A 101,058-nucleotide genomic window follows, 5' to 3' on the forward strand; every position below is an offset into this window, starting at 1 on the left:
TGGCAGGTGACCTCCAACCGGCCGGGGAAATTCCCGAGCATGCTGCCCGCCGGCGTCTATTCGTCGGTCATCCACTATTTGAAAGCGGTCGAAGCGCTCAAGAGCGACAGCGACGGCCGCGCCGTGGTCGCCAAGATGAAAGAACTGCCGACCGACGATCCGCTGTTCGGCAAAGGCTCGATCCGTATCGACGGCCGCAAGCTGCACGACGCTTATCTGTTCGAAGTGAAGAAGCCGGAAGAATCAAAATATCCGGGCGACGACTACAAGCTGCGTGCCACCATTCCGGCGGCGGAAGCGTTCCGGCCGCTCAAGGAGGGCGGCTGTCCGCTGGTCGGCGGCTAAAGCATGATCCCGAAAAAGCCTGCCCCGGACTTGATCCGGGGGGCAAACCGATTTTCGCAAAGGATCATGCGCAAACTCGTGCGTTCGGATAGCTGATCCAACAAGCACGGCCGCTTGCAGGAGCAGGCGGCCTGGTGGGGCAGGGGGGCATGTTCGAGATCTTCGGCATACCGTCGCAGGCATTGTTCGGGCAACTCCTGCTCGGCCTGATCAACGGCTCGTTCTACGCGCTGCTCAGCCTCGGGCTTGCCGTCATTTTCGGCATGCTCAACATCATCAATTTCGCCCACGGCGCGCTCTACATGATGGGCGCGTTCTGTGCCTATTTCCTGTTGAGCCTGACCGGCCTAGGCTATTGGTGGGCGCTGATCGTCGCGCCCATTGTGGTCGGCATTTTCGGCATGATCCTGGAGCGGACTATGCTGAAATGGCTGACCGGCCTCGATCATCTCTACGGCCTCTTGCTCACCTTCGGGATCGCGCTGATCATTCAGGGCGTCTTCCAGAACTATTTCGGCTCCTCCGGCCTGCCTTACTCCATTCCCGATCAGCTCAGGGGCGGCATGAACCTCGGCTTCATGTTCCTGCCCATCTATCGCGGCTGGGTCGTCATCTTCTCGCTGGTGGTATGTCTTGCCACCTGGTTCCTGATCGAGAAGACGCGGCTTGGCGCTTACTTGCGCGCCGCCACCGAAAACCCGACGCTGGTGCGCGCCTTCGGCATCAACGTGCCGCGCATGATCACGCTGACTTACGGGCTCGGCGTCGGCCTCGCCGCGCTTGCCGGCGTGCTGTCGGCCCCGATCAACCAGGTCCGGCCCCTGATGGGCGCCGATCTCATCATCGTGGTGTTCGCCGTGGTCGTGATCGGCGGCATGGGCTCGATCATGGGTTCAATCATCACCGGCTTCGCGCTTGGCGTGATCGAGGGGCTGACGAAATATTTTTACCCGGAGGCGTCCAACACGGTGGTGTTCGTGTTCATGGTGCTGGTGCTCCTGGTGAAGCCGACGGGACTGACAGGAAGGGCGGCCTGACATGACGGCATTGACCGACGACACCCTGCCGAGCACCCCGCGCGCGATGCGCGACGAGATGATCGTCTTCGCCGTGATGGCGGTGCTGCTGGCGTCCGTGCCCTTCACCGGAATCTATCCGTTCTTCGTGATGCAGGCCTTGTGCTTTGCGCTGCTCGCCTGCGCGTTCAACCTCCTGATCGGCTACGGCGGCCTGTTGTCGTTCGGACACGCGATGTTCCTGGGGACAGCCGGCTATTGCAGCGCCCATGCGCTGAGGGCCTGGGGCCTGCCGCCGGAACTCGGGGTTCTGGTCGGGACGGGTGCTTCTTTCGTGCTCGCCGTTGTCACCGGGGTCGTTGCGATCCGCCGCCAGGGCATCTATTTCGCCATGATTACGCTGGCGTTGTCGCAGCTTCTTTATTTCGTCTACGTGCAAGTGCCGTTCACGCATGGCGAGGACGGCATCCAGGGCGTGCCGCAGGGCTACCTGTTCGGAATTTTCGACCTGTCGAACGCGACGATGCTTTACTACTTCGTGCTCGCGAGCTTCCTGTTCGGGTTTCTCGTGATCTTTCGCGCCATCAACTCGCCGTTCGGCGAGGTGCTGAAGGCGGTGCGCGAGAACGAGCAGCGCGCGATCTCGCTGGGCTACAAGACCGACCAGTACAAGCTGCTCGCCTATATCCTCTCGGGAACGCTGGCGGGACTAGCCGGCGCGATGAAGGTGCTGGTGGCGCAGAATGCCTCGCTGAGCGATGTCGAGGTGTCGATGTCCGGGCTGATCGTGTTGATGACGCTGGTCGGCGGCCTCGGCACCATCTTCGGGCCCGTGGTCGGCGCCTTCGTGATCACCGCCATGCAGCAATATCTGGCGGGCTTCGGCCAGTGGGTCACGGTGATCCAGGGGGCGATCTTCGTCGCCTGCGTGCTGCTGTTCCGCCGTGGCGTGATCGGCGAGATCGCGCATCTGTTGAAGCGCTCGCTCTAAGCCACCAGTTTTTCAGGCTGATTCCCCTGCAGCTAAAAGCGGTGGATGACCGGGATTTGTCGTCCCGGTTGGCGGGCCTTTCCAGCCAAATCCTTATATGACAGTTTTGCGACAGGTCGCGTCGCGGCCGTTTCAGGACTGTGGATGCTCCATGTTTCAATGGTTTCGCGCCTTCCTCCCGCGGGAGGAGCGGTTTTTCGACCTGTTTGCTCGCCACGCCGCCGTCGTCGCCCAGGGTGCGCGCGCCCTGCAGGACATGCTCAAGGGCGGGGATGAAACGCCGCTCTACTGCCAGCGCGTCAACCAGTTCGAGAACGACGCGGACGGCATCACCCGCGAAGTGCTGACGGCGGTCCGGCGCACCTTCATCACGCCGTTCGACCGCGGCGACATCAAGAACCTGATCACGTCGATGGATGACGCGATCGACCAGATGCAGCAGACCGCGAAGGCGGTGCTGTTGTTCGAGGTCCGCGAGTTCGAGCCCTTGATGCGCGAGATGGGAACGCTTGTCGTCGAGTGCGCCGATCTCGTCGGGCGCGCGCTGCCACTGTTGCAGTCGATCGGCCAGAATGTCTCGATGATCACGGCAATCACGGAGGAGCTGACCAAGCTCGAAGGGCGTGTCGACGATCTCCACGACATCGGCTTGCGGGAGCTTTTCCTCAAGCACCGCGACGCCAATACGATGGACTTCATCGTCGGCGCCGAGATCTACGATCATCTCGAGAAGGTCGCCGACCGTTTTGACGACGTCGCCAACGAGATCAACTCGATCATGATCGAACAGGTCTAGGGCAGGGCCGCTCCGTGCAAACCACGCTTGGCCTTCCGGTTCTAACAGGCCTGATCGCGGTTGCGCTCGCCTTCGACTTCCTCAACGGACTGCACGATGCGGCCAACTCGATCGCGACCATCGTTTCGACCCGCGTGCTGCGGCCGCAATACGCTGTGTTCTGGGCCGCCTTCTTCAATTTCGTCGCCTTCCTGGTATTCGGGCTCAACGTCGCCCATACCATCGGCACCGGCATTATCGATCCCTCCATCGTCGACATCCAGGTGATCTTCGCCGCGTTGATCGGAGCGATCATCTGGAATCTCCTCACCTGGGGCCTCGGCATCCCGTCGTCGAGCTCGCATGCGCTGATCGGCGGCCTGGTCGGCGGCGGCATGGCCAAGGCCGGCATTTCGGCGGCGGTCTGGAGCGGATTGTCGAAGACGCTCGCCGCAATCGTGCTGTCGCCGCTGATCGGCTTCGTGCTCGCGATGATGCTGGTTGCACTGGTCTCCTGGATATCGGTGCGCTCCACGCCGTTTACGGTGGATCGCGCCTTCCGCGTCCTGCAGTTTGCTTCCGCCTCGCTTTATTCGCTCGGTCATGGCGGCAACGACGCGCAGAAGACGATGGGCATCATCGCGGTGCTGCTCTATTCGCAGGGCCATCTCGGGGCCAAATTCTACGTGCCGTTCTGGGTGGTATTGGCCTGCCAGGCGTCGATGGCGCTGGGCACGCTGATGGGCGGCTGGCGGATCGTGCGGACCATGGGGCTCCGCCTGACCAAGTTGACCCCGATGCAGGGCTTTTGCGCCGAGACGGGAGGGTCGATCACGCTGTTCATGGCGACCGCGTTCGGGGTTCCCGTCTCCACGACGCATACGATTACGGGGGCGATTATCGGGGTCGGCGCGGCGCGCCGTGCGTCGGCGGTGCGCTGGAACATCGCCAGTGGCATCGTCTACGCCTGGATGATCACGATCCCGGCCGCTGCGATCGTCGCGGCGCTGACCTACTGGGCGGTGTCGCTGCTGCGCTAGCAGCCCGCCAAAGTGGCGTTTTGCCCGGAAATTCCTATATGCGGGGGAGCGGACCGGCTCTTGCTATCCCGCTTTTTCCCTGCCAAACGCTCGACCCCATGACCGATCTCGCCGTCACGACCGATTCGCCGTCCTGCTCGCCCTTGTCTGAAGAAGTGGCGCGGCGGCGCACGTTTGCGATCATCTCGCATCCCGACGCCGGCAAGACCACGCTCACCGAAAAGCTCCTGTTGTTCGGCGGCGCCATCAATCTTGCAGGCCAGGTCAAGGCCAAGGGCGAACGGCGCAACACGCGCTCCGACTGGATGAAGATCGAGCGCGAGCGCGGCATCTCGGTCGTGACATCGGTGATGACCTTCGAGTTCGAGGGGCTGGTGTTCAACCTCCTGGATACGCCGGGCCACGAGGATTTTTCGGAAGACACTTACCGCACGCTCACCGCAGTGGACTCCGCTGTCATGGTGATCGATGCGGCCAAGGGCATCGAAGCGCGCACGCGAAAGCTGTTCGAGGTCTGCCGCCTGCGCGACATCCCGATCATCACCTTCATCAACAAGATGGATCGCGAGAGCCGCGACACCTTCGAGCTCCTGGACGAGATCGAGAAGACGCTGGCGCTCGACACCACGCCGATGACCTGGCCGGTTGGCCGGGGCCGCGACTTCATGGGCACCTACGACGTCATCAACGGCGGCGTGCGCCTGCTCGAGGGCGGCGGTGCAAAGACCGGGCAGGCCGAGCAGATCGACATCGCCGAGCTCGGCAGCCGCAACGCCAATCTCGACGTGGCCGCGATCAAGGACGAGCTGGAATTGGTGCGCCAAGCCTGCAAGCCGTTCGAGCTCGAGGCCTTCCGCGAAGGCCATCTGACCCCGGTCTATTTCGGCAGCGCGCTGCGCAATTTCGGGGTTGGCGATCTCCTGGAAGGGCTCGGCAGGTTCGCGCCCGCACCGCGCGCGCAGGATTCCGACCTGCGCAAGGTGCAGGCCGCCGAGCCGCGCATGAGCGCGTTCGTGTTCAAGATCCAGGCGAATATGGATCCGAACCACCGCGACCGCATCGCGTTCGCGCGGCTGTGCTCGGGCAAGCTCAGCCGCGGCATGAAGGCGAAGCTCGTGCGCACCGGCAAAAGCATGCCGCTGGCAAGCCCGCAGTTCTTCTTCGCGCAGGATCGCTCCGTCGCCGACGAAGCCTATGCCGGCGACGTCGTCGGCATCCCCAATCACGGCTCGCTCCGCATCGGGGACACGCTGACCGAGGGCGAGGATTTGACCTTCGTCGGCGTGCCAAGCTTTGCGCCGGAGATCGTGCGCCGCGTGCGGCTCACGGACGCGATGAAGGCGAAGAAGCTGAAGGAAGCGTTGCAGCAGATGTCGGAGGAGGGCGTCGTGCAGGTGTTCCGCCCGCGCGACGGCGCACCCGCCCTGGTCGGCGTGGTCGGTCCGCTGCAGCTCGACGTCTTGAAGGCGCGGCTCGACGCCGAATATTCGTTGCCGGTGGAGTTCGAGGTCAGCGAGTTCTCGCTGGCGCGCTGGATTTCCTCAGGCGACAACAAGAAGCTGGAAGCCTTCATCGCGGCCAACGGCTCCGGCATCGCCGACGACGTCGACGGCGATCCCGTCTTCATGGCCAGGAACGAGTTCTATCTCGGCTACACCCAGGAGCGCGCCGATGGCATCACCTTCTCGAACATCAAGGACGTGAAGAAGCGGGCGTGAGCGGCTCGTGTGGTCGCTGGCGCCGCGCATCGAGCTCCACCGTCCCCACCAAAGGTCGAGGATTCCGACAATGCGCAGCCTGCTTCGAATCTGGTTTCTCGGACTTACCATCTTGTTTGCGTCGAGCGCAGCCAACGCCCAGGTGGTCGCTCTCGGCGCCAGCAATACCGCCGGAAAGGGAGTTTCATCTGGCGACGCTTATCCTGCACAATTGGAACGCCTGCTGAAGGCGAGAGGCTACGCCGTAACCGTGAGCAACGCCGGGATCAGTGGCGACACCACACAGGGCATGCTGGCGCGGCTCGACTCGGCAGCTCCGCAAGGCACGCGCGTGCTCATCCTGCAGCCGGGCGGCAATGATCGCAGAAAGGGCGTGGCTTCGGTCGTTCCGCAGATCATGGCAAGGCTGCAGGCGCGCGGCATGAAGATCGTCATGCTGGAAAACGCGATGCTTCACGCCATTCCAAGTGAGATGCATCAGCCGGATGGTGTTCACCTGATCCCGGCAGGATACCACCTGCTTGCCGAGCGGATACTGCCGCGAGTGATGGCTGCGCTGGGATCGAGACGCGGATAGCTCGTTGGTCACTGAACGCGCGGTTGTGAACCGCGTCGGCCTTGATGCCGGCGCCTAGCGTCATCATTCTATCTCGCGGCGTCTCCGGGTTAATTCTATGCTGCGACGCATCGTGTTCACTGCCGGCATGCTCCTTCTCGCCGTCGTTTTGGCGAGCCATGCGGACGCGCGTCATCGCCAGATCAATCCGATCCCGTTCTCGCACGAGCCCTGCAGCGTGCTCGACGGCCGGCCGTGCACGCCCTATTACTGCAGTCCGCTCGAGCATGGCCCCTGCATCCCCGAGATCGACTATCCCTATGGCGAGAACCTGCAGCTTACGATCGAGACTGTGCCTGCCAAGGAGGACGAAGGAAAATATAAGCGGCCCGATCACGAGCTCGATACCATCGGCGATCTCTTCGCGGAGCTCCGCTCATGCTGGTCGCCGCCGCCAGTGGACGTCGCGCATGAGGGCATGCAGATGTCGGTGCGCTTCAGTTTCAAGAAGTCGGGCGAGATAATCGGTCACCCCCGCATGACCTTTGCGACCAAAGGCGTGCCGGCCGATACCCGCGACACTTATTTGAAGGCGATCAACGCTTCGCTCGATGCCTGCGCTCCCATGAAGTTCACAGCCGGCCTCGGCGGCGCGCTGGCAGGCCGACCGATCGCAATCCGCTATGTCGACAATCGCGATCTCGGCAAGCCGCAGGACGGCAAGTGACGGTCATTCCGGCGCACGATAGATTGTTATCGCCGCGACCCGGCTGCGCCAAGGCTTCGCGGGGCAGGGCGCGAGGTGCTCAATCGGTTTGTCGAGGATTTGCTTGGCTTAGGGACAGAGTGCTTCTGAAGGGCATAAAGGGCTATGACTACCGTATGGATCGTTTGGGATGGCGCGCCCCGGGTGTTTTCATCGGCGCAGGCCGCCGTCGAGTATCGCGATGAATGGCCCCGGCTGCGCAGCGGGGAGATATTCGAGGCCGAGGTGGACGGCACCAGGCTCATGCTATTTCAACCATGGCAGTTAGAGTCGGAGAAGACGTATCGCTCAATCGGTCTCTTCATGTACGAGTTTTCCCAAGTGGAGTACTCCCTGCGCCACGCGATAGGTGAAGAACTCGTGCTCAAACCTGAATATTTTGATGCAGTAACGTCGACGTTCGATGTGGGGTGCTCTGCAATCTAGCGCTGATGCTTTTCGCTGAACGTGGCGAAATGAAAAAGCTGATCAATCGCTTTAGGGAGTTGAATAATCACCGGCAGAGGGTCGCACATGGATTATGGGTACCCGAGACAGAAGGGGGATACGTCAGCTACACGGCCCGGACCAGCCTCAAGGGCGCTTCTTACAAACGGCAGGCTGACGCCTTGGAAAAATTAGCTGAGGAAGCTCTGAGCCTACGCAACGACCTTTCAGTGGAGCTCACTGGAATAGGCATTTACTTCCAGGATGTCGATGACCACTAGAACGGAATGTCGTCATCCATGTCGGGCGACTTCTTCGGCGGCTCGATTGTTGGCCGCGGTGGTTCGATGCGCTTTGTTTCTTTAGGCGGCGGTAGCTGCTTTTGTCTTTCAGTTTGCGCGCCATAGAACAGTCGGCCGACGGCATCGAGAAGGTCCATGATTTTCGAGCGCTCTATCGCGTCGCCGACGACGCCAGACACCTCCATAGAAAGAGCCGCGAAGCGATCGAAGGCCGTTCTCGGCTGATTTACCTCGTGTTGGAGATCATTCAGCCTTGATATCAGCTTCTCGCGCTTATTCTCCTCAATTTCCAACTTGTTGAAGATTTCAAGTACCTGATCCAGGTGATGATGGATTTTTCGCTTTGCCGTGCCGTCAAACCGGACCGCGTAACCTTGCTGCCGTTGGCTCCTCCTGATGAGGAGCATGGTTCTGTAGTGCATGACGTCCTTGTTGAAATTCAGGTACGTGTCGTAGTCAACGTCTTGGATCGACGGGACATCACTTTTGAATTGGCCTTCGAGACCAAGCGCATTAATGGCTGCGAGCACCTGCGCTATGTAATCGATGTGGATAATATCTAGCCGGTCGTTGTTGTTCGCGGCTTCGAGCCGTCGCTTGCAATCGGAGTTGAAATAAGCTTCGAGCTGCAGGAAAGCCTCTTCAGGATCATCCGGCAAATCGTCGTACGGATTAAACGGCGGTCCAAAATCGTTCATTTAGTTCACCTCGTCGCGGGCATCGGCGGAGGCGCCGCATACTGAGCGAGGATTTGGTTGAGATAGTCTCGCACTTCTGGCTGAAGCAAATGCCCATGGCTTCGCATCAATGGCGGCAAGTATTCGCGAGCGCAAAGCGAAGCGTGGTGCACTTGATCATTTTGGCGGGCAACATTGAGCAGTGCGGCGACCTGCGCATCGGTAGCTCGATGAAGGTAGGGCAAAATCAGTTGAAAGTTGGCCTCAGCCGAGCGGAACGTTCCTGATCGATAAATGATGTTTGTCGCTGCATCGATCGTAAACGACACATCGTGCGACGCGAGGCCAGGTAAAATCTGCTGATACGTTGGCTGCAAGCCCACCAGTAGAGAGGATTGGATATGATTGATAGCGCCTTGGGGTGTCGAGCCGTCCGTTGAGAGCGGGATGATAGTCATCCGCCTGAACGCTGCGATGCCCGACTCCTGCTTGCACCATATCGAGGCGTAATAACGCTGACTTAAGATCGGGACGAAGAGGTCCGCCAAGCCGATTTGCCGCAAGATCTCATCGCGCCATTGAACGGATACCTCGATATGCTCGTGGGCCATAAAGCAGTGGACACCGAGCTTCCCGAGGAGCTGTGCGACCGTCGCGGCGACATGGCGGTCGTCAGTCTGGTAGCTCATGAACGCCAGCATGGGGATCTCCGAATAGGGCAAATCGTGTAATTGTAATTGGAGCCGGCTTCAACCGAAAAGAGGAATGATTGAAGCTTATAGACCAAAAACGCCGCCGGCCGCCCGATGGCGATCCGCTATGTCGACAATCGCGAGCTGGGTAGGGCGCAGGAGAAGCTGTAGCAGCATCGCGCAGTTCGTCATTGCCGAGCTTGACCGCCTGCCTGCGGTCCCGCGACCGGCCTCCCAGGCCGGCTCGCGGCGAGAGCCTCGCTCCGGCCCGGCTGACGTACTCTAGGACCTCCACCATGTTGCTGGTTCGACACGACGGGCAATTCGCACATATCCGCCATGCGCAAACTGCCCGTCGTGCCATTTTGTCGCACCTTTTCTGACTTGCAGAAATCTGTAAATCAGAAATACATTCCACCCCAGCCCGCCTCACCACGAGGGACGTTACGGCCAATCGTCGCGCAACGTGAGGCGGGTTGCGATGGACGCGAGATCGCGCAAGACGAAGCGCGGGACGCGTTCGACGAAGCCGTGTGGTCCTGGCACCCCGACGCTGGTGTCAACCCCCGGGTCATGAGCCCGGGGGGACGGTGGCTAACAAGCCCGGTACGCCGAGGAGAGCGCGGAATAAGTCGTCCAACATCGCGCGGGGAATGCCGGAGTGTGTTCGGTTGTACCTGTAGATAACTCGTGTGCTTTCTTTTGCGCATTTGCCGCACACGAGACTGCGGGTGCAACGGCACCCGGTGTTCCCCGCGCCCTCGCTGCTTTCGAGGGACAATGTTGATGCACAGCCCGGGCAAATCATGCCGCGGGAATGCTGACCCTCGTCATTTTTCGAATTCGCCGTGATCGGTTTCACAATTCGTCATTGCCGGGCTTGACCCGGCAATCCATCTTCAAAATAACTGCTCGTCCGCTTGCGCGGACGATGGATACGCGGGTCAAGCCCGCGTATGACGACCGAGAGCGTGGCGCGAAGCTTCAGAGGAGAGACATCGTGGGACTATCGGTGATGATTTTGGGCCTCGTGCTGTTCCTCGGCGTCCATACGTTCACGACGCAGCGCGAGGCACGGAAACGCGCAATCGCCACGATGGGCGAGGGCGGGTACAAGGGCGTCTATGCGCTGGCGTCGGCGGCGGGGCTTGCGCTGATCGTCTGGGGCTTCGCGCATTATCGCGCCACCGAATGGGTCCAGCTCTGGACGCCGCCGAAGGCGTTGAAGGATATCAACGTGCTTTTGATGCTGCCGGCCGTGATCCTGGTCGTCGCTGCCTATATCCGCGGCCGCATCTACGTCACGCTGAAACATCCGATGCTGGCCGGCGTGAAATTGTGGGCGTTCGGGCATCTGCTTGCCAATGGCGATCTCGGCGGCATCATCCTGTTCGGCTCGTTCCTGGCCTGGGCCGTGTTCGACCGCATCTCGCTGAAGCGGCGCGGTGACGCCGGCGGCCCGCCGATCCCCGTCGGCGGCATCGGCAACGACCTGATCGCGGTTGCGGTCGGCGTCGTCGCTTATCTCGCGCTCGCCTTTGCGTTCCATCCAGTCGTGATCGGTGTGCCCGTGATGGGAGGCTAGACCAATGGACTGGTCGAAGGCTTCGATTCCACCGATGCGGCTTGAGGCGCGTTTCGGCGACCGCATGGTGCCGGCCTTCTGCGAGCGGCCGAAAAGCGTGTGGGCGATGGTCGAGCAGGCGGCCGCGCGCAACGGCGATGGCGAGGCCTTCGTCTGCGGCGACAAGCGGCTCACCTGGCGCGAGGCGATGCGGCAGGCGCAGCAGATTGCCGCGGGCCTTGTCAAGCTTGGCCTTGAGCGTGGCGACCGCGTCGCCATCCTGCTCGGCAACCGCATCGAATTTCCGTTGATCCTGTTTGCGGCCGCACATGCGGGGCTGGTAACCGTGCTGCTCGGCACGCGCCAGCAGAAGCCGGAAATCGCGTATGTGCTGACTGATTGCGGCGCCAAGCTCCTGATCCACGAAGCCTCGCTGGCTGGGCGCGTGCCCGATGCCAAGGATGTGCCCGATCTGAAGCATCGCATCGCGGTCGATGACGACCCGCGACAGTCCGAGTTTTCGCGCCTTGCCGATCATCCGCCGCTGCTTGAAGCCGCCGACATCGGCGAAGAGGATACCGCGATGATCCTCTACACCTCGGGCACGACGGGACGGCCGAAGGGCGCGATGCTCGCCCACTGCAACATCGTACATTCCTCGATGATCTTCACGTCCAGTATGGGGTTGACCGCGGCCGACCGTTCGATTGCCGCCGTTCCGCTCGCCCATGTCACCGGCGCTGTCGCCAACATCACGACCATGGCCGCTTGCGCCGGCGTGCTGATCATCGCGGCCGAGTTCAAGGCCGCGGATTATCTGAAGATGGCGGCCCGCGAGCGCGTCACCTACACTGTGCTGGTGCCGGCCATGTACAATCTTTGCCTGCTGCAGCCCGACTTCGACAGCTACGATCTGTCGTCGTGGCGGATCGGCGGCTTCGGCGGCGCACCGATGCCGATCGCGACCATCGAGCGGCTCGCCGTCAAGCTGCCCGGCCTGAAGCTGATGAATTGCTATGGCGCCACCGAGACCACCTCGCCCTCGACCATCATGCCCGGCGCCTTGGCGGCGCGGCACATCGATAGCGTTGGGCTGCCCTGTCCGGGCGCAACCATCATGGCGGTCGATGCGGAAGGGCGCGAGCTTCCGCGAGGGGAGATCGGCGAACTCTGGATCCACAGCGCGGCGGTGATCAAGGGCTACTGGAATAACCCGAAGGCGACCGCCGAAAGCTTCACCGGCGGCTTCTGGCATTCCGGCGACCTCGGCTCGGTCGATGCCGACAATTTCGTGCGCGTGTTCGACCGCCAGAAGGACATGATCAACCGCGGTGGCCTGAAGATCTATTCGGCGGAGGTGGAGTCGGTGCTGGCCGGCCATACCAGCGTTGTCGAGAGCGCGATCATCGCCAAGCCATGCCCGGTGCTGGGGGAGCGCGTGCATGCGGTGGTCGTGACGCGCGACGGCGTTTCGAGCGAGACCTTGCGCGCGTGGTGCGCCGAGCGGCTTTCGGATTACAAGGTGCCGGAGACGATGCTTCTGACCAGAGAGGCGCTGCCGCGGAACGCCAACGGCAAGGTTTTGAAGCGGCAATTGCGCGAGGCTTTAAGCGCGACGCCTTGAGGCGCTTGGCGCCGGCTTGCACCCTGTATGAGGTGTGGGGGCGGGTTTTTGCGGATCGTGCGCCGCTAAATCCTTGAAGTTTCACGGGAACAGTCCGACGTTAACGCTTTGATCCGGCTAGCTTTGCCTTGCCACCGCCATATCGATAGGGTAACGCCGCCCTGAAGCTGAGGCCGGCAGGGGAGGCCGGCGCCCGGCCGTTTTGCCCTTGCGGGGATGGGGTTTCCTTAAGTGTCTGAATTCTATGATGAAGTAGACGAGGAAGTACGTCGCGAGCAGCTCAAGAAGCTGTGGGACAAGTACTCGATCTACATTGTCGCGCTCGCGCTGTTGATCATCGCAGCGGTCGGCGGTTGGCGCGGCTACCAGTATGTCGAGGAGAAGAAGGCGGCCCAGGCTGGTGCGGCCTTCAACCGTGCGGTCGAGCTGTCCGGGCAGGGCAAGCACGAGGAGGCCGAAAAGGCATTCGCAGAGCTCGTGACCAAGGCGCCCTATGGCTATCGCGTGCTGTCGCGATTCCGAGTTGCCGCCGAAGTCGCCAACCGCGATCCCAAGGCGGCTGCAAAAATGTTTGACGATCTCGCGGCCGATTCCTCCATCGGTGCCGAGCAGCAGGAGCTGGCGCGCATCCGCGCCGCAGGCCTGCTCGTGGACAGCGCGACATACCCGGAGATGAAGCAGCGGCTCGAGCCCGATACGGTGCCGGAAGCGGCATTCCGCCACAGCGCGCGCGAATTGCTGGCGCTGTCGGCGTTCCGTGCCAATGATACCGCCGCGGCGCGGCTGTGGACCGAACAGATTTTGGCCGATTCCGAGACGCCGCCGAGCCTGCGCTCACGTGCTCAGGCGCTGCAGGCGCTGCTGCCGCCGGTTGCCAAAAGTTGAGAACGTGTTGAGCGAGAGCTGAGACGCACTTGAGCAAGGGACCGACCATGCGCCGCCCGCAACGTCTGATCGCAGCCGCGGTCCTGATCGCGTTTGCGGGCGTGCTCGCCGGCTGCTCCAGCGGATTCGGCTCCGACTGGGATCCGAGCGATCTGCTCGACTTCCTCGACACCAAGAAGAAGCTCCCTGGCAAGCGCGAGCCGGTTTTCCCGGACGGCGTGCCCGGCCTGGAGCAGGGCGTGCCGAAGGAGCTATACAAGGACAATGTCGAGCGGGAGCAGCAGCAGGAGCAACAGCAACAGCAGCAGGATGCCGCTGCAGCCGCACAACCGCCAGCTCAGAGCCAGCAGCCGCTGGAGCCTCCACCCGGCAGCAAGGCGGCGCTGAAAAAGCTCAAGCGCAAGCAGCAACAGGCTGCTGTGGCCGCAGGCCAGCCGGCGGCTGAGCCGGACGGCGAGGCCAATCAGGACGCCGCGCCGCCGCCGCCCAAGCCGAAAAAGAAGATCGTCCGTCGACACAGCACCACCGTGCCGCCGCCGGCTCAGCAGGCGGCGCCCCAGCAGCAGCCCGACCAGTCCGCACAGCAGCAGTCGCCGCCGCCTTTCCCCGCACCGCTGCCCGGCGGCACCTTCACGCGCTAGTCTGATAATCCCGATTTCATTGACGGCGTCGGTAAGACAGCGCACGGATGGTTCATGTCTTTCACGATTGCCATTATCGGCCGGCCCAATGTCGGGAAATCGACGCTGTTCAACCGCCTGGTCGGACAGAAGCTCGCGCTCGTCGACGATGAGCCCGGTGTCACCCGCGACCGCCGCGAGGGCGAGGCCAGGCTCGGCGATCTCGCGTTTACGGTGATCGACACCGCAGGCCTCGACGAGGGCGCCAGGGGCTCGCTGACCGCACGGATGCAGGAGCAGACCGAGACCGCGATCAAGCTCGCCGATGCTCTGATGTTCGTTGTCGATGCGCGCGCGGGGCTGACTCCGACCGACCGCGCCTTTGCCGATTTTGCCCGCCGCGCCGACAAGCCGGTGCTGCTGCTTGCCAACAAGAGCGAGGGCAAGCATGGCGATGCCGGCGCGATGGAAGCCTACGCGCTCGGGCTCGGCGATCCCATTCAGATTTCCGCCGAACACGGCGACGGGCTTGGCGAGCTTTATCGGGCTGTGCGCGGATTGATGCCGGCGCTGCGCGAGGACGAGGACGACACGTCCGAGCCGGACGAAGAGGAGTCCGAAACCCGCCCGATCCGCGTCGCGATCGTCGGCCGCCCCAACGCCGGCAAATCGACGCTGATCAATCATCTCATTGGCGAGGAGCGGCTTCTGACCAGCCCGGACGCCGGCACCACGCGCGATTCCATCGCGGTCGAAATCACCTGGAAGGGCCGGGACTTCCGCGTTTTCGACACCGCGGGCCTCCGGCGTCGCTCGCGCATCGAGGAGAAGCTCGAAAAGCTGTCGGTCGCCGACGCGCTCCGCGCAGTGCGCTTTGCCGAAGTCGTGGTGCTCATGATGGACGCGCAGCACAGGTTCGAGGAGCAGGACCTGCGCATCGCCGACCTGATCGAGCGCGAGGGACGCGCGCTCGTCATCGCCGTCAACAAATGGGACCTCGTGGCCGCCAAGGGCGGGCAGATGTCCGCGCTGCGCACAGATGCCGATCACTGGCTGCCGCAGGTAGCGGGCGTGCCTGTCGTCGCGGTATCGGGCCTGATGGGCGAGGGCATCGACCGCCTGATGCAGGCGATCGCCGATGCCTATGCAATCTGGAACCGGCGCGTGGCTACCTCGGCGCTCAACCGTTGGTTCGAGCAGGCGATCCAGGCGAACCCGCCGCCGGCCGTGTCGGGGCGACGGCTCAAGCTGAACTACATTACGCAGACCAAGGCGCGGCCGCCGAGCTTTGTGGTGTTCTGCTCGCGCGCCGATGCGATCCCGCAGTCTTATTTGCGCTATCTCACCAACTCGCTGCGTCAGGCCTTCGACCTGCCGGGCACGCCGGTGCGCATCACGCTGCGCGAGAAGGCCAATCCCTTTGCGCATAAGCGGAAGCGGCCGTCGTGAGCGGAGAAGCGGAGACCCCCGATAAGGGATCGCGGCCGCGCACCGGCGCGGTCGCCTTCATCTTCGTCACCATCCTTTTGGACATGCTCGCGCTTGGCGTGGTGATCCCGATCCTGCCGAAACTGATCGAGAGCTTTGTCGACAACGATACCGCCAATGCCGCGCGCATCTTCGGCCTGTTCGGCACCGTCTGGGCGTTGATGCAGTTCCTGTTCTCGCCCGTGCTCGGGGGACTGTCGGACCGCTTCGGCCGGCGCCCGGTCGTGCTGCTGTCGAATTTCGGGCTTGCCGCCGACTACGTGCTGATGGCGCTCGCGCCGTCGCTGATCTGGCTGTTGATCGGCCGGGTGATCTCGGGCATCACGTCCGCGAGCATCTCCACGGCTTTCGCCTACATCGCCGACTTGACGCCGCCGGAAAAGCGTGCCGCGTATTTCGGCAAGATAGGCGTCGCCTTCGGCGCGGGCTTCATCCTCGGGCCGGCGCTTGGCGGCGTACTCGGCGATGTCTCGCCGCGGCTGCCGTTCTGGGCGGCTGCGGGCTTAAGTCTCGCCAACGGGCTTTATGGCCTGTTCATCCTGCCGGAATCGCTGCCCAAGGAGCGCCGCGCGCCGTTCCACTGGAAGAGCGCCAACCCGATCGGCATGCTGCCGTTCCTGCGCGCGAACCGCATCCTCGCCGGGCTCCAGCTGTCGAATTTCTTCTCGCAGCTCGCCCATGTCGTGCTTCCGTCGACCTTCGTGCTCTATGCGAGCTATCGCTACGGCTGGGACGTCAGGACCGTCGGGCTGACGCTCGCCATCGTCGGCCTCTGCTCGATGGTTGTGCAGGGAGCCGCGGTTGGGCCGATCGTGAAGCGCCTCGGCGAGCGCAAGGCGCTGCAGCTCGGGCTTGTGTTCGGCGCGGCAGGCTTTTTCATCTACGGCGCGGCGCCGACAGGATTGCTGTTCTGCGCCGGCATTCCCGTGATGGCGCTGTGGGGCGTCTCCGGCGCTGCCACGCAAGCCCTGATGACCCAGCAGGTGACTCCCGACCAGCAGGGCCAGTTGCAGGGCGCGACCGCGAGCGTGCAGAGCCTCTCGCAAATGCTCGGGCCGTTTCTGTTCACGCTGATCTTCGCGTTCTTCATCGGCGATCATGCGCCGTTCAAATTGCCGGGCGCGCCGTTTTTGCTCGCCGGCGCGCTGATTACACTGGCGCTGGCGATCGCAGCAAGGACGCTGGCTGGTAAGGCGTCGCCGTAAGTAGGGTGCGTTCGCCGTAGCTCGAAGAGCGTAGGCGCAACCCGCCTCGTTTCGTTGCAACGGAATGGTGAGTTACGCTTTCGCCAATCCACCCTCCGGAACTACGCCGTCACTTCTTCACCAGCGGGCACTCGCTGTCCTTCAGCGGCTTGGCGGCATCTTCCGGCGGGATCGTCGCGATCAGCTTGTAATAGTCCCACGGATATTTCGACTCTTCCGGCTTCTTGACCTCGAACAGATAGGCCGGGATGAGGCGGCGGCCGTCCATGCGCAAGGGCCCCTTGCCGAACAGGGGATCGTCGGTCGGGATTTCCTTCATCTTGGCCACCACCTTGGCGCCGTCATGCGGATTGCCGCCGAGCGCCTCCAGCGCCTTGAGATAGTGGAGAATGCCGGCATAGACGCCGGCCTGGGTCATCGACGGCATCGCGTTCTTGCTCGCCTTTGCGGCGAACCGCTTCGACCAAGCGCGCGTCTGGTCGTTCATGTCCCAGTAGAAGGACTCGGTGAAGGTGAGACCCTGCGCGACCTTCAGCCCCAGCGCATGCACGTCGTTGATGAAGAGCAGGAGCGCGGCGAGCTTCTGTCCGCCGCTGACAATGCCGAATTCAGCCGCCTGCTTGATCGCGTTGTCGGTGTCGCCTCCGGCATTGGCAAGGCCGATGACTTTTGCCTTCGACGATTGCGCCTGCAGCAGGAACGAGGAGAAGTCGGAGGTGTTGAGCGGATGCTTGACGTCGCCAAGCACCTTGCCGCCATTGGCGGTGACGACGGCCGAGGTGTCGCGCTCCAGCGCGTGGCCGAAGGCGTAGTCGGCCGTGAGGAAGAACCAGCTATCGCCGCCGGCTTTCGTCAGCGCCTTGCCGGTGCCGTTGGCGAGCATATAGGTGTCGTAGGTGTAGGAGATCGTGTTCGGCGAGCAGGCCTTGCCGGTCAGGTCGGCGGTGGCCGCACCCGAATTGAGCAAGATCGCGTTCTTCTCCTTGACCAGGTTGCTCACCGCGAGCGCAACGCCGGAATTGGGCGTATCTGCGATGACATCCACCTTGTCGTTGTCGATCCACTGCCGTGCGATGGCGACGCCGACGTCGGGCTTGTTCTGGTGATCGCCGCTCACCACCTCGATCTTCCAGCCTTTTGCCGGCAGGCCGGAATCCTCAACGGCCATCTTGGCCGCCACCACCGAATTGGGGCCGCCGATGTCGGCATAGAGGCTCGACATGTCGTTGAGGACGCCGATCTTGACGACCTTGTCGGCGGCCAGCGCCGAGGTTGCAATTCCAAGTCCGGCAAAGACAAACAGCGCGGCGGAGCGCCATGCGAGCGATTTTTTCATGCTGCATCCTCCTGTGGCGTGATCGGGCAGCTCTCTTGGGCGGAGCCTTTCGCCCGTCGTCTGATCGACGGCCGATCCCTATCTTCCGTTAGCTAGCGGCTGCAACGGTGTTCCGCAATGCGCCTTTATGCCGGTTTGGCTTGGGAACAGGCGCGGCGGCGCTGCAAAGCCTCATTTCAAAAGGTCGTTGAGCAGGCAGGTCTGCTTCGGGTCTGGCCACAGCGCGAGGTCGAACACCGCGCCGTCGCCGCGGCTGTCCTTCTCATAGAACCATTCCTTCTCGGAACTGCCGTCCTTCTTGAACACCTGAATGCGGTTCTGCCTGCGGTCGCAGACATAGACGAGGCCGTCATTTGCGATTGTGATGCAATGGACGGGATTGCCGAACTGCTTTTGCTCGGGGACAGCGGGATCATAAGGAGGCTGCTTGTCGTCGTTTGGAAAATCGCAGATCTCGTGCGCCGAATGCAGCGCGGCACTTGTGGTGCGCTGCCAATCTCCGGGGCCTGCGTTCTGCGGCGTAGATGCTGTCCTATCTTTAAGGTTGATTTGAGAGCAAAAGACGCTTATTCCTAGAAAGCCCCGGAATACAACTGAAGGTTTATTGCTCGAATTATTTTGTTCGCGACCGCGGCGGGAAGATCGCCGCGGAAGCACTCGCGCCGACCGACTAGACATCTATAAGATTGAACAAAGAAGAAAATCCCCGTCAGCCTATTTTCTAATTGCTGCACTTCCCCGAGGAAACTCGAAGACGAGGGAAAGATGTGGAACAATTTTGAGGGTGTTGCGCGCACCCGGGAACAGACGCTCGACCGCATCAACACACTAAAATGGACCAATTGGCACCCGCAGGGGATCACGCTTCATAACACCGCGGCCCCAACGCTGGCGCAGTGGGCTGAGGAGGGGCCGGCGCACGACGCGCGGATCAGAAATCTTCAATCCTACTACGAGAATGAAAAGGGATGGCACGCGGGCCCACACTTCTTCGTTTCGCGCCATTGGATCAACTGGTTCTCGAATCCTCTTCTGCCTGGTGTCCATTCTCGATGCTTCAACGCGACCCACTTCGGTATCGAGATGGTTGGCGATTACGCGACCGAGGAGTTTGATTCCGGCGATGGGGCGCTCGTTCGCGACAACGCGGTGTTTCTTGTCGCGGCCCTCAACCTCAGATTCGGATTCGATCCGGACAATCTGACATTCCACATCGATTGCAAGCGCGACAATCACGCCTGCCCGGGCGATAAAGTCGTCAAGGCCGATGTGATCGCGCGCGTCCGCGCCGAGATGGATTCCCTGGGATCCCGATCGCCGCCCAAGCCGGTGGCGGTCGCATCCAGCCGGATGATCAACATCGTGGCGACCGAGTTCGGCGGCGAGGGAGACGAGCAGAGGGTCGCATATTCGGATGTGCAAAGCGGCTGGGCCAATCGCGCCGGTGTGGCGCTGCCCACCCGTTTCTCCGGTCAGCGCCCGAAAGTGCGCGTGTTCAAGGGCAGCAAGTCCTGCTTGTGCGATATCATCGACGTGGGTCCCTGGTACCCGAGCGCGCGAGGCCCGGAAGACCGGTACTGGGAAACCGGATCGCGCCCGCGCGCGGAGTTGGACGACCGCACAAACAGGGCGGGGATCGATCTCACTCCGGCTGCCGCGAATGCCATCAGCTTGAATGGCAAGGGAATCGTCGATTGGGAATTTGCGGACGCGGTGGCACACGGCAAAGACACGGTGACACCCCAACCGGAGTCAGGACCGATGGCGACGGAATTTGAGGCTACAATTGCGCGGATCAATGCACGGCTGGATGCATTTGAAACAAGACTGGCTGCTTCTCCACCGGTTTCTCCTGCACAGTCGGGTCTTTCCGACCTTCTGCAACAGGTCATGAAAATCATTCAGGCTCTCAAGGAGACCCCGGCAAACCCGTCGGCCGCGGCCGCCGATGCGCCTGAAGAGCAACTGAGAAGGATCATCGAACTGCTGAAGAGCGGTTTAGGATCTGTCGATCCCAAACGCATCGCCGATGCCGCCAAAACGTTGGGTCCCGTGAATGGCGCACTCGGACAATGGCTCGGGACGCTCCTCGATGGCAAGAAGAGTGCCATCGGGATAATCGGCGCTGCAGCCACTGCGATTCTTCAGGCCGTCGGCCCGGGTATGCCCCTCACAAGTATTGCAGGGGCATTGGGGGCTGGCGCCGTTCCAGGTCTCGGCCAAGTCGCCCTACCACTATTCCTTGCGATGACCGCCTGGGGCATCCTCGGGAAGATGGAGAAATGGGCGGGCAACTCTCCCGCGCCGGGAGGCGCGCAATTGGGAAAGTCCGGCGCAAGCTAGTGATGGAGGTGACGCCCGGGCCGGCGAGCGCCGACGACCGGAACGCACTGCCGTCCGGCGTCGCCGGCGAGCCTGCAGGTGACGTTGAGAGCTGGAGGCGAGCGATGACCGGAGCGGCCGCGAACGCTGGGCCGAATCCCACACAGGAAAATATTTACGGGCACGAGGTGCGGTTCGGCGTGGTCATGTACGGTGGCGTCTCTCTCGCCATCTATATCAATGGCGTGACCAACGAACTGTACGAGATGGCCTGTGCGACGCCGAAGGCCTGCGAAGACCGAAACGCCGGCAGCACGCGCGAAGTGTACTGGAAGGCGTCGTGGCTCCTGCACGACCCGGATTTGCGTAACCGCTATCTTGCCTATTTGGGCAACGCGCAACTGCCCGACCCGTTGGCCGATGCGTCCAGCCTGCACGCCGATCAGCGCACGCGGTTCGTGGTCGATACGATCGCGGGCACGTCGGCCGGCGGCATTAACGGTCTGTTTCTCGCAAAGGCGCTGGCCAACGGGCAGAAATTCGCGCCATTGAAGAAGCTGTGGATTCAGGAAGGTGACATCGACAGCTTGCTCAACGATGAAGCCTCCTACAACGGCCTGGAATTCGCCAAGACCGATTCTCCGCCGCAGTCGTTGCTGAACAGCGATCGCATGTACCTAAAGCTCGTCGATGCGCTGGGAAACATGGCGACTGCAATCAAGCCGATAGGCGAAAGTGAGTCTCCGTTGGTCGACGAAATTGACCTGTTCATCACGACGACGGATATTCGAGGGGCGGTGGTGCCGCTCCGATTGTTCGACAAGGTCGTCTACGAGAAGCGATACAAGCAGGTCTATCACCTCCAGTATGCGGCAGCGGCCGGTCAGGCCGCGCGCAATGACCTCGCCGACGACAAGGTACCATTTCTCGCCTTCGCGGCGCGCTGCACCTCGTCGTTCCCGTTCGCCTTCGAGCCGATGAGTGTGCTCGATGCCCAGCGCCTGTGTAACGCGCGTCCGACCGGGAAAGCCGTCGACTTTGGCGTCTGGAAGCCTTTCTTCACAGGCCTCTCGAGCAACGATATGGCGACGGAGCGCTGGCGCAACCGCGCATTTGGCGACGGCGGCTATCTCGACAACAAGCCATTCAGCTATGTCGTCGAGGCCCTGTCGTGGCGCCTCGGCGAACTCCCGATGGAGCGTAAGCTGATCTACGTCGAACCCGCGCCGTCTCATCCCGAAAGAGAGCGCCAGGTTTATGACGCCAAGCCCGACGCGATCGAAAATGCCTTCGCTGCGCTGATCTCCATTCCGCAAGACGAGACGATCCGCCAGGACCTCGAGGCTGTATTGGCCCGCAACCGGCGCATTGAACGGGTTGAACGGATTGTGCGCGAGGTCGAGGCCGATATCGAGATGCGCGACGGGGATCCGTTCGCGCGCATCGTCATCGACGAGGGCAAGGTGCCGACGTGGCGATCGCGCGACATGGGTGACATGATCGCCTACTATGGTGTGGCATTCCTGCCGTATCGGCGCCTGCGCATGATGACCGTCACCGACGATATTGCAGATCGACTGGCGGTCTGGTGGGGCATCGACCGCCGCTCGGATCGGCTGTACGCGTTGAGGGCCATTGTTCGCGCGTGGCGCGAAGACAAGTACTATGAGAATGTCGGTCAGAAGATCGACAGCCAGGCCGAATCGGTCAACGCCTTCCTCGATGACTACGACGTGAAGTACCGGCTGAGGCGCGCCGGCTTTGTGCTGCGCAAGGTGCATGAGCTGCTCAACCTCATGAGGAAGCTCAGGCTGCTCGGCGACGGGCGCGAGCCGTCCGACATCGAGACGCGCCTCTTGGCACGATGGCAGCGCCAAGGGCCGCCGCTACCGTCGATGGATTCGGAGGCTCTGCTGGATGCGCTGGGCATCCTCGCGCGCGGGTTTGGCGAGGCGATGGGCGAACTCCGAGCGGTAACGTGGCTGGCGGCCCCCACAGCCAACGCGGAGGCCCGAAAGACGCACCTTGACACGCTTGATCGGGTGCTTCGCCTCGTTCTCGGCGAGGTGCTCGATCCCCCGCTCATGGAATTGGAGACGCTTGACGGCGCGAAAGTGCAGCTTCCGACCGAGGAGCTGCCGCCGCCAAGCTCGCTGCGTACCCTTCAGGAAAATGTCTTCGAGCGAACAGGTGCTCTGTTCAAATACGCGAAGCTTGGTGCCACCACGCAGATCCAGCGGTTGCTTGAAGCCGACGTTGAGGAATTGCGGGCCAGTTATGCCAAGGTGATACGCTCATCGCCCGAGCGCAGGGCACCGCTCATCCGCGATCTGCTCGGAAACCCCACGCTGGTTACCACAGGGCCGGCTGTCGGCGGAGCCGGGTCCAAGGTCGTCATCCAAATCGGGGATGTTACCTTACCCGGGTGCACGGCGCTCAACACGCCGGAAGGCAATCGCTTGCGCGCGTTTATTGCCGAATATTATGTGCGGTTCGACGAATATGACCAAATGAGCTTCCCGCTCTATTACGACACGGGGACCGGAGAGCCGGCGACCGTAGAGATGCTCCGCGTCAGTCCGGAGGATGCCCGCAGCCTCATTGACGAACTTGGCGACAAGGGCGACACCGGCCGTCAGCGGCGGAAGCTCGCCGGGACGGCCTTGTTTCACTTCGGCGCCTTCCTCGATGCCCGGTGGCGGCACAACGATATCATGTGGGGCCGGCTGGACGGTTGCGAGCGGCTGCTGGCTGCTCTGTTTCCTGAGACGGCCGACAGAGAGATACGGGAGGCGCTGCTGCAGGAGGCGCAACGTACGATCGCGCGCGAGGAGATGCAGCCCGAGGGATACAGCCAGCTGATCGATCACTTCGCGCAAGTACTGGCGGCTCAGCAAGAAGCGACGCTTGACAAGGCCTTTGAAGGTCTGTGGGCCCATCTCGGGCCGTCTGAAAGCGGACAGCGACGGATACAGATGGCTCAGATCCTGAAGTCGCTTCTGGGCGATGCCGGGATGGTCGAATATGTGCGGCAATACTACGAGATCAAGCGCGACCTTGATACCAGGACGACGCTGAGAACCGGTGCGCGCGCACTGACCATCACCGGCAAAATCCTCGAGGAAGCAGAGAAGCGCCGTCGGGGGCCATCGTCCAAGATGGTATGGCTTACGCGTGCCGGCCGTGGGCTACAGGCGTTGCTCGCAATCTCCACGCCAGGCAGCTTGCGCCAGGCAATATTTCACCACTGGCTCGCATTGCTGTACGTGTTCGAGTTGCTGATCGTCGCCGGCTCGGTACTGCTTTCGGCGCCGGGGGCGCGTACCTTTGGCTTGACCGCTCTTGGTCTCACTGCGGCGCTCCATGTATCAAGCTTACTTGCTGGGGACATCATGGATCGCAAACGCGGATGGGTCATACTGACGGCCGCTTTGCTCGCATTCGCAGTACTCGTGCTGGCGGCACTTGGCACAATATCCCTGTACAACGGCGGCCTTCAAGGAATCTTCTGCGCAGCCGGCGATCTCGAAACTCGCGGCTGGATTCTTCGGACGTTCTGCAACTGAGCCGAACGAGCGGCTCGCAAATTAGCGGGCGCGGGCTTCGCGCATGTCACTCCGGCGCGCGAAAGCTCAGCAGCTTGTGCGTCCGGTAATCGTAGAGCTTGCCGGTTTCCGTCCAGTCCGGCGCGCACATCGGCACGATGAACTCGGCGACCTGCTCGGGCGTGTCGAGCGTCATCGGGTCTTCGCCGGGAAAGACGCTGGCGCGCATGCGGGTGCGGATCGGGCCGGGACTGAACAGATTGACGCGGATCGGCGTCGTCGCGGTCTCCGCGGCCCAGACCCGCACCAGCGTATCCAGCGCGGCTTTCGATGCCGCATAGGGGCCGAGATAGCCCGGTGCCCTGCTGCTCTCGCTCGAGGTCACGAACACCGCACGGCCGGCATCCGATTTTCGGAGCAACGGCTCCATGCAGCGGATGAGCTGGAAATTGGCGGTCGTGTTCACGGCCAGCACATCCTGCCAGGGCTTGAGATCCACGTGGCCGAGCGGCGAGGACGGGCCGGCGACGCCGGCGTTGCCGACGAGAATGTCGAGCTTGCCGTGGCGCTCATAGAGCGCCGCGCCGAGCCGCGCGATGCCGTCGAAATCGGTGAGGCTGAGCGGCACCAGCGTCGCCGAGCCGCCGTCCTTTCGGATCTCGTCGTCAAGCTCTTCCAGTCCGCCTTGCGTACGCGCGACCGCCACGATGTGTGCGCCGGCTCTGGCGAGCGCGCGCGCGGTCGCATAACCGATGCCGCGCGAGGCGCCGGTGACGAGAGCAATGCGGCTGGCGAGGGAATGAGACATGAGGAAGTCCGGATCAAAACACGCAGGTCATACGCGGGCTTGACCCGCGTATCCATCGAAGAGAGCTTTTGAGTCGGATGGATTGCCGGGTCAAGCCCGGCAATGACGAAAATGGGCCACTCGCGTAGTCTGGATGACGCTACGCATCAACTCGCCTCCGCCAGCAGCGAGAGCTGCCGCGGCTGGTGCTCGATCTGGTTCTGATCGGTGAGGTTGGTCGGATAGTCGCCGGTGAAGCAATGGTCGGCGAACTTCGGATTCATGGGATCGCGGCCAGGATACCCCATGGCGCGGTACATGCCGTCGATCGACAGGAAGGCGAGCGAATCGGCGCCGATGATCTCGCGCATCTCCTCGAGCGAATGCGTGGCAGCGAGCAGTCCGCCGCGGTCGGGCAGGTCGATGCCGTAATAATCGGGATAGCGGATCGGCGGCGAGGCGAGGCGGAAATGCACCTCGCGGGCGCCGGCATCGCGCATCATGCGCACGATCTTCTTCGACGTGGTGCCGCGCACCAGCGAGTCGTCGATCAGGATGATGCGCTTGCCCGCGATCGCCGCGCGATTGGCGTTGTGCTTCATCTTGACGCCGGATTCGCGGATCGCCTGCGTCGGCTGAATGAAGGTGCGGCCGACATAGTGATTGCGGATGATGCCGAGCTCGAACGGCACGCCGGAATACTGCGCGTAGCCGACCGCGGCCGGCACGCCGGAATCCGGCACCGGCACCACCACGTCGACGTCGACATGGCTCTCTTTCGCAAGCTGCGCGCCGAAGGCTTTGCGCACCTCATAGACCGAGCGGCCGTGCACAATGGAATCCGGCCGCGAGAAATAGATGTATTCGAACACGCAAGGCCGCGGCGGCTTCGGCGGAAATGGCTTATGGCTCTGCGCGCCATTGTCGTCGAACACGATGATCTCGCCGGGCTCGACGTCGCGGACGAACTTGGCGCCGATGATGTCGAGCGCGCAGGTCTCCGACGTGAGGATCGGGCAGCCGTCGAGCTCGCCCAGCACCAGCGGACGGATGCCGAGCGGATCGCGCGCGCCGATCAGCTTCTTGTTGGTCATCGACACCAGCGCATAGGCGCCCTCGATCGTGCGCAGCGCCTCGATGAAGCGTTCGATGAAGCGGTTGCGCCTGGACTGCGCCACCAGATGCAGGATCACCTCGGTGTCAGTGGTGGACTGCATCATGGCGCCGTTGCGCACGAGCTCGCGGCGCAGGCTGAGGCCGTTGATGAGGTTGCCGTTATGGCCGACGGCAAAGCCACCGGCATTGAGCTCGGCGAACAGGGGCTGGACGTTGCGCAGGATGGTGGCGCCGGTGGTGGAATAGCGGACGTGGCCGATCGCGACGTTGCCGGGCAGACGTTCGATCACCTCGCGGCGGGAGAACGTGTCGCCGACGAGGCCAAGGCGCCGCTCGCTGTGGAAACGGCTGCCGTCATAGGAGACGATGCCGGCGGCTTCCTGGCCGCGGTGCTGGAGGGCGTGCAGTCCGAGCGCCGTGATGGCGGCGGCATCGGGGTGACCGAAAATGCCGAACACGCCGCACTCTTCGCGCAGCGTGTCCCCTTCGAGGTCGTCCTGGGTTTCGATCGCGGCCTGTTCGAGAGGGAGGTGGCCGAGGTTCAGATCGAGTTGGGCGTCATCGGAAGCGGTGTGCATCTCGTCCATTGCGCCTCTCTCTTTTGGCCTCGCTTACTTGGCCGCAGGCTTCTCGATCAGCTTCTTGAGCTGGTCGCGGGCAGGTTTGCTGTAGCCCTCACCGCCGCCCGGCGGGGGCTGCTCGGTATCAGTCTGGTCATCTTCCGGTTTATTCTTCTTGAATCTCTTTAAAATGGTGTTCTCGGGGTCGTCCGGCAAGAGGCTTTTGAGCCATTCCCCAGTCGATTCAAGGACTACGCGGGACTTCGCGCCATTCACCCAGTCCGGCCTCTGCTTGTCCGGAACCAGCCAAACGAAGAAAAGGTAGGCCACGACCACGATCAGAAGACCCCGCGCGAGCCCGAACAGGAAGCCCAGGGTGCGGTCGAGCGCGCCGATCCGCGAATCGAGAATCATGTCGGAGATCCGGACCGTGATCACGGACACGATGATCAGCGTGCCGACGAACACGCCGGCAACCACCACGACTTCCGCGACCGTGTCGTTGCTGAAATAGGTCTTTGCGGTCGGCAGCAGCTTGTTGAAGGAATAAAGCGTCACCAGCGCCGCGGCGCCCCAGGCCGCGATCGACAGGATTTCGCGCATGAAGCCGCGCACCATCGCAAGCAGGCCCGAAATCAGCATGACACCGAGCAGGATGAGATCGAGAATCGTTATCGGCATCGGCTGGTCTGGTCCGCTGACAATTCCAAGGTTCCGAATCGGCGCGTCGGTGCCGTCTTACCTGAGGGGCTGAGAGGCCGTCCGGCAAGGCCGGAAATGGTGCTATCCATCACGCTACTTCGCGCGGGTTGTATAGCGGCGTCAGCCGCTAACGTCACGTCCGCCTAGCTATCCTTTCGGCGGAATCTGGCCGGTGTGGCATTTTTCTCGTCGGGCGCCGTTTCTCGGTTCATTTTTGGGCTGCCGCGCGCGGCTATCTCGGCGACCAGCGTGGTCAGGCCACCGACCGTATGCAGGGACAGCCCGGCGTCGCCGCCAACTTCGCCCCGCGCCGATTCGGGCAGCACGGCACGGCCGAAACCGAGCTTGGCGGCTTCCTTCAGCCGCGCTGCGGTCTGGGCTACCGGGCGGACCACGCCGGACAGCGAAATCTCGCCGAAATACACCGCATCCGTCGGCAGTGGAGCATTGACCAGCGAAGAGACCAGCGCCGCGGCCGCTGCGAGGTCGGCCGCCGGTTCCTGGATGCGCAACCCACCTGCAACATTGAGGTAGACGTCATGGCCGGAGAGTTTCACCCCGCAATGGGCTTCCAGCACCGCCAGCACCATCGATAGCCGGCTCGGGTCCCAGCCGACCACGGCCCGACGCGGGGTACCGAGCGAGGTCGGCGCCACCAGCGCCTGCAGCTCGACCAGCACCGGCCGGGTGCCCTCGATGCCCGCGAATACCGCCGTGCCGGGCGTTCCGAGATCGCGCTCGGACAGGAACAATTCAGAGGGGTTGGTGACCTCGCGCAGGCCGAGCCCCGTCATCTCGAACACGCCGATCTCGTCGGTCGGCCCGAACCGATTCTTCACCGCGCGCAGGATGCGAAATTGCTGCGAGCCTTCGCCTTCGAAGGAGAGCACCGCATCGACCATGTGCTCGACCACGCGGGGGCCGGCGATCTGGCCGTCCTTGGTGACATGGCCGACCAGGATGATGGCGGCGCCGGTCTTTTTCGCAAACCGGATCAGCGCCTGCGCCGAGGCGCGGACCTGGGTCACCGTGCCCGGCGCGGATTCGACCGTGTCGGTCCACATGGTCTGGATCGAGTCGATGACGAGCAGGCGCGGCACGGCGCCTTCGGAAAGGGTTGCGACGATATCCTCAACCGACGTCTCGGCGGCGAGCTGCACCGGCGCGTCCGCAAGCCCCAGCCGCTCGGCGCGCAGCCGCACCTGCGCGATGGCCTCTTCGCCCGAGATGTAGACCGCGCGGTGACCGGCGCGCGCCAGCATGCTGGTCGCCTGGGTGAGAAGCGTCGATTTGCCGATGCCGGGATCGCCGCCGACGAGCAGCACCGAGCCGCGCACAAAGCCGCCGCCGGTGACGCGGTCGAGCTCCGCCATGCCGGAGGAAAGGCGCGGCGCGTCCTGGCTTTTGCCGGCGAGGCTTTCGAGCGCAAAGGTGCGCCCCTTGCGCCTTGAGCGGATCGAAACCGGTACGCTGCCGGCGGTGTCCTCTTCGGCCAGCGTATTCCACTCGCCGCAAGACTCGCACTTGCCCTGCCAGCGGTTATACGCCGCGCCGCAGTTCTGGCAGACAAAGGAGAGAGTGGATTTGGCCATTGGCGGCTGCGTAGCAGGTTGACGTGCTTACGTCTTCAGAAATTGCAAATGCCCAAACGACAATGCCCGGGATCGCGATCCCGGGCATCATTGATTCTGCTTCGCCGCTTACTTCACCGTGACGAACGGCACCGAGGAGCCCGGCACCATCGTCGTCGGCAGCACGCCGTTCCAGCGCTCGGCCTGTGTCAGGGCAATGATGCTTGGGTTCGAGCCCAGCGCCTCGGCACGTGCCTTGATGGCAGCGGCTTCAGCCTCGCCCGTAACCTTGATATTGGCGGCGCGTGCCTCGCCGTTCAGCCGCGTGGCATCGGCGTTGGCCTGCGCTTCGGCGCGGATGGCGTTGGCTTTTGCGGTGGCCTGCGTCACGGTGATTTGCGCCTGCACCTTCTCGCGCTCAGCGTTCTGCTGCAGCTTCTGCACCTCGACTTCGGCCAGCATGCGTTGCTCGATCGAGTGCAGATAGTCCTGGCTGAACTCGATGTTCTCGAGCTGCACGGAGTCGATGATCAGCATCGGATCATATTTCAGCGTATCCGTGATCGCGGTCTTGATCTCGTTGTTGAGGTTGCCGCGTTCCTGAATGGCCTTCTCGGCGGTGTAGTGGCCGAACACGATCTTGACCTGCTGGTTCACGACCGGGCTCACAACCTGATGGACCGCGGGGTCGAGCGATCCGAACCGCGCATAGAGGTCGGCGACCTTCTCGGGCGAGGCGCGGAGCGTGACGCTGATCTTCAGATCGGCCGGCTGCTGGTCGTAGGAATACGAGTTCATCTTGTCCCAGGTGTAGGTCACGGTCTTGACGCTGATCTTCCGGACGCTGTCGATCACCGGAATCTTGAAGCCGAGCCCGGGCTGCGCGGTGCCGATCACCGCACCGTTGCGCAACAGCACGCCGCGCTCGGTCTGGTCGACGGTGTACCAGCTTCCCAACACGAGGAGACAGATGACGATGAGGGCGACGACGCCCGCGATGTGGCCCCGATTCATAAATTTCCTCCTGAAAATGAAACGAATGCGGCTCGATGCCGACATTCCGCGTGTCACGTTACAAATTTGCTGTGACGCGCGTCATTTCGTCGCCGGTTCGGTGTAACTGGTTCAGGCCGGGCTAACGAGGGGCTCGGGATTTTAGGCAGTTGCAAGGAGCATTTGGCGACGAAAGCGCCAAACGTCAGCGACGATGCCCCGCGCCTTTTGGTTAACCCGAGGTTGCCTTCTGCTGCCATCATGTTGGCAGCATGAGGGTGCTACGACCTCTTGCACGTTATCAGATGCGGAGCGGATCGTGACCATCAAGGGAAGCTGCCATTGCGGCAAGACGCAATTCGAAGTCACCGAAGCACCTGCGGGCGTGACCCGTTGCACCTGTTCGATCTGCGCCAAGCGCGGCGCGCTGTGGGCGTATTATACACCCGCGCAATTCCGCCTGATCTCGCCGGCCGAAAACGTCGCGACCTATCGCTGGCAGAGCAAGACCGTCAGACACAATTTCTGTGCCGAGTGTGGCTGCGGCACCTACTCGGAATCGCCGGATTGGTCGACGGGCAAGCCGGACTTCGACAATCCCAGGATCGGCATCAACGCGCGGCTGTTCGATGATTTCGATCTCGATGCGGTCCCCGTGACCGTGATCGACGGCAAGAATCTCTGGTAATCACTTCAACTCGATCCACGCCGGCGCGTGGTCGCTGGCGCCGTCCTCGCCACGCACGGCGCGGTCGACGCCGGCTCTGAGAAGCCGCGGCGCGAGTGCGGGGCTGAGCAGGAGATGGTCGAGCCGCAATCCCGCATCGCGCGACCAGCGGTTGCGCTTGTAGTCCCAGAAGGTGAACATCGGCTGTGACGGATGCAGGGCGCGAATCGCGTCCGTCCAGCCTTGGCTAACGAGCGCGGCAAAGGCCGCGCGGCTCTTCGGCTGGATCAGCGCGTTGTTGTCCCAGGATTTGGTCGGATAGATATCGATCGGCGTCGGCGCGACGTTGTAATCGCCGGCCAGCACGACCGGCAGATCCTGCTTCAAAAACTTCGCGGCATGCCTGCGCAGCCGCGCGAACCAGTCGAGCTTGTAGTCGAATTTCGGACCCGGCTGCGGATTGCCGTTCGGCAAATAGAGGCAGGCGACGATGATGCCGCTGATGGCGGCCTCGATGTAGCGTGCTTCGTGATCCGCAGCATCGCCGGGAAGGACGGTGCGGATCAACACCGGCTCGGCCTTGCGCGAGAGGATGGCGACGCCGTTCCAGGTTTTCTGTCCGTGCCAGACCGCGTGATAGCCGGCCTTCGCGATTGCGGCATGCGGAAATTCGTCGTCGGCCGCCTTCAATTCCTGCAGGCAGGCAATGTCGGGCTTTGCCGTACGCAGCCAACGGAGCAGATTGGGAAGCCGCCGGTTGATGTTGTTGATGTTGAAGGTCGCGATCTTCATCCGGCTGCAGACAAGCGCCCGCCGCTAGATCGAGTCAGGAGCGGAGCCTTCGGGAGGTTTGCCGTTGGCCACAGGTTTGTTCCCGATCTCGGCGGAGGGTAACACCACGGGCAGAATGTTGCCGCCGCCCTTGTAAAGGCGCGCATAGCGGCGGCCGAGATTGGTCAGCACCTCATAGCCGATGGTGCCGAAATGGTGGGCCAGCTCGTCCACGGTGATGCCTTCGCCGATCAGTGTGACCATGTGGCCGCGCCGCACAGCGTTCGGCGGCAGGTCGGTGATGTCGACGGCCATCAAATCCATCGAGATGCGGCCTGCCACCGGGCAGCGCTTTCCGGCAACAACGACTTCGGCGCCGCGGGTGCCGTCATTGGCGCTGGCGGCGCGGAAATAGCCGTCGGCATAACCAGCCGCGACGATCGCAAGCTTGGTCTGTCGCCGCGCGGTCCAGGTGCCGCCGTAACCCACAGTCTCGCCGCGCTCGACATTGCGGATTTGCACGATGCGCGCCTTCAGTTCCACGACCGGCTGCATTGGATTGTCGGCTTCCGGCGTCGGATTGACGCCGTAAAGCGCCGCCCCCGGCCGCACCATGTCGAACTGGAATTGCGGGCCGAGGTAGATTCCGGACGAATTCGACAGCGACGCCGGCACATTGGTGAACAGGCTCGCGATCTGGCGGAAGGCCGTGAGCTGCCTTGCATTGGTCGGCGTGTTGACGAGCTCGGCCGCGACAAGATGGCTCATGACCAGCGTGATGCCGTGATCGCCGGCATTGATACGGGGAATGATGCCCTGCGCTTCCGCAATCGTGAGCCCGAGGCGGTTCATGCCGGTGTCGATGTGGATCGCGGCGCCGCCGTTCCACCCCGAGCGTCGGCAGAACACGTCCCATTCGGCGAGTTCATTGAGATCGCCGATCACCGGCTTGCAGTCGATCTTGGCGTAGACCTCGCCGGTGTTCTGGAAAAAGCCGTCGAGCGCGTAGATGGTGGCTGATGGCAGCGCCGCGCGCAGGGTGCGCGCTTCATCCAGCGTTGCCACAAAGAAGGTCTTGCAGCCGGCCGCGGCGAGCGCTTTCGCGACCGGCTCGATCCCGCAGCCATAGGCGTCCGCCTTGACGACGCCGGCGCATTCGGCCGGCACCGCCGTCTTCTCGAGCTTTCGCCAGTTCGCGACGATGGCGTCGAGGTCGATGGTCAGCACGCCGTTGTATGTGGCGAGCGCCGCTGCCTGATTGGCCTCGGGCGAAAGCAAGGTCCCCGCCAGCGTCGGATTGGGATCCGAAATGATGTTCATGGCGCGCAAGCTTAAGGGGCGCGCCCCGTTCCTTCAACCATCGGAACCATCAATAAGTCCGATCGGGAACCTGTCCATCCGGGGCGAGATCGCCGAATCGCGTCACCGCGGCGTCGAAATGCAGTTCCACAGTGCCGGTCGGACCATGGCGCTGCTTGCCGATGATGACCTCGGCCTTGCCGTGCACGAGTGACATGTCGAGCTGCCATTTCTCATATTCCGGCGTGCCGGCGCGTGGTTCCTTGTTGGCGAGGTAATATTCCTCGCGGAACACGAACAGCACGACGTCCGCGTCCTGCTCGATCGAACCGGATTCACGCAAGTCCGAGAGCTGGGGCCGCTTGTCGTCGCGAGATTCGACCTGACGCGACAACTGCGACAGCGCGATCACGGGGACGTTGAGCTCCTTGGCCAGCGCCTTCAGGCTGGTGGTGATCTCGGTGATTTCCTGGACGCGGTTGTCGGTTCCGCGCTTGCCCGAGCCCTGCAGAAGCTGGATGTAGTCCACGACGATGAGATCGAGGCCCTTTTGCCGCTTCAGCCGTCGGGCGCGTGCCATGAGCTGTGCAATCGAGAGGCCGCCGGTTTCGTCGACATAGAACGGCAGCGATTGCAGCTCGATCGAGTAGTCGCGGATCTTCTCGAAATCGGTCTCCGAAATGCCGCCGCGGCGGATCGAGCTCGACGGGATGCCCGTGCGCTCGGCGATGATACGGGTGGCAAGCTGCTCGGCCGACATTTCGCAGGAGAAGAAGCCGACGATGCCGCCGTTGACGGTCTTCATGGTGCCGTCGGCCTGCAGCTCGGCCTGATGCGCCCTTGCGATGTTGTAGGCGATATTCGTTGAGAGCGCGGTCTTGCCCATGCCGGGACGGCCGGCCACAATAATCAGGTCGGAGGGCTGCAAGCCTCCCATCTTGATGTCGAGGTCGCGCAGGCCCGTGGCGATGCCCGACAGTTTTCCGTCGCGCTGGAAGGCCTTGGCGGCCATGTCGACGGCAACGGTCAGTGCCTGCGAGAACTTCTGGAAGCCTCCGTCATAGCGGCCGGTTTCGGCGAGCTCATACAGCCTGCGCTCGGCGTCCTCGATCTGCGCCCGAGGCGCAAAATCGACCGGCGCGTCATAGGCCACATTGACCATGTCCTCGCCGATTCCGATCAGGTCGCGGCGCAGCGAGAGGTCGTAGATGGTACGCCCGTAGTCCTGGGCATTGATGATGGTGGTGGCTTCTGCCGCAAGCCGCGCCAGATACTGGCCGACCGTCATGCCGCCAATGTCGGTATCGGCGGGCAGGAAGGTCTTCAAGGTGACCGGGGTCGCGATCTTGCCCATCCGGATCAGGCTCGCGGACGTCTCATAGATCGTCTGATGGATCGGCTCGTAGAAATGCTTGGGCTCGAGGAAGTCCGACACCCGGTAGAAGGCGTCATTGTTCACCAGGATCGCGCCCAGAAGGCTCTGTTCCGCCTCGATATTGTGCGGCGCACTCCGATAGGCGGGCTGAGGCGCGTCGGGAGCGAGCTTGAGGACGTTCGAGTCTGGGATAGCCATGTCGGATTGTTCTTGTGGTTCTGGTCTTAAGCCGTGTGGGGGCGGCGATAAAGCGCCTCTCCGAGGCGCCGCGATAGCGTCCATGCGCCTTATGCCCGATTCACACAAACACGTTGTGTGAATCCTGACCCGGAAGCTGTCAGCGCTTGACGACTTTCGCCTCGACCCAGGCGACCAGCCGGCCGGTTCACGGAAGGTTTAGGCAAATTTTTTGGAGAGGAGCCTGAACCGGGTTCGGTCTCGCGCTTACCTACCAGAGCGGCCCGGTTCCTTGTCGGTTGCGAGAGCTGCCGGTTTCTCAGGTCAGGAGGAGGTAGGCGAACGCAACGAGGGCGGCACCGACGCCGGTGGCAATCAGGGCGTAATCGATGGTCAGGTCGCCCTGATCGTCGAATGAGGGTGGTTGGTTCTTTCCAGCCATAGCGGACGTGTAGGCGCAGGGAACCAATACCACTGTGAAGCAGTTCACATCGTAAGGACTTTATTTTCGGCAGTCTCGCTGCCGGAAGTGCACAGGCAAGGGCAATGGGTCAGCGGCTCGAATCATGGCAAAGCGGAGGCGGTGATCGGCTGTGGCTGTCGCTACTGATCGATGCCATGGAAGAGGCGGCGCGCCCCGAGGTCCGTTCGCGGCCCGTCGAGAGCGCGATTCTTTTGGCCCTTCGCGCGCAACTGGCGCAGCCGGCGACGCGTGTTCCTCGCGTCCCCTCGGTCCTTCGCCATTAATCAGCAGCAATAATCACCCGCCCGCGATCCTCAGCCGTGGCTTGCGGCCCTTCTCCATCGCGCGCAGCTTGGCTTCCGCCTGGAAAATGTAATCCCGCGTCATCGGCACAACGCCCTGCCGCTTGGTGAGCTGGATCTGCAGATTCATGAGGTTTTGCTTGCGGAACGCCATCTCGGACGCCGCGAGATAAAATTCCCACATCCGTGCAAAGCGCTCGTCATAGAGCCGCACGGCTTCCTCGCGTCGCGCCAGGAAACGCTCGCGCCAGGCCTTCAGCGTCTCCGCATAATGCAGCCGCAGAATTTCGATGTCGCAGACGAGCAGGCCCGAGCGCTCGATCGCGTGCAGCACCTCCGACAGGGCAGGGATGTACCCGCCGGGGAAAATGTATTTGGCGATCCAGGGATTGGTCGCGTCAGGTCCCTCCGAACGGCCGATCGAATGCAGCACCATGACGCCGTCATCGGTCAACAGCTCGGCGCAGCGTTTGAAGAACGCATCGTAAAAATCGACGCCGACGTGCTCGAACATGCCCACCGACACGATGCGGTCGAAGGAGCCGTCGACGTCGCGGTAGTCCTGCAGCAGGAATCTGGCCGCCAGGTTTTTGTCGGCGGCACGCGCGTTCGACACCTGCAACTGCTCGCTCGAGAGCGTGACGCCGGTGACGTCGGCGCCCGTGGTTTCCGCAAGATAGAGGCCAAGCCCGCCCCAGCCCGATCCGATGTCGAGCACGTGCTGGCCAGTGCCGACCAGGAGTTTTGCGGCGAGGTGGCGCTTCTTGGCGAGCTGGGCGTCCTCGAGACTGGTGTCGGGCGTCTCGAAATAGGCGCAGCTATATTGCAGGTCGGAATCCAGGAACAGCGAATAGAGCTTGCCGTCGAGATCATAGTGATGTGCGACGTTGTGGCGCGCGCGCCCGCGCCAATTGAGCTGGCGTACATGCCGGATGAGATAGCGCGCCCACCACTGCGGCCGCGCGAAGCGAGGCAACGTTTCGGGCTGGCCCATCAGGATCGCGAGCGCGTCGGCGATGGTGCCTTGCTCGACGACGAAGGTGCCATTCGTGAAGGCTTCCCCAAGCGCGAGCTCGGGGTTCAGCAGGATCCTGATCTCGGTTGCGGTGGTGAGGAAGCGGACCGCGACCGGCGTACCGGAGCCGTCTCCACAAGAAAACCTGGCGCCACTGGCGGTCGTGAACGAGATCGAACCGTGGCGGATAAAACCACTTAGAAAACGACGCAACAATCGGTCCATCGAACCCACCGCAACAAGCTATCGCGGAAGACGTGGCTTTTCGGCCCCAAGCTCCGACGCACGCGGAACCGATTGGTTCCAAGCGCACATTGCATTATTTGCAGGCGTTGAAGCAGTCCGCTAGTGCATTGGCGACAAAGCGGATATTCCAAAACATCGCATTCACGCAGTTGCGTCGGACCGCGCGCTTCCATTCGCGGGATAATCAGCTAAAAGGTTGTCGCCGCGAGCCGCCGGAGCGTCGGTCTCGGCGACGCTGGGGGGCGATTCCGGCGTCTGGAATTTGCGCATCTGGAGAAGTCTGAGAATGTCGAGCCGAGCGCTCATTCCGGCGACGGTGCTGCTTCTGGCCGGATGGTTCACGCCGGCGCTGGCCCAGGAAAACCTCGAGGCCGGCAAGACGCCCTCCCAGATTTTCGCGGGGACCTGCACGGCCTGCCACAAGAGCCCGCGTGGCCTGTTGAAGACGGTTTCGCCGTCCTCGCTGTCGAGCTTTCTGCGCCAGCACTACACCACAAGTCCCAATATGGCCGGCGTGCTTGCGTCCTATCTTATCTCCAACGGCGCGACCGATACCCGCATCGGTGCCGATACGCCAAAGGGTGACAAAGGCGCGAAGGGCACAAAGGAAGGCGCCAAGCAGGAAGCGAGGCAGGAGGCGAGGCCGGAAGGCAAGCCGGACGGACGGCCTGAACAGCCCGACCGTTTCGGCCGCAGGAGCCATCCTGCGCCGCAAGAGGCGGTTGAGCCGAAGCCTGGAGGAGAGGCTAATCCCGCGCAAGCTGCTGCGGAACCAACCCCCGAGGGCCACAAGAATGCCAAGCAGAGGCTGAGCAAGCGCGGCCGGCCCGGCGAGGCGCTGCCGAAGGAAGAGCCCAAGGCGAGCGAAAAACCAATCGAAAAGCCGAACGAAAAACCCAGCGAAACCGCCACCAGGGAAGAGCCCAAATCCCGAGAAGAGAAGCCGCGGGAAGAGAGGGCTCGGGAAGAGGCCAAGCCCGAGGCAGCAAAGCCGGCCGAGCCGACCAAACCTGCCGAGGAGGGCCGCTCGCAATCTGCCAAGGTCGAGCCACCGGCCGAGACGCCGATTGTGCGGCCGGATCCTGTTCCCCAGGTGACGCCGGCGCCAACTGTGCCGTCGCCGGCCGCCGAAGCTCCCGCGGCCGCCTCGGCCGCCGCATCACAACAACCGGTCCAGGCGGCGGTTACGAATCCCGCTGCGGACATGGCGGTACCCCTGCCGGCCAACGCCGTGTCGCTGCCGCCGCCCACCACTGCCACCGCGTCGTCAGCGCCGCCGCTGCCAGCCGTAGCACCGGCGGGACCACCGACGCCGCCGATCTCGCAATAACGGTTTCCCAGCCCTCCATCGTCCGCAGAGGGTCCGCCTTGACCCTTCTAGAGCGTTGCTCTAGAGTGATGGTCTAATCGCAGACGGAGGCGATTCATGGCGGCGGGCGTGCGCGCGGATCTGCTGGCGGCTGGACTCGCCATATTCGAGCGCGATGGATACGAAGGCGCTACGGTGGCGGCGATCCGGACCAAAGCGCGTGCCTCCAACGGCAGCTTCTTCCACTTCTTCGGCTCGAAGAGGGAGTTGGCCGGAACTCTCTTCCTGGAAACGTTGCAGCGCTATCACGCCACGATCCTCGCGGTCATGCTGCCGGGCCTTGGCGCCCCGGAGGGCATCGATCGGCTGATCCGCGCGCATCTTGACTGGGTCGTCGAGTCCAGGCGTGAGGCGCGCTACCTCTTCGAGATTTCCCGCGGCGACTGGACCGAGGACATGCGCGACAGGCAGCGCGCGCTGAATGCACGCTTTGCCGAAGGGATCGAGCGCTGGCGCGCTCCGCTGATTGCTAGCGGCGAGCTGTTGCCGCTCACGCCAGCCATCTTCGCGAGTCAGGTGATCGGGCCGGCGCAGATTTTTTGCCGCGCCTATCTCTCCGGGCGCGAGCGCGGCGATCCAAGGCTGCACGCCGATGAGCTCGTCGCCTGCGCGATCCGCGCGCTCGTGACGGCTCGCGCAAAGGATGCCGCGTCATGATCGAGAAAATCGATTTTGAGTTTGCGCCGATCGAGCAACTCATTCGCGACAATGTCGGCCGCCAGAGGTTTATGCAGCTTGTCGGCGCCGAGCTCTCGGAGCTCTCACGCGGCTCCTGCACGATCGCGGTCGAGCGCAGGCCCGAGCTGTTGCAGCAGCACGGTTTCTTTCACGGTGGCGTCACCGCCTTCCTGGTCGACAACGCCACCACGATCGCGGCCGCAACCTCGCGCGGCCAGGGCGCGCTGACAGCCGAGTACAAGCTCAATCTGCTATCGCCCGCGACCGGCAAGCGCCTGATCTGCCGCGCCCGCGTCATCAAACCCGGGCGCCAGGTCGCGGTGGTCGCGGCCGACGTGTTCTGCGTCACCGGTGGCGTGGAGAAGCACACCGCGACGGCGCTCGCGTCAATCGCGATGCTCGATGCGCCGATTCCGGTGCAAGAAAAAAGCCCGGCATGAAACGCCGGGCTTTTGCAAAACGGGTGAGGGGACGGCTTACTTCTCGGCGGGCGCTTCCTCTGCCGGAGCCGCCGGCTGCTCGATCTCGTCGTGCTGGGCTTCCGGATCGAAGAACTCGCCGGCGGCGGCCAGCGCCTCGGCAGCTGCGTCCTGGTCTTCCTGACGGGTCGAGATATCCTCGCCGCGCTTGATACGCTGGACCTCATCGGCGCTGCGGGCAACGATGACGTTGATATTGGCCTCGACTTCCGGATGGACGGCGATCGTCACCTTGCGCTGGCCGATCGCCTTGATCGGGGCGTCGAGCCAGACCTGCGGCCGGCTGACATGAATCTTCTCGGCTTCCAGCGCGAGGACAATGTCGCGCACCGAGACCGAGCCGAACAGCTGGCCGGACTCGGAAGCCTGGCGGATGATGACGATCTCGAGCCCCTCGATCTTCTCGGCGGCCTTGCTCGCCTCCGACTTGGCCTGGAGGTTATTGGCCTCGAGCTCGGCCTTCATGCCGTCATACTTGGCGCGGTTTTCCGCGGTGGCGCGCAGCGCCTTCTTGCGCTTCAACAGGAAATTGCGCGCGAAGCCGTCACGAACCTTCACGACCTCGCCCATTTGACCGAGTTTGGCGACGCGCTCCAGCAAAATGACTTCCATATTCGTTCTCCTTTAACGTGATGTGTTTGACGTGAATCGATCATTTCAGGGGGCGGGCAACGGCGGCGGCCGCGAGCGCCAGTAGCGCTGGCGGAAGCCGAACACGGCGTCCGCCACGCCGAGCACGACCATGCCGAGTGCCGGCCAGACGAAAAGCACGACGATGGCGTAGGTCGAGCCCAGCCAGAAGGCACGGCTCCTGAGCGCCAGTGTCAGTGTGTGCAGCACCGCAAAGCCGGCGAAGGCATAAGCCATCATCAGCGCCGAGGTGGTGAGCTTGGCGAGGAGGGCCGTTAGTCCGCTTGTAAAGCAGAGCGCCGTCGCCACGCAGAGCGCGACCAGCGTCATCGGCGGCAACGTCGCACTCTTGAGGTCGGGCCACGGGCGACGGAGCCGCCCCGACATCGCGCTGACCTTCGCCGCGAGCCAAAGGTTGAGCGTCAAGACAAGGAAGACGCCAATCACGGCACAGACCGGCATCATCGCGACCAGCGCGTCGAGCACGCTGTCCTCGGCCTTCGTGTTGCTCGCTGAAAGCAGGTGAACCAGCCCCCGCTTCAGTGTTGCTGCGATCGCCGCCGAATCGCCGCCGAGCGTAAGCAGGACGCCGAAGGTGGTCAGCACCGCGGAGGCGGCAATCCAGAGCAGGATGCGGCCGACGGGATACCATTCGAGCTCCACCGCCTCTGGCACGGCGCCATCGTCGGCGGGCGCGTGAACGGCGATAGGTCGGCCGAGGAGGGCGAGATGGCCGAGCCACCAGCCGGGAAGTGCAATCGCGACTGCAAAGGCAACGCCATAATTGAGGCCGAAGATCGCGCCAAGGCCAAGCGAAGCGGCGATGCCGGCCATCGCGGCGCAGAGTGGACCCCATCCGATCGCCGCGACCATCAAGGGCAGCGGCGCCAGATAGAACAGCAGCAATGAGATCAGCGCGCCCGATATGATCGAGGCGAACATCAAGGCCGACGCGCAGCCTGCGGCAAGCGCAATGAGAATGATCGCGATCATTAGCTGTCCCGCCCCTTTCGAGCGGTTAGAGGCCCAAACCTAGAACCCCAACCATCGGCGACCGGACGACCCGGAGCCTTATAAATGACTATTGCGGCCGGCGGCACGGATGCCGCCGGCTGGAGCGTTCCTTAGCGAATAACGTAGGGAAGCAGCCCGAGGAAGCGCGCGCGCTTGATGGCGCGGGCGAGCTCACGCTGCTTCTTGGCGGACACCGCGGTGATGCGGCTCGGCACGATCTTGCCGCGCTCGGAGACGTAACGCATCAACAGCTTGGAATCCTTGTAATCAATCTTCGGCGCGTTCGGACCCGTGAACGGACAGGTCTTGCGGCGGCGGAAAAACGGACGACGTGCACCAGCTTCAGCCATTGTCCTTACTCCTCGTCGCCGCTGGCATCGGCATCATCGCGCGGACGGCGCGGGCCGCGATCGCCACGGAAGCCGCCGCCATCACGGTCGCCGCGGAAGCCGCCGCCGTCACGATCCCCGCGGAAACCGCCTTCGCGCTCGCCGCGGAAGCCACCGCCGCCGCGATCGTCGCGCTCACGATCGCGATCGGCCTTGCGCATCATCGCTGACGGACCTTCCTCGTGCTCCTCGACGCGGACAGAGAGGTAGCGGATCACGTCTTCAGAAATGCGCTCCTGGCGCTCGATCTCGGCGATCGCCGCTGACGGCGCGTCGATGTTGAGCAGCACGAAATGCGCCTTGCGGTTCTTGTTCATGCGGTAGGTGAGGGAGCGCACGCCCCAGTTCTCGGTCTTGGTGACCTTGCCGCCGGCCTGCTCGACAATGCCGGTCATCTGGGTGGTCAATTCCTCGACCTGTTGGGAGCTCGCGTCCTGACGCGCGAGAAACACATGCTCATACAGAGGCATGAGAGTCCTTTCCTCAAGTGTTGGCGTGGCTCTCGGCGGCAAGCCCTTCGAGACCTTCGGAAAGGACTCGTTGCAAGCTCAGAAGGCGGAAACACGGGACGACGGGCCGACTGGCCCTGCCACATCAACTCGAATGAATTGCTGAGACCGTCCGTTCAGCTCCCGGCCGGGACCCACGGATGGCGCGCTTTATACGGATTTTCGGCTTGGTGGCAAGCTCGTTACGCGGCTTTCCGGCCAAAACCCGCCGGTGGCCCGCCAGCGGCCAGGGAGGGATTGACTAGCTTGTTTGTATGTTATACAAACAATTAGGAGATAAGCCATGGCTGCTAAGTCGGTCGAAACGGCTTTCGAGACGCCGGCAGGCGACCCAAAGCACGCCGTCCGAGCCACGCGCCCGGCTGGGCGCAAAATGCGGTCCCTTCTGCTGGATGCCGCCAGCCGCCTGTTCAAGGAGCGCGGCCTCGCCGGCACCTCGATCACGGACATCGCCACCGCAGCCGACGCGTTCCCGAGCCAGATCACCTATTATTTCCGCACCAAGGAGGCACTGTTCGTCGAGGCGGCCTGCCGCGACATGCTGTATGTCGCCCGCGCCACCGAGCAGGCGGGCCAGAGGGCCCATACGCCGCAGGAGTACACGCATGCGCTTGCGGAAACGGTCACGGCGAGCGATGCGGTGGCCTTCTTCGCGGAAGCGCTGACGCTGACCAGGCGCCGGCAGGATCTCGCACCGCTGGTCGAGCGCACCATCGAGCGTCTGCATAGCGAAGGCGCTCGCGCCTATGCGGACAAGGTCGAGCGGCACGGATGGCGCACGCTGCGCGTGCCTCAGGACAGCTCGCGACGGTTCTGGGCCGTGGCAGTCGGCGTCGTGCTCGAAGGTTATGCCATGGGTCGGTCGCCGGAACAGCTCTGCGCCGAGATGCTGCGCGTGCTCGGCGAGCAGGCGCGGACTGGTTCACCCGGTGGCGGTCCGTCGCTTCGCCTGATCGGCGATCGCGATGCATCCGCCTCGAATGCATCGGACGGGGAGACTTCATCATGACTGCGCTTCGCATCCGCGCCCGCGATTTTCTGACCGAGGATCAACTCGCCGACGTGCGTCGGCGCTCGACGGCCAAAGGCGTCGCGCTGATCGCCCACGCATGGGTGCTCATCGTGGCCGCAATCGCGCTGGTCGCATGGTGGCCCAATCCGCTGACATACCTGCTGGCGGTCGGGATCATCGGCTCGCGGCAGCTCGGGCTTGCGATCCTGATGCACGACGGTGCGCATGGCTGCCTCTCCGGCGACGAAAAGATCAACCTGACGCTGAGCCAGTGGTTTTGCGCTTATCCGATCTTCGCCGAGACACGCGCCTATCGCCGCTATCATCTGCAGCACCACGCGCGCACGCAACAGGAAGATGATCCGGACCTGATCCTGTCGGCGCCTTTTCCGATCACGAAGTTGAGCTACCGGCGCAAATTCGTCCGCGATATCACCGGGCAAACCGGATATCAGCAACGCAAGGCGCAATTGCTCAACGCGCTCGGGCCCACGCAATGGCCGCTCAAGCAGCGGATCGTTCACTTCCGCGAAAAGCTTGGACCGCAATTCGCCGTCAATGCGCTTCTGTTCGCGGCCATGGCCGCGGCCGGCGTGTGGTGGGCCTATCCGCTGCTATGGCTGGTGCCGCTGCTGACGTGGATGATGGTCATCACCCGCATCCGCAATATCGCGGAGCATGCCGTGGTGCCCGACAGCAGCGATCCCTTGCGAAACACCCGCACCACCCACGCCAATTTCCTCGAACGCCTTTTCATCGCGCCTTACTACGTGAACTACCATCTCGAGCATCATCTCCTGTTCTACGTGCCCTGCTACAACCTGCCGAAGGTCCACCGAATCCTCAGTGAAAGCCGGCACAGGGAGCGCATGGAGGTGCAGCCGAGTTATCTGGCGGTGCTAAAGCTCGCGACCGGGAAGCCGGACCATGAGGACCGTCCGGGACAGTTGGTGAACAGCGCGCGACGGGCAAGGGCGGGCGTCGAGGTCGGCGCCGACCCGACGTCAGGCGGCTTCTAGCGCGGCTTGACATCCGAGCCCCTGGCGGTGTCTACGGCCGAAACTTGGAACAATTCGGCACGTTCAGGGGACGCCGATGACGGCAGCATTCACATTTCCGGGGCAGGGTTCCCAGGCGGTAGGCATGGGCAGGGCGCTCGCCGAGGCCTTTCCGGCGGCTAAAGCCGTTTTTGACGAGGTCGACGCGGCGCTTTCCGAAAAGCTCACCGCGGTGATCTGGGAGGGGCCGGCGGAGACGCTCCAGCTCACCGAAAACGCTCAGCCGGCGCTGATGGCGGTCTCGATCGCCACGTTGCGGGTGCTGGAGAGCGAGGCCGGCTTTTCGGTCGGCCGGGACGCCGCTTTCGTCGCCGGCCATTCGCTTGGCGAATATTCGGCGCTGGCGGCGGCCGGATCCTTGAGCATTTCCGATACCGCGCGGCTTTTGCGCACCCGGGGGCTGGCCATGCAAAAAGCCGTGCCGGTTGGCGCCGGCGCCATGGCGGCCCTTCTTGGCCTCGATTATGAGGTGGCGGTTGCGGTCGCCAATGAAGCAGCAGGGGGCCAGATCTGCCAGGCCGCCAACGACAATGGCGGGGGGCAAGTCGTGGTGTCCGGCGACAAGGCTGCGGTCGATCGCGCGGTCGAGATCGCCAAGATCAAGGGCGCCAAGCGCGCGATGCTGTTGCCGGTGTCGGCGCCATTCCATTGCAAGCTGATGCAGCCGGCCGCCGATGTGATGGCGAAGGCGCTGTCGGAGGTCACCATCAAGCCCCCGGCCGCGCCCTTGGTGTCGAATGTGCTGGCCTCGGCGATATCCGATCCCGACGAGATCCGCCGCCGCCTGATCGAGCAGGTGACGGGCACCGTGCGATGGCGCGAGTCGGTTGCCTATATGGCATCCAGGGGCGTCACGCGGTTTTTCGAGATCGGCGCCGGTAAGGTGTTGAGCGGACTGGTAAAGCGCATTGCCGACGGAGCGATCGGCGTTTCGGTCGGAGGACCCAACGATATCGCTGCGGCGAAGGACGCGCTGGCGGCTGCGCAATAGCTAGCCGTTCGAGGGGAGACATTCATGTTTGATTTGACTGGCAGGACGGCGCTCGTCACGGGCGCGACCGGGGGCATCGGTGGCGCGATTGCGACGGCCCTGCATGCTCAGGGCGCGACGGTGGCGATCTCGGGGACGCGGCGCGAGGTGCTGGATGGTATCGCCGCCAGGCTTGGCGAGCGGGTGCATGTGCTGCCCTGCAATCTTTCCGACAGCGCCGCAGTGGAAGCGCTGGTGCCCGCGGCGGAAGCGGCGATGGGGCAGCTCGACATCCTGGTCGCCAACGCCGGCATCACGCGCGACAATCTGTTCGTGCAGCTCCGCGACGAGGATTGGGACGAGGTCATCAATGTCAACCTCACCGCGACGTTCCGCCTCGCGCGTGCCGCCACCAAGCTGATGATGCGCAAGCGCTTCGGCCGCATCATCGCGATCACCTCGGTGGTCGGCGTCACCGGCAATCCCGGACAGGGCAACTACACCGCCTCGAAGGCCGGCCTGATCGGCATGATCAAGACGCTGGGCGCCGAATATGCCAAGCGCAACGTCACCGCCAATTGCATCGCTCCCGGATTCATCAAGACGCCGATGACCGATGCTCTCAATGAAAAGCAGCGCGAGACCATCCTCACCAAGGTTCCGGCTGCGCGGCTCGGCACGCCCGAAGACATCGCGGCTGCCGCGGTGTTTCTCGCATCCACTGAAGCGGGCTACATCACGGGCCAGACCATCCACGTCAATGGCGGGATGGCCATGATTTGACGGCGCCGCCGGACGGGTCGACAGGCGGCCAAATGCCCTTTCCTTGACGTTTCCTTGGACTGTCCGGGGCTTATGGCCAAGGCCTGTGAAGTATGATAACCGGACCCGGAAAAATGGATGGGCAAAGAACGCCATTGCAGGATTTGGAAACCCTGTATATTGGCGGGGCGGAGCCTGTCGTCTCGCCGGGCTCGTGTCGGCCAGTGCCGGTTGAAGCGAAGTTCCTGTGGCGAGCCGCCACGACGGATCACGAGCTTCGCCGATCGGGATGCTGGTAAGGGGGCCAAATCAGGTTTATGCGCGACTGCGAAGGAAGTTTAACGACCACGATGGCTCGTATCATCCTGGGGTCGGGTTACGGAAACAAGCACGAGGTTGAACGATGAGTGAGATTGGCGAGCGGGTTAAGAAGATCGTGGTCGAGCATCTCGGTGTTGAGCCCGAAAAGGTGGTCGACAGCGCGAGCTTCATTGATGACCTCGGCGCTGACAGCCTCGACACGGTCGAGCTCGTGATGGCATTTGAAGAAGAGTTTGGTTGTGAGATTCCGGACGACGCCGCGGAGACGATTTTGACTGTCGGCGACGCCACGAAATTTCTTGAAAAGAACGCAAAGAGCTGACGCCCGCGAGCGGTAACGACGAAGCCGGCCGGACCGCATCGATGCGGTCGACCGGTTTCTTGTTGCAGGCCGCTTCAGGGCTGGAGTTGCACAGATGAGGCGGGTTGTCGTCACGGGCCTCGGCATGGTCTCGCCACTCGGCTGTGGCGTCGAGCCAAGCTGGCAGCGAATCCTGAGCGGGGCGAGCGGCGCGCGGAAGATCGAGACCTTCGACGTGTCCGACCTGCCGAGCAAGATCGCCTGCATCGTGCCGCGCGGCGACGGTTCGGACGCGAGCTTCAATCCCGACCAGTGGATGGAGCCGAAGGACCAGCGCAAGGTCGACGATTTCATCATTTTTGCGATGGCCGCTGCCAAACAGGCTCTCGATGACGCCGGCTGGCACCCTTCCACCGAGGAAGAGCGCTGCGCCACGGGCACCATGATCGGTTCCGGCATCGGCGGACTCTCCGGCATTGCCGACACCGCGGTGCTCTTGAAGGAGCGTGGCCCGCGCAAGGTCTCGCCGTTCTTCATTCCGGGCCGCCTGATCAACCTCGCCTCCGGCTACGTCTCGATCGAGCACGGCCTGAAAGGACCGAACCATGCGGTGGTGACGGCCTGCTCGACCGGCGCGCATGCGATCGGCGACGCCAGCCGCCTGATCGCACTCGGCGATGCCAACGTGATGGTCGCGGGCGGCACCGAATCGCCGATCTGCCGGATCGGCATGGCGGGCTTCTGCGCGGCGCGCGCGCTTTCGACCGGTTTCAACGAGACGCCGGAGAAAGCCTCGCGTCCCTACGATAAAGACCGCGACGGCTTTGTGATGGGCGAGGGCGCCGGCATCGTGGTGCTGGAGGAATATGAGCATGCTCGCGCGCGCGGGGCGAAGATCCATGCCGAGGTGATCGGCTACGGGCTATCCGGCGACGCCTATCACATCACCTCGCCGGCGCCGGACGGCGATGGCGGATTCCGCAGCATGACGGCGGCCATGAAGCGCGCCGGCATCACGGCGGCGGACATCGACTACATCAATGCGCACGGCACCTCGACCCAGGTCGGCGACGAGATCGAGCTTGGCGCGGTCGAGCGGCTGCTCGGCAATGCCGCCTCGAAAGTCTCGATGTCCTCGACCAAATCCTCGACCGGACACCTGCTCGGCGCGGCTGGCGCGATCGAAGCGATCTTCTCGATCCTTGCGATTCGCGATAACATTGCGCCGCCGACCATCAACCTCGACCATCCGTCGGTGGAAACCGGAATCGATCTCGTGCCGCGTACGGCGCGCAAGCGCGAGATCAACATCGCCCTGTCCAATTCATTCGGTTTCGGCGGCACCAACGCTTCCGTGATCCTGCAGCGCATGATCAATTGATACGGTCCGTAGCGAAACGGATATCGGGAAACCACCGTTTCGCCGTATTCCGTGCTAAATCGTAAGGCGGGCGCAAGATGACCGGCCGCTCGCGAGCAGGCGAGGCCACCAGAGCGACAGGACGTCAGGTTGCATCGATGAGTGAAAGGCCGCCCATTTCGCCCCGCAGTCCGCGTGCCGCGCTGGAGCCCGAGCAGGTCCCGCCGCCGCCCAAGCGCTCCGAACGCGCGCGCAATCCCTTTGTCGTGGTCGGCAACGCCATCATCACCATCGTTCTCCTGGCTCTGATCGGCGCCGGCGCCGTCTATTATTACGGCAATCAGGTCCTGGACTCGCCCGGGCCGCTTCAGCAGGACAAAGTCGTCAACATCCCCTCGCGCGCCGGCAAGCGCGACATCGCGGACGTCCTGCAGCGCGAAGGCGTGATCGACGTCAATCCCTGGCTGTTCATCGGTGGCGTGTTCGCGATGAAGGCGAGTTCCGGGCTCAAGCCCGGCGAATATTCGTTCCAGAAGAACGCGAGCCTTCGTGCAGTCATCGCAACCATCGTCGAAGGCAAGGTAGTGCAGCACGCGGTGACGATCCCGGAAGGCCTGACCTCCGAGCAGATCGTCGCAAAGCTTGCCGACAACGACATCTTCACGGGTTCGGTGCACGAGATCCCGCGCGAGGGCACGCTGTTGCCGGAAACGTATAAATTCCCGCGCGGCACCACGCGCGACCACGTGATCCAGCGCATGCAGCAGGCGCAGAAGCGCGTTGTCGCCGAAATCTGGGAGCGCCGCAGCCCCGACCTGCCGCTGAAGACCCCGGAGGAATTGGTGACGCTTGCCTCCATCGTCGAGAAGGAGACCGGAAAAACGGATGAGCGCAGCCGCGTCGCCGCCGTGTTCGTCAATCGGCTGAAGCAGAAGATCAAGCTGCAGTCGGATCCGACCATCATCTACGGTCTCGTCGGCGGCAAGGGAACGCTCGGCCGGCCGATCAAGCGCAGCGAGATCACCCAGCCTTCGCCCTACAACACCTACGTGATCGACGGCCTGCCGCCCGGACCGATCTCCAATCCCGGACGCGCCTCGCTGGAGGCCACTGCCAATCCGGCGCGTACGCGCGATTTGTACTTCGTTGCCGACGGCACCGGCGGCCATACCTTCTCCGAGACCTACGATCAGCACCAGAAGAACGTCGCCAAGCTTCGCGCGATGGAAAAGCAGGTGCAGAACGACACCGTCGAGCCGGCCGACGATCCGCAGCCGGCGTCCGCGCCCGCCGCGCAAACGCCGCCGCCGTCCGCGGCAAAGCCCGCGGCCAAGCCCGCCAGGAAGCCGGTCCGTCGCCGGCAGGGCGCCGCACAATCGGCGCAACCCTCGCGGACGGTCCAGCAATAGGATGGCCGCTTTCACCGGACTCCACTTTTCCTGAAAAGGTCTTATGGTCCGCGCGCGCCGGGGCGTGTCGCGAATCTGCCCTTTCGCCGTCTTTCTTTCGGAGAATCCCCCGCCATGGCGCTGTCGAGCATGACCGGCTTTGCCCGCAGTCACGGCGCAAGCGGACCCTACGCGTTCGAATGGGAACTGAAATCGGTCAACGCCAAGGGCCTTGACCTGCGCCTGCGGCTGCCGCCCGGCTGGGACGAGTTGGAAGCTCATGCGAAGAAGCGGGCCGGTGAGTTACTTTCGCGCGGCACCGTCTACGCCAATTTCAACGTCAAGCGCGCCAATGCGCTCTCGGCTGTACGCATCAACGAGGACGTGCTCGCCGCCGTGGTCAAGGTCGCAGGCCAGCTTGCCGGCAAGATCGACGCGGTCGCGCCCAGCGTCGACGGGCTGCTCGGCATCAAGGGCGTGATCGAGGTGGTCGAGCCGGAAAGCGACGAGGAAGAGGACAGGGTGGCGAAAGCGGCCGCCATCGCAGCCTTCGACGAGGCGCTGCAGAATCTGGTCGCGATGCGGCGGCGCGAGGGTATCGCTCTCGGCCAGGTGCTCCTGCAGCGCATGGACGAGATCGAGCGTTTGGCGAAGAGGGCGGAAGCCGCGCCCGGCCGCAAGCCCGAAGCGATCCGCGCGCGGCTCGCCGAGCAGGTCGCTGCACTTCTCGAGGCCTCCGAGCGCTTCGACGCCGACCGGTTGACCCAGGAGGCGCTCCTGATCGCCGCCAAGGCCGACATCCGCGAGGAGCTCGACCGCATCGCCTCCCATATCGCACAGGCGCGCGAGCTGATCGGCAAGGGCGGGCCGATCGGGCGCCGGCTCGATTTCCTGGCGCAGGAATTTCACCGCGAGGTCAACACCTGCTGCTCGAAATCCAACGACATCGAGCTTACCAACACGGGGCTTGAGATGAAGACCGTGGTCGAGCAGTTCCGCGAACAGGTCCAGAATCTGGAGTGATGCATGACGACGCAGGCTCGCGGCTTTGACGGAGTGGAGCGGCGCGGACTGATGTTCGTGCTGTCCTCGCCTTCGGGCGCCGGCAAGACCACGCTGTCGCGGCTTCTGATGGAGCGCATGGGGGGCTTGAGGATGTCGGTGTCGGCGACGACGCGTCCGAAGCGTCCCGGTGAGGTCGAGGGCCGCGATTACCTGTTCGTCGATCACGCCCGCTTCGAGGAGATGGTCAAGCGGCAAGAGCTCCTGGAATGGGCGAACGTGTTCGACAATCGCTACGGCACGCCGCGCGCGCCCGTCGAAGGGGCGCTGTCGGCGGGTCAGGATGTGCTGTTCGACATCGACTGGCAGGGCACTCAGCAATTGCGCGAGAAGGCGCGCGCCGATGTGGTCAGCGTGTTCATCCTGCCGCCGTCGGCGGCCGATCTGGAGAAACGGCTGCACTCGCGCGCGCAGGATTCGGCCGATGTCATCCGCCGGCGCATGAGTCGCGCCAGCCACGAGATGAGCCATTGGGCCGAGTATGATTACATCGTGATCAACCACGAGATCGATGAGGCATTTGCCGAAGTGCAGTCGATCCTCAAGGCCGAGCGGCTGAAGCGCGAACGCCGCACCGGGCTCACCACCTTCGTCCGGGAATTACAGCGGCAGTTGGATAGGTAGCGCGCTCAAGACGAAGCGCGCGCGTCGCGCTCGGTGCCTTCCAGCTCGGACTGCAGCTGCTTGGTGAGCCGCGCCAGGAACTCCTCGATCTTTTCGACGCGGTCGCCGGATTCATCGGTTTCGAGCGCCTGCGAAACGTCCAGGCGCGATGCCATCGCCCGTGCTTCGTCCAGATCCGGCACGGAACGATTGACGTAGGCGGGCTCCGGCCCAACCCACGGCGGATCGAGCGGATTGTCGATCGATTGCCAGTTGGTGCGCTCGCGCAGCCAGTCGCTGCGCCTGCGGCGGCGGCCGAGCCGGTAGACCGCGCTGCCGGTGAGGCCGGCAAGCGCCAGCGCGCCGAACGCGACCAGGAGGAGCTTTTGCAGCGAGCCGGTGTTACGCTCGACGGGCGCTGCCGCAAGTGGCGGCGGGGGAACCGCCTGCGGCGCCGGATCTGCCGCAGCGGATGAATCGGGCGTGGAGTCGGCGACCATCAGCGACGCATCGGGCTGCGCTGCCGGGGCGGGAGGCGCGCTGCTTGAGGTTTGCGGCCAGCGCGAGGCGACGGAAGATTGGTCCGGCGCGGCGGTTGCCGCGGGTGCATTCGTGGTCTCGCTATCTGCCGTGGCCTTCGCAGCTTGGGGGCCTGGCCAAACCGATGGCGCGGCTGCTGCGGCGGGAACCGCAGTCGCGGCAGGGGCGGACGCATCGTCCGGCACGGGCGCGCGGGGTGCGATCTCGGCATGCGCATTGGCGATCGAGCGCGAGGCCGCTGCCTCGGTTTGCCGCGGCGCTTGCTTCTCCGCAGGCGCGTCGGCTGTATCCGCACGCGCCGCCTTGCCGTCCTGACCGCGCTGGTACCAGCAATGCCGGCCGGTGCCGCGCTCAATGTGGAAATACCAGTGCTTGCCCTGGGCGTCCTTGCCCGGTTCGGTGAGGCAATTGTCGGCCGCGCGCGCCGCGCTTTGGGGCAGGATGGTCGCGGCAGCTCCCGCGACAATGCCGAAAACAAGGGCCGACGCGAATTTCGCTTGCAAGTTCGACATACGCATCTCCGGTTACGCTACGCGACTCTAAGCCCCCAATTTCGATGAAGAGTTGGGTCGCAATAGGCCGCAAATCCGGAGAGGATTGGGCTTAATTCGGGCTCGCGCTCTGCCGCCGAAAAGCCAATTTTGGGCCCGCCGGAACCGTCGCCCGCGTCATCGCAGCAGGGCGCTCAGTGTCGGTGCCAAATGGCTTTGACTGTTGTCTGGAGGTCGTCGCCGCCGTCTTCGCGCCAAGGTCCGAAGGCTGCCGTGGCTACCGCCTCAGCTTCTCATCCAGGCTCAGCCGCCCCGCACCCGTGACGAACAACAGCAGGAGACCACATGTGATCGCGAGATCTTTGCTCAGCAGGGTGAACTGCAGGTTCTGCGCGGCGGCTTGCTGAAATTCCCAGTAGCGGTGCGCGGTGCCGAACGCGATCACCACGAAGGCGATGGCCAGCAAGGCGCCGTAGCGTGTGGCCAGGCCGAGGAGTAGCGAAACGACGATGACCCATTCGACCACATGCGCAAACACGCTCATGGCGGCGGGTGCGGGGTAACCGAGTGATTTCAGATAATCGGCGCTTGGCCCGCCGCTCCATAGCGTCATCAGAAATAGAACGCCTAACAGCACACGTCCGACGAGCAGGATCGGATCGGCCGCACGGGTGGCAATGCCGTCGGTCAACGCGAGAAGAGGATGTGATGATCGTTCAGTCATGCTTCCCCCAAGGAGTAAGACATCGCGAAATGCTATTTCGGCCATGGCGCGCAAAAGCTGCAGATGCCTTGCGCCCAATCCACGGCTTCGACGAACGTTGCGCACAAGAGTGCGCTCAAAGTTTCCCTTTTACAAGCAGCGGCAGCCCCGAGTGCAAGATTTCGCGTACCGGCACCTGAGGAGCGTCGGATAGAATGATTGCAGCCACGAGGCAGCTAAAGGGGCACTGAAATGGGCAGACAGCTCGCAGTCGCGCTTTACGTGGCGGCGGTGGTAGCCGTGATCGTCGGTGTAGTTTTCATATCAGCTTCAACGTCGCCTTCTGGGAGCAAAGCGGCCGCGCCGAATTTATGATGGGGTGGACGCCCCGCCGACGGCATCGATGTGCCAAAGTGGAGTTGTTGAGCACCACTTAAGGGAGGCGTCCTTGTCAAAGGTTATCACAATCGGTCTGGATATCGCCAAGCATGTTTTTCACGCTCACGGGACGGATGAGCGGGGTCGCGCGATATTCAGCAAGCGGATCAGCCGGGGAAAGCTGCTGGATTTCTTCGCGGCGCAGCCGAGTTGCACGGTAGCGCTGGAGGCATGTGGTGGAGCACATCACTGGGCCCGTCAGCTCACCGAGCTTGGTCATGAAGTTCGGCTGATCCCGCCCGCCTATGTAAAACCGTTCGTGAAGCGGCAAAAGAACGACGCGATCGATGCCGAGGCGATCTGCGAAGCGGCCCAGCGGCCGAGCATGCGGTTCGTGGCCGTTAAGAGCGAAGAGCAGCAGGCGGCCGGTCTGGTGTTTAGAACCCGAGACCTGTTGGTACGGCAGCGAACCCAGCTCATCAATGCGATCCGGGGTCATCTCACAGAATATGGTTGGATAGCGCCCAAAGGGCCCTCGCATGTGATGAAGCTTGCCGATTTGATCGAGGAAGAAGAGATGGCCAGTTCGCTTCCCGAAGCGGCCCACGCCATGTTCCGATTGATGCTAGACCTGCTCGCGAGACTCAACGACAAGATCGCGGATCTCGACAAGGAGATCGCGCGGCGTGCTCGCAAAGACGAAGTATCGCGCAGACTGATGACCGTTCCTGGCATTGGCTCGATCTCCGCCACCGCAATCGCCGCCCTTGCACCGCCGGCCGAGACTTTTGCGAAAGGGCGTGACTTCGCGGCATGGCTCGGTCTGACGCCTCTTCAAAAATCGACGGGCGGGAAGCAGAAGCTCGGTGCGACATCGAAGATGGGCGAACGCACACTTAGGCGCCTCCTCATCATCGGCAGCAGCGCCGTTGTGCAGCAGGCGATCAAACGGGGCGCGCCAAAGGGTTCGTGGCTCGAGCAAATGTTGACTCGCAAGCCGCGCATGCTGGTAACCGTCGCGCTTGCCAACAAGATGGCGCGGATCGTCTGGGCGCTACTTGTAAAGCGGGAAAGCTACAGAGCTCCGGTCGCAGCCAGGGCGTAAGCCCAGCGGACCTGAGGTCGTCGGAGGTGTAGTCGGTCGAAGGAGGGTATGGCACAACAGTCGGCGAGACTGGGGTCGGAAAACCAGGTGTACTCATCGTGCCTAAAGAGCACGCATTTATGATTTGGTTCCGGCCCCCGCGAACTCCCATACGGGCCCGCAGCTCCATCGCTGCATCAGAGGCCGGACAGATGGCAGCATCCGACTACGTGCCAAGGCTCTTCAAAAACCGCTTGCATCTCGCGGGGCGTCCACACCCAAGCAAAAAATGAGCGCGATGGGGGATCATCGCGCTCCAGTCTCGGGGAGGAACTCTGAGATCATGATGCGATTGATCGCATCATGCTCTCATCTGTTTGTCTGAGCATGATCTTTCTCGGAAAACCGGCTTCCGCTTTTCCGGATCATGCTCTAGCTGATGCGTTTCCAGGTCTGGCCGCCGCAGAACAGGCCACCGAAGGCGCAGCCCTGCACCTTGAGCAGATTCGGACCCTTCATCGCGATGGTGGAGTCGTAGTTGCTGCCGGAGTCGGGGTCGTGGATGCGGCCTTCCCATTTGCTGCCGGACGGCTTCATGTTGATCAGGATCCGCTCATTGGTCTTGTCGGCATAGCCGCACAGATTGGCGCCGCACTGCTCGATGCGCACGTTGCCCTTGTTGTCTTCGGTCTGCCACAGGCCGAGCGGAGTCGTGGGTGCGGCGGCCGGCGGCACGGCGGCAGCCTGCTGCGGCACGGGCGGCGGGGCGGGCGGTGTGGGCGGTGTGGTGTTCGCAACGGGAGCCGGATTGGCCGGCGCGGTCGTGGCCGCACGTGAAGGCTCGTTGATCGAAGGCAATCCGGTGACGCGCTCCTCGGCGGCAGGCGGGGCCGGCGGCACGTTGCTCGCAACTGAGGGTGCAGGCGGGACGGGCGGTGCGTTGTTCGCGACCGGCGCGGGAGCAGGAGCCTGCACGGCCGGAGCAGGTGTCGTCGGGACGGGAGCCGGCCGCGCCGGGGGCGCGTTGCTTGCGACGTCATCATCGTCGTCGGATTTCTTGCCGTTCAGGTTCAGGTTCTTCAGGTTGATGGCCGACCCGTTGTTGGTGACGGAAAGGCATGACAGCGAGTTGCAGTTCCTGGGCGACTCGATGCGGATCTTCTGTCCGTTGATTTCAAAGGAAAATCCGTTGCCGGCCTGCGCAGTCGTAGACGCCATCAGGAGCGCGGCAGCGGCGGCGAGATAAAAAGTCTTCTTCATGGGGGCCTCCATCGGCTGCTGGGAAGGGAAACGTGGCGATGACCCTATAACGGAGCCTCGCAGTCATCTGTGATGGGCATCACAAGGGGAAGATGTGAGCGCAGACTGGGGTCGGGTGCTGCCCGAAACGGCGCGTGGCCCCAGCCTTCGTGGGAAGACTGGGGCCTTAGCCTTGGAGGCCAGCCGACAAGACGTGTCTTGTTGGCGATTGGAGAGTAGCGCGACCGCGACATTCCCAACGTGACGTGGTTCACCTTTGTGAATGGCTTGATAGGACGGCGCGCCCGCCAAAGCCGGTTCGATGCCGCCAGGGAACCGCGTGACTCATGTCACATTCAAGTGAGGTCGTCGGAGTCTAGCCTGAAGCGTTTTCAGGGAGGCTTCGATGAAGCGAATTGCTTTTCTGATGATGGTGACGGCGCTCAGCTCACCCGCCTGCGCCCGCGACTCCTATTCATTTATGGTCGGCGGACACCGCATCCATGTCGAGGCCAGTCCGCATTGCCGCTCGCTGTCCTGTGTCTCCGTTTCCATTCCGGGTGTCGGAAGCTGGCACCACGGCCATCGTGACGCCGATGACGTTGCCACCGTGAACAATCCGGCGCCCGCACAAGCTCCGGCGCAGCAGCCGGCTCAGCCCGCGCAGCCGCAGGACCAACCCGTCTATGCGCCGCCGGTGGCACAGATCACGCCGCCGCAACCCGCCGCGCCACTGACGCGCGCGCAGACCCTTGCGCCCGCCGTCCAGGCGCAGCCTGCGCCGGTTCAGCCTGCCGCGCCGCCGGTCCAGGCACAGCCTGCGTCCGTGCCGGCGCCGAGATTGGCTGCCGCGCCGCCTGCACCGGTCGTGCCGCCGGCTCCGCCTTCGGTCGGTTTCTCGGTGCCCAAGCCGCAGCCAAGCGCTGCGCCGCCCGCGCCTGCGGCCACGCCGCAAAATCAGGCCAAGCCGCAAGACAAGGTTCAGGACAAGTCTGCGGTCGACCATTCTGCGCCGCACGCGAGCGCGCCGGTTGCGCGCGTCACGCAGCGGAGCGAAAGCGATACGGCCTCTACGCCGCTCGGCGACTGGCAGACCGAAGGCAAGAGCGGCACGGTGCGCATCGAGGCCTGCGGCAAGGCGCTGTGCGGTTACATGCTCGATGTCTCGACCGGAACCAAGGGCGAGACCATCCTGATCAACATGAAGCCCAAATCTGCTACCGACAACAGCGGCGCCAAGTGGACCGGCAATGTCTACAGCCGTTCCAGCGGCAACAGCTATTACGGCTCCATGACGCTGAAGGACCCCAAGACGCTGCGCGTCGAGGCCTGCGCGTTCGGCTCGTTCTTCTGCTCCGGCAATAACTGGACGCGGCTCGAGGACGACCGCTCGGTGCGGCCCGAGAGCGAAGTCGCGAACTCGCGTCAGGATGCGCCGAAGCCACGCTCCTGATTCCCCGCCGGCTATGCAGCTTGCGATTTCGTGCCGCGATCCGGTTCCGTCCCGGCCAGCGTGGTTAAAGACTCGTGAAATCAAGTCGTTGATAAGTCTTTAAATAAAATAGCCGAATGTCGCGCGATGACGCGCGGAGTTTGGTTGTATCTCGTCGGCTCTGTCGTCCTTGTCTCGCTTGCAGGTTGCGGCCACGGATTCTTTCAGTCCGCCGAGCGCGAACCCTGGCGCGCCGAGGCCGAGATCGCCTGCCTGAAATCCGGCGCGGTGAAGGAGAGCGCGGATATCGTGCGGATCGAGCCGATCGACGGCCCCGGCGTTTGCGGCGCCGAATATCCGCTGAAGGTTTCGGCGCTCGGGGAAGCAAGCTCTGCCTACGGTTTTGCCGATGAAAGCCTGCGCCCGCCGGCGGATATCGCAGGCCAGCCGCGCTGGCCGGTGGCGCAGCCGCCGCAGCAGCGATATCCGCAAGCGCCCTATGCGCAGCAAGCCTATCCGCAGCCTTCGACCTATCCGCAGGATTCGAGGCAGGGAGGCTATGGCGCGACGTCGAACAGGCCGGTCTCTCTGGCCGCGCCGGGCGTGCAGCAACAGCAGCCGGACGAGATCAACCTGCCGCCGGAAGGCACGCCCGGCCCACGTGACGGCGTCGTCGGTTCGCCCTATCCGCAGCAGGGCCAGACCTATCCGCAACAGGCCTATCCGGAAGCCGGCGCGCAGGCCTATCCGCCGCGCGAGCGCTATGGCGCGCCTTACTCTCCACGCCCCGATGCAGCGCCCTATTCTCCGCGTCCCGATGCGGCGGAGCCGCCGCTGCCGCCGCTCGGGCCCGCGCGCGGCGATCCGGTCGCAGCCGCCGGTCCTGTCGCCGTCAAGCCGGCCGCGACGCTGGCGTGCCCGATCGTCTCCGTGCTCGACCGCTGGCTTGATGATTCCGTGCAGCCGGCGGCGCAGCGCTGGTTCGGCTCGCGCGTGGTCGAGATCAAGCAGATCTCCGCCTATTCCTGCCGCGGCATGAACGGCAATCCGAATGCGCACATTTCCGAGCATGCCTTCGGCAATGCGCTCGACATCGCCGCCTTCACGCTCGCCGACGGCCGCCGCATCACGGTGAAGGATGGCTGGCACGGCCTGCCCGAGGAGCAGGGATTCCTGCGCGACGTGCAGGCGGCAGCGTGTCAGGATTTCACCACGGTGCTGGCGCCGGGCGCGAACGTCTATCACTACGACCACATCCACGTCGACCTGATGCGCCGCGCCAGGCGGCCGATCATCTGCGAGCCGGCCGCGGTCTCGGGCGAGGAGATCGCCGCGCGCGCCGCGCAGCGCAACCCCTATGCGTCGCACGGCCGCGATCCCTATGTGACGGGCTCGCTTGGCGGCCGCGGCCACGCGCACCATCCCAGGAGCATCGAAGACGAGCTCGAGGACGAGTAGCCGCCGTTGTTTCGGCGCTGCTTGCGAAAATCGGTTCGCTCTTCGATCCAGTTAAGATTTCCCTCACCGCGTTTTCCTTGTTGTTCCGGCCGTGCTTACGTCCGCCACTTTTGTTAGGAACAAGGCGGACCGCATTCTGATTGCCAGCGCGCTGGGACAGGACACCGGACATGTTCGCCTATCGCATTACCGAGATCGATTCAGGCATCGTCGTGGGCACGGAGGAGGAGCCGATCCTCCTCTGCGCGAGCCGCGAGGTCGCGCATCGCGCCGTCGCCGATGCCGAGCTGTTGGAGACGCTGCCTGCGAAGCTGATCTTCTCGCGGCGGATCGCGGAGGCCCGCGATGTCAAACCTGCAGCGCCGCAAGCGCCAGGATCAGCGCAGGAGACATCACGAGCCAGCCGAGCCTGAGGAACCGCCAGGCCGAGACCTCGATGCCTTCGCGCCGGAGCGCCACCAGCCAGAGGATGGTGGCAAGCGATCCGGTCACGGAAAGATTGGGGCCGAGATCGACGCCGATCAGGATCGCGGACGTCACGGCATGCGGCAGAGGATCGCTGCTTGCGACGGAACCCGCGATGAGCCCGACCGGCAAATTGTTGGCGATACTGTCTGCGATCGCGGTCACGATGCCGGTGACCCAGATCGCTTTCGTGGCGGATTGTGCGACGAGCTCATGCAGCAGCGCGCTCAGTCGCGCGATCACGCCGGTGCGGATCAGCTCCTCGACCATCACGAACAGGCCCGCGACCAGCGGCAGCACGCCCCAGGCGACGTCCTTCACCAGCGGCCACGGCGATTGACGGGACAGAAGCAGCACCAGCGTGGCGGTGACGGCGCCGCAGAGAAAGGTCGGCAGTCCCAGCGGAATATCCAGCGCAGATGCGCCGATCAGCACCATGCCGATCGCGCCGATGCCGTAGGCGGTGAGCTTGCCTTCATGGCTCAGCCTCGGCCGCGGCACGTCGCGTTCGAGATGCTCTTCCTTCAGCGCCCTGCGCAGCGCGAAGCGCAGGACGAGATAGGTCGCCACGATTGCCGCGAGCGAGGGCAGGGTGTAGTGCCGCAGCCATTCGAACAGATGCGGCATGCGCGCGCCATAGACGACGAGGTTCGCCGGATTGGAGATCGGCAGCACGAAGCTTGCGGCATTGGCGATGAAGGCGCAGACGAAGAGATAGGGCAGCGGCGTTGCGCCGGCTGCGCGGGTTGCGGCATAGACCGCGGGCGTCAGCACGATCGCGGTCGCATCGTTGGAGAGCAGTACGGTCACCAGCGTGCCGACGGCATAGACCAAGAGGAACAGCCGCCGCGGCGAGCCTTGCGCGTGCTCGACCGCGAGCGCGGCGAGCCAGTCGAACAGCCCTTCGCGCCGCGCGAGCTCGGCGATCAGCAACATGCCGGTCAGAAACAGATAGACGTCGATGCCCTTGCGCATGCCGGCGAGCGCATCGCCGACCGGAAGCAGGCCGAGCGCGACGAGCAACGCCGCGCCCGCCACAGCCCAGATTGCTTCGGGCCAGCGAAAAGGGCGGGTGATGACGCATCCGGTCGCAACGAGGATGATGGCCCAGGCGGCGGTCGTTTCGGTTGGCGGAGCTGGCACGTGATCTCTTGGGTGAGCGATTCCGCGGCTCTTTTAGAATTGTGCGGCGTCTCTTGGCCAGACCGGCCAGGTTGCACCGCGAAATGGAACCCACTTGCAAGGAACCGCCGTTCCGGTGTTATCTCCCGCCCGGTTAGTCCGTCCGGGGGGAACCGTGGCTCGACCTGAGTATTGGCTGCGACTGAAGCCATGGTCGCTGCAGGCGTTGTTGGTGGCGATTGCGGGCCTGGTGGTGGCCGTTGCGATGCGCGAGGTGCTGGCATCGTTCGGGATGCGGCTTGATTTCGCGACCTTCATTCCCATCATCATGGTGATCTCGCTGCTTGCGGGAGCACCCGCCGGTGCGTTTACGGCGGTTTCCGCCATCGTCATCGTCTGGTGGGCGTTCACGCCGCCTGCGTTCGAGTTCAGTCCGCTCAACAGGACCGAGATCGACCGCTTCCAGCTTTTCCTGCTCGCGGTCTCCGTGCTGATCTGGTTCTCGCATCTTTGCCGTGTGATTGCGAGGATGAAGCGGCGTCCGACGTGACCCGCACACCTTCTACGCGGCAAGCTGCGTCAGGAGATCCCGAACCAATCCCTCCAGCAGGTCAAGCTTGTAGCCTGTCATCGGCAGCGGTTTCGCGCCTGATATCGCCTGCCGCGCGGCTTCTGCAATCACAGCCGCGTCGGCCGGCTTGCCCTCGAGCGCGGCTTCCGAAGCCTTCAGTCGAAGCGGCACCGGCGCGATGCCGCCCGCCGCAAGCCGCACCAGCTTGAAGACGCCGTCTGCGATCACCACGCGCGCGCACAGCTCGACCAGCGGCCATTCGGCATACGTGCGGCTGATGGCGCGCTTGTAGAGCGCGCGTTCGCCCGCGAGCGGCGCCGGCAGCGCGATGGTCGTGATCATCTCGCCTTGGCTCAGCGTATGGTCGGCGCTGCCGTTCGATCCGTTGCCGAGCAGCTCGGCGATCGAAAGCCCGTCGCGCCGGTTGGTGGTAATCAGCGCGTCATAGGCGAGCAGTGCTGCCGCCATTGTCGAGGGATGCGGCGCGACGCAAGGGCCGAGATCGAAAGCGACGCCGTAGAGATGATTGCCAGACCGGGCGGGGCAAGTGCTGCCGTCTTTCTTCAGGCAGGCGATGTGCGGATTGCGAAAATACCAGCAGCGCGACCGCTGGGCGAGATTGCCGCCGAGCGTGGCGAGATGCCGCACCTGCGGCGTGGCGAGGCCTTGTGCGCTTGCGGCGACGCCGGGGTAGCCGGCTGCAAGCCGTGCATCCGCGGCGATCGCTGCAATTGTCGTGAGCGCGCCGATGCTGGCGGCGCCGTCCGGCCCCCACGAAATGCCGCGCTCAATGCCGCGCCCGGCGGATGAATCGATATCGATCACCGGTCCCTTCGAAACGCCGCTGCGGCGGCGCTCGGAGAGATCGGTGCCGGCGGCACGGAATTCGGCGGGCTGTGCGGTCATGGTGGTGGCGTTCATGCGGCGGCCCTCCCTTTCAGCGCGGCGACGATCCGGTCGGGCCGGATCGGAATTTCCGTCGGCCTCACGCCGATCGCGTTGTAGATCGCATTCGCAATCGCGGGCGACGTCGGCACGGTCGACACCTCGCCGATGCCGACCGAGCCGCCCGCGACATGCTCGAAGCCGGCCTCGTCGAAATGCACCTCCAGCCGCGGCATGTCGGCGATACCGGGAATGCGGTAGTCCTCCATGCTCCCGGTCAGCACGTGACCCGTCACCGGATCGGTTTCGCGCGTCTCATAGAGCGCGTAGCCGATGCCTTGAATGAGCGCGCCCGCGGCCTGGCTGCGTGCCAGCGTTGGCGCTGCGAGCTTGCCGACTGCAAGTCCGGTATAGGCATTGAGCACGCGGACATGGCCAAGCCAGGTGTCGACCTCGACCTCCATCACCTGCACCGAGCTCGGCACGCCCGCGCCGACCACCATGTGGTTCATCATGCGCAGCACCCATGAGAACACCAGGCCCATAAAACCTGCCTCCCGGAGCGGCGAGCGGACACCCGCCGGCGGCGTGCCGTCGTTCGCGCGCACGGCCGAAACCGAGAGGTCGGGAGCGGCTGCGATCAATTCGCGCCATGGCGCGTTCGAGCCGGCCATCGGCCGCCGCGCCGCGGTTCGCGCAATCTCCGCCTTCAGCTTTTCGATCGCGGCGAGCGTCGGCGGCACGACCGACGCGGTGACGCGGCTGCCGCCCGAACCCGGCCCTTCCGGCAGGTTGGAGTGGCCGATGCGGACCTCGATGTCCTGCGGCTCCAGCTCGAAGGCCTTCGCGACCGTATTGGCGATCACGCTGCGCGTGCCGGTGCCGATATCCTGCACGGACGAGCTTGCGACGAGGCGGCCGCCCTTGATCGCAAGCCCGACCGAGGAGCCGGTCTGCCACAGATAGAGCCAGTAGCCCGACGCCATGCCGACGCCGCGCCGGTAGCGGCCGCTCTGCGATGAGGCCGGCTTGCGGGTCTTCCACACGTCGAGGCCGGCGGCCCAATCGTAGAGCCGCTGCCGGTTCCGATCGGAATCCCAGCGCTTGCGCAATTCGATCGGATCGACGTTCAAGCGCAGCGCCGCCTCGTCGACCGCCTGCTCGAGCGCAAAGACCATCGGCGGACCGCCGGGGCCGCGGAACGGCGCGCCGGGCGGCAGGTTGCTCAGCACGTCGAAATCGACGAGGTCCTTCGCTTCCGCCGGATAGATCAGGCGGGCGAGGCCGGCGATCAGCGAGTTGGTCGCCACGCCGGTATCGGCATGGGCGTTGAGCGACAGCGCCTTGAGGCCGCTCTGCGGCGACGGCAGCAACGCGATTGTCATCTCCGCGGCCGGGCGATAGCCGGCGACGGAAAGCTCTTCCTCGCGGTCGAAGACGACGCGCACCGGCGCGCGTGCCGCGCGCGCGAGCTCGATCGCCGCGATGGTCTCGCCGCCGAGGCTGCCCTTGGAGCCGAAGCCGCCGCCGACATGATCGGCGATCACGGCGATCTTGTCGTGCGCCAGTTTGTAGCGCTTGGCGATCTTCTCCATGACCTCATGGACGGCCTGCGTCGAGACATGCACCGTGAGGCGATCGCCGTCGAAGCGCGCCACCGCCGCGTGCGGCTCGAGGCACGCGTGCTGCTGGGTCGAGACGCGGAACGTCTCTTCGACCAGCAGCGGATTGCGCGCAGCGCGCGCTTCGCTGATCCAGCCCTTCGCGCGCTTGCCCTTCTGCGCGAACGGCGCAGTCGGTCCGCGCACATTGCCCTTCCATGGGGTCGGAGCGCCGCCGCCGGCTTCGGCGAGGTTGCCGGCGCGCTTGCGGTTCTTCTTGTCGAACACGACGGGCGCATCCGCGGCCCGCGCCGCGTCGAGCCCGATCACCGCGGGAAAATCCTCCCGATCGAAGGTGATGGCGGCAAGCGCTTCGCGGGCGGAGCGCCGGTCTTTCGCTGCCACCGCGGCGATCGGCGCACCGACGAACCGCACCATGTTGTCGTCCGGCAAGAGCGAGATCACCGCCGCGACGCCGGCCATCGCGCGCGCCGGCGCCAAGTCGAGATTTTTGATCCGCGCATGCGCGACATTGGAGCGCAGGATCACGCCCTCGAGCTGCCCGTCATGACGGACATCGACGGTGTAGCGCGCGAGCCCCGTCACCTTGTCGCGGGCTTCCATCCGTGGGGCGACAGGTTCAGCGCCATCGAAGCGCCCGGCGCAAGCCTCGCTGACGGCACGATAGATTCCCTCGTAAGCGCCGCAGCGGCAGAGGTGGCCGGACAGCGCCGCCGCGATCTCGTCGCGCGATGGTGTGGCCGTTCCCTTCGCGGCGCGCCAGCGGTCGTGGAAGGCGGCCGCCTCGACGACAAAGCCCGGCGTGCAGAAACCGCATTGCAGCGCATCGTGCGCCATGAAGGCCTTTTGCACCGGATGCAGCTTTTCGCCGCCGATGCCCTCGATCGTCGTCAGAGTCTTGCCGGCCGCGGCCTTGGCCGGACACAGGCAGCTCACCACCGGTTCGCCATCGAGCAGCACCGTGCAGGCGCCGCAGACGCCGGAGCCGCAGACGAGCTTGGTGCCGGTGAGGCCGCTTCCGTCGCGGATCACGTCGATGAGCAGCGCGTCGGGATCGTCGGGCAGCGGTGCGGTGCGGCCATTGATGGTCGTGGTGCTCATTGTCCAACTCCCGTTTTGCGTGGGGATTTCTTCGCAACAGGCGCTGATCTCTTTGCTCGCGGCGCGATGGCGCCGGCGATCAGCATGCGCAGCATCCTCTCGAGCTGCTTCAGGAAGGCGTCGACCGGCTGCATCGCGGGATAGGCGGATTTGGCGCCGTGGATCGCCATCTCGACGCAGCGCGCGAGCTCGCGCGCGGTCACGCCGCTGGAGAGTTTCAGCTTGCGCGCGCGGCAGACGCGCTCGATCGTCGCCGCGACCTCGCCTTCGAAGCGCGTGGCATAGGTCTGGTAGAGGTCGCGCGCCTGCACCAGATGCTCGGAGAACAGCTCTTCCAGATGCGGCGAGCCTTCGAGCGCGGAAAACATCGCGCCAAGCCGCGCGCCGATCTCGGCAATGAGGATGTCGGCGAGGTCGCAGCCCTTTGCTTCCGCCGCCCTTGCGGCCGCTGTCTCGGCGGCGAGCGCGTTCTCGTAGAGCCGCTCGATAACGGCGCGGAACAGCGCCTCCTTGGAGTCGAAGTGATGGTAGAGCGCCTGCCGCGTCAGGTGGGCCTCCTCGGCCGCCTGCTCGATCGAGGAGCGGCGAAAGCCGTGGCGGCGGAACACGCGCACGGCGGCATCGAGAATCCGGTCCTGGGGCGGGGCTTTGGCCTGCATTTGTCGAATTTGACAAATGGAGACAAATTGTCAAATCACGGTTTTATGACGAGCCCGCTCCCGGCATTACCTTTCGTCATGGCCGGGCTTGACCCGGCCATCCACCGTCTTTGGTGCAGTGGAGGGAAAGACGTGGATGCCTCGCACAAGGCTGCACAAGGCTAGGCATGACGAAGCGTTGGCTATGCTATGACTCTTCCCATGGACTGGCATGATCTCGAATCCTTCGCGTTCGGCGACAGCCCGGCACTGGCCGACGAGCTTCTGGCGCTGGTGCTGGCGGGCAAGAAGCGCGCGACCTGCTGGGCCGTCGCTGAAGGCCTGAAAGGCGCCGAGCTCGGCAAATGCATGGTCGTGCGGGACGGCGCGGGTTGGCCGCGCGCCGTGGTGAAGACGATTGAGCTAACGCAGCGGCGCTATGACGAGGTCGACGCCGCCTTTGCTTTCGAGGAGGGCGAAGGCGACCGCTCGCTTGCCTACTGGCGCGGCGCGCACCAGCGCTACTTCACCCGGCTGAAGCTGTTTCAGCCCGACATGATGCTCTGGTGCGAGCGTTTTGAGCTGGTCACGGCGATTCCGCTCGAGCATGTATCCTGATTTGCGCGGAGCCGACATTAACCTACTCCAGGCCTTTTGGCATGGCTTCGATCGAAGTAACATGCGACGGATCGCTTGCGACAGTTCGAGACTCGCGCACGCTGGGAAATGTGTTCCGGCATCGCGCTGACGGCCCACGCGGAGCATGGAGGCCAACTTGGACGATCCATTGAAGCAAGCAAAAGCCAAGGCCGCCGCGACCTATGATGCCGCGGCCGACCATTTCGACGACGAGCCGCTGAGTTTCTGGGAACGAATTGGCAGGCGGACGGTGGCGCGGCTCGGATTGCGAGCCGGGGATAGCGTGCTCGATGTCGGCTGCGGGACGGGAGCGTCGGCGCTGCCGGCGGCGCACATCGTTGGGCGGGACGGGTTTGTGCTGGGAGTTGATTTATCCGCGCGCTTGATCGACCGAGCTCGTTCGAAGGCAACGACGTGCGGGTTGACAAATATGGAATTCCGGCTCGCAGACATGACAGAACTCGGCTATCCGGATAGTCATTTCGATGCCGTCGTGAGCGTTTTTTCGATCTTCTTCGTGCCGGACATGGAAGGCTTGGTCCGCGAGCTGTGGCGCATGGTGCGACCCGGCGGAAAACTGGCGGTGACCACGTGGGGGCCGCGGATATTTGAGCCGGCCTATTCTCTCTGGCTGGAAGCAATCAAGCGGGAACGTCCCGATCTCCATAGCGCCTTCAATCCCTGGGATCGCATCACCGACATCGAGTCGGTGAGGAATTTGCTCCGCAATGGGGGCGTGATGAATGCTGAGGTCACTGCGGAAGAAGGGTCCCAACCCCTGCTCTCGGCAGAAGATTGGTGGACCATTGCCCTGGGATCGGGGCTCCGTTGGACAATCGACCAGATGGGACCCGAAGCGGCAGCAAGGGTCAAAACCGACAATGTCCAATGGCTGAGCGAAAACAAGATCGGTAGCATCGAGACGAATGCCATTTATGCGATTGGCAACAAACCGTTCTAGCGAGACAATACGAAGGCTAGAGCATGATCCGGAAAAGTGTGCAGCGGTTTTCCGAAAAGATTATGCTCAATCAAGAACCCGAAGCGCGATGGCGATTCAACCCAATCCCATCGCGCTTTGGGGATCTGATGAGGTAGAGAAGGCGCTTCAACGTGGCCGACGCCGCCTTTGCCTTCGATGAAGGCGAGTGGATCGTTCGCTCGCCTCCCGGCGCGCTGCGCATCAGCGCTGCTTCACCCGTCCGAAAGCCGTTCGCGCCGGACATGATGTTCTGGTGCAAGCGCTTCGAGCTGGCCGAGGCAGATTCGGCTGGAGGCCTAATCACTGTCGTAGCGATCTGTGGACCCGGCGGTCGACTTGGCTGTTGAGTTAGGCTGGATCAGATCCCAGCGGTTGCCGCAGAGATCCTTGAAAACCGCCACGATGCCATAGGCCTCATGCCGGGGCGCCTCGACGAACCGCACGCCGGCGGCGGTCATGCGCGCATGATCGCGCTCGAAATTGTCCGTTTGCAGGAACAGGAACACCCGCCCTCCGGTCTGGTCGCCGATGCGCGCCGCCTGGGCCGGACTGTTCGCCTGCGCCAGCAGCAGGCCGGCACCGGCGCCGCCCGGCGGACGAACCACGACCCAGCGCTTGCCGCTGCCGAGCGGCGTGTCCTCGCAGAGCTCGAAGTTGAGGGAGCGGGTGAAGAAAGCGATCGCTTCGTCATAGTCCGCGACCACGAGAGTGACGAGGGACAGAACTTGATTCATCGCTGAGCCAAAGAGATTGCGACACGTGCAATCCGGCACGATACACGCCGCGCGTCGCTGGCTCTACCCACCTTGGCTGACCGGGCGTAAGGTGCGATCCGCAACCAGCGTCGGCGTTAGCGGCAGGTCTCTGCCACTAACCGCGCGCTCAACCACATTGGGAAAACTGCACATGCCGAGCTCGCCTCCCGACAACCTGCCGATCTATCGCCTGCTCACGGGCAGGGACGACGAGGCCTTCTGCCGCCGCGTCTCGAAAGCGCTTGAGCTCGGCTATGCGCTATACGGTTCGCCCGCGATTACGTTCAACGGTGAGCATGCCGTCGTCGCCCAGGCCTTGATCTGGACCAGGGGTGATTGATTTCGGGCCGCCCGACAGGCAAATCGCTTCGCTTTATCAGAAACAATTTCCTCTTTATCGGAAAATGTCAAGTCGTGTTTGCGAAAATATTTTTCTTCCGTTTTTCGTAAGATAATGGTTGTCTCGCTGCGTCCCGATTCCACTGGAGGGGCGCTTCGCGATCGTCACGGACGTTGGAAGCGGGATGCGATGGACGTGAGGGTGCTCAGCGCGCATGCCGCGTGGACGAAGGCATCTTGGCGGACGAGCGAAATCGTGCGGTCCCGACGCCCCGACGCTGGCGTCAAGTCTTGCGGATGATGACCGCGAGGCGACGGAGGCTAACAAGCCCGGCACTCCGAGGAGACCACGTATAAGCCGTAAACCATCGCGCAGGGAATGCCGGTTGTTCCGGCTGCCCTGTTGTTGCTTGCGTGCGTAAGTGCACTCTTTCTTTGCACGCAAGGCTCACGGGTGCGGCCTGCACCCGGCATTCCCTGCGCCCTCCATCTTCCGAGGGCGACCTGTGATGGCATCACCCGGACGAATTTCCGCCGCGGGAATGCGGAGTTTTGGCTGTTTGATTGTAGGGTGGGCAAAGCGAAGCGTGCCCACCATGTTAAGAGGAAGGATCGTGCCGAGCTGCCGCCGAGCGAATGTGCAGGGAGGTAGATTCTTTTTTCACAGTGACTCTCGCGGATCGTTCAAGCGGCCTGCTGGTCGAACAAATCGATCGCCTGCGAAAGGTCTACCGGTCTGTCCAAGAACGCCGTCCGTTTGAAACAATCGAGCGAGGTTTGCTTGAGCGGCATTGGGGCGGAGATTTGAAAGATATTGGGGGATCGTTCGGAGAATGAATGGTGGGCACGCTTCGCTTTGCCCACCCTACAGATCGCATGCTCGTGCGGTCACTCCGCCTTCGCCCGGTACGCCGCGAAGAACACGCGCGTCGCGCTGTCGACGACGCGAGCGATCTGCTCGGGCGACGGGGCGGGCTTGGCCTGGAAGATGAACGCCTGGAACAGCGTCGCCTGGCACATCTGCATGAATTGCCAGGCGGCGAGTTGATAGTTGTCGATCGCGAGCTCGCCGAGCTTCGCGCGCGCCTCGAGATAGGCTGCGAAGCGGTCGACCGTGGCGGCGATCACCTGGGTGTAGAACCGGCTGCCAACCTCCGGCATCCGTTCGGCGATCGCCATCACGGTACGGATCGCGGATCCCCCGCCGGGCCGGCACAACAGGCCGATATAGGCCCGGCCGAACTCGGGGAGGGTGGTGTCTACGTCGCGGCCGGGGTCGAAATTGAAGGCGGTCTTGCCCTGTTCGAGCTTTTCTTCTTCGACGATCGCCTCGAACAGGCGGTTCTTGTCGGCAAAGTAAACGTAGAGTGTCCCTTTGGAGACTCCGGCGGCGCGGGCGATCTCGCCCATGCTGGCGCCGTCAAAACCCAAATCCATGAAGACCTTACGGGCTCCGTCCAGGATCTGGCGGCGCTTCGAGCTCTCCTCGTCACCGACGATTTGGAGGGCATGATGATCGGTTGCAACCATCGGTTTAGCTTCTCGCGAAAGATCCGAGCTGGAGAAACGCTTTCAAAGCGTCGAGGGCCTAATTTGCCGCTCGCGAATATGTATATTGACCGAACCGTTCGGTCAATGGTAATTTGGCGATGTGCGATGCGGTAAGGGCCGGATTTGGGCTCGGGCGCATCGCTTCCTTTTGTGAGCAGGAGGCCTCGATGGCCGCGACGAGAGACCAAGCCGCACGCGTGCTTCGCGCCGACGACGAAGCCGCGCAGCCGGCGCCAGACGCGGCAAGCGGTCTCGGCGAACAGCTTCGCACCCATGTGGCGGAAGAGACCAAGCGCCGTCCGGCGGAGGTGCCTGCTTCGCCTCCGGCCGAGACGCCGGCGGCACCCGCCGTGACCGACGCGCCCGCGCCGAAATCTCCCAGGCGCAAGTTTGTCCTGATCGGCTTTCTGGCGCTGCTGGCGCTCGCGGCCGCGTCCTACGCAACTTACTACGCATTGGTTGGCCGCTTCTATGTCTCGACCGACGACGCCTATGTCCGCGCCAACGACACCGTGCTGGGCGCGCGCGTGTCCGGTCACATCGTGGCGACCCTGCCTGGCGACAACGCGCTGGTGCGCAAGGGCGACGTGATCTTCCGGATCGACGACGGCGACTACAAGATCGCGGTCGATGCCGCGGCTACCCGGATCGGCACGCAGCAGGCGACCATCGCCCGGATCGGCCGGCAGGTCGCCGCGCAGGTGAGCGCGGTCGAGCAGGCGGAAGCCAATCTCGCCTCCGCCGAAGCGGGCATGAAGCGCGCCGACCTCGATTACGACCGTCAGCAGTCGCTGACCAGCAAGGGCTTTGCCTCGCACGCGACCTTCGAGCAGTCCGAAGCCGCGCGGGACCAAGGCATCGCCGGCGTCAAGGCCGCGCAGGCCGCCTATGACGCCGCGCGCGACAATGTCGAGGTTACCAAGGCGCAGCAGGCTGAAGCGCAGGCGCAGCTTGCGGAATTGAAGACGCAGCTTGCCAAAGCCAAGCGCGATCTCGATTTCACCTATGTGCGCGCGCCGGTGGACGGCACCTTCAGTAACCGCCTCGTCAATGTGGGCGACTTCGTCGCGGTCGGCCAGCGGCTCGGCAATGTGGTGCCCCTCGATGAGGTCTTCATCGACGCCAACTACAAGGAGACGCAGCTTCAGCGCATTCGTCCCGGCCAGCCGGTGACGATCAAGGTCGACGCTTACGGCTTCCGCAAGTTTACCGGCGTCGTCGACAGCATCTCGCCCGCGGCGGGCTCGGTGTTCACGCTGCTGCCGCCGGACAACGCCACCGGCAACTTCACCAAGATCGTGCAGCGGTTGGCAGTGCGCATCCGTGTGCCGGGCGACGTCGCACGGGAAGGCCTGCTGCGCGCAGGCATGTCGGTCCACGCCACCGTCGACACCACCAGGGGCGCCGACGATGCCGACAGCAATGCCGACCTCGATTCGCCGATGATGATCCATCCGCAGTAGCACTGAGACTGGAAGTGAAGCCGCAGCCGCGAGTCATCTTCACCTCTCCCCGACGGGGAGAGGTCGGATTGCGAAGCAATCCGGGTGAGGGGGCGCGGCTATGTCGAGGGACCGTAACCCCTCACCCGGATCGCATCTTGCGATGCGATCCGACCTCTCCCTTCGGGAGAGGTGTAACGCCCGGCGCCCACCGGAAAATACGTTGAGCAGAACCATGGCCAACGCCACCACAGCCAATTCCGCGATCGAAGTACCCGTTGTCTCCGAGCGGATCGAGCCGAAGCGGGTAGTCGCGTTCGTCATCATGGTGTTCGGGATGTTCATGTCGATCCTGGACATCCAGATCGTGTCGGCTTCGCTGTCCGAAATCCAGGCCGGACTATCGGCAAGCTCGACCGAAGTGTCGTGGGTGCAGACGTCCTATCTGATCGCGGAAGTGATCGCGATTCCCCTGTCCGGCTTCCTGTCGCGCGCGCTCGGCACGCGGCTGTTGTTTGCGATCTCGGCGGCCGGCTTCACCTTCTCGAGCCTGCTCTGCGGCTTCGCCTCCTCCAGCCAGGAGATGATCTTCTGGCGCGCGATCCAGGGATTTCTCGGCGCCGGCATGATCCCGACGGTGTTTGCGTCCGCCTATACCATCTTTCCGCGTTCGAAATTCCACATCGTCGCCCCCATCATCGGCCTCGTCGCGACGCTTGCGCCGACCGTCGGCCCCACGGTCGGCGGCTACATCACCGACGTGATGAGCTGGCACTGGCTGTTCTTCATCAACGTCATTCCCGGCATCATCATCACGGCAGGCGTGCTCGCGCTGATCGATTTCGACCAGCCGAACTTTCCGCTGCTCAGTCATTTCGACTGGTGGGGCCTCTTCTTCATGGCGGGCTTCCTTGGCGGGCTCGAATATGTGCTGGAGGAAGGCCCGCAATATGAATGGCTGCAGGACACCTCGGTTGCGATCTGCGCCGGCATCAGCTTCGTCTCGGCGATCGCCTTCTTCTGGCGCGTCTTGACCGCGCGAGTGCCGATCGTCGATCTGCGCGCTTTCACCGACCGCAATTTCGCGGTCGGCTGCATCCTGCAGTTCTGTATCGGCATCGGTCTCTACGGCCTGACCTACATCTATCCGCGCTATCTCGCCGAAATCCGCGGCTACAGCGCGCTGATGATCGGCGAGACCATGTTCGTCTCGGGCCTGACCATGTTCCTGATGGCGCCGATCGTCGGCCGCCTGATGCTCAAGGTCGACCTGCGCTACATCATCGCCTTCGGCCTCGTCACCTTCGCGCTCGGCTCCTGGCAGATGACGTACATGACGCGCGACTATGATTTCTACGAATTGCTGCTGCCGCAGATCCTGCGCGGCATCGGCATGATGTGCGCGATGGTGCCGACCAACAACATCGCGCTCGGCACCCTGCCGCCGGACCGGGTGAAGAATGCCTCGGGCCTGTTCAACCTGATGCGCAATCTCGGCGGCGCGGTCGGACTTGCCATCATCAACCAGGCGCTGAACGATCGCACCGATCTGCATATCTCCCGCCTGCATGACAGCGTCACCTGGGGCAACGCCGCGGCCGTCGATCTGCTCAATACGCTGACCCAGCGCGCCCAGGGCATGGGTGACGCGGCGATGATGGCGATGAAGCAATTGTCGCAGATCGTGCATCGCCAGGCCGCCGTGATGAGCTATGCCGATACCTTCCTCATGCTGACCGTGTTCTATGTTGGCCTGAGCGTCCTCGTCATGTTTGTGAACAAGCCAGCATCGATGGGCGCAGGCGGCGACGCGCATTAGCGCATGATCTCACGCGCTCGTTCGTTGCGCGCGAGCTTGCAAATCAGCGCCGATGCATTTATAAAGCGTGCCTCGTTGCTCGAACCGGAGGAGGATTTGCATGATGATCGCATTTTCGCAGATCACTCGTCCGCGTCCGTTTGTCATGATGGACGTTGTATCCGGCCTTTGACGGCCACCTTCGCGAGCCACGATCGGGTCAAGCGCCCCGGTCTCCAAAACTCCCGGTAAGTCACTGATATTCATCGACGCTTGCGTTCGGCTCTACTGCCGTCGCGCGTCCAGAAAATGGAGCCGGCCGCCGCGCGCGAGCGCGAGCCGGATGACGCCATGACCGCTCGACCCAACAAGCCCGCGGCGATACGCGTGGTGATCCCGTTCGTGACGCGCCACTGGCTGAAGCAGCCGTGGCTCTCGGCAACCGTTGCCGCCGGCCTCCTGGGTGCCACCGTCGCCGACCTGTTCATGCCGATCTACTCCGGCCATCTGGTCGATGCGCTGACCCTTGGCGCCGACAACGCGTCCGCGCGCCGTGCGGCGCTGGTGGCCTTTGGTGCGATCGTGGCGCTGGGCCTGACCTCGATCGTGCTGCGCATGATCGGCTTGCAGGCGATCGTGCCGTTCACGCTTCGGATCATGTCCGACGTGGCGCAGGATGCGTTCGTGCGGGTGCAGCGCTTCTCGACTGACTGGCACGCCAACTCCTTTGCCGGATCGACGGTGCGCAAGATCACCCGCGGCATGTGGGCGCTCGATCTCTACAACGACACGATCCTGCTGGCATTGTTGCCGTCACTGATGGTGTTGTTCGGCTCGATGGTGCTGCTTGGACTGCACTGGACCTCGCTCGGCCTTGTGATCGCTGCGGGAGCGCTGATCTATGTTTCGATGACGGTGGCGCTCTCGACGCTTTACATCGCCCCTGCCGCGAGAGCTTCCAACGCCTGGGACACCCGGGTCGGCGGCACGCTTGCCGACGCGTTGACCTGCAACGCCGTGGTGAAGTCCTTTGGCGCGGAGACGCGCGAGGAGGCCAGGCTCTTGCGGGTGGTCGGCGGCTGGCGGACAAGAGTGCGGCGCTCCTGGCTGCGTTACACCGCCGCCAACGCGTTGCAGCTCTCGGTGCTGCTCGGCCTGCGCGGCTCCGTCATCGGCGGATCGGTGCTGTTGTGGATCGCGGGCAAGGCTTCGCCCGGCGACGTCACCTATGTGCTGACGAGCTACTACATCATCCACGCTTACCTGCGCGATGTCGGGATGCATATCAACAACCTGCAGCGCTCGGTGAACGACATGGAGGAACTGGTCGAAATCCACGGCCAGCCGATCGGGATTGCCGATGCGCCGGATGCCGAGCCGATCGACATCCAGGGCGGACGTATCGTGTTCGACGACGTGACGTTCCTGTACGGCGGCCATCGCGCGCCGCTCTACGACGGATTGTCGGTCGACATCCGCGCCGGCGAACGCATCGGCCTGGTCGGCCGCTCCGGCTCGGGCAAGACAACCTTCGTCAAGCTGGTGCAGCGGCTCTACGATGTGTCCGGTGGCCGCATCCTGATCGACGGTCAGGATATCGCCAAGGCGACGCAGCAATCGCTGCGCAGCCAGATCGCGATCGTGCAGCAGGATCCCGTCCTGTTCCATCGCTCGCTGGCGGAGAACATCGCCTACGGCCGGCCCGGCGCGAGCCTGGCGGCGATCGAGCAGGCGGCGCGGCTTGCCAATGCGCATGACTTCATCCTGCGCCTGCCGAAAGGCTATGGCACGCTGGTCGGCGAGCGCGGCGTGAAACTGTCGGGTGGCGAGCGGCAGCGCGTGGCGCTGGCGCGCGCGTTCCTGGCGGACGCGCCGATCCTGATCCTGGACGAGGCGACCTCAAGCCTTGATTCGGAATCGGAGGCGCTGATCCAGGAGGCAATGGAACGGTTGATGAAGGGTCGCACCTCGATCGTGATCGCGCACCGGCTGTCGACGGTGCGCAGCCTCGACCGGATCCTGGTGTTCGATCGCGGCGAGATCGTCGAGCAGGGCAGCCACGCTGCGTTGACTGCGCGGCGGGACGGCATCTACCGCTCGCTGTTCGAGCGGCAGGTGACGGAGTTCGCTGCGATCACAGCGGCGGAATAAGCTGTTGCGTCGCGGCGGGATGGGCTAGGTTCGCTCGCACCGCCGTGACGAAAATGTGGGAACCGAATGACCGAAGCCGTGAGAACAGATGCCGCTCCCTCGCGGCTTTCGGTCGTCTGGTCGGCCTTAAACGATCCGGCCGCGCAAATACGCCGCGCCGACTGGCTCGCGGGCCTCATCGCAGTGCTGTTGCCGTGGACGACGACCGGCGTCGGCATTGCGGTGGTCCTTTGGCTGATCGCGTTTGCGCCGACCGTCGAGCCGCGCGCGCTGCTCCAATCGTTCAGGCGGCCGGTCAGCGCGCTGCCCATCGCGTTGTTCGCGCTGGTCCTGCTGGGAACGCTATGGTCGGACGCGCCGTGGCACGACCAGACGCATCAGTTGGGCCAGGTCAGCAAATTCCTGGTGCTGCCGCTCCTGGTCTATCACTTCGAGCGGTCGACGCGGGGCTTGAACGTGTTCATCGCGTTTCTGATTTCCTGCCTGTTGCTGGCGCTGGTGTCCTGCGTCGTTGCGCTGGAGCCAAATCTTTCGGCAAAACTCTACTTCTCGCGCGGGCCCTACCTTCCGACCAGCGGTATCTTCGTCAAGAACTACATCGACCAGGGCCAGGAGTTTTCGCTGTGCGCGGCGGCGTTGGCCTATCCGGTCGTGACCGCGCTGCGGGACGGACGCAATGGAAAGGCGCTGTTGCTCGCAGCCGCAGCGCTCGCGCTGGTCGCCAACATGATCTTCGTGGTGACCTCGAGAACGGCGCTGGTGACGATGCCGATCATGCTCGTCATCTTCCTGCTGTTGCATCTGCGCTGGCGCGTTGCGGTCGCAGCCCTTTGCGGCATGGTGCTGCTTGCGACCGGCGCGTGGTATGGTTCGCCGCATCTGCGCACCACGGTCGGAAAATTCTTCATCGACTATCGCGAGACCATGGTCCAGAACAACGAGAGCGGCATGGGCTCGCGGCTGATTTATTGGGGCAAGTCGCTCAAGTTCTTCGCCGATGCTCCGGTCATCGGCCACGGCACGGGATCAACGCGCGGCCTGTTCGAGAAGGCCGCGGCCGGGCAGATCGGGGCCGAGGCCATGGTCGTCAGCAATCCGCATAACCAGACGCTCAACGTCGCGGTGCAGTGGGGCACGGTCGGCGTGATCCTGCTCTATGCGCTGTGGATCGCCCACCTTCTGCTGTTCCGCCGCGAGGGGCTCGTGAGCTGGATCGGCCTGCTGGTGGTGATCCAGAACATGCTGACCTCGGTGCTCAATTCGCACCTGTTCGATTTCAACGAGGGTTGGATCTATGTGCTGGGTGTCGGCATCGCCGGCGGCATGACGCTGGCGCGGCGCGTCAGCCCTCCGGCGCGGCAAGCATCCGGCTCCGCGTCCGCGTAGAGATGGCGACCGTCAGCACGACGGCGGCAGCGAACAGCACGATCTGCGGCGTGATCGGCTCGCCGATGAAGATCGCCGCGAACGCGAAAGTGACGAAGGGCTGCAGCAATTGCAGCTGCGAGACCCGCGCGATGCCGCCCATGGCAAGGCCGGCATTCCAGGCGAAGAAGCCGATCCATTGCGGGAACAGCGCGGCATAGAGCAGCGCGAGCCATGGTTTCAGCGCGATGTGGCCGGGGTCGGCAGGCAGGCTGATCACGGCCGCCGGCAGTGAGACCGGCAGCGCGATCACCAGCGCCCAGCTGATGACCTCCCATCCGGGTATGCCGCCGGTGAGCCTTCCTGAAAAAGTATAGCCGACCGCGGAAGCCGCAACCGCGCCGAACAGGAGCAGATCGCCTGACGTCAGCGAGCCGCCGCCCTGGCGCAGCGCGAAGGCGACGACGAGCACGGCGCCTGCAAGCGAAGCGATCCAGAACAGCGGCTTCGGCCGTTCGTGGGTGACCAGCACGGCGACAAAGGCGGTCGCGATCGGCAGCGCGCCCAACACAACGCCGCCATGCGAGGCATCGATCGTCTTGACCGCGAGCGCCATCAGGAACGGAAACAGGATGACGACGCAGAGAGAGGCGACCGCGAGCTGAAACCATAAGTGCCGCGGCGGAAATTTTCGGCGCAGCACGATCAGAAGTGCGAGCGAGCAGACGCCGGCGATTCCCGTGCGCAGCGCGGTTACGGCCAGCGGATCGATCGCCGTCACCGCGATGCGCGTGGCAGGCAGCGTGCCGCCGAAAATCACCATGCCGATGAAGCCCAGCAACAGGCCAAGGCGTTCACGCGACAGGGACGACCGGGATTCTTCCAGAAGGGCAGGGGAGGACATGGCGCGAGAGAACTATCTATTTTGCCCGTGCGCGTACAGCGCGCGCCACGCTTCGCATGAAGGCCATGCGCCCCCTTGCGCTCATGGCCGCGCGCCGATGGTCGCGGGCGTCTGCTGCAGTTCACTCTCCGCAGCCTTGGTAGGCGCAATCGTCCCGAGCGCGATGCCGGAAAGGATCATCACCATAGCAGTGATTAGCGAAGGTTCGATTGTTTCACCCAGCGCCACCGCGGAGCTGATGACGCCGACCACGGGCGTTGCCAGGATGCCGAGCGAGGTTGTGGTGGCCGGCAGGCTGCGGTTGACCATGGCCATCGCCCAGTAGGCGAGCGCGATGCCGAAAATGCCGCTGTAGAGGAAGCAGGCCGAAAGCTGCGGCGTCCATTCGATCTGCGGTCTGCCGTCCACGATCAGCGCCAGTGCTAACAGAACGATGGTTGCAAGCAGCGTCTGCCAGAACGAAAGCTGGAACGGCGTCGACACCCATTTGTGAGCGCGGACGTAGAGGATGTTCGCCGCCCAGCACAGTGCCGCGAGCAGGATCAACCCGCTGCCGGTCAGCGCATTCCGGTCGCTCCAGTCGATCGCCAGCGGATTGAGCAGGACGATCAGCCCGGCCATGCCAAGGCCGACGCCGGCGAGCCGCCATCGCGTCATCGGCTCGCGCAGGAACAGCCAGGCGCCGGGCACGACCCAGAGCGGCGTCGTGTAGCCGAGCACGATCGATCGGCCGACGGGCACGAGGCGCAAGCCGAATGCCACCAGCGCCGAAAAGGCGACCATGTGAAGCAACGCGATCGTGCAGATGACAGGCAGATCGCCGCGCCGCGGTATGATGAAATCGCCGCGAATGAGCAGCGGAATGAGGAGGACGACGGTGCCGATCGCCGAGCGGATCGCAGTGGCCCAGAGTGGAAACACACTGTGGACGATGATCTTGGTGATGGCCCAGTTCAGGCCCCAGGACAGGACGACGGCAGCAAACAGGAGTAGCGCGGCGCGACGGGAGAGGGGATGGTCCATCGGTATTGTTCTTGTTGTCGGGCTGGACAAGCATAGATTTAACTGGCCTATAGAAAAGGTCCATTTCTATCAAACTGATGAGGCCAGTTGAATGCGCCAGGTGCTGTCCGGCCTGATCGATATCGAGTTGCGCCAGCGCGGCGAGGCGACGCTGACGCGGCAGCTCTACGACGAATTGCGCAAGGCGATCCTGGACGGCGCGCTCAAGCCGGGCCGCCGCCTGCCGTCGAGTCGGAATCTCGCATGTCAACTGAAGGTCTCGCGCAACACGGTGTCGGGCGTGATCGATCAACTGGCGATGGAGGGTTATCTCGACGTCGCGCAAGGCCGGCGCCCGATCGTGGCCGCGGCAAAGCCGGCGCTGCTTGGAGGCGGGCCGGCCTCGTCAGGTGCGAGGCGGAAAGTCCCGATATCGCGTTGGGCGAAAGGCCTCGAGAAGGCGCATTGGCCCGCGATCGATGAAGGGTTGCCGCGGCCGTTTCAGCCGGGCCTTGCGGACGCGCGCGAATTTCCGCACGAGCTGTGGGCGCGCTGCTTGCGGCGCGCCGCCCGGATTGCGCCGTCGCGCGGCGCGCAGACGCTGAACCGTCCGTCGCTGCAGGCGGCGCTGCTCAAATATCTGGTGGAGCATCGGGGCGTGAGGGCAGAGCCGCGTCAGGTGATCGTCATGCCCTCCGCGCAGGCGGCGATCGCGCTCGTTGCGCGCGTCGTGCTCGATGCCGGCGATCTGGTCTGGCTGGAGAGCCCGGGCTACGGCGGTGCGCGCGCCGCCTTCGAAGCCGCCGACGCGCGCGTCAGTGGCGTAGCGCTGGACCAAAGCGGCCTTTCGATCGGCCATCGCAACGATCGGCCGCGTCTGATCTTTGTCACGCCGTCCCACCAATATCCGACCGGACGGCTGATGCCGGTCAGCCGGCGTCAGGAGCTCTTGGCCTTCGCCGCATCTGTCGGCGCGGCCATCATCGAGGACGATTACGACAGCGAGTTTCACTATGACGGGCGGCCCGTCGCCGCGCTGCAGGGCCTGGACGAGACAGGCAGCGTCTTCTATGTCGGCACTTTCGCGAAATCGACATTCGCCGATATCCGTCTCGGCTATGTGGTGGTGCCCGAAAGCCATGTCGGCATCTTCGAGCGCGCGCAGCGGCACAGCGGCCATATCGCGGCAGCGCCGCTGCAGGAAGCGCTGGCCGAGTTCATCGAGGACGGGCATTTCGCCGCGCATATTCGTAAAGTGACGCGTCTCTACGGCGGACGACGCGATTACCTGGTGCGGGCGCTAACTGCAGCGGCTGGAGATCGACTCTCGGTCACCCCGCCGAGCGGCGGCATGCAGCTCCTTGCCTATCTCGGGTCCGGCATCGACGACTGCGACGTCACCGTGCGCCTGAACGCGGCGGGCGTGACGGTGCGCCCGCTGTCGCGGCAGTTCGTCGGAAAGGTTGTCGAGCACGGCCTGTTCCTGGGCTTTGCGGCGTGGAATGCAGGCGAGATCGACGCGGGTGCAGCGGTGATCGGTGATGTCTTGCGCAAGCGGTTTGCGCGGTGAGCAACGGCGAGGCGGGCTAGCCGTGGCCAATGCTGCTCCAGATGAGCGCAGCGCCGGATAGCAGCAGCAATCCCAGCACGACGTCGCGGAAGTTGCGGTCGCTCAGCACATGGTAGAGCCTCGCGCCAAGCCAGCTTCCAAGCAGCGTTCCGGGAAACGCAAGCATGGCGAGCCAGAGCGCCTCGCGTCCGATCATGCCGCCTGCCGTCTGCAGGCAGAGCGCGACAAACAGCACTGTAATATTGAAGGTCTGGAAGATACCGCGTCGTTCGTCCTTGCCCCAGCCCCTGACGCTGGCCCACAGGATCGGCAGCGGACCGGACAGGCCCGCCAGCCCACCGAGAATGCCGCCGGCAACGCCGATCGCCGCGTCCGCGAATCTGCCGCCAAAGGCGATTGCCATCGGCTTGCTGACGTAGAGCGCGAGGGGAAACACCAGCAGGAAGATGCCGACCGTGAGTTTGAAGACCCCGGGGTCGGCCTGCGCAACCAGCGTCGTGCCGATCGGCACGCCCAGGAGGCCGCCGATCACGAACGGCCACACCAGCGAAAGATCAAAGCTGCGCCACATCGAGGGCAGTGTCGAAATCTGGGCAATGACCGAGCAGATCAGCACCAGCGCCACGGCGGTCGAGGGCGGCATCACATGGAGCCAGATGCCGAGCGCCATCAATGCGGTCCCGAAGCCGGCAAGCCCCGAAACAAAACCGCCGGCCAGTGCGCCGACAAACAGCAGCGCATAGGCGGCCGCGTGCATTCTCTTTCCTCTGTCATTCCGGGGCGCGCATCAGCGCGAACTATGGTGCGCAATTGCGCACCTGAGAATCTCGAGATTCCGGGTCTGGTCCTTCGGACCATCCCGGAATGACGACGTCAAGCCGGCGTCATTTACACCGGACGACGGGCAGGTACTATCGCCAATGCCGGGCAATGACAAATTCATGGATGCAGTCATGAGCGCATCGTCGGACAAGACCATTCTCGTGTGCCATGGCGCGTGGTCGGGCGGATGGTCGTGGAAGAAGATGTTTCCCCTGATGCAGGCGGCCGGCTACCGGCTGGTGGTTCCGACCTACACGGGTCTCGGCGAGCGCGAGCATCTTGCTCATCCCGCGATCGATCTGGAAACCCATATCCAGGATATCCTCAGCGTCATCAAGTTCGAGAACCTGAGCGATTTCATCCTGCTCGGACATTCCTATGGCGGCATGGTCGCAACCGGCGTCGCCGATCGCTGCCGCGACCGCATCAGTCAGCTCGTCTATCTCGATGCCTTTGTGCCGCGCGACGGACAGTCGCTGCTCGATCTCAATGAGCCCGCGCGTGCGGGCATGGAAGCGTTGACGAAATCCGGCGACGGCTGGCGCGTGCCGCCCAATCCGACCCCGCCGGACACACCGGCCGCGGATCTCGACTGGCTCATCAGGCGCCGCGTGCCGATGCCGCTCAAATGTTTTCAGATGAAGCTGAAGCTGACCAACGGCGAGACAGCCCTGCCGCGCAGCTATATCTACGCGACCCGCATCACGCCCGCCGACACATTCGGCCAGTTCTCCAAACGCGCGCAAAGTGAAGACGGCTGGCGCCATTTCGAGATCGATGCCAGCCATTCGCCGCACGTCACCGCGCCGGACGCGCTGATGGGCGTGCTGCGCAAGATCGTGGAATAGCGTTGCGATGGGACCGCGGCGCAGAGCAAGCCTTGCGGTTTCAGCTCTTACGTCGATTGCGATCTTGCTTGTCACCGCCGACCTCGGCTCGCTTCGTGCGGAGCAGCCATCTGCGGCGCCGGCGGAGCAAGTGAAAATTCCGCTCGATCCGCTTCCATTCGATGTGAAAGGCTATCTCAGGCGGCCGACTGGTGCGGGTCCGTTTCCCGGCGTCGTTCTCGTTCCGCCGTGCGATCGGTTCGTGAATTTTGACGATCGCAACTGGGGCGCGGTCGTGTCGTCCTGGGGCTATGTCGCGCTGACGCTGGACATCTTCACGGCCCACGGCGTCGTGGGGCGACAAACCTGCATCTATCCGGCCTCGCCCGAACTGGCGGACGATATCTATCGCGGCGTGAATCTGTTGATCGCGCGCAAGCTCGTCGATCCCGCGCGCGTCTTCATCATCGGGTTTGGACGAGGTGGTTCGCTGGTCCTTGCCGCCGCCGACCGAGATGGCGTCATCCGCCACTCCCGGCACAAGGTCCGCGCTGCGATTGCATTTTATCCGCAATGCGAAGACATCAAAGGCGTGATGGCCGTTCCCACCCTGGTGTTGGTTGGCGCACGCGATGAGCAGGAGCGCGACGCCTGCCGAAAGATGGCGGCGGGCGAGGACGACATGGGAATCTCGCGTGAACCGGGCGCAGGTGCCTCGATTGAGTTTGTCGTCCTGCCCGACGCTTATTCAGGCTTCGACATACCGACGTTTCAAAAGCCGTCCGATGTCCGCGGACTTCATATCGAGTACAGCAAGCCGGCGGCCGACAAATCCAAAGAGATCGTACGACAATTTCTGCAGAGCCATTAGAAAATGGCGAGGGGTCCGGCGTGGTGGCGCCGAACCCCTCATTGGCAGAAGCATCAGCCGGCCTGTAAGCCGGGTTCTGTAGGGCACCGCCGCGCTTTGACGCGCGACGATACGTGACGGCCATTCCTCTGGGACAATGCTTGCGCATTGCCTCGAGCAACCTACCCGAACGGCGAGCCTGACATCGCTCCCGCGGATGTTATCGCTTATAGCGAAGGACCCGCGTCACCGTCCCTATTCGGTCTTGCTCCCGGTGGGGTTTGCCATGCCGTCGCCGTTGCCGGAGACGCGGTGCGCTCTTACCGCACCTTTTCACCCTTGCTGTCCCCTCCCTTTCGGGCGGAGAAGCGGTACGTTCTCTGTGGCACTTTCCCTGGGGTTGCCCCCGCCGGATGTTATCCGGCACCGCATGTCGATGGAGCCCGGACTTTCCTCTCCCGCGGCCTTTCGGCCCTTGCCGGAGCGGCCGTCCGGCCGACTGACCCCTATCCCATGGAGGCTTACGCGCGATCCGTCAAGCCGGGAACACGCCGCCAGACAAGCCCAAAATAATTTATCCTGAAGATGTCGTTCCGCGCGTGGGCCGTTCGACTGGGTGTCGGCGATCCAGCCGAACAAGAGGAGTGCAACACCATGCAGTATCTGCTGATGATCTATTCGAACGAGGCCGAGTACGCCAAGATGAACCCTGCGACGAGCCAGAAGGTCTCGGCCGAATTTGAAGCCTTCACCAAGGACATCATCCAGAGCGGCAATTTCAAGGCCGGCGACCGCTTGCGGCCGACATCGACCGCGACCACCGTGCGCGTCAAGGACGGCAAGGTCATCACCACGGACGGGCCGTTCGCGGAAACGCGCGAGCAGCTCGGCGGCTACTATCTGATCGAAGCCAAGGACCTCGACGCCGCACTCGGCATTGCCGCGCGGATTCCCAGCGCACGCCACGGCTACGGATCGATCGAGGTGCGGCCGATCTGGGTATATAATTGACGGCGCACTGTCATTCCGGGGCGATGCAAAGCATCGAACCCGGAATCTCGAGGTTCCGGGTTCGTCCTTCGGACGCCCCGGAACGACGACATGAGACGGTGAAACCCATGACCCCCGGCGAGATCGACAAAATCTTCCGCGACGAACAGGGCCGCGCGCTTGCGACTTTGATCCGTCTCGTCGGCGATTTCGATCTCGCCGAGGACGTATTGCAGGAAGCATTCGCGGTGGCGCTGGAGCGCTGGCCGGCGGAGGCGCAGCCCGCCAACCCGCGCGCATGGCTCGTCAATGTCGGCCGCAACAAGGCGATCGACCGCATCCGCCGCCAGATCGCATTCCGCGGCAAGCTCGGCGAGCTGACGCACGAGATCTTGCAGAATGCCTCCGCGAGCGAAGAGATCGTTGACGCTGCCGTTCTCGACGACGACATGCTGCGGCTGATCTTCACCTGCTGCCATCCGTCCTTTGCGCCCGAGGTGCAGGTCGCGCTGACCCTGCGCACGGTGTGCGGACTTTCGACCGAACAGGTGGCGCGCGCCTTCCTCGTGAGCGAGGAGGCGATGCGGCAGCGGCTGGTGCGCGCCAAGCAGAAGATTCGGCTCGCCGGCATCGCCTATGAAGTGCCCGAGCGCGAAGCGCTGGAGCCGCGGCTGCGCGGCGTATTGGCGGTGATCTATCTCGTCTTCACCGAGGGTTATGTGGCGACCTCGGGCGACGATCTGATGCGCCCTGATCTTGCGCGCGAAGCGATCCGGCTCGCGCGCTTGCTCGATGCCTTGATGCCTTCGCGGCGCGAGATCAAGGGCTTGCTCGCGCTCATGCTCCTGCACGATGCGCGCCGCGCCGGGCGCGAGACCGCGGCCGGCGACATCGTGCTGCTCGAGGAGCAGGACCGCTCGCTGTGGGATAGACAGCAGATCGCCGAAGGCTTGCAGCTTGTCGAGGGGGCGTTGCGTCTTCCGGGCCCGCCGCAATCCTATGCCGTGCAGGCCGCGATCGCAGCACTCCATGCGCGCGCCGCCAACTACAAGGACACAGACTGGCCGCAGATTGCAGGACTCTATGAGGTGCTGCTGCGCATCTCGCCGTCACCGGTGGTCGAGCTCAATCACGCCGCCGCGATATCGATGGTGGACGGACCGGCGCGCGCGCTCGACCTGATCGATGCGCTGCAGGCGCGCGGCACCCTGGATGGCTACGAGCTGTTGCCCGCGGTGCGCGCTGACTTGCTTCGCCGGCTCGGCCGCCATGATGCGGCGCGCGAGGCCTATCTTGCGGCAACGGCAGCCACAAAGCTTGAGCCGCTGCGCCGGCTCTACGCGCGACGGATGAAGGAAATGAGTGCCCGCTGAGCGGCGATTATCTAGCCGAGACCGTGGGATGCGGTGTCGTCACCGCATCCGGCGGCAGGCTCGACAACAGCGCGTGCAGCGTGGTCAGTGTCGAGAGATCGGCGATGCCATCGATGCGGGCCGGGCGGAAGTGACGCTGGAAGGCGGTGACCACTTCCATCGTCGGCCCGTCATATTTGCCGGTGATCGGCACGCCGTAGCCGTATTTGGCGAGCGCATATTGGAGATCGCGGACTTCCTCGCTGATGATGCCGAGCTTCAGCGTATCGCTGCGGGTGATCGGCGAGGGTTGCACCCAGTGGCCGACGCCGGAATTGGCAAGCGAGTGCCACGGGAACTTCTCGCCGGGGTCCTTCTTGCGCGCCGGCGCCACGTCGGAATGCGCGAGCACGCGATGGCCCGGCACCTTGCGGCGAAGCATGATGCCGCGGCACAGCGCAATCACCGCCGCGATCTGGCGGAGCGGGAAATCCGGATAGCCCCAGTCATGACCGCGATTGATGATCTCGACGCCGATCGAGCAGGAGTTGATGTCCTCTTCGCCCGCCCAGGATGCGACGCCGGCGTGCCAGGCGCGCTTCGCCTCCGGCACGCATTGCACGATGCGGCCGTCCTCGAGCACGATGTAGTGCGCCGAGACCTCGGTCCCCACGGTGCAAAGCTGGGCGATCGCGCCCTCGACATCCGGCATGCCGGTGTAGTGCAGCACAATCATGTCAGGCTGCCGGCCCCTGTTGCGGTCGCCGTAATTCGGCGACGGGATCACGTCGGAGGCGATCGAGGAATCCGGGACGAAGGTCTTCATGTGCGAGCTGCCCTTGGGAGTCGGCAGCGCACGGTAGCGCCGCGAATCAAGGGTGTCGGAAGTATGGGAACCGAACGACATGGAACGCTTAAAACCCGGCACAAGAACGACGACTTGCGACTAGAGTCGTCACTATTCCTTTGCGCCGTGGCTTAAGGCAATCCGGGATTGTGCGGCCGGGACAAGTTTTGGCAAGACTGTGTGCAAGCTGCATCACCCGCCGCTGCGCCCCGGAACCGGGATTTCCTTGGGCGGAAGTTAACCATTCCATCAACCGTTTCTTAACGCTGAGCGTCGTTACTAAGTGATGAAGCGCCAAAACCGGTTTGGCGCCCCTTTTTCACGCTCGAAACCCCGATGGCAGCCCAGCACATTCCATGCGGAAACCAGGGTTTGTCCCTGGGGGCGCGCGGGATCGGCGATTGCGTCCGTTTTGCGCCGTTTGCGCCGAAACGGGCCAAAAAACGCCGGGATTCGAGACGCAATGGGCCCGTTCGCTTGCAGTTTCCCGCCGTTGCGTCCATCCCGGGCCGGCACATGAGCGAGACCAGGCATATCCCCGTGCTCGGCCGTGAGGCGGTCGCGCTACTTGCCCCTTGCGAGGGCGGAATCTATGTCGACGCAACCTTTGGGGCCGGCGGCTATACCCGCGCGATCCTTGCCGTTGCGGGGACACGGGTCATCGGCATCGACCGCGACCGCACCGCCATTGCCGGCGGGTTCGACCTGGTCGACCGGTCGGCCGGCAGGCTGACCCTGGTCGAGGACCGGTTTTCCCGTCTGGCCGAAGTCTGCGCGGTGGAAGGCGTGGACGCCGTCGACGGCGTGGTGATGGACGTCGGCGTCTCCTCCATGCAGCTCGACCAGGCGGCACGCGGCTTCTCCTTTCGCCTCGACGGTCCGCTCGACATGCGGATGAGCGGCGAGGGGCCGACCGCGGCCGATGTGATCGCCAAAGCCTCGGAAGCCGAGCTCGCCGACATCTTCTATATCTTTGGTGAAGAGCGCCATTCGCGAGCCGTGGCCCGCGCCATCGTGGCCGCGCGCAGAGAGGCGCCGATCACCACGACGCGTGTGCTCGCCGATCTCGTGGCGCGCGTGGTGCGTGGGAAGCCCGGCGACATCCACCCCGCCACGCGGACGTTCCAGGGCCTGCGCATCTTCGTCAATGAAGAGCTCGATGAGTTGCATCTCGCGCTGGCGGCCGCGGAGCGCGTGCTCAAACCCGGCGGGCGGCTCGCGGTGGTGTCGTTCCATTCGCTGGAAGACCGCATCGTCAAGGATTTTTTCAACGCGCGAGCCAAGAGCGGCGGCGGTTCGCGGCATCTGCCCGAGCTCACGCAAACGGCGCCGAGCTTTCGCCTGTTGACCAAGCGGCCCGTGACAGCGAGCGAACAGGAAGTCACTGCCAATCCGCGCGCGCGTTCAGCCAAGCTGCGCGGCGCCGAGCGCACCGAAGCGGCTCCGCATGCGGCTGATCGCCTGCCGTCCTGGCCGCGCCTGTCCGACGTGATGAGGGGAGGCTGACCATGCGCCTCCTGCATCTGCTCGTGATCGGCGCGCTGGTGTTCGCGGCGGCCTATGTCTACCGCATCAAGATGGATTCGACGGTGCGCACGGAGCGGGTGCTGAAGCTGCATGCGGAAATCCGCGCGGAGCGCGACAAGATCGCGGTGCTGCGCGCCGAATGGGCCAAGCTCGATTCGCCGCGGCGGCTGCAGGGCCTGGTCGAGCGCCACCTGCCGCTGAAGCCGCTCAACGCCAACCAGTATAACGACCTGAAGAACCTGCCCGAGCGTCCGCCGAGCCTGGTGCCGCCGGGTGATCCCGACCCGATCGGCACGGTCATTGGAACGCTCGAAGCCAAGGCGGATGCGCCGACCGTCACCGGTTCGCTGCCGCAGCCGGAGACCAAGCCATGACCGAAGGCGCTCCCGAAAACGCGAGGCCCTCGGAGCCGTGGCGGCAGCGCCTGATCCGCAGCCTGCTCTACGGGCGCAATGTCGACCGCACCGCGAAGGCGCGCGCCCGCGTCGGCTTTGCCATCCTCGCCTTTGCCGCGATCTACGCCGTCATCGGCGGGCGGCTCGTGATGTACGCGATCGGCGCCGACGGCCACGGCGCGCGCCATAGCGCCTCCCAGGATGCGATCGCGACCGCCCGGCCCGACATCATCGATCGCAACGGCGAGATTCTGGCGACCGACGTCAAGGCGCCGAGCCTGTTCGCCGAGCCGCGCCGCATCATCGACAAGGACGAGGCGATCGAGCTCCTGACCGCGACGCTGCCCGATCTCGATGTCGCCGAGGTGCGCGAGCGGCTGTCGTCGAAGAAAGGTTTCGTCTGGCTGAAGCGCGAGATCACGCCGCAGCAGCAGCTGGACATCCACCGCCAGGGCATTCCGGGCATCGGATTCCTGCGCGAGAACAAGCGCGTCTATCCGGACGGCAACGAGGTCGCGCATCTGATCGGACTCGTCAACATCGACAACCAGGGCATCGCCGGGATGGAGAAGTGGCTCGACAATAACGGGCTCGCCGACCTGCATCGTGCGGGCTTTGCCACCGACCGGCTGCAGCGGCCGGTGGAGCTGGCGGTCGACCTGCGCGTCGAGCATGCCTTGCGGGACGAGCTGGAAAAGGCGAAGGAGAAATTCCGCGCCAAGGCGGCCTCGGGCCTCGTCACCAACGTCAATACCGGCGAGGTCATCGCGATGGTGTCGCTGCCGGATTTCGATCCCAACAATCCGAAGGAAGCGCACGATCCCGATCGCATCAACCGCCTCACGACAGGCGTCTACGAGATGGGCTCGACCTTCAAGGCTTTCACCCTTGCGATGGCGCTCGACAGCGGCAAATACGATCTCAACTCGATGTGGGACGCCCGCGCACCCCTGCACTACGGCAAGTTTGCCATCCATGACGACGAGCCGAAGGGCCGCTTCCTCAGCATGAAGGAAGTCTTCACCTATTCCTCCAACATCGGTGCGGCGCGCATTGCTCTGGCGCAAGGTGTGGAGGCGCACAAGGCGTTCCTGCGCAAGATGGGGCAGCTCGACCGCTTGCGCACCGAGTTGCCGGAGAGCGCGATGCCGATCGTGCCGAAGCACTGGGGCGACCTGAACACCATCACCATCGCCTTCGGGCACGGCATTGCGGTTGCACCGCTGCAGGCGGTGATGGGCGTCAGCGCGGTCGTCAATGGCGGCTATCTGATTCCGCCGACCTTCCTCAAACGAAGTCGGGAACAGGCTATGGCGCTGGCCAAGCGCGTGATCAAGCCAGAGACATCCGAAAAGATGCGCTACCTGATGCGGCTCAATGCCATGGTCGGCACCGCGCGAAAGGCCGACGTGCCGGGCTACTATATTGGCGGCAAAACCGGTACCGCTGAAAAAGTCGTCAACGGCCGCTATGCCAAGAAACGTGTGCTCACCGCCTTCACCGGCATTCTGCCTGCGGACAATCCCCAATACCAGGTCCTCATCATGCTGGACGAACCGCAACCAACGAAGGAAACCTATGGTTTCATCACCTCGGGCTGGAATGCCGTGCCGACCGCGGGCAGCGTGATCACCCGGATCGCGCCGCTTCTGGGCATCGAGCCGCGCTTCGACTTGCCGCCGCCTGAGCGCCTTATTCTTGCGGCATCCAGTCCAACGCAGTAAGCCAGATCAGCCGCACCTTCCTGAGTCCCGTTCAAGCGGTTGCGCCGGTTTCCTGCGCTTCCATCCGACTGGAACCTTATGAAGCTTCGCGACCTCTTCGACGACGAGGCTAAAATCGAGCAGCACGCCGAGGCGACCGCCGTCACAGGGCTTGCCGTCGACAGCCGCGTGGTGAAGCCGGGCGACCTGTTCTTCGCGCTGGCAGGCCACAAGACCGACGGCGCGCGCTTCATCGAAGCGGCGATCGCGGCAGGCGCGGTCGCGGTAGCCGGCGATCATCGGCCGCAACGCATTTCAGTGCCCTTTGTCGCAACCCCAAATCCGCGTCGCGCGCTGGCGCTGGCCGCGGCGAAATTCTTTCCCCGGCAGCCTGCGGCGATCGCCGCCGTTACCGGCACCAGCGGCAAGACGTCGGTTGCGGCCTTCACCCGCCAGATCTGGCAGCGGCTCGGCCACGCCTCGGCGAGCATCGGCACCATCGGGCTGGTCTCGCCGAAGCGCACCGTCTACGGCTCGCTGACGACGCCCGATCCGATCGCGCTGCATCGTCAGCTCGACGAGATCGCGCGCGAGGGCGTCACGCATCTGGCCTTCGAGGCGTCCTCGCACGGGCTCGATCAATATCGCCTTGATGGCGTGCGCATTCAGGCGGGCGGTTTCACCAATCTGTCGCGCGACCACATGGATTATCATCCCGACGTCGCGCACTATCTGAACGCGAAGCTTCGCCTGTTCCGCGAGCTGATTCCGCCCGGCGGCGCGGCGGTGATTTCGGCCGATCACGAGCATTCGCCTGAAGTGATCGAAGCGTCGCGCAAGCGTGGCTTGCGGCTTCTGACGGTCGGCAGCAATGGCGCCGGAAGAGGCGAGGGCATTCGCCTCGTCGAGGCCGGTATCGACGGTTTTGCGCAGAAGCTCGTTGTCGAGCATCGCGGCAAGAGACTATCATTGCGGCTCCCGCTGGTCGGCGCGTTCCAGATCGAGAACGCGTTGGTCTCGGCGGGGCTGGCGATCGCGATCGGCAGCGAGGCTGGAGCGGTGTTCGCAAGCCTCGAACATCTCGAAGGCGCCAGGGGACGGCTGGAGCGGGTCGGTGAGCGCAACGGCGCGCCAATCTTTGTCGATTATGCCCACAAGCCCGATGCCCTGGCGAAAGCCCTGCAGGCGTTGCGGCCCTATGCCAGGCGCAGGCTCATCGTGGTGTTCGGCGCCGGCGGCGACCGCGACGCGGGCAAACGCCCGCTGATGGGTGCGATCGCGAGCGAGAACGCCGATAGGGTGATCGTCACCGACGACAATCCCCGCAGCGAGAATCCGGCCATGATCCGCGCAGCGATCCTTGCGGCCACGAAGGGCGCGACCGAGATCGGCGACCGCGCGGGCGCGATCCGTGCCGCCATCGATCAATTGCAGCCGGGCGATGCGCTTCTCATCGCCGGCAAAGGACATGAGATCGGGCAGATCATCGGCGACAAGACGCTGCCCTTCAGCGATCATGACGCGGTCGCCGCGGCACTTTCCCCGAGGGTTGCATGAGCACAGCGCCGCTATGGACTTCGGAGGCGATGCGCGAAGCGATGGGCGCCGCGCCAAGCGGCACGCTGCCCGAGGCGGTCACCGGTCTTTCCATCGACAGCCGCACGATTCTGCCGGGCGAGGCCTATTTCGCGATCAAGGGCGATGTCCATGACGGGCACGATTTCGTCGACGCGGCGCTCGAGGCTGGCGCCGGGCTCGCCGTGGTCGCGGCGGCACAGCGCCAGAAGTTCGCAGCCGATGCGCCGCTGCTTGTGCTGGACGACGTGCTCGAAGGCTTGCGCGGCCTCGCGCGAGCCTCGCGCGCGCGGTTGAACGCGCAAGTGACCGCCGTCACGGGTTCGGTCGGCAAGACCTCGACCAAGGAAGCGCTGCGCGGCGTGCTCTCCGCGCAAGGCGAGACTCACGCTTCCGTCGCCTCCTTCAACAATCATTGGGGCGTGCCGCTGTCGCTGGCGCGCTGCCCGGCTTCCGCGCGCTTTGCGATCTTCGAGATCGGCATGAATCACCCGGGCGAGATCGAGCCGCTGGTGAAGATGGTGCGGCCGCATGTCGCCATCATCACCACCGTCGAGCCCGTGCATCTGGAATTCTTCTCCGGCATCGAGGCGATTGCGGACGCGAAGGCGGAAATCTTCGCCGGCCTCGAGCCCGGTGGTGTCGCGGTGCTCAACCGCGACAATTCGCAGTTCGCGCGGCTCGCGGCCAATGCGAAGGCACGCGGCGTCACCCGCATCGTCTCCTTCGGCACCGAGCCGGCATGCGATGCGCGATTGCTCGACATCTCGCTGCATGCGAGCACTTCGGCCGTGCATGCGAACATCTTTGGCCATGACGTGACTTACAAGCTCGGCGTGCCCGGCCGCCACATGGCGATGAACTCGCTTGCCGTGCTTGCCGCCGCGTCGCTGGCGGGCGCCGATCTCGCGCTCGCCGCGCTGTCACTGTCGCAGGTGGCCCCCGCCACGGGCCGCGGCGTGCGCCGCGTGCTGGAGATCGCCAGCGGTGAGGCGATCCTGATCGACGAGAGCTACAACGCCAATCCGGCGTCGATGGCCGCCGCCATCAACGTGCTCGGCCGGGCCGAGATCGGCCCGAGGGGCCGGCGCATCGCCGTGCTCGGCGACATGCTCGAACTTGGCCCGGCGGGGCCGGATCTGCATCGCGGCCTTGCCGAGGCGGTCAAGGCGAACCAGATCGATCTGGTTTATTGTTGCGGCCCCCTGATGCGCAACTTGTGGGACGCGCTGTCCGCGGGTAAACGAGGCGGCTACGCGGAGAACTCGGCCGGCCTGGAAGCGCAGGCGGTCTCTGCCATTCGCGCGGGCGATGCGATCATGGTCAAGGGGTCGCTGGCCTCGAAGATGAAAACGATTGTGAATGCGCTGGAAAAGCGCTTTCCGGGCTCCGCGCACAATGGCGCCGCGGGTTAGGGCGGAAACTGAATGTTTTACTGGTTGATCGAACTTTCCAATTCATTCCCTCCGGGATTCGGCGCGCTGCGCACGGGTCTCAACGTGTTTCGTTACATCACTTTCCGCACCGGCGGCGCGGTCGCCACCGGCGCGCTGTTCGTGTTCCTGTTCGGGCCCTGGATCATCGATCATCTGCGCTTGAGGCAAGGCAAGGGTCAACCGATCCGCGCCGACGGCCCGCAATCGCACATCATCGCCAAGAAGGGCACGCCGACGATGGGCGGGCTGATGATCCTGTCGGGGCTCGTGGTCTCGACGCTGCTGTGGGCGAACCCGCTCAACCCCTACGTCTGGATCGTGCTGGCGGTGACGCTCGGCTTCGGTTTTGTCGGCTTCTATGACGACTACCTGAAGGTGACCAAGCAGACCACGACCGGCTTCGGCGGCAAGCTGCGTCTCTTGCTCGAATCCCTGATCGCGCTGGCGGCGTGCTATGCGTTGGTCAAGCTCGGCCGCGACGTCTCCTCGACGTCGCTCGCCATTCCCTTCGTCAAGGAGCTGGTCGTGAATTTCGGCTGGTTCTTCGTGATCTTCGGCGCCTTCGTCATCGTCGGCGCCGGCAATGCGGTGAACCTGACCGACGGGCTCGATGGCTTGGCAATCGTTCCCGTCATGATCGCCTCCGCAAGCTTCGGCCTGATCGCCTATCTCGTCGGCAACGCCGTATTCTCCGACTATCTGCAGATCAACTATGTCGCGGGCACCGGCGAGCTTTCCGTGCTGTGCGGGGCAGTGCTCGGCGCCGGCCTCGGATTTCTCTGGTTCAACGCCCCGCCCGCCTCGATCTTCATGGGCGATACCGGCTCGCTCGCGCTGGGCGGCATGCTCGGCTCGATCGCGGTCGCCGTGAAGCACGAGATCGTGCTCGCGGTCATCGGCGGCCTGTTCGTGCTGGAGGCGGTGTCCGTGATCGTGCAGGTCGCCTCCTTCAAGCTCACGGGCAAGCGCATCTTCAGGATGGCGCCGATCCACCATCACTTCGAGCAGCTCGGCTGGACCGAGCCGCAGATCGTGATCCGCTTCTGGATCATCTCGGTGATGCTGGCGCTGGCCGGGCTCTCCACTCTGAAGCTGCGGTAATGACGTGGGCTCAACAGGCCGTCATTCCGGGGCGATGCGAAGCATCGAACCCGGAATCTCGAGATTCCGGGTTCGCGCTATCGCGCGCCCCGGAATGACGGTGTCGCAATCATGATCCCTGTCACCTCCTTTGCAGGCAAGACGGTCGCGGTGTTCGGCCTCGGCGGCTCGGGGCTCGCGAGCTGCCAGGCGCTGAAAGCGGGCGGCGCCGAAGTCGTCGCCGGCGACGACAATGCCGACAACCTCGCCAAGGCCGCGCAAGCGGGCTTCATCACCGCGGATCTGCGCAGTGTCTCCTGGAGCAACTTTGCCGCGTTGATCCTCACGCCCGGTGCGCCGCTGACGCATCCCGCGCCGCACTGGAGCGTGACGCTGGCGCGCGAGGCGGCGGTCGAGGTGATTGGCGATATCGAATTGTTCTGCCGCGAGCGGCAGCGCCATGCCCCCGATGCGCCCTTTGTCGCGATCACAGGCACCAACGGCAAGTCCACCACCACGGCCTTGATCGCGCATCTGATGAAGGTCGCAGGCTACGACACCCAGATGGGCGGCAATATCGGCACCGCGATCCTGTCCCTGGAGCCGCCGCGCAAGGGTCGCGTCCATGTGATCGAGATGTCGTCCTACCAGATCGATCTCACGCCCTCGCTCGATCCGACGGTGGGCATCCTCATCAACGTCAGCGAGGACCACATCGACCGGCACGGCACGCTCGATCACTACGCGGCGGTGAAGGAACGCCTCGTCGCCGGCGTGCAGGCAGAGGGCACGGCGGTCGTCGGCGTCGACGACGTCTGGTGCCGCAACATCGCCGACCGCCTCGACCGCGCCGGAAAACGCGTGGTGCGCATCTCCGTGCGAAATCCACTCGCGAGCGGCATCTATGTCGAGCGCGAGACCATCGTGCAGGCCTCCGGCGGCGCGCGCAGCGAGATCGCGCGGATCGGCGGCATCGGCTCGCTGCGCGGCCTCCACAATGCGCAGAATGCCGCCTGCGCGGCGGCTTGCGCGCTGGCGCTCGGTGTCGGCCGCGACGTTTTGCAGGACGGCTTGCGGAGCTTTCCGGGGCTCGCGCATCGCATGGAGCAGGTCGGCCGCCGCGGCGATGTGCTGTTCGTCAATGACTCCAAGGGCACCAATGCGGATGCGGCCGCGCACGCGCTCTCGTCCTTTGCCGATATTTTCTGGATCGCGGGCGGTAAGCCCAAGGCCGGCGGCATCACGAGCCTTGGCGAATATTTCCCCCGCATCCGCAAAGCCTATCTGATCGGCGAGGCGGCGCAGGAGTTTGCCGGCACGCTCGGCGACAGCGTGCCGCATGAGATTTCCGAAACGCTCGATGTCGCGGTCGCCAATGCCGCGCGCGACGCGGAGGCCTCGGGACTGCATGACGCGGTCGTGCTGCTGTCGCCGGCCTGCGCGTCCTTCGACCAGTATCGCAATTTCGAGATCCGCGGGGCCAAGTTCCGCGACCTCGTCAACGCGCTGCCGGGCGTCAAGCCGGTGGTGTGATGGTGGCGTCATTCCGGGGCGATGCGAAGCATCGAACCCGGAATCTCGAGATTCCGGTTCTGGTCCTTCGGACCATCCCGGAATGACGCGCCAACTACCGAAAGTTAAGAATTCCATTAACCCCTTGGAAACCATCATGGGCGACCAATGGGAGGGACCCGTTTGTCCCTGAAGGACCGCCCATGCTCTCCCGCGAAGAACGCAATCCGCTGTCGGACTGGTGGTGGACCGTGGACCGTCCGATGCTGGGCGCCATCATCGCGCTGATGCTGTGCGGCATTGTGCTGTCGCTGGCCGCAAGCCCGGCGGTCGCGGTGCGGATCGGGCTCGATCCGTTCCATTTCTTCAATCGCCACGTGCTGTTCCTGCTGCCGTCCTTCATCGTGCTGATCGGCGTCTCATTCCTGTCGCCGCGGCAGATCCGCCGCACCGCGCTGATCGTGTTCGCGGTCTCCGTCATCCTGATCGTGGTGACGCTCTTGATCGGACCTGAAGTGAAGGGCTCGCGGCGCTGGATCACGCTGCTCGGCGTCAATATCCAGGCGTCCGAATCCGCCAAGCCCTCCTTCGTCGTGGTCGCGGCCTGGCTGTTTGCGGAATCGACCAAACGGCCGGAAATGCCGGCCACCACGATGGCGCTGGTGCTCCTCCTGATGCTGGTCGCGCTGCTCGTGATGGAGCCCGATTTCGGCCAGACCATGTTGATCCTGATGGTGTGGGGCGCGCTGTTCTTCATTGCAGGCATGCGGATGATCTGGGTGATGGGGCTCGCGGGCGCGGCGGCCGCCGGGCTGTTCACCGCCTATCTCCTGGTCCCGCACGTTGCCGGCCGCATCCAGCGCTTCATGAATCCGGCGTCCGGCGACACCTTCCAGGTCGACACCGCGATGGAAGCCTTCTCCAACGGCGGCTGGTTCGGGCTTGGGCCGGGCGAAGGCATCGCCAAGCGCAGCCTGCCGGACAGCCACACCGACTTCGTGTTCGCGGTCGCGGCCGAAGAGTTCGGCATCGTCTTGTGCCTGGCGCTGCTCGCGCTGTTCGCCTTCATCGTGATCCGCGCGCTGTCGCGGGCCTATGCCAACGACGACATGTTCGCGCGCTTTGCGGCGTCCGGTCTTGCGATCATGTTCGGGGTGCAGGCCGCGATCAACATGGCGGTCAACCTGCAGCTCATTCCCGCCAAGGGCATGACGCTGCCGTTCATCTCCTATGGCGGCTCGTCGATCGTGTCGCTCTCTTACGGTGTCGGCATGATGCTGGCGCTGACCCGGCTCAGGCCTCGCAGCGAGCTGGCGTCGCTGGGCGACGGCGCAACCGCGCCGAGCTACGTTTAACTCTACGCCACGTCGTCATTGCGAGCGAAGCGAAGCAATCCACACTGCTTCCGCAGAGGCAGTTCTGGATTGCTTCGCCGAGCCTGTCATCGGGCGCGCATTCGCGCGACCCGTTGGCTCGCAATGACGGAGGTTTCCTTGTAAAGACTTTGCATGGAAAACACAGCCCCATTGATCCTGTTGGCTGCGGGCGGCACCGGCGGCCATTTGTTTCCCGCGGAAGCGTTGGGCGTCGAGCTGATCAAGCGCGGCCTGCGCGTGCGCCTCGTCACCGACGACCGCGCGCTGCGCTATGGCGGGCTGTTCTCCAAGGACATGATCGACGTGGTGGCGAGCGAGACGGCGCGCGGCCGCAATCCGTTGCAGCTCGCTTACGCCACCGTCACGCTTGCGACGGGCACGCTTTCCGCATTCCGCTTGTTGCGCCGGCTGAAACCGGTGGCCGTGGTCGGCTTCGGCGGCTATCCGACCTTGCCGCCGCTGATCGCCGCAAGGCTCGCCGGCATTCCCAGCATCATCCACGACGCCAATGCGGTGCTCGGCCGCGCCAACCGTTTCCTCTCGCGCCATGTCAGCGCGATCGCGACCTCGCTGCCCGGCGTGCTCGATCGTGACCCGGCGCTCTCGGGCAAGACCACGACTGTCGGCACGCCGATGCGTCCGGCGGTGCTCATCGCTGCGGCCGCGCGCTACACGGCGCCGGAGCCGAAGGGGCCGCTGCGATTGCTTGTGGTCGGCGGAAGCCAGGGCGCGCGAGTGATGAGCGACATCGTGCCAGGCGCGATCGAGCGCCTTGAGCCGGCCTTATGGAGCCGTCTGATCCTCACCCAGCAGGTGCGCGAGGAAGACATGATTCGCGTGCGCCCGGTCTATGACCGGCTGAAGATCCAGGTCGAGCTCGCGCCGTTCTTCACCGACCTGCCGGCGCGGCTCGCGTCGAATCATCTGATCATCTCCCGTTCCGGCGCCGGTACCGTGGCCGAGCTCGCTGCGATCGGCCGGCCTTCGATTCTGGTACCGTTGCCGGGCTCGATCGACCAGGATCAGTTCGCCAACGCCGGCGTGCTGTCGCAAGTGGAAGGCGCTTTACGGATTCCGCAGGCCGAATTCACCTCCGATCGTCTCGCCTCGGAAATCTCCGCACTTGCCGCTGAACCGGCGCGTCTCGCGGCAATGGCCAAAGCCGCGCGCAGCGTCGGCCGCCTCGATGCCGCCGAACGGCTGGCCGATCTGGTGATGAAAACCGCCGGAATTTAGGCCCAAAAAACCCTTGTCATGTCCCGCGAAAGCGGGGCATCCAGTAACCCGCGCCGCCGATCGGAACAACCGGCTGCGCGGAGTGCTGGATCGGCCGCTCCAGTGCGCAATTGCGCACAAGGCGGACGGTGACACCGGGGAATTTTTCATGAGACTGCCGCGCGAGATCGGACCTATCCACTTCGTCGGGATCGGCGGCATCGGCATGAGCGGCATCGCCGAGGTGCTCTGCAATCTCGGCTACACCGTGCAAGGTTCGGATGCTGCCGAGAGCGGCAACGTCACGCGGCTGCGCGAGAAGGGCGTCAAGGTTTCGGTCGGCCACAAGGCGGAGAATATCGACGGCGCCGACGTGCTCGTGGTGTCGACCGCGATCAAGCGCGACAATCCGGAACTGATGGCGGCGCGCGCACGACGCATTCCCGTGGTGCGGCGCGCGGAGATGCTGGCCGAATTGATGCGGCTCAAAAGCTGCGTCGCGATCGCCGGCACCCACGGCAAAACCACCACGACCACGATGGTCGCGACCCTGCTCGATGCCGGCGGCCTCGATCCGACCGTCATCAACGGCGGCATCATCAACGCCTATGGCTCGAACGCGCGCATGGGCGCGGGCGACTGGATGGTGGTCGAGGCCGACGAGAGCGATGGCACCTTTCTGAAACTGCCGGCCGATGTCGTGATCGTCACCAACGTCGATCCCGAGCATCTCGATCACTTCAAGACGTTTGACGCGATTCAGGATGCGTTCCGAAGTTTCGTCGAGAACGTGCCGTTCTACGGCTTTGCCGTGATGTGCATCGACCATCCGGTGGTGCAGACGCTCATCGGCAAGATCGAGGACCGCCGCATCATCACCTATGGCGAGAACCCGCAGGCCGACGCACGGCTGGTCGATCTCACGCCGATGGGTGGCGGCTCGAAATTCCAGGTCGTGATCCGCGACCGCAAGAGCGGCGGCGCGCACGAGATCTCCGATATCGCGCTGCCGATGCCGGGCCGGCACAACGCCTCCAACGCGACGGCGGCAATCGCGGTCGCGCATGAGCTCGGCATTTCCGATGACGCCATCCGCAAGGCGATCGCGGGCTTTGGCGGCGTGAAGCGGCGCTTCACCAAGACGGGCGAATGGAACGGCGTCACCGTGATTGACGACTACGGCCATCACCCCGTCGAGATCGCCGCGGTACTGAAGGCCGCGCGCGAATCCAGTAACGGCAAGATCGTCGCCGTGGTGCAGCCGCATCGCTACACACGGTTGCAATCGCTGTTCGAAGAGTTCTGCACCTGTTTCAACGACGCCGATAGCGTGGTGGTCGCCGAAGTCTATCCGGCCGGCGAGACGCCGATCGAAGGCGTCGACCGCGATCACTTCGTCACGGGTTTGCGCGCACACGGCCATCGCGAGGTGATCCCGCTGCCGAAGTCATCGGATCTCGCAGGCATTGTGAAGAAGCTCGCCAGGCCCGGTGATCTCGTCGTCTGCCTCGGCGCCGGCAACATCACCCAATGGGCCTATGCGCTGCCGGGCGAATTGAAGGCGCTGGGATAAGGGCGGTGATTTTGATCTCGCTGTTTGCATCACGGAATGCTGCGCTCCCTCCCCCCTTGCGGAGGAGGGCGGGGGAGGGGGGTAGCCACGAACTCCGGAGCCCGGGGCTACCCCCCTCCCTAACCCTCCTCCGCAAGGGGGGAGGGAACGGAAACGGAGTGCCTTCCTCATTCGAGGCGGGACATCGCGCATGAGTTTCCCCGACATCACACCGGAATTGAAAGCCGCGATGCCTGACTTGCGCGGACGGCTCATTGCCAACCAGCCGCTCGCCGAGCTCACCTGGTTTCGCGTCGGCGGCCCGGCGCAGGTGTTGTTTACGCCGGTCGATGAGGACGACCTCGCTTATTTTCTGAAACACCTGCCGGAAGACCTGCCGGTCTATGTCGTCGGCGTCGGCTCCAACCTGATCGTGCGCGATGGCGGCCTGCCGGGCGTCGTGATCCGCCTCGCGCCGCGCGGCTTTGGCGAGGCCAGCGCGAATGGCGAGCTCGTCACTGCGGGAGCCGCCGCGCTCGACAAGCGCGTAGCCGAAACCGCGGCAGCCGCCAACCTCGCCGGCCTCGAATTCTATTTCGGGATTCCCGGCACCATCGGCGGCGCGCTGCGCATGAATGCGGGCGCCAATGGCGCCGAGACCAAGGACGTGCTGGTCGATGCGATCGGCGTCGATCGCAAGGGCAACAAGCACATCTTCTCCAATGCCGACATGAAATTCGTCTACCGCAATTGTGGCGTCGATCCCTCCATCATCTTTACGTCCGCGCGGTTTTGCGGAACGCCCGCCACGCCGGAGGCGATCCGCGCGCGCATGAACGAGGTGCAGACCCATCGCGAGACCGCGCAGCCGATCCGCGAGAAGACCGGCGGCTCGACCTTCAAGAATCCGCCCGGTCATAGCGCCTGGAAGCTGATCGATGCCGCGGGCTGCCGCGGCCTCAAGCTCGGCGGCGCCCAGGTCTCCGAGATGCACTGCAATTTCCTGATCAACACCGGCAACGCCACCGGCCACGATATCGAGGCGCTCGGCGAGAGCGTACGCGAGCGCGTCAAGCAAAATTCGGGAATTGAGCTACATTGGGAAATCAAGCGGATCGGGGTTCCTCTTTAGCCCTCATTCCGGGGCGCGACGAAGTCGCGAGCCCGGAATCCATATCCCAAGACCGTGGTTATGGATTCCGGGCCCATCGCTTCGCGATGTCCCGGAATGACGAAGGTGGAATAGCAGGCGGAAATAATGCGCATCACCATTCTCTTCGGTGGCACCAACAAGGAGCGGCTGGTCTCCGTCGCGAGCGCCCAGGCGCTGTGCCGGGCCTTGCCCGAGGCCGATCTGTGGTTCTGGGACGCCGACGACAGCGTGCATGAGACGCTGGCCAAGACGCTGGTCGCGCATACGCGCCCCTTCGAGCATGCATTCAAGCCGGGCGGACACTGCGTCGGCAAATCGATCGAGGAGGCGCTGGATCAGGCCAAGCGCGACGAGAGGCTGTTCGTGCTCGGCCTGCATGGCGGCCGCGCCGAGAACGGCGAGTTACAGGCGGCATGTGAAGTTCGCGGCATCCCCTATACCGGATCGGATTCCGCTTCCTCGCATCTTGCCTTCGACAAGGTTTCAGCAAAGCGCTTTGCCGCCATCGCCGGCGTGATGACCACGTTCAACGTGGCGCTGAAAGATATCGACACCGCCCTCGAAGAGCACGGCCGGCTGATCGCAAAGCCCACCCACGACGGCTCGAGCTACGGCCTGATCTTCGTCAACGCCAGGCAGGATCTCGTCGCCGTCCGCAATGCCGCGAAGACCGAAGCCTATCTGATCGAACCGTTCATCTCCGGCGTCGAAGCCACCTGTGCGGTGCTGGAGCGATCGAACGGCGAGGTGTTCTCGCTGCCGCCGATCGAGATCGTGCCGGGCGAAGGCAGTTTCGACTACACCGCCAAATATCTTCTGAAATCGACCCAGGAGATCTGCCCGGGCCGCTTTACGCCCGAGGTGACCGCCGCGCTCAAGGACCAGGCGCTGCGCGCGCACAAGGCGCTGTCCTGCTTCGGCTATTCGCGCACCGATTTCATCGTCTCTGCCAACGGGCCGGTTTATCTCGAAACCAACACGCTGCCGGGTCTGACCCAGGCCTCGCTCTACCCCAAGGCTCTGAAGGCCCACGGGATCGAGTTCGCCGATTTTCTCAAAGACCAGATCGTGCTCGCCGAGCATCGGTTAAGGAAATAATGACAAAGGGTTAACGGGGCAGGGTGGCAAAAGGGGCGAAAAGTCGTTCCGGATGGCTAAAATCCCTAAGATTTCACTGCAAATATCTCACAGGACGCATCAAAAAACGCCCTGTCCCGACCTGTTTTACCCTTTGTTTACCAGGAAGTCCGAAGGTTAACGCCGGCGGCGCGTGTGGCGCTTGGTTGCCGGGACGTGTCTAGCGGACGTTTCCGCTTCATCACCGAATGCCATCTCCGCCGCGGCCCGCAACGTAATTGCGGGAACAATGTTTGATGAGCTCGTGCAATGGATGGTGCAGGACGCCTCGCACAACATCAGAGGCCTCAAGCCGACCTGAAGGCGGCCGCAATGGGTGCGGTCGTGCTGTTGCGCGGGTATCTGGGATCAAAGCGCGCCGCGAAAAAGAGCGCCAGGCAATCGCTGCTCGACCGTGAGCCGCCGCCGCGCCTGATCGCGTGGATCGAACGCCACGTGCCGCGCCGCGCGGGCCTCGCCGCGACGCTGCTCCTGCTCGCCGGCAGCACCTGGCTCGGCATCGTCAGCGGCGGTCACTATGACGACTTTGCCGCAGGCTTGAGCGATACCCGCAACGCGCTCGCCAATTCCCTGGGCTTCCGCATCACCACGGTTGCCATCAACGGCCGCAAGCAATTGAGTCAGGACGAAGTGCTCGCGATCGGCGGCGTCACTGGCCGCTCGTCGCTGTTGTTCCTCGATGCCGCCGCCGTGCGCGACCGGCTGAAAGCCAATCCCTGGATCGCGGACGCTACCGTGATCAAATATTATCCCGGCGCGCTCGAGATCAACATTGTCGAGCGCTCGGCTTTTGCGCTGTGGCAGGAGAACGGCAAGCTCTCCGTCATCGCCGATGATGGCGCCGTCCTCGAGCCATACGTATCGCGCAGCTTCCTGTCATTGCCGCTGGTGGTCGGCAAGGGAGCGGCTACCCGTGCGCGCGATTTCCTGGCGCTGCTCGCGCGCTATCCGCAGGTCAACGCGGTGACCAGGGCCGCGGTCTTCGTCGGCGAGCGACGCTGGAATCTGCGCACCAGGGATGGCCTCGACATCCGCCTGCCGGAGAACGACGTCGGCAATGCGCTCGCGACCTTGACCAAGCTCGACCAGGACGACCACCTGTTCTCGCGCGACATCGTCGCCATCGACATGCGCCTCTCCGATCGGCTCACCGTGCAATTGTCCGACGAGGCCGCCAAGGCGCGCGAGGATCAGTTGAAGAAGGCCGCCAAGAAGAAGCCGGGTGACGCTGCATGACCGGCCTCGATCGCACCTTGACGCCGAAGACGCGCCCGATGTCCGGCAAGCGCACCGCGCTGGTCGCTTCACTCGATATCGGCACCAGCAAGATCGCCTGCATGATCGCGCGGCTGAAGCCGTGCCCGCCGAGCGATGCCTTGCGCGGCCGCAGCCATGCGGTCGAACTGATCGGCTATAGCCAGATCCGCTCGCTCGGCGTCAAGGCCGGCGCGGTCGTCGATCTCGCCGAATGCGAACAGGCCGTGCGTCACGCAGTGGCCCTGGCCGAACGCATGGCCAAGGTTCGGGTTGAATCGGTGCTGCTGTCGGTTTCGGCAGGAAGGTTGCAGGGCCAACTGGTTGAAGCCGCGGCCGATATTCGTGGCGGCGCGGTCACCGCCGCCGACGTCACCCGCGTTACC

90 protein-coding genes, 1 other RNA gene and 3 pseudogenes are annotated in these 101,058 nt (G+C 64.0%); 63 read left to right on the top strand and 31 right to left on the bottom strand.

Annotated features, from left to right (window positions below):
* The 10 genes from VKR55_RS08385 to VKR55_RS08430 form a co-directional block, all read left to right on the top strand.
* On the top strand, nucleotides 1-345 hold a 345-nt coding region (locus tag VKR55_RS08385; RefSeq protein WP_324401678.1), incomplete at its 5' end, for an ABC transporter substrate-binding protein.
* Between the two features lie 149 nt (nucleotides 346-494).
* The gene (locus VKR55_RS08390) at nucleotides 495-1,382 is read left to right on the top strand and encodes a branched-chain amino acid ABC transporter permease (protein WP_324401680.1); all 888 of its coding nucleotides are present in this window, start codon (nucleotides 495-497) and stop codon (nucleotides 1,380-1,382) included.
* A 1-nt stretch (nucleotide 1,383) separates the two neighbouring features.
* Nucleotides 1,384-2,352 (top strand): branched-chain amino acid ABC transporter permease, encoded by a 969-nt coding sequence (locus VKR55_RS08395; protein ID WP_324401682.1) that lies wholly within the window; start codon nucleotides 1,384-1,386, stop codon nucleotides 2,350-2,352.
* A 151-nt stretch (nucleotides 2,353-2,503) separates the two neighbouring features.
* Nucleotides 2,504-3,148: a DUF47 domain-containing protein gene (locus tag VKR55_RS08400; protein WP_324401684.1), complete on the top strand. Its 645-nt coding sequence runs from the start codon at nucleotides 2,504-2,506 to the stop codon at nucleotides 3,146-3,148.
* A 14-nt stretch (nucleotides 3,149-3,162) separates the two neighbouring features.
* Nucleotides 3,163-4,167 carry an inorganic phosphate transporter gene (locus VKR55_RS08405; protein WP_324401685.1) on the top strand — a complete coding sequence of 335 codons (1,005 nt, stop codon included), beginning with the start codon at nucleotides 3,163-3,165 and terminating at the stop codon, nucleotides 4,165-4,167.
* 98 nt (nucleotides 4,168-4,265) lie between these two features.
* Nucleotides 4,266-5,885, top strand: coding sequence for a peptide chain release factor 3 (locus VKR55_RS08410; protein WP_324401686.1), 1,620 nt, complete (start codon nucleotides 4,266-4,268; stop codon nucleotides 5,883-5,885).
* A gap of 70 nt (nucleotides 5,886-5,955) precedes the next feature.
* Nucleotides 5,956-6,462 (top strand): GDSL-type esterase/lipase family protein, encoded by a 507-nt coding sequence (locus VKR55_RS08415; protein ID WP_324401687.1) that lies wholly within the window; start codon nucleotides 5,956-5,958, stop codon nucleotides 6,460-6,462.
* Between the two features lie 97 nt (nucleotides 6,463-6,559).
* Nucleotides 6,560-7,168 (top strand): hypothetical protein, encoded by a 609-nt coding sequence (locus VKR55_RS08420; protein ID WP_324401689.1) that lies wholly within the window; start codon nucleotides 6,560-6,562, stop codon nucleotides 7,166-7,168.
* Between the two features lie 144 nt (nucleotides 7,169-7,312).
* Entirely contained in the window at nucleotides 7,313-7,633 is a 321-nt protein-coding gene (locus VKR55_RS08425; protein WP_324401691.1) for a hypothetical protein, read from the top strand.
* 29 nt (nucleotides 7,634-7,662) lie between these two features.
* Nucleotides 7,663-7,914, top strand: coding sequence for a hypothetical protein (locus VKR55_RS08430; protein ID WP_324401693.1), 252 nt, complete (start codon nucleotides 7,663-7,665; stop codon nucleotides 7,912-7,914).
* Here VKR55_RS08430 and VKR55_RS08435 read toward each other — a convergent pair.
* Both VKR55_RS08435 and VKR55_RS08440 read right to left on the bottom strand, forming a co-directional pair.
* Nucleotides 7,911-8,633 (bottom strand): hypothetical protein, encoded by a 723-nt coding sequence (locus tag VKR55_RS08435; RefSeq protein WP_324401695.1) that lies wholly within the window; start codon nucleotides 8,631-8,633, stop codon nucleotides 7,911-7,913. The genes VKR55_RS08430 and VKR55_RS08435 overlap by 4 nt on opposite strands.
* 5 nt (nucleotides 8,634-8,638) lie before the next feature.
* On the bottom strand, nucleotides 8,639-9,313 hold the full coding sequence (locus VKR55_RS08440) for a toll/interleukin-1 receptor domain-containing protein (protein WP_324401697.1): 675 nt from the start codon (nucleotides 9,311-9,313) through the stop codon (nucleotides 8,639-8,641).
* Between the two features lie 991 nt (nucleotides 9,314-10,304).
* Here VKR55_RS08440 and VKR55_RS08445 point away from each other — a divergent pair.
* The 6 genes from VKR55_RS08445 to VKR55_RS08470 all read left to right on the top strand — a co-directional run bounded on the left by VKR55_RS08445 (nucleotide 10,305) and on the right by VKR55_RS08470 (nucleotide 16,690).
* Nucleotides 10,305-10,889, top strand: a complete 585-nt coding sequence (locus VKR55_RS08445) for an NnrU family protein (RefSeq protein WP_324401699.1) — start codon at nucleotides 10,305-10,307, stop codon at nucleotides 10,887-10,889.
* A gap of 4 nt (nucleotides 10,890-10,893) precedes the next feature.
* Complete coding sequence (locus tag VKR55_RS08450; protein WP_324401701.1) at nucleotides 10,894-12,492, top strand: class I adenylate-forming enzyme family protein; 1,599 nt, start codon at nucleotides 10,894-10,896, stop codon at nucleotides 12,490-12,492.
* 231 nt (nucleotides 12,493-12,723) lie between these two features.
* A complete protein-coding gene (locus tag VKR55_RS08455) occupies nucleotides 12,724-13,377 on the top strand; it encodes a tetratricopeptide repeat protein (RefSeq protein WP_324401703.1) in 654 nt (217 codons plus the stop codon).
* A 47-nt stretch (nucleotides 13,378-13,424) separates the two neighbouring features.
* Nucleotides 13,425-14,018: a hypothetical protein gene (locus tag VKR55_RS08460; RefSeq protein ID WP_324401911.1), complete on the top strand. Its 594-nt coding sequence runs from the start codon at nucleotides 13,425-13,427 to the stop codon at nucleotides 14,016-14,018.
* Between the two features lie 54 nt (nucleotides 14,019-14,072).
* Complete coding sequence (der, locus tag VKR55_RS08465; RefSeq protein WP_324401705.1) at nucleotides 14,073-15,446, top strand: ribosome biogenesis GTPase Der; 1,374 nt, start codon at nucleotides 14,073-14,075, stop codon at nucleotides 15,444-15,446.
* Nucleotides 15,443-16,690: a TCR/Tet family MFS transporter gene (locus VKR55_RS08470; protein WP_324401707.1), complete on the top strand. Its 1,248-nt coding sequence runs from the start codon at nucleotides 15,443-15,445 to the stop codon at nucleotides 16,688-16,690. The genes der and VKR55_RS08470 overlap by 4 nt, the downstream gene beginning before the upstream one ends.
* Nucleotides 16,691-16,799: 109 nt before the next feature.
* Here the strand turns inward: VKR55_RS08470 and VKR55_RS08475 are convergent, their stop codons facing one another.
* Nucleotides 16,800-18,026 carry an ABC transporter substrate-binding protein gene (locus VKR55_RS08475; protein WP_324401709.1) on the bottom strand — a complete coding sequence of 409 codons (1,227 nt, stop codon included), beginning with the start codon at nucleotides 18,024-18,026 and terminating at the stop codon, nucleotides 16,800-16,802.
* Nucleotides 18,027-18,212: 186 nt separating this feature from the next.
* A pseudogene (locus VKR55_RS08480) lies at nucleotides 18,213-18,467 on the bottom strand (hypothetical protein); the annotation flags it as partial.
* Nucleotides 18,468-18,791: 324 nt separating this feature from the next.
* Here VKR55_RS08480 and VKR55_RS08485 point away from each other — a divergent pair.
* Nucleotides 18,792-20,369: a peptidoglycan recognition family protein gene (locus tag VKR55_RS08485; RefSeq protein WP_324401711.1), complete on the top strand. Its 1,578-nt coding sequence runs from the start codon at nucleotides 18,792-18,794 to the stop codon at nucleotides 20,367-20,369.
* Between the two features lie 2 nt (nucleotides 20,370-20,371).
* Nucleotides 20,372-23,914, top strand: coding sequence for a patatin-like protein (locus tag VKR55_RS08490; protein WP_324401713.1), 3,543 nt, complete (start codon nucleotides 20,372-20,374; stop codon nucleotides 23,912-23,914).
* Between the two features lie 46 nt (nucleotides 23,915-23,960).
* Here the strand turns inward: VKR55_RS08490 and VKR55_RS08495 are convergent, their stop codons facing one another.
* From VKR55_RS08495 to VKR55_RS08515, 5 genes are all read right to left on the bottom strand, one after another.
* Complete coding sequence (locus tag VKR55_RS08495) at nucleotides 23,961-24,701, bottom strand: SDR family NAD(P)-dependent oxidoreductase (RefSeq protein ID WP_324401715.1); 741 nt, start codon at nucleotides 24,699-24,701, stop codon at nucleotides 23,961-23,963.
* 146 nt (nucleotides 24,702-24,847) lie between these two features.
* Nucleotides 24,848-26,383, bottom strand: a complete 1,536-nt coding sequence (gene purF, locus VKR55_RS08500) for an amidophosphoribosyltransferase (RefSeq protein WP_324401717.1) — start codon at nucleotides 26,381-26,383, stop codon at nucleotides 24,848-24,850.
* Nucleotides 26,384-26,407: 24 nt separating this feature from the next.
* Nucleotides 26,408-27,037 (bottom strand): CvpA family protein, encoded by a 630-nt coding sequence (locus VKR55_RS08505; protein ID WP_324401719.1) that lies wholly within the window; start codon nucleotides 27,035-27,037, stop codon nucleotides 26,408-26,410.
* A 164-nt stretch (nucleotides 27,038-27,201) separates the two neighbouring features.
* The gene (gene radA, locus VKR55_RS08510) at nucleotides 27,202-28,650 is read right to left on the bottom strand and encodes a DNA repair protein RadA (RefSeq protein WP_324401721.1); all 1,449 of its coding nucleotides are present in this window, start codon (nucleotides 28,648-28,650) and stop codon (nucleotides 27,202-27,204) included.
* Nucleotides 28,651-28,758: 108 nt separating this feature from the next.
* Nucleotides 28,759-29,643 carry a prohibitin family protein gene (locus tag VKR55_RS08515; protein ID WP_324401723.1) on the bottom strand — a complete coding sequence of 295 codons (885 nt, stop codon included), beginning with the start codon at nucleotides 29,641-29,643 and terminating at the stop codon, nucleotides 28,759-28,761.
* Between the two features lie 298 nt (nucleotides 29,644-29,941).
* Here VKR55_RS08515 and VKR55_RS08520 point away from each other — a divergent pair, with 298 nt between their 5' ends.
* Nucleotides 29,942-30,310: a GFA family protein gene (locus tag VKR55_RS08520; RefSeq protein WP_324401725.1), complete on the top strand. Its 369-nt coding sequence runs from the start codon at nucleotides 29,942-29,944 to the stop codon at nucleotides 30,308-30,310.
* Here the strand turns inward: VKR55_RS08520 and VKR55_RS08525 are convergent, their stop codons facing one another.
* From VKR55_RS08525 to VKR55_RS08540, 4 genes are all read right to left on the bottom strand, one after another.
* Entirely contained in the window at nucleotides 30,311-31,081 is a 771-nt protein-coding gene (locus tag VKR55_RS08525; protein WP_324401727.1) for an exodeoxyribonuclease III, read from the bottom strand.
* Nucleotides 31,082-31,105: 24 nt separating this feature from the next.
* On the bottom strand, nucleotides 31,106-32,380 hold the full coding sequence (alr, locus tag VKR55_RS08530) for an alanine racemase (RefSeq protein ID WP_324401729.1): 1,275 nt from the start codon (nucleotides 32,378-32,380) through the stop codon (nucleotides 31,106-31,108).
* Nucleotides 32,381-32,429: 49 nt separating this feature from the next.
* Nucleotides 32,430-33,932 carry a replicative DNA helicase gene (locus VKR55_RS08535; protein ID WP_324401731.1) on the bottom strand — a complete coding sequence of 501 codons (1,503 nt, stop codon included), beginning with the start codon at nucleotides 33,930-33,932 and terminating at the stop codon, nucleotides 32,430-32,432.
* Nucleotides 33,933-34,671: 739 nt separating this feature from the next.
* On the bottom strand, nucleotides 34,672-35,916 hold the full coding sequence (locus tag VKR55_RS08540) for a cyclopropane-fatty-acyl-phospholipid synthase family protein (protein ID WP_324401733.1): 1,245 nt from the start codon (nucleotides 35,914-35,916) through the stop codon (nucleotides 34,672-34,674).
* A 307-nt stretch (nucleotides 35,917-36,223) separates the two neighbouring features.
* Between VKR55_RS08540 and VKR55_RS08545 the strand changes: the two genes are divergently transcribed.
* The 3 genes from VKR55_RS08545 to VKR55_RS08555 all read left to right on the top strand — a co-directional run bounded on the left by VKR55_RS08545 (nucleotide 36,224) and on the right by VKR55_RS08555 (nucleotide 38,424).
* Entirely contained in the window at nucleotides 36,224-37,267 is a 1,044-nt protein-coding gene (locus VKR55_RS08545) for a hypothetical protein (protein ID WP_324401735.1), read from the top strand.
* A gap of 96 nt (nucleotides 37,268-37,363) precedes the next feature.
* The gene (locus VKR55_RS08550; protein ID WP_324401737.1) at nucleotides 37,364-37,963 is read left to right on the top strand and encodes a TetR/AcrR family transcriptional regulator; all 600 of its coding nucleotides are present in this window, start codon (nucleotides 37,364-37,366) and stop codon (nucleotides 37,961-37,963) included.
* Entirely contained in the window at nucleotides 37,960-38,424 is a 465-nt protein-coding gene (locus VKR55_RS08555) for a PaaI family thioesterase (RefSeq protein WP_324401739.1), read from the top strand. The genes VKR55_RS08550 and VKR55_RS08555 overlap by 4 nt, the downstream gene beginning before the upstream one ends.
* A 36-nt stretch (nucleotides 38,425-38,460) precedes the next feature.
* Here VKR55_RS08555 and rplI read toward each other — a convergent pair whose 3' ends face one another.
* From rplI to rpsF, 4 genes are all read right to left on the bottom strand, one after another.
* Nucleotides 38,461-39,075 carry a 50S ribosomal protein L9 gene (gene rplI, locus VKR55_RS08560; protein ID WP_324401741.1) on the bottom strand — a complete coding sequence of 205 codons (615 nt, stop codon included), beginning with the start codon at nucleotides 39,073-39,075 and terminating at the stop codon, nucleotides 38,461-38,463.
* Between the two features lie 45 nt (nucleotides 39,076-39,120).
* Entirely contained in the window at nucleotides 39,121-40,086 is a 966-nt protein-coding gene (locus tag VKR55_RS08565; protein WP_324401744.1) for a YybS family protein, read from the bottom strand.
* Between the two features lie 131 nt (nucleotides 40,087-40,217).
* Complete coding sequence (rpsR, locus tag VKR55_RS08570; RefSeq protein ID WP_011441353.1) at nucleotides 40,218-40,457, bottom strand: 30S ribosomal protein S18; 240 nt, start codon at nucleotides 40,455-40,457, stop codon at nucleotides 40,218-40,220.
* A gap of 5 nt (nucleotides 40,458-40,462) precedes the next feature.
* Complete coding sequence (gene rpsF, locus VKR55_RS08575) at nucleotides 40,463-40,966, bottom strand: 30S ribosomal protein S6 (RefSeq protein WP_324401761.1); 504 nt, start codon at nucleotides 40,964-40,966, stop codon at nucleotides 40,463-40,465.
* Between the two features lie 322 nt (nucleotides 40,967-41,288).
* Between rpsF and VKR55_RS08580 the strand changes: the two genes are divergently transcribed.
* From VKR55_RS08580 to gmk, 9 genes are all read left to right on the top strand, one after another.
* Complete coding sequence (locus VKR55_RS08580) at nucleotides 41,289-42,014, top strand: TetR/AcrR family transcriptional regulator (protein ID WP_324401764.1); 726 nt, start codon at nucleotides 41,289-41,291, stop codon at nucleotides 42,012-42,014.
* Complete coding sequence (locus tag VKR55_RS08585) at nucleotides 42,011-43,036, top strand: fatty acid desaturase family protein (RefSeq protein ID WP_324401766.1); 1,026 nt, start codon at nucleotides 42,011-42,013, stop codon at nucleotides 43,034-43,036. Before VKR55_RS08580 ends, VKR55_RS08585 begins: the two co-directional genes overlap by 4 nt.
* A 76-nt stretch (nucleotides 43,037-43,112) precedes the next feature.
* Nucleotides 43,113-44,066 carry an ACP S-malonyltransferase gene (gene fabD, locus VKR55_RS08590; RefSeq protein ID WP_324401768.1) on the top strand — a complete coding sequence of 318 codons (954 nt, stop codon included), beginning with the start codon at nucleotides 43,113-43,115 and terminating at the stop codon, nucleotides 44,064-44,066.
* A 24-nt stretch (nucleotides 44,067-44,090) separates the two neighbouring features.
* Nucleotides 44,091-44,828: a 3-oxoacyl-[acyl-carrier-protein] reductase gene (gene fabG / locus VKR55_RS08595; RefSeq protein ID WP_324401770.1), complete on the top strand. Its 738-nt coding sequence runs from the start codon at nucleotides 44,091-44,093 to the stop codon at nucleotides 44,826-44,828.
* Between the two features lie 382 nt (nucleotides 44,829-45,210).
* The gene (locus tag VKR55_RS08600; RefSeq protein WP_002716125.1) at nucleotides 45,211-45,450 is read left to right on the top strand and encodes an acyl carrier protein; all 240 of its coding nucleotides are present in this window, start codon (nucleotides 45,211-45,213) and stop codon (nucleotides 45,448-45,450) included.
* 94 nt (nucleotides 45,451-45,544) lie between these two features.
* A complete protein-coding gene (gene fabF / locus VKR55_RS08605; RefSeq protein WP_324401814.1) occupies nucleotides 45,545-46,810 on the top strand; it encodes a beta-ketoacyl-ACP synthase II in 1,266 nt (421 codons plus the stop codon).
* A gap of 137 nt (nucleotides 46,811-46,947) precedes the next feature.
* A complete protein-coding gene (gene mltG, locus VKR55_RS08610) occupies nucleotides 46,948-48,198 on the top strand; it encodes an endolytic transglycosylase MltG (RefSeq protein ID WP_324401817.1) in 1,251 nt (416 codons plus the stop codon).
* Between the two features lie 114 nt (nucleotides 48,199-48,312).
* A complete protein-coding gene (locus tag VKR55_RS08615) occupies nucleotides 48,313-49,200 on the top strand; it encodes a YicC/YloC family endoribonuclease (protein WP_324401819.1) in 888 nt (295 codons plus the stop codon).
* A gap of 3 nt (nucleotides 49,201-49,203) precedes the next feature.
* Nucleotides 49,204-49,863 carry a guanylate kinase gene (gene gmk, locus VKR55_RS08620; protein ID WP_324401821.1) on the top strand — a complete coding sequence of 220 codons (660 nt, stop codon included), beginning with the start codon at nucleotides 49,204-49,206 and terminating at the stop codon, nucleotides 49,861-49,863.
* A gap of 5 nt (nucleotides 49,864-49,868) precedes the next feature.
* Here the strand turns inward: gmk and VKR55_RS08625 are convergent, their stop codons facing one another.
* Both VKR55_RS08625 and VKR55_RS08630 read right to left on the bottom strand, forming a co-directional pair.
* Nucleotides 49,869-50,894 (bottom strand): hypothetical protein, encoded by a 1,026-nt coding sequence (locus VKR55_RS08625; protein WP_324401823.1) that lies wholly within the window; start codon nucleotides 50,892-50,894, stop codon nucleotides 49,869-49,871.
* Nucleotides 50,895-51,150: 256 nt separating this feature from the next.
* Nucleotides 51,151-51,597, bottom strand: a complete 447-nt coding sequence (locus VKR55_RS08630; RefSeq protein WP_324401825.1) for a DoxX family protein — start codon at nucleotides 51,595-51,597, stop codon at nucleotides 51,151-51,153.
* Between the two features lie 427 nt (nucleotides 51,598-52,024).
* Here VKR55_RS08630 and VKR55_RS08635 point away from each other — a divergent pair, with 427 nt between their 5' ends.
* On the top strand, nucleotides 52,025-53,059 hold the full coding sequence (locus VKR55_RS08635; RefSeq protein ID WP_324401827.1) for an IS110 family RNA-guided transposase: 1,035 nt from the start codon (nucleotides 52,025-52,027) through the stop codon (nucleotides 53,057-53,059).
* Between the two features lie 411 nt (nucleotides 53,060-53,470).
* Here VKR55_RS08635 and VKR55_RS08640 read toward each other — a convergent pair whose 3' ends face one another.
* Nucleotides 53,471-54,298, bottom strand: coding sequence for a DUF2147 domain-containing protein (locus VKR55_RS08640; protein ID WP_324401829.1), 828 nt, complete (start codon nucleotides 54,296-54,298; stop codon nucleotides 53,471-53,473).
* Between the two features lie 385 nt (nucleotides 54,299-54,683).
* Here VKR55_RS08640 and VKR55_RS08645 point away from each other — a divergent pair, with 385 nt between their 5' ends.
* The 3 genes from VKR55_RS08645 to VKR55_RS08655 all read left to right on the top strand — a co-directional run bounded on the left by VKR55_RS08645 (nucleotide 54,684) and on the right by VKR55_RS08655 (nucleotide 57,580).
* Nucleotides 54,684-55,730: a DUF2147 domain-containing protein gene (locus VKR55_RS08645; RefSeq protein WP_324401831.1), complete on the top strand. Its 1,047-nt coding sequence runs from the start codon at nucleotides 54,684-54,686 to the stop codon at nucleotides 55,728-55,730.
* Nucleotides 55,731-55,856: 126 nt separating this feature from the next.
* Nucleotides 55,857-57,167, top strand: coding sequence for an extensin-like domain-containing protein (locus VKR55_RS08650; RefSeq protein ID WP_324401833.1), 1,311 nt, complete (start codon nucleotides 55,857-55,859; stop codon nucleotides 57,165-57,167).
* A gap of 170 nt (nucleotides 57,168-57,337) precedes the next feature.
* Nucleotides 57,338-57,580 (top strand): hypothetical protein, encoded by a 243-nt coding sequence (locus VKR55_RS08655; RefSeq protein WP_324401835.1) that lies wholly within the window; start codon nucleotides 57,338-57,340, stop codon nucleotides 57,578-57,580.
* Here the strand turns inward: VKR55_RS08655 and VKR55_RS08660 are convergent.
* The gene (locus VKR55_RS08660; RefSeq protein ID WP_324401837.1) at nucleotides 57,516-58,775 is read right to left on the bottom strand and encodes an arsenic transporter; all 1,260 of its coding nucleotides are present in this window, start codon (nucleotides 58,773-58,775) and stop codon (nucleotides 57,516-57,518) included. The two genes, VKR55_RS08655 and VKR55_RS08660, sit on opposite strands and share 65 nt — an antisense overlap.
* Nucleotides 58,776-58,929: 154 nt before the next feature.
* Here VKR55_RS08660 and VKR55_RS08665 point away from each other — a divergent pair, with 154 nt between their 5' ends.
* Nucleotides 58,930-59,304: a DUF4118 domain-containing protein gene (locus VKR55_RS08665; protein ID WP_324401839.1), complete on the top strand. Its 375-nt coding sequence runs from the start codon at nucleotides 58,930-58,932 to the stop codon at nucleotides 59,302-59,304.
* A 12-nt stretch (nucleotides 59,305-59,316) separates the two neighbouring features.
* Here VKR55_RS08665 and VKR55_RS08670 read toward each other — a convergent pair whose 3' ends face one another.
* Genes VKR55_RS08670 through VKR55_RS08680 form a run of 3 tightly spaced genes read right to left on the bottom strand, consistent with a single transcriptional unit; the run spans nucleotide 59,317 to nucleotide 63,592 of the window.
* The gene (locus tag VKR55_RS08670; protein WP_324401841.1) at nucleotides 59,317-60,246 is read right to left on the bottom strand and encodes an FAD binding domain-containing protein; all 930 of its coding nucleotides are present in this window, start codon (nucleotides 60,244-60,246) and stop codon (nucleotides 59,317-59,319) included.
* On the bottom strand, nucleotides 60,243-62,933 hold the full coding sequence (locus VKR55_RS08675) for a molybdopterin-dependent oxidoreductase (RefSeq protein WP_324401843.1): 2,691 nt from the start codon (nucleotides 62,931-62,933) through the stop codon (nucleotides 60,243-60,245). Before VKR55_RS08675 ends, VKR55_RS08670 begins: the two co-directional genes overlap by 4 nt.
* Nucleotides 62,930-63,592 (bottom strand): TetR/AcrR family transcriptional regulator, encoded by a 663-nt coding sequence (locus VKR55_RS08680; RefSeq protein WP_324401845.1) that lies wholly within the window; start codon nucleotides 63,590-63,592, stop codon nucleotides 62,930-62,932. Before VKR55_RS08680 ends, VKR55_RS08675 begins: the two co-directional genes overlap by 4 nt.
* Before the next feature lie 201 nt (nucleotides 63,593-63,793).
* Between VKR55_RS08680 and VKR55_RS08685 the strand changes: the two genes are divergently transcribed.
* Together VKR55_RS08685 and VKR55_RS08690 are read left to right on the top strand one after the other, a co-directional pair.
* On the top strand, nucleotides 63,794-64,189 hold the full coding sequence (locus VKR55_RS08685) for an ASCH domain-containing protein (protein WP_324401847.1): 396 nt from the start codon (nucleotides 63,794-63,796) through the stop codon (nucleotides 64,187-64,189).
* Between the two features lie 157 nt (nucleotides 64,190-64,346).
* Nucleotides 64,347-65,171 carry a class I SAM-dependent methyltransferase gene (locus VKR55_RS08690; protein WP_324401849.1) on the top strand — a complete coding sequence of 275 codons (825 nt, stop codon included), beginning with the start codon at nucleotides 64,347-64,349 and terminating at the stop codon, nucleotides 65,169-65,171.
* Between the two features lie 317 nt (nucleotides 65,172-65,488).
* Here the strand turns inward: VKR55_RS08690 and VKR55_RS08695 are convergent, their stop codons facing one another.
* The gene (locus VKR55_RS08695; protein WP_324401851.1) at nucleotides 65,489-65,926 is read right to left on the bottom strand and encodes a VOC family protein; all 438 of its coding nucleotides are present in this window, start codon (nucleotides 65,924-65,926) and stop codon (nucleotides 65,489-65,491) included.
* Nucleotides 65,927-66,098: 172 nt separating this feature from the next.
* On the opposite strand from VKR55_RS08695, the gene VKR55_RS08700 reads away from it, so the two are divergent.
* Nucleotides 66,099-66,287 carry a DUF1737 domain-containing protein gene (locus VKR55_RS08700; protein WP_324401853.1) on the top strand — a complete coding sequence of 63 codons (189 nt, stop codon included), beginning with the start codon at nucleotides 66,099-66,101 and terminating at the stop codon, nucleotides 66,285-66,287.
* A gap of 887 nt (nucleotides 66,288-67,174) precedes the next feature.
* Here the strand turns inward: VKR55_RS08700 and VKR55_RS08705 are convergent.
* Complete coding sequence (locus VKR55_RS08705; RefSeq protein ID WP_324401855.1) at nucleotides 67,175-67,816, bottom strand: TetR/AcrR family transcriptional regulator; 642 nt, start codon at nucleotides 67,814-67,816, stop codon at nucleotides 67,175-67,177.
* A 188-nt stretch (nucleotides 67,817-68,004) separates the two neighbouring features.
* Here VKR55_RS08705 and VKR55_RS08710 point away from each other — a divergent pair, with 188 nt between their 5' ends.
* The 4 genes from VKR55_RS08710 (at nucleotide 68,005) to VKR55_RS08725 (ending at nucleotide 74,614) form a co-directional block, all read left to right on the top strand.
* Nucleotides 68,005-69,300 (top strand): HlyD family secretion protein, encoded by a 1,296-nt coding sequence (locus VKR55_RS08710; protein ID WP_324401857.1) that lies wholly within the window; start codon nucleotides 68,005-68,007, stop codon nucleotides 69,298-69,300.
* Nucleotides 69,301-69,514: 214 nt separating this feature from the next.
* A complete protein-coding gene (locus VKR55_RS08715; protein WP_324401859.1) occupies nucleotides 69,515-71,098 on the top strand; it encodes a DHA2 family efflux MFS transporter permease subunit in 1,584 nt (527 codons plus the stop codon).
* A 330-nt stretch (nucleotides 71,099-71,428) separates the two neighbouring features.
* Complete coding sequence (locus VKR55_RS08720) at nucleotides 71,429-73,228, top strand: ABC transporter ATP-binding protein (protein ID WP_324401861.1); 1,800 nt, start codon at nucleotides 71,429-71,431, stop codon at nucleotides 73,226-73,228.
* 66 nt (nucleotides 73,229-73,294) lie between these two features.
* On the top strand, nucleotides 73,295-74,614 hold the full coding sequence (locus VKR55_RS08725; protein WP_324401863.1) for an O-antigen ligase family protein: 1,320 nt from the start codon (nucleotides 73,295-73,297) through the stop codon (nucleotides 74,612-74,614).
* Here VKR55_RS08725 and VKR55_RS08730 read toward each other — a convergent pair.
* On the bottom strand, nucleotides 74,571-75,497 hold the full coding sequence (locus VKR55_RS08730; RefSeq protein WP_324401865.1) for a DMT family transporter: 927 nt from the start codon (nucleotides 75,495-75,497) through the stop codon (nucleotides 74,571-74,573). The two genes, VKR55_RS08725 and VKR55_RS08730, sit on opposite strands and share 44 nt — an antisense overlap.
* 81 nt (nucleotides 75,498-75,578) lie before the next feature.
* Complete coding sequence (locus tag VKR55_RS08735; protein WP_324401867.1) at nucleotides 75,579-76,520, bottom strand: DMT family transporter; 942 nt, start codon at nucleotides 76,518-76,520, stop codon at nucleotides 75,579-75,581.
* 91 nt (nucleotides 76,521-76,611) lie between these two features.
* Between VKR55_RS08735 and pdxR the strand changes: the two genes are divergently transcribed.
* Nucleotides 76,612-78,069: a MocR-like pyridoxine biosynthesis transcription factor PdxR gene (gene pdxR / locus VKR55_RS08740; protein ID WP_324401869.1), complete on the top strand. Its 1,458-nt coding sequence runs from the start codon at nucleotides 76,612-76,614 to the stop codon at nucleotides 78,067-78,069.
* A gap of 16 nt (nucleotides 78,070-78,085) precedes the next feature.
* Here the strand turns inward: pdxR and VKR55_RS08745 are convergent, their stop codons facing one another.
* Nucleotides 78,086-78,826: a sulfite exporter TauE/SafE family protein gene (locus VKR55_RS08745; RefSeq protein WP_324401871.1), complete on the bottom strand. Its 741-nt coding sequence runs from the start codon at nucleotides 78,824-78,826 to the stop codon at nucleotides 78,086-78,088.
* A 196-nt stretch (nucleotides 78,827-79,022) separates the two neighbouring features.
* Between VKR55_RS08745 and VKR55_RS08750 the strand changes: the two genes are divergently transcribed.
* Both VKR55_RS08750 and VKR55_RS08755 read left to right on the top strand, forming a co-directional pair.
* Complete coding sequence (locus tag VKR55_RS08750; protein ID WP_324401873.1) at nucleotides 79,023-79,739, top strand: alpha/beta fold hydrolase; 717 nt, start codon at nucleotides 79,023-79,025, stop codon at nucleotides 79,737-79,739.
* Between the two features lie 64 nt (nucleotides 79,740-79,803).
* The gene (locus VKR55_RS08755) at nucleotides 79,804-80,589 is read left to right on the top strand and encodes a dienelactone hydrolase family protein (protein WP_324401876.1); all 786 of its coding nucleotides are present in this window, start codon (nucleotides 79,804-79,806) and stop codon (nucleotides 80,587-80,589) included.
* A gap of 49 nt (nucleotides 80,590-80,638) precedes the next feature.
* Here VKR55_RS08755 and rnpB read toward each other — a convergent pair.
* Nucleotides 80,639-81,071, bottom strand: an RNA gene (rnpB, locus tag VKR55_RS08760) — RNase P RNA component class A.
* A 151-nt stretch (nucleotides 81,072-81,222) separates the two neighbouring features.
* Between rnpB and VKR55_RS08765 the strand changes: the two genes are divergently transcribed.
* Together VKR55_RS08765 and VKR55_RS08770 are read left to right on the top strand one after the other, a co-directional pair.
* Nucleotides 81,223-81,579, top strand: a complete 357-nt coding sequence (locus VKR55_RS08765) for a YciI family protein (protein WP_324401878.1) — start codon at nucleotides 81,223-81,225, stop codon at nucleotides 81,577-81,579.
* Between the two features lie 107 nt (nucleotides 81,580-81,686).
* On the top strand, nucleotides 81,687-82,931 hold the full coding sequence (locus VKR55_RS08770; RefSeq protein WP_324401913.1) for an RNA polymerase sigma factor: 1,245 nt from the start codon (nucleotides 81,687-81,689) through the stop codon (nucleotides 82,929-82,931).
* Between the two features lie 7 nt (nucleotides 82,932-82,938).
* Here the strand turns inward: VKR55_RS08770 and VKR55_RS08775 are convergent, their stop codons facing one another.
* Nucleotides 82,939-83,736, bottom strand: a complete 798-nt coding sequence (locus tag VKR55_RS08775) for an N-acetylmuramoyl-L-alanine amidase (RefSeq protein ID WP_414642325.1) — start codon at nucleotides 83,734-83,736, stop codon at nucleotides 82,939-82,941.
* Between the two features lie 537 nt (nucleotides 83,737-84,273).
* Between VKR55_RS08775 and rsmH the strand changes: the two genes are divergently transcribed.
* The 15 genes and pseudogenes from rsmH to VKR55_RS08845 form a co-directional block, all read left to right on the top strand.
* On the top strand, nucleotides 84,274-85,263 hold the full coding sequence (rsmH, locus tag VKR55_RS08780; RefSeq protein ID WP_324401882.1) for a 16S rRNA (cytosine(1402)-N(4))-methyltransferase RsmH: 990 nt from the start codon (nucleotides 84,274-84,276) through the stop codon (nucleotides 85,261-85,263).
* 2 nt (nucleotides 85,264-85,265) lie between these two features.
* Complete coding sequence (gene ftsL, locus VKR55_RS08785; protein ID WP_324401884.1) at nucleotides 85,266-85,658, top strand: cell division protein FtsL; 393 nt, start codon at nucleotides 85,266-85,268, stop codon at nucleotides 85,656-85,658.
* A complete protein-coding gene (locus tag VKR55_RS08790; RefSeq protein WP_324401886.1) occupies nucleotides 85,655-87,403 on the top strand; it encodes a peptidoglycan D,D-transpeptidase FtsI family protein in 1,749 nt (582 codons plus the stop codon). The genes ftsL and VKR55_RS08790 overlap by 4 nt, the downstream gene beginning before the upstream one ends.
* Nucleotides 87,404-87,481: 78 nt before the next feature.
* Nucleotides 87,482-88,939, top strand: coding sequence for a UDP-N-acetylmuramoyl-L-alanyl-D-glutamate--2,6-diaminopimelate ligase (locus tag VKR55_RS08795; protein ID WP_324401889.1), 1,458 nt, complete (start codon nucleotides 87,482-87,484; stop codon nucleotides 88,937-88,939).
* A complete protein-coding gene (locus VKR55_RS08800; protein ID WP_324401891.1) occupies nucleotides 88,936-90,372 on the top strand; it encodes a UDP-N-acetylmuramoylalanyl-D-glutamyl-2,6-diaminopimelate--D-alanyl-D-alanine ligase in 1,437 nt (478 codons plus the stop codon). The genes VKR55_RS08795 and VKR55_RS08800 overlap by 4 nt, the downstream gene beginning before the upstream one ends.
* A 12-nt stretch (nucleotides 90,373-90,384) precedes the next feature.
* Nucleotides 90,385-91,494, top strand: coding sequence for a phospho-N-acetylmuramoyl-pentapeptide-transferase (gene mraY / locus VKR55_RS08805; RefSeq protein ID WP_324401893.1), 1,110 nt, complete (start codon nucleotides 90,385-90,387; stop codon nucleotides 91,492-91,494).
* A 111-nt stretch (nucleotides 91,495-91,605) separates the two neighbouring features.
* Nucleotides 91,606-93,006 carry a UDP-N-acetylmuramoyl-L-alanine--D-glutamate ligase gene (gene murD, locus VKR55_RS08810; protein ID WP_324401895.1) on the top strand — a complete coding sequence of 467 codons (1,401 nt, stop codon included), beginning with the start codon at nucleotides 91,606-91,608 and terminating at the stop codon, nucleotides 93,004-93,006.
* 182 nt (nucleotides 93,007-93,188) lie between these two features.
* On the top strand, nucleotides 93,189-94,340 hold the full coding sequence (gene ftsW, locus VKR55_RS08815) for a putative lipid II flippase FtsW (RefSeq protein ID WP_324401897.1): 1,152 nt from the start codon (nucleotides 93,189-93,191) through the stop codon (nucleotides 94,338-94,340).
* A gap of 153 nt (nucleotides 94,341-94,493) precedes the next feature.
* Nucleotides 94,494-95,597 carry an undecaprenyldiphospho-muramoylpentapeptide beta-N-acetylglucosaminyltransferase gene (gene murG, locus VKR55_RS08820; RefSeq protein WP_324401899.1) on the top strand — a complete coding sequence of 368 codons (1,104 nt, stop codon included), beginning with the start codon at nucleotides 94,494-94,496 and terminating at the stop codon, nucleotides 95,595-95,597.
* Nucleotides 95,598-95,745: 148 nt separating this feature from the next.
* Complete coding sequence (gene murC / locus VKR55_RS08825) at nucleotides 95,746-97,149, top strand: UDP-N-acetylmuramate--L-alanine ligase (protein ID WP_324401901.1); 1,404 nt, start codon at nucleotides 95,746-95,748, stop codon at nucleotides 97,147-97,149.
* Between the two features lie 190 nt (nucleotides 97,150-97,339).
* Nucleotides 97,340-98,260, top strand: coding sequence for a UDP-N-acetylmuramate dehydrogenase (murB, locus tag VKR55_RS08830; RefSeq protein ID WP_324401903.1), 921 nt, complete (start codon nucleotides 97,340-97,342; stop codon nucleotides 98,258-98,260).
* 126 nt (nucleotides 98,261-98,386) lie between these two features.
* Nucleotides 98,387-99,379, top strand: a complete 993-nt coding sequence (locus VKR55_RS08835) for a D-alanine--D-alanine ligase family protein (RefSeq protein ID WP_324401905.1) — start codon at nucleotides 98,387-98,389, stop codon at nucleotides 99,377-99,379.
* A gap of 69 nt (nucleotides 99,380-99,448) precedes the next feature.
* Nucleotides 99,449-99,719 (top strand): annotated as a pseudogene (locus VKR55_RS33030) (hypothetical protein); the annotation flags it as partial.
* Nucleotides 99,668-100,654, top strand: coding sequence for a cell division protein FtsQ/DivIB (locus VKR55_RS08840; protein ID WP_324401907.1), 987 nt, complete (start codon nucleotides 99,668-99,670; stop codon nucleotides 100,652-100,654). The pseudogene VKR55_RS33030 and the gene VKR55_RS08840, both read left to right, overlap by 52 nt.
* Nucleotides 100,651-101,058 (top strand): annotated as a pseudogene (locus VKR55_RS08845) (cell division protein FtsA); the annotation flags it as partial. The gene VKR55_RS08840 and the pseudogene VKR55_RS08845, both read left to right, overlap by 4 nt.

The sequence above is a fragment of the Bradyrhizobium sp. genome (assembly GCF_035309285.1).
Lineage (GTDB): Bacteria > Pseudomonadota > Alphaproteobacteria > Rhizobiales > Xanthobacteraceae > Bradyrhizobium.

What these genes read in the sequence shown, in the direction of transcription:
- VKR55_RS08550 (WP_324401737.1), top strand. Translation starts at nt 37,364, where the DNA reads ATGGCGGCGGGCGTGCGCGCGGATCTGCTGGCGGCTGGACTCGCCATA.
- VKR55_RS08710 (WP_324401857.1), top strand. Translation starts at nt 68,005, where the DNA reads ATGGCCGCGACGAGAGACCAAGCCGCACGCGTGCTTCGCGCCGACGAC.
- mraY (WP_324401893.1), top strand. Translation starts at nt 90,385, where the DNA reads ATGTTTTACTGGTTGATCGAACTTTCCAATTCATTCCCTCCGGGATTC.
- rpsR (WP_011441353.1), bottom strand. Translation starts at nt 40,457, where the DNA reads ATGGCTGAAGCTGGTGCACGTCGTCCGTTTTTCCGCCGCCGCAAGACC.
- VKR55_RS08425 (WP_324401691.1), top strand. Translation starts at nt 7,313, where the DNA reads ATGACTACCGTATGGATCGTTTGGGATGGCGCGCCCCGGGTGTTTTCA.
- fabG (WP_324401770.1), top strand. Translation starts at nt 44,091, where the DNA reads ATGTTTGATTTGACTGGCAGGACGGCGCTCGTCACGGGCGCGACCGGG.
- mltG (WP_324401817.1), top strand. Translation starts at nt 46,948, where the DNA reads ATGAGTGAAAGGCCGCCCATTTCGCCCCGCAGTCCGCGTGCCGCGCTG.
- VKR55_RS08775 (WP_414642325.1), bottom strand. Translation starts at nt 83,736, where the DNA reads ATGAAGACCTTCGTCCCGGATTCCTCGATCGCCTCCGACGTGATCCCG.
- VKR55_RS08435 (WP_324401695.1), bottom strand. Translation starts at nt 8,633, where the DNA reads ATGAACGATTTTGGACCGCCGTTTAATCCGTACGACGATTTGCCGGAT.
- VKR55_RS08685 (WP_324401847.1), top strand. Translation starts at nt 63,794, where the DNA reads ATGGACTGGCATGATCTCGAATCCTTCGCGTTCGGCGACAGCCCGGCA.
- VKR55_RS08715 (WP_324401859.1), top strand. Translation starts at nt 69,515, where the DNA reads ATGGCCAACGCCACCACAGCCAATTCCGCGATCGAAGTACCCGTTGTC.
- VKR55_RS08535 (WP_324401731.1), bottom strand. Translation starts at nt 33,932, where the DNA reads ATGGCTATCCCAGACTCGAACGTCCTCAAGCTCGCTCCCGACGCGCCT.
- VKR55_RS08735 (WP_324401867.1), bottom strand. Translation starts at nt 76,520, where the DNA reads ATGGACCATCCCCTCTCCCGTCGCGCCGCGCTACTCCTGTTTGCTGCC.
- VKR55_RS08770 (WP_324401913.1), top strand. Translation starts at nt 81,687, where the DNA reads ATGACCCCCGGCGAGATCGACAAAATCTTCCGCGACGAACAGGGCCGC.
- VKR55_RS08790 (WP_324401886.1), top strand. Translation starts at nt 85,655, where the DNA reads ATGACCGAAGGCGCTCCCGAAAACGCGAGGCCCTCGGAGCCGTGGCGG.
- der (WP_324401705.1), top strand. Translation starts at nt 14,073, where the DNA reads ATGTCTTTCACGATTGCCATTATCGGCCGGCCCAATGTCGGGAAATCG.
- VKR55_RS08800 (WP_324401891.1), top strand. Translation starts at nt 88,936, where the DNA reads ATGAGCACAGCGCCGCTATGGACTTCGGAGGCGATGCGCGAAGCGATG.
- VKR55_RS08410 (WP_324401686.1), top strand. Translation starts at nt 4,266, where the DNA reads ATGACCGATCTCGCCGTCACGACCGATTCGCCGTCCTGCTCGCCCTTG.
- VKR55_RS08680 (WP_324401845.1), bottom strand. Translation starts at nt 63,592, where the DNA reads ATGCAGGCCAAAGCCCCGCCCCAGGACCGGATTCTCGATGCCGCCGTG.
- VKR55_RS08460 (WP_324401911.1), top strand. Translation starts at nt 13,425, where the DNA reads ATGCGCCGCCCGCAACGTCTGATCGCAGCCGCGGTCCTGATCGCGTTT.
- VKR55_RS08725 (WP_324401863.1), top strand. Translation starts at nt 73,295, where the DNA reads ATGACCGAAGCCGTGAGAACAGATGCCGCTCCCTCGCGGCTTTCGGTC.
- rsmH (WP_324401882.1), top strand. Translation starts at nt 84,274, where the DNA reads ATGAGCGAGACCAGGCATATCCCCGTGCTCGGCCGTGAGGCGGTCGCG.
- rplI (WP_324401741.1), bottom strand. Translation starts at nt 39,075, where the DNA reads ATGGAAGTCATTTTGCTGGAGCGCGTCGCCAAACTCGGTCAAATGGGC.
- VKR55_RS08505 (WP_324401719.1), bottom strand. Translation starts at nt 27,037, where the DNA reads ATGCCGATAACGATTCTCGATCTCATCCTGCTCGGTGTCATGCTGATT.
- VKR55_RS08650 (WP_324401833.1), top strand. Translation starts at nt 55,857, where the DNA reads ATGACGCGCGGAGTTTGGTTGTATCTCGTCGGCTCTGTCGTCCTTGTC.
- VKR55_RS08420 (WP_324401689.1), top strand. Translation starts at nt 6,560, where the DNA reads ATGCTGCGACGCATCGTGTTCACTGCCGGCATGCTCCTTCTCGCCGTC.
- VKR55_RS08795 (WP_324401889.1), top strand. Translation starts at nt 87,482, where the DNA reads ATGAAGCTTCGCGACCTCTTCGACGACGAGGCTAAAATCGAGCAGCAC.
- fabF (WP_324401814.1), top strand. Translation starts at nt 45,545, where the DNA reads ATGAGGCGGGTTGTCGTCACGGGCCTCGGCATGGTCTCGCCACTCGGC.
- VKR55_RS08705 (WP_324401855.1), bottom strand. Translation starts at nt 67,816, where the DNA reads ATGGTTGCAACCGATCATCATGCCCTCCAAATCGTCGGTGACGAGGAG.
- VKR55_RS08430 (WP_324401693.1), top strand. Translation starts at nt 7,663, where the DNA reads ATGAAAAAGCTGATCAATCGCTTTAGGGAGTTGAATAATCACCGGCAG.
- VKR55_RS08390 (WP_324401680.1), top strand. Translation starts at nt 495, where the DNA reads ATGTTCGAGATCTTCGGCATACCGTCGCAGGCATTGTTCGGGCAACTC.
- murD (WP_324401895.1), top strand. Translation starts at nt 91,606, where the DNA reads ATGATCCCTGTCACCTCCTTTGCAGGCAAGACGGTCGCGGTGTTCGGC.
- VKR55_RS08440 (WP_324401697.1), bottom strand. Translation starts at nt 9,313, where the DNA reads ATGCTGGCGTTCATGAGCTACCAGACTGACGACCGCCATGTCGCCGCG.
- VKR55_RS08730 (WP_324401865.1), bottom strand. Translation starts at nt 75,497, where the DNA reads ATGTCCTCCCCTGCCCTTCTGGAAGAATCCCGGTCGTCCCTGTCGCGT.
- VKR55_RS08585 (WP_324401766.1), top strand. Translation starts at nt 42,011, where the DNA reads ATGACTGCGCTTCGCATCCGCGCCCGCGATTTTCTGACCGAGGATCAA.
- VKR55_RS08630 (WP_324401825.1), bottom strand. Translation starts at nt 51,597, where the DNA reads ATGACTGAACGATCATCACATCCTCTTCTCGCGTTGACCGACGGCATT.
- VKR55_RS08695 (WP_324401851.1), bottom strand. Translation starts at nt 65,926, where the DNA reads ATGAATCAAGTTCTGTCCCTCGTCACTCTCGTGGTCGCGGACTATGAC.
- VKR55_RS08400 (WP_324401684.1), top strand. Translation starts at nt 2,504, where the DNA reads ATGTTTCAATGGTTTCGCGCCTTCCTCCCGCGGGAGGAGCGGTTTTTC.
- VKR55_RS08555 (WP_324401739.1), top strand. Translation starts at nt 37,960, where the DNA reads ATGATCGAGAAAATCGATTTTGAGTTTGCGCCGATCGAGCAACTCATT.
- VKR55_RS08670 (WP_324401841.1), bottom strand. Translation starts at nt 60,246, where the DNA reads ATGAACGCCACCACCATGACCGCACAGCCCGCCGAATTCCGTGCCGCC.
- murC (WP_324401901.1), top strand. Translation starts at nt 95,746, where the DNA reads ATGAGACTGCCGCGCGAGATCGGACCTATCCACTTCGTCGGGATCGGC.
- VKR55_RS08545 (WP_324401735.1), top strand. Translation starts at nt 36,224, where the DNA reads ATGTCGAGCCGAGCGCTCATTCCGGCGACGGTGCTGCTTCTGGCCGGA.
- VKR55_RS08645 (WP_324401831.1), top strand. Translation starts at nt 54,684, where the DNA reads ATGAAGCGAATTGCTTTTCTGATGATGGTGACGGCGCTCAGCTCACCC.
- VKR55_RS08655 (WP_324401835.1), top strand. Translation starts at nt 57,338, where the DNA reads ATGTTCGCCTATCGCATTACCGAGATCGATTCAGGCATCGTCGTGGGC.
- purF (WP_324401717.1), bottom strand. Translation starts at nt 26,383, where the DNA reads ATGGACGAGATGCACACCGCTTCCGATGACGCCCAACTCGATCTGAAC.
- VKR55_RS08675 (WP_324401843.1), bottom strand. Translation starts at nt 62,933, where the DNA reads ATGAGCACCACGACCATCAATGGCCGCACCGCACCGCTGCCCGACGAT.
- VKR55_RS08485 (WP_324401711.1), top strand. Translation starts at nt 18,792, where the DNA reads ATGTGGAACAATTTTGAGGGTGTTGCGCGCACCCGGGAACAGACGCTC.
- gmk (WP_324401821.1), top strand. Translation starts at nt 49,204, where the DNA reads ATGACGACGCAGGCTCGCGGCTTTGACGGAGTGGAGCGGCGCGGACTG.
- VKR55_RS08625 (WP_324401823.1), bottom strand. Translation starts at nt 50,894, where the DNA reads ATGTCGAACTTGCAAGCGAAATTCGCGTCGGCCCTTGTTTTCGGCATT.
- murG (WP_324401899.1), top strand. Translation starts at nt 94,494, where the DNA reads ATGGAAAACACAGCCCCATTGATCCTGTTGGCTGCGGGCGGCACCGGC.
- ftsW (WP_324401897.1), top strand. Translation starts at nt 93,189, where the DNA reads ATGCTCTCCCGCGAAGAACGCAATCCGCTGTCGGACTGGTGGTGGACC.
- VKR55_RS08765 (WP_324401878.1), top strand. Translation starts at nt 81,223, where the DNA reads ATGCAGTATCTGCTGATGATCTATTCGAACGAGGCCGAGTACGCCAAG.
- VKR55_RS08745 (WP_324401871.1), bottom strand. Translation starts at nt 78,826, where the DNA reads ATGCACGCGGCCGCCTATGCGCTGCTGTTTGTCGGCGCACTGGCCGGC.
- VKR55_RS08835 (WP_324401905.1), top strand. Translation starts at nt 98,387, where the DNA reads ATGCGCATCACCATTCTCTTCGGTGGCACCAACAAGGAGCGGCTGGTC.
- VKR55_RS08840 (WP_324401907.1), top strand. Translation starts at nt 99,668, where the DNA reads ATGGATGGTGCAGGACGCCTCGCACAACATCAGAGGCCTCAAGCCGAC.
- murB (WP_324401903.1), top strand. Translation starts at nt 97,340, where the DNA reads ATGAGTTTCCCCGACATCACACCGGAATTGAAAGCCGCGATGCCTGAC.
- VKR55_RS08700 (WP_324401853.1), top strand. Translation starts at nt 66,099, where the DNA reads ATGCCGAGCTCGCCTCCCGACAACCTGCCGATCTATCGCCTGCTCACG.
- VKR55_RS08490 (WP_324401713.1), top strand. Translation starts at nt 20,372, where the DNA reads ATGGAGGTGACGCCCGGGCCGGCGAGCGCCGACGACCGGAACGCACTG.
- VKR55_RS08515 (WP_324401723.1), bottom strand. Translation starts at nt 29,643, where the DNA reads ATGAATCGGGGCCACATCGCGGGCGTCGTCGCCCTCATCGTCATCTGT.
- VKR55_RS08720 (WP_324401861.1), top strand. Translation starts at nt 71,429, where the DNA reads ATGACCGCTCGACCCAACAAGCCCGCGGCGATACGCGTGGTGATCCCG.
- fabD (WP_324401768.1), top strand. Translation starts at nt 43,113, where the DNA reads ATGACGGCAGCATTCACATTTCCGGGGCAGGGTTCCCAGGCGGTAGGC.
- ftsL (WP_324401884.1), top strand. Translation starts at nt 85,266, where the DNA reads ATGCGCCTCCTGCATCTGCTCGTGATCGGCGCGCTGGTGTTCGCGGCG.
- VKR55_RS08565 (WP_324401744.1), bottom strand. Translation starts at nt 40,086, where the DNA reads ATGATCGCGATCATTCTCATTGCGCTTGCCGCAGGCTGCGCGTCGGCC.
- VKR55_RS08415 (WP_324401687.1), top strand. Translation starts at nt 5,956, where the DNA reads ATGCGCAGCCTGCTTCGAATCTGGTTTCTCGGACTTACCATCTTGTTT.
- VKR55_RS08495 (WP_324401715.1), bottom strand. Translation starts at nt 24,701, where the DNA reads ATGTCTCATTCCCTCGCCAGCCGCATTGCTCTCGTCACCGGCGCCTCG.
- VKR55_RS08640 (WP_324401829.1), bottom strand. Translation starts at nt 54,298, where the DNA reads ATGAAGAAGACTTTTTATCTCGCCGCCGCTGCCGCGCTCCTGATGGCG.
- VKR55_RS08540 (WP_324401733.1), bottom strand. Translation starts at nt 35,916, where the DNA reads ATGGACCGATTGTTGCGTCGTTTTCTAAGTGGTTTTATCCGCCACGGT.
- radA (WP_324401721.1), bottom strand. Translation starts at nt 28,650, where the DNA reads ATGGCCAAATCCACTCTCTCCTTTGTCTGCCAGAACTGCGGCGCGGCG.
- rpsF (WP_324401761.1), bottom strand. Translation starts at nt 40,966, where the DNA reads ATGCCTCTGTATGAGCATGTGTTTCTCGCGCGTCAGGACGCGAGCTCC.
- alr (WP_324401729.1), bottom strand. Translation starts at nt 32,380, where the DNA reads ATGAACATCATTTCGGATCCCAATCCGACGCTGGCGGGGACCTTGCTT.
- VKR55_RS08395 (WP_324401682.1), top strand. Translation starts at nt 1,384, where the DNA reads ATGACGGCATTGACCGACGACACCCTGCCGAGCACCCCGCGCGCGATG.
- VKR55_RS08450 (WP_324401701.1), top strand. Translation starts at nt 10,894, where the DNA reads ATGGACTGGTCGAAGGCTTCGATTCCACCGATGCGGCTTGAGGCGCGT.
- VKR55_RS08615 (WP_324401819.1), top strand. Translation starts at nt 48,313, where the DNA reads ATGGCGCTGTCGAGCATGACCGGCTTTGCCCGCAGTCACGGCGCAAGC.
- pdxR (WP_324401869.1), top strand. Translation starts at nt 76,612, where the DNA reads ATGCGCCAGGTGCTGTCCGGCCTGATCGATATCGAGTTGCGCCAGCGC.
- VKR55_RS08600 (WP_002716125.1), top strand. Translation starts at nt 45,211, where the DNA reads ATGAGTGAGATTGGCGAGCGGGTTAAGAAGATCGTGGTCGAGCATCTC.
- VKR55_RS08750 (WP_324401873.1), top strand. Translation starts at nt 79,023, where the DNA reads ATGAGCGCATCGTCGGACAAGACCATTCTCGTGTGCCATGGCGCGTGG.
- VKR55_RS08475 (WP_324401709.1), bottom strand. Translation starts at nt 18,026, where the DNA reads ATGAAAAAATCGCTCGCATGGCGCTCCGCCGCGCTGTTTGTCTTTGCC.
- VKR55_RS08525 (WP_324401727.1), bottom strand. Translation starts at nt 31,081, where the DNA reads ATGAAGATCGCGACCTTCAACATCAACAACATCAACCGGCGGCTTCCC.
- VKR55_RS08580 (WP_324401764.1), top strand. Translation starts at nt 41,289, where the DNA reads ATGGCTGCTAAGTCGGTCGAAACGGCTTTCGAGACGCCGGCAGGCGAC.